The 111,329-nt window shown below is 71.3% G+C and carries 110 protein-coding genes and 2 pseudogenes (2 of these 112 only partly in view); 64 read left to right on the top strand and 48 right to left on the bottom strand.

Going from position 1 to position 111,329, the window contains the following annotated elements; translation table 11 throughout:
* On the top strand, positions 1 to 595 hold the 3' portion of the coding sequence (locus BQ6202_RS13015) for a DUF368 domain-containing protein (protein ID WP_072314816.1). The gene continues 305 nt to the left of window position 1, outside the view; 595 of the gene's 900 nt are visible here — the last part of the coding sequence; the start codon falls outside the window, past its left edge; the stop codon is at positions 593 to 595.
* An 11-nt stretch (positions 596 to 606) separates the two neighbouring features.
* Here BQ6202_RS13015 and BQ6202_RS13020 read toward each other — a convergent pair whose 3' ends face one another.
* Positions 607 to 1,773 carry a MalY/PatB family protein gene (locus BQ6202_RS13020; RefSeq protein ID WP_072314817.1) on the bottom strand — a complete coding sequence of 389 codons (1,167 nt, stop codon included), beginning with the start codon at positions 1,771 to 1,773 and terminating at the stop codon, positions 607 to 609.
* A 77-nt stretch (positions 1,774 to 1,850) separates the two neighbouring features.
* Positions 1,851 to 2,348, bottom strand: coding sequence for a beta-class carbonic anhydrase (locus BQ6202_RS13025; protein ID WP_072314818.1), 498 nt, complete (start codon positions 2,346 to 2,348; stop codon positions 1,851 to 1,853).
* 37 nt (positions 2,349 to 2,385) lie between these two features.
* Between BQ6202_RS13025 and BQ6202_RS13030 the strand changes: the two genes are divergently transcribed.
* Both BQ6202_RS13030 and BQ6202_RS13035 read left to right on the top strand, forming a co-directional pair.
* On the top strand, positions 2,386 to 2,736 hold the full coding sequence (locus BQ6202_RS13030; RefSeq protein WP_072314819.1) for a nucleoside triphosphate pyrophosphohydrolase family protein: 351 nt from the start codon (positions 2,386 to 2,388) through the stop codon (positions 2,734 to 2,736).
* Between the two features lie 70 nt (positions 2,737 to 2,806).
* Positions 2,807 to 4,126, top strand: a complete 1,320-nt coding sequence (locus tag BQ6202_RS13035; RefSeq protein ID WP_072314820.1) for an FAD-dependent monooxygenase — start codon at positions 2,807 to 2,809, stop codon at positions 4,124 to 4,126.
* A 14-nt stretch (positions 4,127 to 4,140) separates the two neighbouring features.
* On the opposite strand, the gene BQ6202_RS13040 is transcribed toward BQ6202_RS13035, so the two are convergent.
* Complete coding sequence (locus BQ6202_RS13040; protein WP_072314821.1) at positions 4,141 to 4,620, bottom strand: NUDIX hydrolase; 480 nt, start codon at positions 4,618 to 4,620, stop codon at positions 4,141 to 4,143.
* A 124-nt stretch (positions 4,621 to 4,744) separates the two neighbouring features.
* On the opposite strand from BQ6202_RS13040, the gene BQ6202_RS13045 reads away from it, so the two are divergent.
* On the top strand, positions 4,745 to 5,032 hold the full coding sequence (locus tag BQ6202_RS13045) for a WXG100 family type VII secretion target (protein ID WP_083587280.1): 288 nt from the start codon (positions 4,745 to 4,747) through the stop codon (positions 5,030 to 5,032).
* 62 nt (positions 5,033 to 5,094) lie between these two features.
* Here BQ6202_RS13045 and BQ6202_RS13050 read toward each other — a convergent pair whose 3' ends face one another.
* On the bottom strand, positions 5,095 to 5,532 hold the full coding sequence (locus BQ6202_RS13050) for an Lrp/AsnC family transcriptional regulator (protein ID WP_072314823.1): 438 nt from the start codon (positions 5,530 to 5,532) through the stop codon (positions 5,095 to 5,097).
* A gap of 91 nt (positions 5,533 to 5,623) precedes the next feature.
* Here BQ6202_RS13050 and ddaH point away from each other — a divergent pair, with 91 nt between their 5' ends.
* From ddaH to BQ6202_RS13095, 9 genes are all read left to right on the top strand, one after another.
* On the top strand, positions 5,624 to 6,463 hold the full coding sequence (ddaH, locus tag BQ6202_RS13055; RefSeq protein ID WP_072314824.1) for a dimethylargininase: 840 nt from the start codon (positions 5,624 to 5,626) through the stop codon (positions 6,461 to 6,463).
* Positions 6,464 to 6,501: 38 nt separating this feature from the next.
* The gene (gene rocD, locus BQ6202_RS13060; protein WP_072315185.1) at positions 6,502 to 7,764 is read left to right on the top strand and encodes an ornithine--oxo-acid transaminase; all 1,263 of its coding nucleotides are present in this window, start codon (positions 6,502 to 6,504) and stop codon (positions 7,762 to 7,764) included.
* Between the two features lie 142 nt (positions 7,765 to 7,906).
* Entirely contained in the window at positions 7,907 to 8,497 is a 591-nt protein-coding gene (locus BQ6202_RS13065) for an alternate-type signal peptide domain-containing protein (protein WP_072314825.1), read from the top strand.
* A 52-nt stretch (positions 8,498 to 8,549) separates the two neighbouring features.
* Complete coding sequence (locus BQ6202_RS13070; RefSeq protein WP_072314826.1) at positions 8,550 to 9,143, top strand: M73 family metallopeptidase; 594 nt, start codon at positions 8,550 to 8,552, stop codon at positions 9,141 to 9,143.
* A 1-nt stretch (position 9,144) separates the two neighbouring features.
* A complete protein-coding gene (locus BQ6202_RS13075; RefSeq protein ID WP_072314827.1) occupies positions 9,145 to 10,500 on the top strand; it encodes an RICIN domain-containing protein in 1,356 nt (451 codons plus the stop codon).
* Positions 10,497 to 11,306 (top strand): LPXTG cell wall anchor domain-containing protein, encoded by an 810-nt coding sequence (locus tag BQ6202_RS13080; protein WP_072314828.1) that lies wholly within the window; start codon positions 10,497 to 10,499, stop codon positions 11,304 to 11,306. Before BQ6202_RS13075 ends, BQ6202_RS13080 begins: the two co-directional genes overlap by 4 nt.
* Positions 11,307 to 11,371: 65 nt before the next feature.
* On the top strand, positions 11,372 to 11,938 hold the full coding sequence (locus BQ6202_RS13085; protein ID WP_143143734.1) for a signal peptidase I: 567 nt from the start codon (positions 11,372 to 11,374) through the stop codon (positions 11,936 to 11,938).
* Positions 11,935 to 12,510, top strand: coding sequence for a hypothetical protein (locus tag BQ6202_RS13090; protein WP_072314829.1), 576 nt, complete (start codon positions 11,935 to 11,937; stop codon positions 12,508 to 12,510). Before BQ6202_RS13085 ends, BQ6202_RS13090 begins: the two co-directional genes overlap by 4 nt.
* A 61-nt stretch (positions 12,511 to 12,571) precedes the next feature.
* Entirely contained in the window at positions 12,572 to 13,411 is an 840-nt protein-coding gene (locus BQ6202_RS13095; RefSeq protein ID WP_072314830.1) for a hypothetical protein, read from the top strand.
* A gap of 14 nt (positions 13,412 to 13,425) precedes the next feature.
* On the opposite strand, the gene BQ6202_RS13100 is transcribed toward BQ6202_RS13095, so the two are convergent.
* Entirely contained in the window at positions 13,426 to 14,346 is a 921-nt protein-coding gene (locus BQ6202_RS13100) for a phosphodiesterase (RefSeq protein WP_072314831.1), read from the bottom strand.
* A gap of 179 nt (positions 14,347 to 14,525) precedes the next feature.
* On the opposite strand from BQ6202_RS13100, the gene BQ6202_RS13105 reads away from it, so the two are divergent.
* Positions 14,526 to 16,202 (top strand): stealth conserved region 3 domain-containing protein, encoded by a 1,677-nt coding sequence (locus BQ6202_RS13105; protein ID WP_234946216.1) that lies wholly within the window; start codon positions 14,526 to 14,528, stop codon positions 16,200 to 16,202.
* A gap of 6 nt (positions 16,203 to 16,208) precedes the next feature.
* Here BQ6202_RS13105 and rbsK read toward each other — a convergent pair whose 3' ends face one another.
* The 11 genes from rbsK to rhaI form a co-directional block, all read right to left on the bottom strand.
* Positions 16,209 to 17,135: a ribokinase gene (gene rbsK / locus BQ6202_RS13110; protein WP_072314832.1), complete on the bottom strand. Its 927-nt coding sequence runs from the start codon at positions 17,133 to 17,135 to the stop codon at positions 16,209 to 16,211.
* 46 nt (positions 17,136 to 17,181) lie between these two features.
* The gene (locus BQ6202_RS13115; RefSeq protein ID WP_072314833.1) at positions 17,182 to 17,937 is read right to left on the bottom strand and encodes an SDR family NAD(P)-dependent oxidoreductase; all 756 of its coding nucleotides are present in this window, start codon (positions 17,935 to 17,937) and stop codon (positions 17,182 to 17,184) included.
* A gap of 69 nt (positions 17,938 to 18,006) precedes the next feature.
* Entirely contained in the window at positions 18,007 to 19,236 is a 1,230-nt protein-coding gene (locus BQ6202_RS13120) for an alpha-hydroxy acid oxidase (RefSeq protein WP_072314834.1), read from the bottom strand.
* A gap of 46 nt (positions 19,237 to 19,282) precedes the next feature.
* Positions 19,283 to 20,137 carry a fumarylacetoacetate hydrolase family protein gene (locus BQ6202_RS13125; protein WP_072314835.1) on the bottom strand — a complete coding sequence of 285 codons (855 nt, stop codon included), beginning with the start codon at positions 20,135 to 20,137 and terminating at the stop codon, positions 19,283 to 19,285.
* Positions 20,138 to 20,168: 31 nt separating this feature from the next.
* Positions 20,169 to 21,344 (bottom strand): L-rhamnonate dehydratase, encoded by a 1,176-nt coding sequence (gene rhmD / locus BQ6202_RS13130; protein ID WP_072314836.1) that lies wholly within the window; start codon positions 21,342 to 21,344, stop codon positions 20,169 to 20,171.
* Entirely contained in the window at positions 21,341 to 22,402 is a 1,062-nt protein-coding gene (locus tag BQ6202_RS13135) for a zinc-dependent alcohol dehydrogenase (RefSeq protein ID WP_072314837.1), read from the bottom strand. The genes rhmD and BQ6202_RS13135 overlap by 4 nt, the downstream gene beginning before the upstream one ends.
* Positions 22,399 to 23,748, bottom strand: coding sequence for an MFS transporter (locus BQ6202_RS13140; RefSeq protein ID WP_234946217.1), 1,350 nt, complete (start codon positions 23,746 to 23,748; stop codon positions 22,399 to 22,401). The genes BQ6202_RS13135 and BQ6202_RS13140 overlap by 4 nt, the downstream gene beginning before the upstream one ends.
* Before the next feature lie 121 nt (positions 23,749 to 23,869).
* Positions 23,870 to 24,646 (bottom strand): IclR family transcriptional regulator, encoded by a 777-nt coding sequence (locus BQ6202_RS13145; protein WP_072314839.1) that lies wholly within the window; start codon positions 24,644 to 24,646, stop codon positions 23,870 to 23,872.
* A gap of 56 nt (positions 24,647 to 24,702) precedes the next feature.
* Entirely contained in the window at positions 24,703 to 26,124 is a 1,422-nt protein-coding gene (locus BQ6202_RS13150; protein ID WP_072314840.1) for a rhamnulokinase, read from the bottom strand.
* Positions 26,121 to 28,154, bottom strand: a complete 2,034-nt coding sequence (locus tag BQ6202_RS15170; protein WP_442855774.1) for a bifunctional aldolase/short-chain dehydrogenase — start codon at positions 28,152 to 28,154, stop codon at positions 26,121 to 26,123. The genes BQ6202_RS13150 and BQ6202_RS15170 overlap by 4 nt, the downstream gene beginning before the upstream one ends.
* Before the next feature lie 5 nt (positions 28,155 to 28,159).
* Complete coding sequence (gene rhaI, locus BQ6202_RS15175) at positions 28,160 to 29,320, bottom strand: L-rhamnose isomerase (protein ID WP_072314841.1); 1,161 nt, start codon at positions 29,318 to 29,320, stop codon at positions 28,160 to 28,162.
* Between the two features lie 182 nt (positions 29,321 to 29,502).
* On the opposite strand from rhaI, the gene BQ6202_RS13165 reads away from it, so the two are divergent.
* From BQ6202_RS13165 to BQ6202_RS13205, 9 genes are all read left to right on the top strand, one after another.
* Positions 29,503 to 30,345, top strand: coding sequence for a DeoR/GlpR family DNA-binding transcription regulator (locus tag BQ6202_RS13165; protein ID WP_072314842.1), 843 nt, complete (start codon positions 29,503 to 29,505; stop codon positions 30,343 to 30,345).
* Positions 30,342 to 31,391, top strand: a complete 1,050-nt coding sequence (locus tag BQ6202_RS13170; RefSeq protein ID WP_072314843.1) for an autoinducer 2 ABC transporter substrate-binding protein — start codon at positions 30,342 to 30,344, stop codon at positions 31,389 to 31,391. The genes BQ6202_RS13165 and BQ6202_RS13170 overlap by 4 nt, the downstream gene beginning before the upstream one ends.
* A gap of 123 nt (positions 31,392 to 31,514) precedes the next feature.
* Complete coding sequence (locus BQ6202_RS13175) at positions 31,515 to 33,032, top strand: sugar ABC transporter ATP-binding protein (protein ID WP_072314844.1); 1,518 nt, start codon at positions 31,515 to 31,517, stop codon at positions 33,030 to 33,032.
* Positions 33,029 to 34,054 (top strand): ABC transporter permease, encoded by a 1,026-nt coding sequence (locus tag BQ6202_RS13180; RefSeq protein WP_083587283.1) that lies wholly within the window; start codon positions 33,029 to 33,031, stop codon positions 34,052 to 34,054. The genes BQ6202_RS13175 and BQ6202_RS13180 overlap by 4 nt, the downstream gene beginning before the upstream one ends.
* Positions 34,051 to 35,217 carry an ABC transporter permease gene (locus BQ6202_RS13185; RefSeq protein ID WP_072314845.1) on the top strand — a complete coding sequence of 389 codons (1,167 nt, stop codon included), beginning with the start codon at positions 34,051 to 34,053 and terminating at the stop codon, positions 35,215 to 35,217. Before BQ6202_RS13180 ends, BQ6202_RS13185 begins: the two co-directional genes overlap by 4 nt.
* Entirely contained in the window at positions 35,214 to 36,854 is a 1,641-nt protein-coding gene (gene araB / locus BQ6202_RS13190; protein WP_072314846.1) for a ribulokinase, read from the top strand. The genes BQ6202_RS13185 and araB overlap by 4 nt, the downstream gene beginning before the upstream one ends.
* A complete protein-coding gene (locus tag BQ6202_RS13195; protein ID WP_072314847.1) occupies positions 36,851 to 37,528 on the top strand; it encodes an L-ribulose-5-phosphate 4-epimerase in 678 nt (225 codons plus the stop codon). The genes araB and BQ6202_RS13195 overlap by 4 nt, the downstream gene beginning before the upstream one ends.
* Positions 37,525 to 38,277 carry a class II aldolase/adducin family protein gene (locus BQ6202_RS13200; RefSeq protein WP_072314848.1) on the top strand — a complete coding sequence of 251 codons (753 nt, stop codon included), beginning with the start codon at positions 37,525 to 37,527 and terminating at the stop codon, positions 38,275 to 38,277. The genes BQ6202_RS13195 and BQ6202_RS13200 overlap by 4 nt, the downstream gene beginning before the upstream one ends.
* 4 nt (positions 38,278 to 38,281) lie before the next feature.
* Positions 38,282 to 39,151, top strand: coding sequence for a sugar phosphate isomerase/epimerase family protein (locus tag BQ6202_RS13205; RefSeq protein WP_072314849.1), 870 nt, complete (start codon positions 38,282 to 38,284; stop codon positions 39,149 to 39,151).
* Positions 39,152 to 39,170: 19 nt separating this feature from the next.
* Here the strand turns inward: BQ6202_RS13205 and BQ6202_RS13210 are convergent, their stop codons facing one another.
* From BQ6202_RS13210 to BQ6202_RS13225, 4 genes are read right to left on the bottom strand one after another with little or no spacing between them, the layout of a single operon-like run.
* Positions 39,171 to 39,689, bottom strand: coding sequence for an adenine phosphoribosyltransferase (locus BQ6202_RS13210; RefSeq protein ID WP_072315190.1), 519 nt, complete (start codon positions 39,687 to 39,689; stop codon positions 39,171 to 39,173).
* A gap of 40 nt (positions 39,690 to 39,729) precedes the next feature.
* Positions 39,730 to 41,178 (bottom strand): GntT/GntP/DsdX family permease, encoded by a 1,449-nt coding sequence (locus BQ6202_RS13215; RefSeq protein WP_072314850.1) that lies wholly within the window; start codon positions 41,176 to 41,178, stop codon positions 39,730 to 39,732.
* 4 nt (positions 41,179 to 41,182) lie between these two features.
* Positions 41,183 to 42,082: a phosphogluconate dehydrogenase C-terminal domain-containing protein gene (locus BQ6202_RS13220; RefSeq protein WP_268753762.1), complete on the bottom strand. Its 900-nt coding sequence runs from the start codon at positions 42,080 to 42,082 to the stop codon at positions 41,183 to 41,185.
* Positions 42,079 to 42,924 carry a sugar phosphate isomerase/epimerase family protein gene (locus BQ6202_RS13225; RefSeq protein ID WP_072314851.1) on the bottom strand — a complete coding sequence of 282 codons (846 nt, stop codon included), beginning with the start codon at positions 42,922 to 42,924 and terminating at the stop codon, positions 42,079 to 42,081. The genes BQ6202_RS13220 and BQ6202_RS13225 overlap by 4 nt, the downstream gene beginning before the upstream one ends.
* A gap of 138 nt (positions 42,925 to 43,062) precedes the next feature.
* Here BQ6202_RS13225 and BQ6202_RS13230 point away from each other — a divergent pair, with 138 nt between their 5' ends.
* Genes BQ6202_RS13230 through BQ6202_RS13250 form a run of 5 tightly spaced genes read left to right on the top strand, consistent with a single transcriptional unit; the run spans position 43,063 to position 48,083 of the window.
* On the top strand, positions 43,063 to 43,785 hold the full coding sequence (locus tag BQ6202_RS13230) for a FadR/GntR family transcriptional regulator (RefSeq protein WP_143143736.1): 723 nt from the start codon (positions 43,063 to 43,065) through the stop codon (positions 43,783 to 43,785).
* Positions 43,786 to 43,788: 3 nt separating this feature from the next.
* Complete coding sequence (locus BQ6202_RS13235; RefSeq protein WP_083587285.1) at positions 43,789 to 44,610, top strand: endo alpha-1,4 polygalactosaminidase; 822 nt, start codon at positions 43,789 to 43,791, stop codon at positions 44,608 to 44,610.
* Between the two features lie 10 nt (positions 44,611 to 44,620).
* Entirely contained in the window at positions 44,621 to 46,312 is a 1,692-nt protein-coding gene (locus tag BQ6202_RS13240) for a circularly permuted type 2 ATP-grasp protein (protein WP_072314852.1), read from the top strand.
* The gene (locus BQ6202_RS13245) at positions 46,312 to 47,241 is read left to right on the top strand and encodes an alpha-E domain-containing protein (protein ID WP_072315194.1); all 930 of its coding nucleotides are present in this window, start codon (positions 46,312 to 46,314) and stop codon (positions 47,239 to 47,241) included. Before BQ6202_RS13240 ends, BQ6202_RS13245 begins: the two co-directional genes overlap by 1 nt.
* The gene (locus tag BQ6202_RS13250; RefSeq protein ID WP_072314853.1) at positions 47,238 to 48,083 is read left to right on the top strand and encodes a transglutaminase family protein; all 846 of its coding nucleotides are present in this window, start codon (positions 47,238 to 47,240) and stop codon (positions 48,081 to 48,083) included. The genes BQ6202_RS13245 and BQ6202_RS13250 overlap by 4 nt, the downstream gene beginning before the upstream one ends.
* 258 nt (positions 48,084 to 48,341) lie before the next feature.
* Here BQ6202_RS13250 and BQ6202_RS15265 read toward each other — a convergent pair.
* A pseudogene (locus BQ6202_RS15265) lies at positions 48,342 to 49,670 on the bottom strand (DUF222 domain-containing protein); the annotation flags it as partial.
* Between the two features lie 223 nt (positions 49,671 to 49,893).
* Between BQ6202_RS15265 and BQ6202_RS13265 the strand changes: the two are divergent.
* On the top strand, positions 49,894 to 50,175 hold the full coding sequence (locus tag BQ6202_RS13265) for a DUF2277 domain-containing protein (protein ID WP_072314854.1): 282 nt from the start codon (positions 49,894 to 49,896) through the stop codon (positions 50,173 to 50,175).
* Here BQ6202_RS13265 and BQ6202_RS13270 read toward each other — a convergent pair.
* Positions 50,172 to 51,158: a Gfo/Idh/MocA family protein gene (locus tag BQ6202_RS13270; protein WP_072314855.1), complete on the bottom strand. Its 987-nt coding sequence runs from the start codon at positions 51,156 to 51,158 to the stop codon at positions 50,172 to 50,174. The two genes, BQ6202_RS13265 and BQ6202_RS13270, sit on opposite strands and share 4 nt — an antisense overlap.
* 135 nt (positions 51,159 to 51,293) lie before the next feature.
* Here BQ6202_RS13270 and BQ6202_RS13275 point away from each other — a divergent pair, with 135 nt between their 5' ends.
* Positions 51,294 to 51,509, top strand: a complete 216-nt coding sequence (locus tag BQ6202_RS13275; RefSeq protein ID WP_072314856.1) for a glycine zipper domain-containing protein — start codon at positions 51,294 to 51,296, stop codon at positions 51,507 to 51,509.
* A gap of 43 nt (positions 51,510 to 51,552) precedes the next feature.
* Here the strand turns inward: BQ6202_RS13275 and BQ6202_RS13280 are convergent, their stop codons facing one another.
* Positions 51,553 to 52,098, bottom strand: a complete 546-nt coding sequence (locus tag BQ6202_RS13280; RefSeq protein ID WP_072314857.1) for a hypothetical protein — start codon at positions 52,096 to 52,098, stop codon at positions 51,553 to 51,555.
* Positions 52,099 to 52,403: 305 nt separating this feature from the next.
* Positions 52,404 to 52,907, bottom strand: coding sequence for a hypothetical protein (locus BQ6202_RS13285; protein ID WP_143143737.1), 504 nt, complete (start codon positions 52,905 to 52,907; stop codon positions 52,404 to 52,406).
* A 520-nt stretch (positions 52,908 to 53,427) separates the two neighbouring features.
* On the opposite strand from BQ6202_RS13285, the gene BQ6202_RS13290 reads away from it, so the two are divergent.
* From BQ6202_RS13290 to BQ6202_RS13325, 8 genes are all read left to right on the top strand, one after another.
* The gene (locus BQ6202_RS13290; RefSeq protein WP_072314859.1) at positions 53,428 to 53,619 is read left to right on the top strand and encodes a hypothetical protein; all 192 of its coding nucleotides are present in this window, start codon (positions 53,428 to 53,430) and stop codon (positions 53,617 to 53,619) included.
* A gap of 123 nt (positions 53,620 to 53,742) precedes the next feature.
* Entirely contained in the window at positions 53,743 to 54,858 is a 1,116-nt protein-coding gene (locus BQ6202_RS13295; protein WP_072314860.1) for an FUSC family protein, read from the top strand.
* A gap of 186 nt (positions 54,859 to 55,044) precedes the next feature.
* The gene (locus tag BQ6202_RS13300) at positions 55,045 to 56,394 is read left to right on the top strand and encodes an NAD(P)H-dependent oxidoreductase (protein ID WP_072314861.1); all 1,350 of its coding nucleotides are present in this window, start codon (positions 55,045 to 55,047) and stop codon (positions 56,392 to 56,394) included.
* A gap of 97 nt (positions 56,395 to 56,491) precedes the next feature.
* On the top strand, positions 56,492 to 57,046 hold the full coding sequence (locus BQ6202_RS13305; protein ID WP_072314862.1) for a TRAP transporter small permease: 555 nt from the start codon (positions 56,492 to 56,494) through the stop codon (positions 57,044 to 57,046).
* Positions 57,046 to 58,374 carry a TRAP transporter large permease gene (locus BQ6202_RS13310; protein ID WP_072314863.1) on the top strand — a complete coding sequence of 443 codons (1,329 nt, stop codon included), beginning with the start codon at positions 57,046 to 57,048 and terminating at the stop codon, positions 58,372 to 58,374. The genes BQ6202_RS13305 and BQ6202_RS13310 overlap by 1 nt, the downstream gene beginning before the upstream one ends.
* Before the next feature lie 32 nt (positions 58,375 to 58,406).
* Positions 58,407 to 59,423 (top strand): TRAP transporter substrate-binding protein, encoded by a 1,017-nt coding sequence (locus BQ6202_RS13315; protein WP_072314864.1) that lies wholly within the window; start codon positions 58,407 to 58,409, stop codon positions 59,421 to 59,423.
* A 93-nt stretch (positions 59,424 to 59,516) separates the two neighbouring features.
* Positions 59,517 to 60,860: an NAD(P)H-dependent oxidoreductase gene (locus BQ6202_RS13320; protein ID WP_072314865.1), complete on the top strand. Its 1,344-nt coding sequence runs from the start codon at positions 59,517 to 59,519 to the stop codon at positions 60,858 to 60,860.
* Entirely contained in the window at positions 60,857 to 61,735 is an 879-nt protein-coding gene (locus tag BQ6202_RS13325) for an NAD(P)-dependent oxidoreductase (protein WP_072314866.1), read from the top strand. The genes BQ6202_RS13320 and BQ6202_RS13325 overlap by 4 nt, the downstream gene beginning before the upstream one ends.
* An 18-nt stretch (positions 61,736 to 61,753) precedes the next feature.
* Here BQ6202_RS13325 and BQ6202_RS13330 read toward each other — a convergent pair whose 3' ends face one another.
* From BQ6202_RS13330 to BQ6202_RS13360, 8 genes and pseudogenes are all read right to left on the bottom strand, one after another.
* Positions 61,754 to 62,437 carry a GntR family transcriptional regulator gene (locus tag BQ6202_RS13330; RefSeq protein ID WP_072314867.1) on the bottom strand — a complete coding sequence of 228 codons (684 nt, stop codon included), beginning with the start codon at positions 62,435 to 62,437 and terminating at the stop codon, positions 61,754 to 61,756.
* A 50-nt stretch (positions 62,438 to 62,487) separates the two neighbouring features.
* Positions 62,488 to 63,279 carry an SDR family NAD(P)-dependent oxidoreductase gene (locus tag BQ6202_RS13335; RefSeq protein WP_072314868.1) on the bottom strand — a complete coding sequence of 264 codons (792 nt, stop codon included), beginning with the start codon at positions 63,277 to 63,279 and terminating at the stop codon, positions 62,488 to 62,490.
* A 17-nt stretch (positions 63,280 to 63,296) separates the two neighbouring features.
* Positions 63,297 to 64,175, bottom strand: coding sequence for a sugar phosphate isomerase/epimerase family protein (locus BQ6202_RS13340; protein ID WP_072314869.1), 879 nt, complete (start codon positions 64,173 to 64,175; stop codon positions 63,297 to 63,299).
* Positions 64,176 to 64,279: 104 nt separating this feature from the next.
* Positions 64,280 to 64,633, bottom strand: a complete 354-nt coding sequence (locus BQ6202_RS13345) for a putative quinol monooxygenase (protein WP_072314870.1) — start codon at positions 64,631 to 64,633, stop codon at positions 64,280 to 64,282.
* Between the two features lie 56 nt (positions 64,634 to 64,689).
* A complete protein-coding gene (locus tag BQ6202_RS15210) occupies positions 64,690 to 65,106 on the bottom strand; it encodes an NAD-binding protein (protein ID WP_268753770.1) in 417 nt (138 codons plus the stop codon).
* Positions 65,104 to 65,610: pseudogene (locus BQ6202_RS15215) on the bottom strand (NAD(P)-binding domain-containing protein); the annotation flags it as partial. The pseudogene BQ6202_RS15215 and the gene BQ6202_RS15210, both read right to left, overlap by 3 nt.
* Positions 65,611 to 65,707: 97 nt before the next feature.
* A complete protein-coding gene (locus BQ6202_RS13355; RefSeq protein ID WP_072314871.1) occupies positions 65,708 to 66,919 on the bottom strand; it encodes a YncE family protein in 1,212 nt (403 codons plus the stop codon).
* A gap of 37 nt (positions 66,920 to 66,956) precedes the next feature.
* Positions 66,957 to 67,868: a LysR substrate-binding domain-containing protein gene (locus tag BQ6202_RS13360; protein ID WP_072314872.1), complete on the bottom strand. Its 912-nt coding sequence runs from the start codon at positions 67,866 to 67,868 to the stop codon at positions 66,957 to 66,959.
* Between the two features lie 94 nt (positions 67,869 to 67,962).
* Here BQ6202_RS13360 and BQ6202_RS13365 point away from each other — a divergent pair, with 94 nt between their 5' ends.
* From BQ6202_RS13365 to BQ6202_RS13375, 3 genes are read left to right on the top strand one after another with little or no spacing between them, the layout of a single operon-like run.
* The gene (locus tag BQ6202_RS13365; RefSeq protein WP_072314873.1) at positions 67,963 to 68,991 is read left to right on the top strand and encodes an MBL fold metallo-hydrolase; all 1,029 of its coding nucleotides are present in this window, start codon (positions 67,963 to 67,965) and stop codon (positions 68,989 to 68,991) included.
* A gap of 20 nt (positions 68,992 to 69,011) precedes the next feature.
* On the top strand, positions 69,012 to 70,370 hold the full coding sequence (locus tag BQ6202_RS13370; RefSeq protein WP_072314874.1) for an MFS transporter: 1,359 nt from the start codon (positions 69,012 to 69,014) through the stop codon (positions 70,368 to 70,370).
* 31 nt (positions 70,371 to 70,401) lie between these two features.
* Positions 70,402 to 71,190: a sulfite exporter TauE/SafE family protein gene (locus BQ6202_RS13375; protein WP_072314875.1), complete on the top strand. Its 789-nt coding sequence runs from the start codon at positions 70,402 to 70,404 to the stop codon at positions 71,188 to 71,190.
* Positions 71,191 to 71,199: 9 nt separating this feature from the next.
* Here the strand turns inward: BQ6202_RS13375 and BQ6202_RS13380 are convergent, their stop codons facing one another.
* The 7 genes from BQ6202_RS13380 to BQ6202_RS13410 form a co-directional block, all read right to left on the bottom strand.
* On the bottom strand, positions 71,200 to 72,678 hold the full coding sequence (locus BQ6202_RS13380) for a lipase maturation factor family protein (RefSeq protein ID WP_072314876.1): 1,479 nt from the start codon (positions 72,676 to 72,678) through the stop codon (positions 71,200 to 71,202).
* A gap of 33 nt (positions 72,679 to 72,711) precedes the next feature.
* On the bottom strand, positions 72,712 to 72,930 hold the full coding sequence (locus BQ6202_RS13385) for a hypothetical protein (RefSeq protein WP_072314877.1): 219 nt from the start codon (positions 72,928 to 72,930) through the stop codon (positions 72,712 to 72,714).
* Positions 72,931 to 73,034: 104 nt separating this feature from the next.
* Positions 73,035 to 74,453 carry a phytoene desaturase family protein gene (locus BQ6202_RS13390; RefSeq protein ID WP_072314878.1) on the bottom strand — a complete coding sequence of 473 codons (1,419 nt, stop codon included), beginning with the start codon at positions 74,451 to 74,453 and terminating at the stop codon, positions 73,035 to 73,037.
* Between the two features lie 119 nt (positions 74,454 to 74,572).
* A complete protein-coding gene (locus tag BQ6202_RS13395; RefSeq protein WP_072314879.1) occupies positions 74,573 to 75,382 on the bottom strand; it encodes an SDR family NAD(P)-dependent oxidoreductase in 810 nt (269 codons plus the stop codon).
* Positions 75,379 to 76,131, bottom strand: a complete 753-nt coding sequence (locus BQ6202_RS13400) for an SDR family NAD(P)-dependent oxidoreductase (protein WP_200792258.1) — start codon at positions 76,129 to 76,131, stop codon at positions 75,379 to 75,381. Before BQ6202_RS13400 ends, BQ6202_RS13395 begins: the two co-directional genes overlap by 4 nt.
* The gene (locus tag BQ6202_RS13405) at positions 76,128 to 77,447 is read right to left on the bottom strand and encodes an MFS transporter (protein WP_083587363.1); all 1,320 of its coding nucleotides are present in this window, start codon (positions 77,445 to 77,447) and stop codon (positions 76,128 to 76,130) included. The genes BQ6202_RS13400 and BQ6202_RS13405 overlap by 4 nt, the downstream gene beginning before the upstream one ends.
* Positions 77,448 to 77,505: 58 nt before the next feature.
* Entirely contained in the window at positions 77,506 to 78,429 is a 924-nt protein-coding gene (locus tag BQ6202_RS13410) for an alpha/beta hydrolase (RefSeq protein WP_143143739.1), read from the bottom strand.
* Positions 78,430 to 78,543: 114 nt separating this feature from the next.
* Here BQ6202_RS13410 and BQ6202_RS13415 point away from each other — a divergent pair, with 114 nt between their 5' ends.
* On the top strand, positions 78,544 to 79,473 hold the full coding sequence (locus BQ6202_RS13415; RefSeq protein ID WP_072314881.1) for a LysR family transcriptional regulator: 930 nt from the start codon (positions 78,544 to 78,546) through the stop codon (positions 79,471 to 79,473).
* Between the two features lie 59 nt (positions 79,474 to 79,532).
* A complete protein-coding gene (locus BQ6202_RS13420) occupies positions 79,533 to 80,060 on the top strand; it encodes a hypothetical protein (protein WP_143143740.1) in 528 nt (175 codons plus the stop codon).
* A gap of 7 nt (positions 80,061 to 80,067) precedes the next feature.
* Here the strand turns inward: BQ6202_RS13420 and BQ6202_RS13425 are convergent, their stop codons facing one another.
* Entirely contained in the window at positions 80,068 to 80,610 is a 543-nt protein-coding gene (locus tag BQ6202_RS13425; RefSeq protein WP_072314883.1) for a hypothetical protein, read from the bottom strand.
* Between the two features lie 187 nt (positions 80,611 to 80,797).
* Between BQ6202_RS13425 and hisD the strand changes: the two genes are divergently transcribed.
* The 3 genes from hisD to BQ6202_RS13440 are packed head-to-tail and all read left to right on the top strand — an operon-like array spanning position 80,798 to position 84,479.
* Positions 80,798 to 82,123, top strand: coding sequence for a histidinol dehydrogenase (gene hisD / locus BQ6202_RS13430; RefSeq protein ID WP_072314884.1), 1,326 nt, complete (start codon positions 80,798 to 80,800; stop codon positions 82,121 to 82,123).
* Positions 82,124 to 82,125: 2 nt separating this feature from the next.
* Complete coding sequence (locus BQ6202_RS13435) at positions 82,126 to 82,968, top strand: nitrilase-related carbon-nitrogen hydrolase (protein ID WP_072314885.1); 843 nt, start codon at positions 82,126 to 82,128, stop codon at positions 82,966 to 82,968.
* Complete coding sequence (locus tag BQ6202_RS13440) at positions 82,965 to 84,479, top strand: purine-cytosine permease family protein (RefSeq protein WP_083587288.1); 1,515 nt, start codon at positions 82,965 to 82,967, stop codon at positions 84,477 to 84,479. The genes BQ6202_RS13435 and BQ6202_RS13440 overlap by 4 nt, the downstream gene beginning before the upstream one ends.
* A gap of 80 nt (positions 84,480 to 84,559) precedes the next feature.
* Here BQ6202_RS13440 and BQ6202_RS13445 read toward each other — a convergent pair whose 3' ends face one another.
* On the bottom strand, positions 84,560 to 84,958 hold the full coding sequence (locus tag BQ6202_RS13445) for a GlcG/HbpS family heme-binding protein (RefSeq protein ID WP_072314886.1): 399 nt from the start codon (positions 84,956 to 84,958) through the stop codon (positions 84,560 to 84,562).
* A 119-nt stretch (positions 84,959 to 85,077) separates the two neighbouring features.
* On the bottom strand, positions 85,078 to 86,337 hold the full coding sequence (locus BQ6202_RS13450; RefSeq protein WP_072314887.1) for a PucR family transcriptional regulator: 1,260 nt from the start codon (positions 86,335 to 86,337) through the stop codon (positions 85,078 to 85,080).
* A gap of 223 nt (positions 86,338 to 86,560) precedes the next feature.
* Here BQ6202_RS13450 and BQ6202_RS13455 point away from each other — a divergent pair, with 223 nt between their 5' ends.
* The 9 genes from BQ6202_RS13455 (at position 86,561) to BQ6202_RS13495 (ending at position 97,689) form a co-directional block, all read left to right on the top strand.
* On the top strand, positions 86,561 to 87,769 hold the full coding sequence (locus tag BQ6202_RS13455) for a four-carbon acid sugar kinase family protein (protein WP_072314888.1): 1,209 nt from the start codon (positions 86,561 to 86,563) through the stop codon (positions 87,767 to 87,769).
* Positions 87,770 to 87,842: 73 nt separating this feature from the next.
* Positions 87,843 to 88,439, top strand: coding sequence for an isochorismatase family protein (locus BQ6202_RS13460; RefSeq protein ID WP_072314889.1), 597 nt, complete (start codon positions 87,843 to 87,845; stop codon positions 88,437 to 88,439).
* 27 nt (positions 88,440 to 88,466) lie between these two features.
* Entirely contained in the window at positions 88,467 to 89,579 is a 1,113-nt protein-coding gene (locus tag BQ6202_RS13465; RefSeq protein ID WP_072314890.1) for an alpha-hydroxy acid oxidase, read from the top strand.
* Positions 89,580 to 89,607: 28 nt separating this feature from the next.
* The gene (locus BQ6202_RS13470) at positions 89,608 to 91,344 is read left to right on the top strand and encodes an ABC transporter family substrate-binding protein (RefSeq protein ID WP_072314891.1); all 1,737 of its coding nucleotides are present in this window, start codon (positions 89,608 to 89,610) and stop codon (positions 91,342 to 91,344) included.
* 129 nt (positions 91,345 to 91,473) lie between these two features.
* On the top strand, positions 91,474 to 92,436 hold the full coding sequence (locus tag BQ6202_RS13475) for an ABC transporter permease (RefSeq protein WP_072314892.1): 963 nt from the start codon (positions 91,474 to 91,476) through the stop codon (positions 92,434 to 92,436).
* 11 nt (positions 92,437 to 92,447) lie between these two features.
* A complete protein-coding gene (locus BQ6202_RS13480) occupies positions 92,448 to 93,359 on the top strand; it encodes an ABC transporter permease (protein WP_083587289.1) in 912 nt (303 codons plus the stop codon).
* Complete coding sequence (locus BQ6202_RS13485) at positions 93,356 to 95,455, top strand: ABC transporter ATP-binding protein (protein WP_072314893.1); 2,100 nt, start codon at positions 93,356 to 93,358, stop codon at positions 95,453 to 95,455. The genes BQ6202_RS13480 and BQ6202_RS13485 overlap by 4 nt, the downstream gene beginning before the upstream one ends.
* Positions 95,452 to 96,588 carry an NAD(P)/FAD-dependent oxidoreductase gene (locus tag BQ6202_RS13490; RefSeq protein WP_159433648.1) on the top strand — a complete coding sequence of 379 codons (1,137 nt, stop codon included), beginning with the start codon at positions 95,452 to 95,454 and terminating at the stop codon, positions 96,586 to 96,588. The genes BQ6202_RS13485 and BQ6202_RS13490 overlap by 4 nt, the downstream gene beginning before the upstream one ends.
* Before the next feature lie 90 nt (positions 96,589 to 96,678).
* The gene (locus tag BQ6202_RS13495; protein ID WP_072314895.1) at positions 96,679 to 97,689 is read left to right on the top strand and encodes a YeiH family protein; all 1,011 of its coding nucleotides are present in this window, start codon (positions 96,679 to 96,681) and stop codon (positions 97,687 to 97,689) included.
* 17 nt (positions 97,690 to 97,706) lie between these two features.
* On the opposite strand, the gene BQ6202_RS13500 is transcribed toward BQ6202_RS13495, so the two are convergent.
* The 5 genes from BQ6202_RS13500 to BQ6202_RS13520 form a co-directional block, all read right to left on the bottom strand.
* Positions 97,707 to 98,324, bottom strand: a complete 618-nt coding sequence (locus tag BQ6202_RS13500; RefSeq protein ID WP_072314896.1) for a class II aldolase/adducin family protein — start codon at positions 98,322 to 98,324, stop codon at positions 97,707 to 97,709.
* Entirely contained in the window at positions 98,321 to 99,574 is a 1,254-nt protein-coding gene (otnK, locus tag BQ6202_RS13505; RefSeq protein ID WP_072314897.1) for a 3-oxo-tetronate kinase, read from the bottom strand. Before otnK ends, BQ6202_RS13500 begins: the two co-directional genes overlap by 4 nt.
* A 126-nt stretch (positions 99,575 to 99,700) precedes the next feature.
* Entirely contained in the window at positions 99,701 to 100,720 is a 1,020-nt protein-coding gene (locus BQ6202_RS13510; RefSeq protein WP_072314898.1) for a TRAP transporter substrate-binding protein, read from the bottom strand.
* A gap of 94 nt (positions 100,721 to 100,814) precedes the next feature.
* The gene (locus tag BQ6202_RS13515) at positions 100,815 to 101,618 is read right to left on the bottom strand and encodes a FadR/GntR family transcriptional regulator (protein ID WP_200792260.1); all 804 of its coding nucleotides are present in this window, start codon (positions 101,616 to 101,618) and stop codon (positions 100,815 to 100,817) included.
* Between the two features lie 4 nt (positions 101,619 to 101,622).
* Positions 101,623 to 102,579, bottom strand: a complete 957-nt coding sequence (locus tag BQ6202_RS13520) for a 3-hydroxyacyl-CoA dehydrogenase family protein (RefSeq protein WP_072314899.1) — start codon at positions 102,577 to 102,579, stop codon at positions 101,623 to 101,625.
* A gap of 254 nt (positions 102,580 to 102,833) precedes the next feature.
* Here BQ6202_RS13520 and BQ6202_RS13525 point away from each other — a divergent pair, with 254 nt between their 5' ends.
* From BQ6202_RS13525 to BQ6202_RS13540, 4 genes are all read left to right on the top strand, one after another.
* Entirely contained in the window at positions 102,834 to 103,487 is a 654-nt protein-coding gene (locus BQ6202_RS13525) for a TRAP transporter small permease (RefSeq protein WP_072314900.1), read from the top strand.
* A 2-nt stretch (positions 103,488 to 103,489) separates the two neighbouring features.
* A complete protein-coding gene (locus BQ6202_RS13530) occupies positions 103,490 to 104,749 on the top strand; it encodes a TRAP transporter large permease (protein WP_072314901.1) in 1,260 nt (419 codons plus the stop codon).
* A gap of 207 nt (positions 104,750 to 104,956) precedes the next feature.
* Positions 104,957 to 105,262: a putative quinol monooxygenase gene (locus tag BQ6202_RS13535; RefSeq protein WP_072314902.1), complete on the top strand. Its 306-nt coding sequence runs from the start codon at positions 104,957 to 104,959 to the stop codon at positions 105,260 to 105,262.
* Positions 105,263 to 105,329: 67 nt separating this feature from the next.
* Positions 105,330 to 105,947: a hypothetical protein gene (locus BQ6202_RS13540; RefSeq protein ID WP_143143741.1), complete on the top strand. Its 618-nt coding sequence runs from the start codon at positions 105,330 to 105,332 to the stop codon at positions 105,945 to 105,947.
* Between the two features lie 125 nt (positions 105,948 to 106,072).
* On the opposite strand, the gene BQ6202_RS13545 is transcribed toward BQ6202_RS13540, so the two are convergent.
* A complete protein-coding gene (locus BQ6202_RS13545) occupies positions 106,073 to 106,540 on the bottom strand; it encodes a DUF6069 family protein (protein WP_143143742.1) in 468 nt (155 codons plus the stop codon).
* Between the two features lie 101 nt (positions 106,541 to 106,641).
* On the opposite strand from BQ6202_RS13545, the gene BQ6202_RS13550 reads away from it, so the two are divergent.
* The 5 genes from BQ6202_RS13550 to BQ6202_RS13570 form a co-directional block, all read left to right on the top strand.
* Positions 106,642 to 107,103: a MarR family winged helix-turn-helix transcriptional regulator gene (locus tag BQ6202_RS13550; protein ID WP_072314905.1), complete on the top strand. Its 462-nt coding sequence runs from the start codon at positions 106,642 to 106,644 to the stop codon at positions 107,101 to 107,103.
* 185 nt (positions 107,104 to 107,288) lie between these two features.
* Entirely contained in the window at positions 107,289 to 107,609 is a 321-nt protein-coding gene (locus BQ6202_RS13555) for a nucleotide pyrophosphohydrolase (protein WP_072314906.1), read from the top strand.
* 3 nt (positions 107,610 to 107,612) lie between these two features.
* Positions 107,613 to 109,406 (top strand): DUF2075 domain-containing protein, encoded by a 1,794-nt coding sequence (locus BQ6202_RS13560; protein WP_083587293.1) that lies wholly within the window; start codon positions 107,613 to 107,615, stop codon positions 109,404 to 109,406.
* Positions 109,403 to 110,383 carry an NAD(P)H-quinone oxidoreductase gene (locus tag BQ6202_RS13565; protein WP_072314907.1) on the top strand — a complete coding sequence of 327 codons (981 nt, stop codon included), beginning with the start codon at positions 109,403 to 109,405 and terminating at the stop codon, positions 110,381 to 110,383. The genes BQ6202_RS13560 and BQ6202_RS13565 overlap by 4 nt, the downstream gene beginning before the upstream one ends.
* Before the next feature lie 138 nt (positions 110,384 to 110,521).
* Positions 110,522 to 111,329, top strand: partial view of an SDR family oxidoreductase gene (locus BQ6202_RS13570; protein WP_072314908.1) — the 5' portion only. Its footprint extends 146 nt past the window's final position; the window shows 808 of its 954 coding nt (coding positions 1-808); the start codon lies at positions 110,522 to 110,524; the stop codon falls past the right edge of the window.

Consider the following 111,329-nt stretch of genomic DNA (forward strand, 5'->3'; position numbering starts at 1 on the left):
AGCGCATCCGCTCGAGGCTCGGGCCCTGTTCGCGGGGCTCATCGCAGCATCGCTCGTCGTTCCCGCGCGCATGCTCGGCGGGCGCTGGCGGCTGCGCGACTGGGCGCTCGCGGTGCCGGCGGCGGTGCTGAGCTTCCTCCTCACCGGTCTGCCGGCCGCGGACGCCGCCGAGCCGGGAGCGCTGGCGATCGTCGCATCCGCCGCCGTCGCCATCTGCGCGCTCGTGCTGCCGGGCGTCTCCGGCTCCTTCGTGCTCGTGACCACCGGCATGTACGAGCCGACGCTCCGAGCCCTGAACGCCGGCGACGTCGCGTACGTCGCGCTCTTCGCGGTCGGTGCCGTGCTCGGGCTCGCGGTCTTCGTGCAGGTGCTGCTGTGGCTGCTGCGGCAGCACCATCGCGTGACCCTCGCGATCATGACCGGCCTGATGGCGGGCTCGCTGCGGGCGCTGTGGCCCTGGCAGACCGAGGAGCGTGCGCTGCTGGCCCCGAGCGGCGACGTCGTCGCCCTCTCGCTGTGGTTCGCGCTGGGCCTCGTCGTGGTGGGCGCGCTGCTCGCCGCCGAGGCTCTCGCGAAGCGTCGGTCGAGCCGGTAGAGCCGCTCGCGTCAGGCGACCGAGCCCATCCGCCGCACGGCCTCTTCGATCACGTCGGGGCGGGTGCCGAGGTTGAACCGCACGTGGTTCTCGCCGCCGGTGCCGAAGGCCTCGCCGGCGTTCAGGCCGACGCGGGCGCGCTCGAGGAAGGCCTTCGCCGGACCGGTGGAGAGGCCGACGTAGCCGGCGTCGGCGCGCGACCCCGGGTCGGCGACGCGCGTCCGGCTGCAGTCGAGCCAGGCGAGGAACGTGGCCTCGCCGGGCTGCCAGCGGATGCTCGGCGCATGCTCGGCGAGCAGGCGCGCGAGCAGCGCGCGGTTCGAGCGCAGTCCGCCGAGCACCTCGTCGAGCCAGTCGCGGCCGTCGTCGAAGGCGGCGATGTGCGCGATGGAGGCCAGGTGCGAGGGGCCGTGGCTGACGACCTCGGCGATGCCCGCGAGGTCGGCGCCCGTGTCCTCGCCGCCCACGATGAGCGCCGTGCGCAGGCCCGCGAGGTTCCAGGCCTTCGAGGCGCTCGTGATCGAGAAGCCGCGCGGGTCGACGCTCCAGTACGGCGTGAACTCGGCGTCGAACAGCAGCGGGGCGTGCACCTCGTCGGCGATCACGCGCACCGCATGCCGCGCGGCGATCTGCGCGACGGCCTCGAGCTCTGCGCGCGTGTGCACCGTGCCGGTGGGGTTGTGCGGGTTGCAGAGCAGCAGCACGGCGCCGGCATCCGCAGAGGCGGCGCAGGCCTGGTCGATGGCGGCCAGGTCGAGCCGCAGGTCGGCGCCGAGCGGCGCCTCCACGACCGCGCGCTCAGCATGCCTCGAGTACGCGTGGAACGGCGGGTAGACGGGGCTCGGCACGATCACCCGGCCGCCCGGCGGCGTCAGGAGGCGGATGAGCTCGAACGCGCCCATCATGACGTCGGAGACGAGCGCAGTGCGCGGCACCTCGACCCGGGCACCCCAGCGATCCTCGGCGAAGCGCGCGAACGCCTCGGCGTAGCCCGTGCCGAACGGGTAGCCGGTGTCGCCGCGACCCAGGGCATCCGTGACCGCGCGGGTCACCGCCTCGGCCGGCAGCACATCCATCTCCGCCACCCACATCGGCAGCACGTCGGGCTCGAAGAAGCGCCACTTGATGCTGGTGCGCTGCGAGAGGTCGGCGAAGGACACGCGCTCGAAGGGATGCATGGCCTCATCCTCTCAACCGGCCAGCTGGCAGGGCAGCACCGCCTGGCGGGCTCGCGCACCGATGGGCTGGTCGAGCGTCAGGCGACCTGGCGCATCAGGCCCGTGTCGACGTCGTAGAGGAAGCCCCCGACGCGCGCGCGGTCACCGATCAGCGGGTGCGAGCGCACGCGGTGCACGTCCTCGATGATCGCCAGCTCCTGGTGCTCGATCGCGCCGAGGTCGAGCCACGACGCGTCGTGCCCGGCCGCGGACGAGATGTCGGCGAGCAGCTCGCGCTCGGACTTCGAGGCCATCGCGCAGCGCGTGTGCTGGACGAGCAGGATGCGGTCGACGCCGAGCAGGTTCGCGCCGAGCACGAGTGCGACGAGCGTGCGCTCGGTGGCGCGGCCGCCGGGGTTGCGGAGGATCTTCGCGTCGCCGGGCACGAGCCCGATCATGCCGAGCGGGTCGATGCGGGAATCCATGCACGTCACCATCGCCACGCCCGACTTCGCGACGCCGTCGAAGCCCTGCAGGTCGAAGTTGGCGGAGAACTCCCGGTTGTGCGCGAGCAGGTCGTCGAAGGCGTGATCCATGGTCAAGAACCTATGCCCTCGTGCGAGCATGGCCCGCATGGAGATCCGCGCCACCGCCCGACAGATCGACGCGATCTCGCGCCGCTACGCCGAGATCTACGGCTTCGAGCGCGACGCCGACTGGCTGGTGCTGAAGCTGCAGGAAGAGGTCGGCGAGCTCGTGCAGGCCTATCTCGCGAAGACGGGCAGGCAGCGCGACAAGGGGCACAGCGCCGAGGAGATCGAGCGGCGCTTCAGCCTCGAGCTCGCGGATGCGCTGGGCATGCTGCTCGCGCTCGCGGAGGCGACGGGCGTCGACATCGAGCAGGCCATCGATGACAAGTGGCTCGTCTGGGATCGCCGCACCTCGCAGCGCGCTGGCGAGCTCGACGCCCCCGCGCACGACTGATCGGCACGAGGCCCCGACTGTCGCCCGATCCGCACTGCTGCGCGCCAGGCACGGCAGATAGCCTGCCTGCATGACGCAGACCGCCATCATCGTCGGTGCAGGACTGGGCGGCCTCGCCGCAGCTCGAGGCCTCGAGGCCGCAGGCTGGCAGGTGCGCGTGCTCGAGGCGGCGCCGCAGGTGCGCGCCATGGGCGCCGGCATCTCCATCACCGAGAACGGCCTCGCGGCGCTCGACGAGCTCGGCGTCGGCGACGCCGTGCGCGAGGCCGCGGTGCGCGCGCTGCCCGAGGGCACCTTCACCGACCAGGGCACGCCGCTGCAGCGAGGCATGCACGCCGACTCGAGCGCCATCCGCGCCATCCACCGGGGCACGCTGCTCGACATCCTGCGCGGCGACCGCGAGGTCGAGACCGGCATGCGCGTCGTGTCTGCGACGGATGCGTCCGAGGGCTCGCGCCCCTCGGTCACGATCGAGCACGGCGCGGCCGACCCCGACTCCTCCGACGCGCGCTCGGAGCGCGAGCGCCGCAAGGATCGCGCGCGCGGCACGAAGCTGGGGCGCCGGCTGCACCGCGCGCTCGAGCCGGGCGACGACCCCATCGACCGCAGGGCAGAGGCGCGTGCCTCGAAGGCACAGGTGCGCGCCGTCGAGGAGTCGCGCTTCGAGCGCCTCGAGGCAGACCTCGTCGTCGGGGCCGATGGCATCGACTCGGCGGTGCGTCGCGCGCTGTGGCCGAAGGCTCGCACCGACTACTCGGGCGCCACCTCGTGGTACGGCGTCGTGCAGGCAGCGGCCGACTCCCCGGCCGGGCCGCGGGTCTACCTCGGTCGCGGCGCCGAGTTCGGCATGGAGCCGATCGACGGCGGGCGCATCTACTGGTGGGGCATGGCGTTCGCGCGCATGGGGCGCAGCTCCAAGGACGAGATCGCCGCAGCGCTGCGGCAGTTCGACGACTGGGCGCCAGAGGTGCGCGACCACATCGCTGCGACGGCGCAGCAGGGCATCGTCCACCGCGACCTGTGGTCGCTCGCGACCCGCCTCGACTCCTACCACCGGCCCGGCGTCGTGCTCGTCGGCGATGCGGCCCACGCGATGCTGCCGACGCTCGGCCAGGGCGGCAACACGACCTTCGAGGATGCCGCCACGCTCGGCATCCTGCTCGAGGAGCACGGCACCGAGGATGCGCTGGAGGCCTACGACGCTGAGCGCATCGCCCGCACGCAGCGCCTCATGGGCCTGTCGGAGCGCATCGCGCGCTCGAGCACGCGCACGCGCAGCCCGCTGCTCGTGGCGGCGCGCAACGGCCTGCTGAACCTCACCCCGGCGCTCGCGAGCGAGATCGCGGCCGATTGGGTGCTGGCCTGGCGCTCGCCGCGCGACCCGAGCTGACGGGAACAGGCCCCTCAGGTTCGCGGCGCCTCGGCACTGCCCTGCGCCGCACGGGCGGCCAGACCCCGTGGTCGCGCGCCCTCCGGGCGCTCCTGCGCCTCGGCGAGCAGGAGCGGGAAGATCAGCTCGCGGTTGAGCGGCGCCTCCGCCTCGTCGTCGATGCCCACCGAGGGGTGGATCCAGCGCACCGCCTCGATCTCTGCCCGGGGTTCGGGGTCGATCGCCAGCCGCGAGCGGAAGACGCTGGCCCGCAGCGCGAAGCCCGCCTCGTTCGCCGCCCGCGTCTCGAAGTCGCCCATCGGATGCAGCCCGTCGATCGCGATCTCGACGCCGAGCTCCTCGCGCACCTCCCGCACGGCGCACTCGGCCGCGCTCTCGCCGGCCTCGGGCTTGCCGCCCGGCAGCATCCACGCGCTCGTGCCGCGCTTGCGCACCGTCAGCACCGCGCCGTCAGCGCGCTCGAAGCAGATCGCCGACACGGTGATGACGCCCATGCGATCAGGCTAGGCGGTGCTGGCCGCTGGGGAGTTCTCCCCATCGCGCTTCCAGGATCCTCGGCCTACGTTGATGATGCTGGCTCGCACGGGCAGCACAAGGCTTGAGGAAAGGAACGATCGCATGAGCGACTTCGGAGCTTCATATTCCGAGATGGAGTCGGTGGCGGGCAAGCTCGACACTGGCAAGGAGGACATCTCGGGTGTCCTGAAGGACCTGAAGAGCCAGGTGGACACGCTGCTGGGCGAGGACTTCAAGACGCAGCACGCGTCGGGCAAGTTCGGTGAGGGCTACGAGGAGCTCACCACGGGTCTGGACCAGGCCATCGAGGGCATCTCGGACATGGGCGAGGCGCTGCGCGGCATGATGCAGGCGATCCAGTCGCTCGACGAGCAGCTCGCCGGCAGCTGACACGCTGATCTGCGCAGGATGGCGGGCCGGCAGCGCCCGCCATCTTGCTGTGCCGGTCGGCACTACCCAGCGTGGCGGCTGATGAGCTTCGAGAGCAGGATGGCCGAGGTCGTGTGGTCGACCGAGGCGGCGGCGCGCACCTTCTCGAGCGCTTCCTCGAAGGCGATCACGTCGCGCGCGCGCATCATGACGATCGCGTCGGCCTTGCCGGTGACCGTGCTCGCCTCGATGACCTCCGGCACGCCGGCGAGCATGCGCTTCAGGTCGGCGGGGGAGACGGTGCCGCGGCAGAAGAGCTCTACATACGCCTCTGTCGCGAGGCCTTCGACCTTCGGATCGATCTGCACCGTGAAGCCGCGGATCACCCCGTCGGCGATCAGGCGGTCGATGCGCCGCTTCACCGCGGAGGCGGACAGCCCCACCTCCGCGCCGATGTCGGCGTAGCCTGCGCGCGCGTTCAGGCGCAACTGGTCGATGATGCCGTGATCGATGCGGTCCATATGCACGAATCTACGGCCGACAGGGGTCGATCTGCAAAGAAAGTGCGCTTCGGCCCGCGCAATTGCGTCGATTCGTTGCGACCATCGAAGCATGCAGCACACCGCCACCTCGACCGCGCTCTCGGGCGACCGCACCGCCAAGTCCAAGACGGTGCTCATGTGCCGACCGGAGCACTTCACGGTCAGCTACGCCATCAACCCGTGGATGGACCCCTCGAAGCCGACGCGCACCGAGGTCGCCCTCGCGCAGTGGCAGACGCTGCACGACGTTTACGTCGGCCTCGGCTACGACGTCGAGCTGATCGACCCGGTGACCGGGCTCGACGACATGGTCTACGCAGCGAACGGCGGCTTCACGCTCGACGGCAAGGCCTACGGCGCCAAGTTCACCTATGCGGAGCGCATGCCCGAAGGCCCCGCCTACATGGCATGGTTCGCCGACAACGGCTTCGAGGTGCACGAGCCCGAGCACGTCAACGAGGGCGAGGGCGACATGCTGCTCTCGCAGGGAGCGATCCTGGCCGGCCACGGGTTCCGCACGAGCCTCGAGTCGCACGACGAGCTGCGACGCGCCTTCGACCGCGAGGTCGTGAGCCTGCGCCTGGTCGACCCGCGGTTCTACCACCTCGACACCGCGATGGCGATCCTCGACGACGAGCAGATCGCCTACCTGCCGGCCGCCTTCGACGAGGCCAGCCAGGCCGTGCTCCAGCGCCGCTACCCCGACGCCGTCATCGTCGACGAGGTCGACGCATCCGTCCTGGGCCTGAACTCCTTCGGCGACGGCCGCACGATGGTGATCGCTCAGCGCGCCACCGGCTTCGAGCGCCAGCTCGCCGAGCGCGGCTTCGAGACCATCGGCCTCGACCTCTCCGAGCTGCTGCTCGGCGGGGGCGGCATCAAGTGCTGCACGCTCGAGCTGCGCCGCTGACCACGCACCCCATCACGACGACGAACCAGGAGACGACGATGACGACGGATGCGCTGCAGCACGACGGCACGACGACCCACGAGGGCGAGCCCGCGGTGAGCGCCGCCACCGCGGCGGCGATCGACCAGGTCGAGGCGCACGCCGCGCACAACTACCACCCGCTGCCGGTGGTGGTGGAGCACGCGGAGGGTGCCTGGGTCACGGACGTGGATGGCCGTCGCTACCTCGACTGCCTCGCCGCCTACTCGTCGATGAACTTCGGGCACGGCAACCCGCGGCTGCTGGCCGCCGCCCACGCGCAGCTCGATCGCGTGACGCTCACGAGCCGCGCCTTCCACTCGGCGGCGCTCGGCCCCTTCGTCGAGGCGCTCGCCGAGCTCGCAGGCAAGGACATGGTGCTGCCGATGAACACGGGCGCCGAGGCGGTGGAGTCGGCCATCAAGGTCGCGCGCCGCTGGGCCTACCAGGTCAAGGGCGTCGAGGCGGATCGCGCCGAGATCATCGTCATGGAGGGCAACTTCCACGGCCGGACGACGACGATCGTGTCGTTCTCGGACGACCCGGACGCGACCACCGGCTACGGCCCGTTCACGCCCGGCTTCGTGCGCGTGCCCTTCGGTGACGCCGGCGCGCTCGAGGCGGCGATCGGACCGAACACGGCCGCGGTGCTGCTCGAGCCCATCCAGGGTGAGGCCGGCATCAACGTGCCGCCGCCCGGCTACCTGCGGGCGGTGCGCGAGATCACCGAGCGCGAGCGCGTGCTCATGATCGCCGACGAGATCCAGTCCGGCCTCGGCCGCACCGGCGCCACCTTCCAGTGCGACAACGAGGGCGTCGTGCCCGACGTCTACCTGCTGGGCAAGGCCCTCGGCGGCGGTGTCGTGCCCGTCTCCGCGGTGGTCGCGAACAGCGACGTGCTCGGGGTGCTCACGCCCGGCTCGCACGGCTCGACCTTCGGCGGCAACCCGCTGGCGGCGGCCGTCGGTCTCGAGGTGGTGCGGATGCTGCAGGAAGGTGCGATGCAGGCTCGCGCCCGCGAGCTGGGCGCTCGCCTGCAGGAGGGCCTCGGCGCGCTCATCGGGCACGGGGTCACGGCGGTGCGCGGTGCGGGCCTGTGGGCCGGCATCGACATCGATCCCTCCTACGGCACGGCGCGCGACGTCTGCCTGCGGCTGCTCGAGCGGGGGATCCTCGCGAAGGACACGCATGGTCAGACCGTGCGGCTCGCCCCGCCGATCGTGATCGACGAGGCCGATCTCGACATGCTCGTGCGCGAGTTCGAGGCTGCCCTCGCGCATTAGTCCTGGACGGGTCGCGCGGGCTCCGGTAACATATTTGCTGAACTCGTTGATTTGCCGCCGCCGCAGAGATTCCGCTCCCGAAGAGGGGCCCTTGTCGTGCGCCTGGGAGATCGATCCACACCGGACTCGCAAGGGGCGACCAATGAAGAAGATCACCAAGGGCACCATCGCCGCAGGCGCGGCCGTGGCACTCCTGCTCGGCGCGGGCGGCACGCTCGCATACTGGAACGACACGGTCGACGTCAGCGACACCGCGGTCATCACCGCCGGCAACCTGGCGCTCTCGCAGACCTCGGCACCGGCGTGGACCATCACGCACACGGACGGCACGGCGACCGCAGTGGCCGACATCAGCGCCGTGCGCATCGTGCCCGGTGACCAGCTCACCTTCAGCGCGGACTACGCGATCGCGGCGCAGGGCCAGAACCTCGTCTTCGAGGCCGGTGTCGCGCCCGGCGCGATCGAGGCCGCCTCCGCCGCCCCCGCCGACGTCGCGCTCGCGAGCCGCCTCACGGAGACCGCGGCCTTCACGATCAACGGTGTCGCAGGCTCGACCGCAGAGATCGAGCACCGCAGCAACACCGCGGGCACCTACGCCGTCACGATCGACGTCGACCTCGACTGGGCGTTCGGCGATGCCGCGTCGCCCGCGCTCGACAACCCCGCCAAGACCGGTGCGGTCGACCTCTCCGAGTTCGCCGTGACCGTCACGCAGGTCGACGGCACCCCGTGATCGCGGGCGGTGGCCGGCGCGCGAGCGTCGGCCACCGCACCGAGGCACCACGATGCACGCAGCCCTGCAGCACGCTCCTCGCCGCGCCGCCCACGCGCGGCCGCGGTCGAGCAGTCGGCTCCGCTCCGCCGCGCTCACCGGCCTCATCCTGACGGGCGCCACCGTGCTCGGCCTCGCCGGAGCGGGCGGCACCTACGCCCTGCTCTCCGCGCGCGCTGAGACGTCGAGCGCGACGATCCGTGCCGGCACGCTCGACCTGCGCATCGACGGCCAGGCCTCGGCTGCCCTCGGCAACCTGCCGGTGAGTCCGGCGACGCCGGTCGTGCGCGCCTTCACGGTCACGAGCGTCGGGGATGTCCCCTCGACGCTCCGAGGCAGCGTCACGGCGACGACGGCGCAGCAGATCACCAGCAGCGCGCAGGTTCGCATCACACCGGTCGCCTCGGCGGCAGCGTGCGCTCCCGGACTCGCAGGTGCGCTGGCACCGCTGGGCAACTACTCGGCACCGAACCTCGGGCGCATCGCCGCGGGCGCGCAGCGCACGTTCTGCCTCGAGGTGCGTCTCGCGGCGAACACCCCGGTGGCACAGAGCGGGCAGAGCATCGGATTCACCCTGGACATCACGGCGACGCAGGAGGCGAGCTGACATGCGGCGGACGCGGAAGGGCCTGATGGCGTTCGCCGTCGGCGCGCTCGCGTTCGCCATGCTCGCCGGCGGGGGCGCAGCCTCCGCGTACTGGACCGCAGGTGCGCAGGGCTCGGGCCAGGTCACGACGCAGGCCGTCCGCGTCTCGCAGACGAGCTTCCCCTCCCTCGGCGCGACCTTCATCAACACGCACACGAGCCTCACGACGACCGGTTCCTTCACGGTCACCAACTCCGGCGGGGTCGCGGGAGTCGCATCGACCACGATCACGTCGGCCGACGCGCGCGCGGCACAGCTGGCGCTGCGCATCTGGCCCGTGGCCTCCACGGCGGCCTGCACTGCCGCGACCGCCGTCCCCGTCACGGCGGGCACGGGCACCTGGGCCTCGACGACCGTGGCGGGCACCTCGCTCGCCGCCGGTGCTTCGCAGGTCCTCTGCGTGCGCACGACGCTGCCCGTCTCGCAGCGCAACGCGCTCGCCTCGACGACCGGCACCACCTCCGTCGCCGCGAACCTCAACGTCTCGCTCGTGGGCACCGGCACCGGCTGGACCGCGGCCTCCGCCCCGGCTCCCGCCGCGCACACCACGCAGGCGATCTACCCGCTCGACACCAGCCTGGCCCCGGTCATCGGTTCGCGGTGGCACACCCTCCGCACCGCCGCGAGCACCGGCGTCTGCCTCGATGTCAGCGGTGCCGGTGGTGTGGGCGCGGCCGTGATCGGCTGGACCTGCACCCAGGTCAACAGTGCGCCCCAGGCCAACCAGCTGTGGCAGGTCGTGCCGGTCAGCGAAGCGGATCGCACGCTCGTGACCCTCCGGCCGCGTCATCAACCCACGATGCGCCTCGCGGTCGACGCGACCGGCCGTCAGACCCTGGCGATCGCTGCTGCCGGCGCGGCGCAGCAGTGGTACGTGCAGCGCGCCTCGGCGTCGACGGTGCAGCTGGTCTCCGCGGTGGATGGTCGATGCCTCTCGCTCCCCACCGCGAGCAGTGCCACCGCGCGCACGACGGTCGATTGCACCGACGCCACGGCCGCCGTGCTCTCGCCCCAGCTGCAGCCGCTCGGCTTCACCTGGAACCCGGGACTCATCGGCCTCGGCTCGAACGCTGCGCTCACGGTCGGAGCGAACCGAGCGGACTTCATCCTCGAGCGCGAGGCGAGTGCCGGGGTCTGGCAGAGCGTCGCGTTCGTGCAGCCAGCGGCATACCCCACGATGATCACGATCGCGCCCGCCAACCTCTTCACCGGCAACACCACCCTGCGCCTCCGGTACGCCGACGGCACCGTGGCCTACGCGTTCGTGCTCAACCGCTCGACCACCAACGTGGTCTCCGCAGTGTCAGGCACCGGATGAGCGCTCGCGTTGTCCGTCGGCTCTGCTCGTTCGCCGTCGCCACGGTGCTCGGCACGGGGCTCGTGATGGCGAGTGCCGCACCGGCGGGCGCGGCGCCAGCTCCGGCGCAGACCGCTCCCTCCCCAGAGCTCCTGCTCGTCTCGCACGACGGCGAGCGCTTCACGCACGGCAGCGACCTCGCGCTGTTCGGCGACGCCGGTCGCGTCGTGCCCGGCGACGCGGTGACCGAGCGGGTCTGGCTCCGCAACGACACCGCCGAGCCCGGCGTGCTGCGCATCGACCTCGTCGACGTGAGCGCCGACGACCGCGACCTGGCCATCGCGACGGATCTCGTCTTCTCGAGCGCCGACGAGGGTGAGCTCGGCCGCCTCAGCATCGAGGATGCGCTCGGTGCCGAGCGCTGCGCGACCGTGCGAGGCGACATCCCGCTCGGGCCGGGCGAGGAGCTGCAGCTCGACGTCGCGATGCTCGTCGACCCCGCGCTCGGCTCGCAGTCGCGGGACGACGGCCGCGTTGGCGCGCTCGGCAGCGTCGCCTTCGGGCTGCAGGCGGCGCTCGCCGACGCGCGCGCCGGCCACGACCTCGGCAGCTGCCCGCAGAGCGGCGGCGCCCCCGGCGCGGGCGGCGACGACCCCGGCGCGGGTGCCGGCAGCGAGGGCGGCTCCGGCGGCGAGCTGCCGCAGACGGGCAGTGGGATGCCGCTCGGCTTCGCGCTCATCGGCGCCGTGTTCGTGGGCGGCGGGCTGCTCGGCGTCCTGCTGGCGCGGCGCCGCGCCGAGTCGGCGGCCCGCGCGAGCGAGCAGTGACCGAGGCTGCAGCGCCGGGCGCCGCTCGCGGCCGGCACCGTCGGCGAGGCGGCTCGAACGCCATCGTGAGCACCATCCGCGCGCTCGCCACCGGCATCATGGCCGGCGTGCTCGCGGTCGTCGTGCTGATCGGCATCGCGGCGATCGTCGTGCCCGCCGTCACCGGCTCGACCGCGCTGACGGTGCTGACGTCGTCGATGGAGCCGGGCCTCCCGCCCGGCACGCTCGTGGTGGTGCGCCCTACCCCGATCGACGAGATCGCGCCGGGCAGCATCATGACCTACCAGCTGCGCAGCGGCGAGCCGACGGTCGTCACGCACCGCGTGCTCGAGCAGCACCGCACGGCCGACGGCGGCTACCGCTTCGTCACGAAGGGCGACGCCAACCCCGCCCCCGACCCGGGCTTCGTGCGCGAGGTGCAGGTGCGCGGCACCGTCTGGTACTCGATCCCGCTCGTGGGCTGGGTCACCCAGGTGGTCACCGGCGAGGTGCGGGCCGTCGTCATCCCGATCGCGGTCCTCGCGCTCAGCATCTACGCGGTGTCGATGATCGTGGCGGGCGTACGTGAGCGGTCGCGCGAGCGGCGGCGGTCAGCCGCCGAGCGAGACCTCGTGCAAGAGTCATCCCCGTGAGCACCGCCGCCGACCGCTTCCGCGAGGGTCGGCACCGCGCCGATCCGCGCCGCCTCGGCTCGTCGATCGCCGTCGTCGGCGGGCTCGTCTTCGCCTTCGCGAACGGCGACGGGGCGATCGACCAGCCCTGGCTGCTCGGCCTCCGCATCCTCGCCGCCGCGCTCGCGGCGCTCTGCGTGTGGCGGCTCTTCGTCGCACCGCGGCCGCTCGGCGCTCCCGCGACGCCGCATCGCTTCGCCTGGCTCCTCTACCTCTGCTCGGTGGCAGCGATGCTGGCCGCGATCGCCGGCGGTCGGGCGCTGCTCGCGGCGATCGGCGCCGAGCACGCGGCACCGGCCTGGATCGCGGTCTGCGTCGGCGCCCACTTCGTGCCCTTCGCGATCGCCTTCCGCGAGCGGATGCTGACGCGCCTCGGCGTGTCGGTGGCCGTCGTCGGCGCGGTCGGCGTGGCACTCGCCATCGCGCTCGGCGCACCCTGGGGCGACCTCGGCGCGATCCTCGCCGGCATCGTGCAGCTCACCGTCATCGCCGCCTGGTCGCTGCGCGGGCGTGGCGGTGCGCCCTCCGACTGACTGCTCCCGCGTGTCGGGCACCGGGACTGGACACCACACCGATTGCGCGTATGGTCGTGGGGTGGCTGAAAGCATCCTCCTCGGGCACGCGCCCAGGCCGACCTCCGGCGCCCAGCTCGAGAAGCGCATCCGCACCCTGGTGATCGCGGCTGAGCCGGCGGGCATCGCCTGCACCTCGCTCATCGAGGCAGAGCTCGACGGCGCCGACATCGCGCACCTGCACCTCGACCTCACCGACTTCGAGCTGGCTGGCGAGCACGACCGCGACCGAGCGAGGCTCGAGCCGCAGGGCGCGCCCGTCTCGATCGAGGACGCCGTGCTGCGCGAGCTTCGCGTCAAGGCCGACCCGATGGTGATCTCCGGCGCGCGCGTGCGGCTCGACGCGCAGCTCACCGACGTGCCCTTCCGCTGGCTCGAGACCGACAACGGCGAGCTCGCCGTCGAGCTCTCGCCGCCCGACGCGCAGCACCCGCTGCACGGCTGGGCGATCGTCGCGGTGCCGAAGGAGCAGCTCGGCAAGGCCGTGCTCGGGCTCGCCGAGTCGGCGCTGCTCGACCGCGGCATCACGGTGTCGCGCTTCGACGTCGATGTGGCGCAGGCAGGACCGCGGGCCGTCAGCCTGACCTTCGACGCCAAGGTGCGCAAGGGTCTGCTCGGCGCCCACGTGACGGGCTCGGCGAACGCCGAGATCGACGAGCAGATGGGTGTGACGCTCTCGGGCATCAAGGTCGACAGCGGCAACCCGCTCATCGCCGCGATGCTCGGCGCGGTGCGCGGCAAGATCGCGCAGTACGACGGCCGCCGCATCGACCTCGCCGCCGAGCTGCCCCCGGGCATCCGGGTCGCCGACGTGCAGGTGCAGGTCACCGAGGACGTGACGATCGAGGCGCGGCTGGCCTAGCCGCCGCCTCTGGCCTAGGCCCCGACGAGCACCGGCTCGACCAGCCCCGGCGGCATGACCCCGGGCATCCGCACGCCCGCAGCCGACAGCCGCCTGGCCGACTCGTCAGCATCGATCCAGTCGAGCGGCGGGGTGTCGCCGAGCGGCACCACCGAGTGCAGCACGGTCGAGGGGTAGACGTGCACGAGGTTGAACGCGCGAGCGCCGTCGCGGCCGCGCGTGCCGCCGACCGGCACGTTGAGATCCTGCGTGTAGCAGGTGGCGGAGGCCACCGAGACGGGGATGCCGGCGAAGGTCGCCGTCGACGAGTAGTGCAGGTGGCCCGCGAGGATCGAGCGCACGTCGGTGCCCGCGAGCACCTCGGCGAGCGGAGCCTGCTCGCGCAGCTCCACGCTCACCGCGAGGTCGAGCACGCTCGGCACCGGCGGGTGGTGCATCGCGAGGATCGTGCCGTGCGGAGCGGGCGTCGCGAGCACGGCGAGCAGCCAGTCGCGCTGCTCGACGCTCACGTGGCCGTGGTGCCTGCCCGGCACGGTGGAGTCGAGCGTGATGATGCGCAGGCCGTCGAGCTCGGTGACGGCGTCGATCGGCTCGTCGGAGGCGGGCTCGTCGAGCAGGTGCGCGCGGAACGCGCGGCGCTCGTCGTGGTTGCCCATCACCCAGATGACGCGGGAGCCGAGCTCGGCGGCGACCGGGTCGACGATCTCGCGCAGCCGGCGATAGGCGTCGGGCTCGCCCCGGTCGGCGAGATCGCCCGTGAAGACGATCGCGTCGGGGCGGGCGCCGGATGCCTCGAACTCGGTGAAGAGGCGGCGCAGGTGCGCCTCGCTCGGCACGCGGTCGTAGAGGCTGCCGCCGCCTGCCAGCAGGTGGGTGTCGGAGATGTGCAGGAGGAAGTGATCCGGCCGGGGATGCTCGGCCTCGAACGTGGTCACGGTGATGGTCTCCCGATCTCTCGGTCATGCACAGCGATGGGCACTGGTCGAACCGTAGTCCAGCACGCGCGCGCGAACGCGCCGTGAACCCGGCGTGTACGCAGGTCGAACGGCGCAGCCGGGCGGGCCAGTAGCATGAGGCTGAGGCAGACACCCAGCGGGCAGGAGCAGATCCAGACGTGAGCGACCTTCGGGAGCACGGCATCGACAGCCGACGGAGCGCCTTCGCGCCATCGCGGCTGGAGCCTCCGGCGCAGCTGGTCTCGAACGCCCACGAGCCCGTGCTCGTCTCGACGGGAGGCGGCTTCAGCCGCTTCGACCGCCCCGACATCGTCGTGCGCAAGGGGCGCTATGCCCTCGCGAACGGCCACATGACGCCGCACGAGTCGATGGTGGAGGATCTGCTCGCGGTCGGCGCCGCCCTCGACGCGGCCGGCATCCCGTGTTTGCTGGTGCGCGACGATCGCGGCAGGCCGATCATCGCCGTCGACCGCGCGCGCCGCGCCGAGCTCGCGGCCGCGCTCGCGACGGCCTTCGCCGACGAGCCCTTCTACGCCGAGGCGATCGCGCCCCAGAAGGCGGCGAGCCGCGGACCGGTGCTGCTCGCCGACGGTCAGCTCGCAGGCCACAAGAAGGCCTCGGCCATGCGCGTCTACCGTCCCCGCGTCGAGCCGGCCGGCCGGCTGCGCTACGGCCCCGAGACCGCGCTGCAGCTCGAGCTGTGGCGCTTCGGCGAGGAGACCCTCGTCGCGCCGCTGCCGAACGCGGTGATGCGCGCCGCCATGCCGCGCCACGAGGCCGTCGGCGACACGGTCGTGCGCTTCGGCCGCGAGTGGCAGACGATCCAGCACATGTGGGAGCCGCTCGCGAGCGACGTCACCTTCGACGTCGACATCGTCTTCTCGTGGGTCGACGGCTCGAGCAGCGAGTTCCAGCGGCAGTGGGCAGAGCGGATGCGCGACCACGTCGTCGGCGAGGGCGACGACTCGGAGGCGCGCTTCCGGCAGATCGACGAGCTGAAGTACGCGCTGCGCTCGATCCACATGTACGCGCCGTGGATCCGCCACATCTTCATCGCGACCGACTCCCCGGCGCCCGCGTGGCTCGCGGACCACCCGAAGGTGACGATCGTGCCGGCGGAGGACATGTTCGCCGACACCTCGGTGCTGCCGACCCACAACTCGCACGCGGTCGAGGCGCAGCTGCACCACATCGAGGGTCTGAGCGAGCACTTCCTCTACTCCAACGACGACATGTTCTTCGCGCGGCCGCTCGAGCCCGACCTCTTCTTCTCGCCCGGCGGGGTGACGAAGTTCGTCGAGGCGACGACGCGCATCGGGCTCGGGGACACGGATCCGGCGCGCTCGGGGCACGACAACGCCGCGCGCTTCAACCGCAGCCTGCTGCGCGAGCGCTTCGGCACCGTGACGACGCGGCACCTCGAGCACTGCGCCGCGCCGCTGCGGCGCAGCGTGCTGCGCGAGCTCGAGGCGACCTTCCCGGAGGACTTCCGCCGCACGGCGGCCTCGCGCTTCCGCTCGGCGACCGACATCTCGGTCACGAACTCGCTCTACCACTACTACGCCCTCATGACGGGGCGCGCGGTGCAGCAGACGGTCGCGAGGGTGCAGTACGTCGAGACGACGCTGCACAAGGCGCTGCCTGCGATGGAGCGGCTGCTGCGCAAGCGCGACCAGGACATGTTCTGCCTCAACGACGGCAGCCGGCCAGAGATCACGGCCGAGGAGCGCAACCGCGCCGTCACCGAGTTCCTCGAGGCCTACTTCCCGATCCCGGCGCCCTGGGAGCGCGTGCACCAGCCCGGTGCGAGCGCGAGCTCCCGCCCGGCCGCCTGAGCATCGTCAGCGGGCGAGCAGCTCGTCGACCTCTGCGGCGCTCGCGATGCTCGCGGAGGCGCCGCGGCGCGTGACGGTGACCGCGCCTGCAGCGGTCGCGCGCTGGACGGCCGCCACCAGGCTGAGGCCGGCGGCGATGGATGCGGCGAGGTGGCCCGCGTAGGCGTCTCCCGCGGCCGTGGTGTCGACCGCGTCGACGCGGAGCGGGGGGTGCTCGCTCGCGCCCTCGGCGGTGACGAGCACGCTGCCGGCGCCGGCCATGGTGACGATGGCGGCCCGCGCGCCGCGCTCGAGGAACCAGCGGCCCGCGCGCGCCGCCGACTCGGCCGAGTCGACCGCGATCCCCGTCAGCAGCGCCGCCTCGGTCTCGTTGGGCTTGATGATGTCGACGAGGGGCCAGATCTCGTCGGGCAGCTCGCGCGCGGGCGCCGGGTCGAGGATCACGGTGATGCCCGCCGCGTGCGCCCGGCGGACGGCGCCGAGCGTGGTCTCGAGCGGCGTCTCGAGCTGCGTGAGCAGCACCGCGACGCGGTCGCCGAGCGCGCTGAAGGCGGCATCGAGCTGGCCGTCGTCGAGCGCCGCGTTCGCGCCGGAGACGATCACGATGTCGTTCTCGCCGCCGGCGACGCGGATGTGCGCGATGCCGGTGTGGGCGTCCGCCAGCCTGCGCACGTGGGTCAGGCCCACGCCGTGCTCGCCGAGCCCCGTCGTGACGAGGGTGCCGAACGCGTCGTCGCCGACGCATCCGACCATGTGCGCCGCGGCACCGGCCCTCGCCACGGCGACGGCCTGGTTCGCGCCCTTGCCGCCGAGGCCGAGCTCGAAGGCCTCGCCCGCGAAGGTCTCGCCGGGCTCGGGGAGGCGGCTGGAGTAGGCGGTGACGTCGGCGTTGATCGAGCCGACGATCAGCACGCCATCGCGGTCTGCGGGCATGGCTCGAGCCTACCGACCGTGCCGCACCGGGCCCGGCAGGGGTGCCTCAGACCGCGGTGTAGCCGCCGTCGACGACCATGTAGCTGCCCGTGACGAAGGATGCGTCGTCCGAGAGCAGGAACGCGACGACCGCCGCGATCTCGTCGGGCGTGCCGAGGCGGCCGAGCGCCTGCTTCGCAGCCATCGCGTCGCGCGCCTCCTGGTCGAGGTTCTGCTCGAGCAGCGGCGTGAGGATGTAGCCCGGTCCGATCGCGTTGATGCGCAGGCCCTCGGGGCCGTACTCCACCGCGGCGTTCTTCGTCAGGCCGACGACGCCGTGCTTGGTGGCCGTGTAGGCGCTGCTGCGCGGTGCCGCGACCATGCCGTGGATGGAGGCGATGTTCACGATCGCCGACTCCCGCGGAGCGTCGAGCATGGCGCTGATCTGCTCGCGCATGCCGTACATGACGCCGCTGAGGTTGACCGCGACGACCGCGTCCCACTCCTCGACCGGCACGTCGGCGGTGCGGTGCGGTGCGCCGCCGATGCCAGCGTTGTTCACGGCGTAGTGGAGCGCGCCGTAGGTGTCGCGCGCGAACGCGACCACCTTCTGCGCGTCGGCGGGCTTCGACGAATCGGCCTCGATCGGGGCGGCGCTGCCGCCCGTCGCTGCGATCTCGTCCACCACGCGCTGCGCGGCCTCGAGCTTGATGTCGGTCACGACCACCTTGGCGCCCTCGGAGGCGAGTCGCTTGGCGATCGCCTCACCGATGCCCGAGCCTCCACCCGTCACCAGGGCGACCTTGCTGTCGAAACGTGCCATCTCTCCCACTCCTCTGCGTCCGTCGTGCGTCTCCTAGAGGCAACGCGCGCGACCGCGCGGCATTCCAGCTCAGTCGGCGCGCGGCACCAGCCGGTCGAGCTGCGTCACGTGCTGCGGGCCGAGCTCCTCGAGCGATGAGACGCCGAGCAGGCGCATGGTGCGCTGCACCTCGCCGGTCAGGATGGCGAGCGCGCGGTTGACGCCCGCGCGACCGCCGGCCATCAGGCCGTAGAGGTAGGCGCGCCCGACCATCGTGGTGCGCGCGCCGAGCGCGACCGCCGCGACGATGTCGGTGCCCGACATGATCCCCGTGTCGAGGTGGATCTCGAGGTCGTCGCCGACCTCGCGCGCCACCTCCGGCAGCAGTCGGAACGGCACGGGTGCGCGGTCGAGCTGCCGGCCGCCGTGGTTCGAGAGCGTGATGGCGTCGACGCCCAGGTCGGCGAGCGTGCGGGCGTCGGCGACCGACTGCACGCCCTTGACGACGAGCTTGCCCGGCCAGGCCGCGCGCACCTCCGCGAGCGCCTCGTAGTCGACCGAGGGGTCGAACATGGCGTCGAGCAGCTCGCCGACCGTGCCGTCCCACTTCGAGATCGCGGCGAAGGTGACGGGCTCCGTGGTGAGGAAGTTCCACCACCACTCGACCTTGGGGGCCGCGTCGACGAGCGTCGAGAGGGTCAGCTGCGGCGGGAACTGCATGCCGTTGCGCGCATCCCGGTGGCGGGCACCCGCGACGGGCGTGTCCACCGTGATCATGAGCGTGTCGTACCCGGCCTGCGCGGCCCGCTCGACGAGCTCGAGCGAGCGGTCGCGCTCCTTCATCATGTAGAGCTGCATCCACAGCCGCCCCTCGGGCGAGACCTCTCGCACCCGCTCGATCGACGTGGTGCCGAGCGTCGAGAGGGTGAAGGGGATGCCGTAGGCGGCGGCCGCGCGGGCACCGGCGGGCTCGCCCTCCGCGTGCATCAGGCGGGTGAAGCCGGTCGGTGCGATCGCGAGCGGGAACGCGCTCGGCGCGCCGAGCACATCCCACGACGTGGAGACATCCGTCACGTCCTTGAGCACCGCGGGGTGCAGCTCGACGTCCTCGAAGGCCTGCCGGGCGCGGGCGATGCCGATCTCGCCCTCGGCGGCGCCGTCCGTGTAGTCGAACGGGCCCTTGGGCGTGCGCGCCTTGGCGATCGCCCGCAGATCCCAGATCGTCTGCGCGAGCCCGAGCCGAGCGGCAGCGGGGTTGCCGGGTGCGCGGAAGTTCAGGGTCGCTCGCAGGTCGGCGAGGGTGGGGATGCGTCGTTCCACGGTGTCGTGCTCCTCAGTGCTCAGGCAGTCAGCGGATCTCGGGCGATCAGATCGTGGCAGGGACGAGTCGCTGCTGCTGCTCGCCGAGGCCCTCGATGCCGATCTCCATCACATCACCCGCGACGAGGTAGGGGAAGCGTCCCGACAGCGCCACGCCCTGCGGCGTGCCGGTGTTGATGAGATCGCCCGGCTCCAGCACCAAGTAGTGCGAGAGGTGATGCACGATCTCCGCGACGGGGAAGATCATGTCGGCCGTGCTGGAATCCTGGCGGGCCTCGCCGTTGACCCGCGACCACAGCCGCAGCGACTGCACGTCGACCTCGTCGGGGGTGACGAGCTCCGGGCCCAGCGGGTTGAAGGTCTCGGCGCACTTGCCCTTCGACCACTGGCCGCCAGAGTGCTTGGTCTGGTAGTCGCGCTCCGAGACGTCGTTCGAGACGACGAAGCCGGCGATCGCCGCGAGCGCCTCCTCCTCGGAGCCGAGGTAGCGGGCGCGCGAGCCGATCACGACGCCGAGCTCGACCTCCCAGTCGACGGTCTCGGCGCCCGGGGGGATCGCCACGTCGTCCTGCGGGCCGACCACGGTGTTCGGGTGCTTGAAGAAGAGGATCGGCACCGAGGGCGGGGCGTCGCCAGACTCGGCGGCGTGCGCCGCGTAGTTCTGGCCGATGCACAGCACCGCCGTGGGGCGCGCGATGGGCGCGCCCACGCGCATCCGCTCCGCTCCCTCGAGCGCCGGCAGCTCGCCGGCCTCGAGCGCGGCGCGCGCCCGATCGGCGCCGCCGCTCTCGAGGAAGGCGCCGTCGATGTCTGCCGTGATGCCGCGCAGGTCGAGGCGGCGGTCGCCGTCCACGAGCACGGGGATCTCTGCGCCGGGCTCGCCGAGTCGCTGGAATCGCATGGGGTCTCCTCTGGTCGGATGTCCGGGCTGGTCAGTGCGTGAAGGGCCGGTCGCGCGGCACGTCGGGGTTGAGCTCGACGCCGAAGCCGGGCGTCTCGGGCACGACGAGGCGGCCGTTCACCGGGACCGGCTCGTTCAGCAGCAGCGGCGAGAACATCGGCACGACCTCCTCGGCCGTCTCGTGCATCATCAGGAACTCGGCGAACGGGCTGTTCGTGCGGGTCACGACGAAGTGGTACGAGTACACCGACGAGCCGTGGGGGACGACCATGGTGCCGTGGCTGTCGGCGAGCGCCGAGATCTTGATGAGCTCGGTGATGCCGCCGCACCAGCCCACGTCGGGCTGGATGATGTCGACGCCGGTCTCGAGCAGCTGGCGGAAGCCCCAGCGGGTCGCCTCGTGCTCGCCGGTCGTGATGAGCATGCCGGCCGGCGCCTGCTGCTTCAGCTGCTGGTAGCCCCAGTAGTCGTCCGGGATCAGCGCCTCCTCGAGCCACTTGAGCCCATGCTCGCTCGCTGCGTGCGCGAGGCGCGTCGCGTACTCGACGTCGAGCGACATCCAGCAGTCCCACATGAGCCAGAAGTCGTCGCCGACCCTCTCGCGCATGTCGGCGAGCTCCGCGATGTTCTTCCTGAAGCCCTCCTCGCCCTCCGAGGGGCTGAAGTGCAGCGGCATCTTGCCGCCGATGAAGCCGAGCTCCTTGGCGCGGTCGGGCCTGGCGCCCGTGGCGTAGAACTGCAGCTCGTCCCGCACGGGCCCGCCGAGGAGCGCGTACACGGGCTCGTCGCGCAGGCGCCCCAGCAGGTCGTAGAGCGCCAGGTCGACGCCGCTGATCGTGTTCAGCACCACGCCGCGGCGGCCGTAGTAGAGGGTCGAGCGGTACATCTGATCCCAGATGCGCTCGATGTCGGTGACGGCTCGCCCCTCGAGGAAGCGCGCGAGGTGCTTCTCGACGATCCAGGCGCCGATCTCGCCGGCGGTGGTGACGGCGAAGCCGACCGTGCCGTCGTCGGCCTCGATCTCGACCACGAGGGTGCCGAGCACGTTGATGCCGAACGACTGCCGCGACTGCCGGAACTCGGGGTAGGCCGACATCGGCGTCGCGATGTGGTCGTCGATCCAGTGGTAGCCGTCCTGGTCGTGGTAGTCGGCGCCCTTGCCGCGCACGGTGTAGGCGCGGACCTCCTTGATGGTGCGCTGCGTCATCGCTGCTCCTCCTCGTCGGTGTGGCTGTTGTCGGTCTCGGTCATGCGGACGAGCACCTTCCCGGGGATGTCGCCGTGCGCCGCGAGCTCTGCGAACGCGTCGTGGCCGGCCTCGAGCGGCACGGTCTTCGTGATCAGCTCGGCCGCCTGGGGCGGCGCCTGCCCGATCCACTCGGCCGCGTCGCGGAAGTCCTGCGCCGAGTAGGTGAAGCTGCCGACGATCGAGCGCTCCTCGGTGGAGACGAGGAACGCGTCGAGGGCCAGCTTCGGCGCGCCCATGCCCACGAGGCAGACGGTGCCGCCGATGCGGGTGGCCTGCAGGCTGGCGCGCAGGGTCGGCTCGATGCCGACCGCGTCGATCGCGACGTCGGCGGCGCCGCCGAGCGCCTCGCGGATCCGGTCGACCACGTCGTCGCCGGCCGCGTCGAGCGCGGTCGCGCCGAGCCGCTCGACGAGCCCGCGGCGCGAGGCGCTCAGCTCGGTCACGACGATGCGCTCGATGCCCGCCATCTGCAGCGCGAGCACGACGGACTGGCCGATCGGACCGCCGCCGGCGACGACGACGCGGTCGCCCGGCTGCGCGCCGGAGCGACGCACGGCGTGCACCGACACCGCGAGCGGCTCCACGAGCGCGCCGAGCTCGACCGGCATGGATGCCGGCAGCGGCACCACGTTCACCGCCGGCACGACGATGCGCTGCGCGAACGACGCGACCACCTCGCGCTTGACGCCGATGACGTGCTTGCCGGGGGCCATCTGCTCGCGGCCCTGGAACGCATCCGCCTCTGCCGCCGGCACGACGACCGGGTTGAAGGTCGCGATGTCCCCGACGGTGAGGCCCTCGACGCCGTCGCCGAGCGCGTCGATGCGGGCGACGCTCTCGTGGCCCATCACCTGACCCGGGAAGCGTCGGCCGTTCTCCCCGGTGAAGCCGTGGATGTCGGAGCCGCAGATGCCGGTCGCGATGATCTCGAGCCGCACCTCGCCGGCCGCGGGCTCAGGGTCGGGCAGCTCGACGACCGCGAGGCGGCCGATCTCCTCGAGTCGCAGTGCCTTCATCGCTGGGGCTCCGAGACGGTCGGGTTCGACTCGGTGCGCTCGCCGACCTCGCGGACGCCGCGCGAGACGAGGTGGCTGCACGCGATCAGGATCGCGCCGGTCGCGGCGATCGCAGCGAGGGCGATCGAGCCGCCCGAGTCGCCGAAGGCCTCGTCGGAGGCGTTCTTCACGATCGGGGCGAGGAAGCCGCCGAGGTTGCCGATCGAGTTGATCAGCGCGATGCCGGATGCGGCCGCGCCGCCCACGAGGAACGAGGTCGGGAGCGTCCAGAACACCGGCTGCACCGCGATGAAGCCGGCCGCGCCGAGGGCGAGGGCCAGCAGCACGAGCACGGGCTGCTCGAAGACCACCGAGAGCAGGATGCCGACGGCAGAGAGGCCGAGCGTGCAGGCGGCGACGATGCGGCGCTTGCCGGTGCGGTCGGCGATGCGGGTGGCGACGAGCACGCCCACGATCGCGAGGCTCCAGACCGCGCCGGTGAGCACGCCCACCATCAGCCCGACGTCCTCGCCGACCACCGCCGCGACTTGCGTGGGCAGGTAGAAGGTGACGCCGTAGACGGCCATCTGGATCGTCAGGAAAGCGACGCTGAAGTAGAGCACCGCGGGGTTCGCGAGGGCGCGCAGCGCGCCGCGCGGGGAGTGGTCGGCCTTCGAGGCGTCTTCGCGGTCCAGCGCGGCGATCAGCAGGTCCTTCTGCTGCTGCGTGAGCCACTTGGCGTCGCGCGGGCCGTTGTCGAGGTAGCCGATGATGACGAGGCCGACGATCACGGTGAGGGCGCCGGTGACCAGGAACATGATCTGCCAGCCGGCGAGGCCGCCGAGCCCGTCGAGGTCGAGGAGCAGGCCAGAGAGCGGGCCGCCGAAGATGAACGCGAGCGGGGCGCCGAAGTAGAACAGGCCGTTGACGCGCGCGCGGTGCTCGACGGGGATCCACTTCGTCAGGTACCAGATGACGCCGGGGAAGAAGCCGGCCTCGGTGATGCCGAGCAGCACGCGGAGCACGTAGAACATCGGCTCGTTGAGGGCGAACATCATGAGCCCCGAGACGATGCCCCAGCTGATCATGATGCGAGCGAGCCAGAACTTGGCGCCCACCTTCTGCATGATCATGTTGCTCGGCACCTCGAAGACGGCGTAGCCGAGGAAGAACAGGCCGGCGCCGAGCGCGTAGGCGGCGTCGGAGATGCCCGTGTCCGCCTGGAAGGTGGCCTTCGCGAAGCCGAGGTTCGACCGGTCGAGGAACGCCAGGATGTACATGAGCAGCAGGATGGGGATGAGCCGCGCGGTGACCTTGCGGATCACGGGGGCGAGGGCTGCGGATTGCGCTGATCGCGTGTCGGTCACGGGAATCTCCATTGATCACCAGAGTCGTTCACATATGTGAATCGAGGTTCACGTCTGTGAAGCCGCCAGATGATGCCACGCGGTTCGCGGGTGCGCAAGTGCCCTCGTGCGGTCCGATGGATCAGGGCGAGAGCGCGCCGCGCAGCCCCATGCCGCCGCGGATGGCCTGCGCCGCATCGCGCAGCGGACCGTAGAGCGCGTGCTGCCAGCCCTCGCCCGTGCGGCTCTTCGGCATGGTGATGCTCATGGCTGCGGCGATGCCGGTCTCCGCCACGGTCGTGAGGGGCACGGCGACGCAGCGGCACCCGGCCACGAACTCCTCGTCGTCGGTCGCGAAGCCCAGCTGCCGCGCGCGGGAGACGACGCGCATGATCTCCGGCACATCCGTCACCGTGCGCGGCGTGAGCTGTGGCAGCACGACGGATTCGAGCCGAGCCTGCGCCTCCGCCTCGTCGAGCACGCTCAGCAGCGCCTTGCCGATGCCCGTCGCGTGCGCGTGCAGCCGCATGCCGACCGTCGAGGCCATCCGCATGGGGTTCGGGGAGAGGCTGATGCCGATGTAGACGTTCTCGATGCCGTCGAGCCGGGCGAGCTGCACGGTCTCGCCGGTCGTCTGCACCAGGCGATCCATGTGGGGCTTCGCGGTCTCGAGCAGCAGCCGGTGGCCGTCGTACTGCTGGCCCAGCTGCCAGATGTGCAGGCCCAGCCGGTAGCGCCGATCCGAGAGCTCGAGCCAGCCGGCGTCGACGAGCGTCGCCAGCAGCCCGTGCGCGCTCGACCGCGGCAGCTCGAGCGCTTCGCCGATCTCGACGAAGGTCGCCGCGCCCCGCGCCGCGACGAGGTCGAGCACCGCGAGCGCGCGCTCGGCCGACTTCACGGGGCCGCGTGCCTGGTTCATGCGCTCTCCTGGGTCGTGATCGCGCATCCATCATCTCGCGCCGCTCGCTCGGTCGCTCAGGAGCCCGGGCGAGCGCGCGGGCGGTACTCGACCAGCTCGTGCGTCGAGCGCACGAGCTCGCGCAGATCCTCGAGCGTCTCTGGCGCGGCGCCGAGCGTGCGCGCCTGCACCAGCACGTTGCCGATCGCGCTCGCCTCCACCGGGCCCGCGATGACCGGCAGCCCGGATCGGTCGGCCGTCAGCTGGCAGAGCAGGGCGTTGCGCGAGCCGCCGCCGACGACGTGCACGCGCTCGATGCGCTGCCCGCTGATGCGCTCGGCGTCCCGCAGCGTCACGGCATAGCCCTCCGCCAGCGACTCGAGGATGCACCGCACGACCTCCGCGTGACCGCGCGGTGGTCGCTGGCCCCGCTCCTCGAACCACGCGGCGATGCGCGAGGGCATGTCGCCCGGCGGGTAGAACGCGTCGTCGGTCGGGTCGAAGACCGGCACCTGCCAGTCGACGCGAGCCGCGGCGTCGAGCAGCGTCGGCAGTCTGAGGCGCTCGCCCGCGCCCTCCCACGCGCGCATGGTCTCGGACAGGATCCAGAGCCCCATCACGTTCTTCAGGAACCGCGTGCGGCCGTCCACGCCGCCCTCGTTCGTGAACTTCGCCTCGAGCGCCTCCTCGGTCGCGATCGGCGCGCTCGTCTCGATGCCGACGAGCGACCAGGTGCCGCTCGAGATGTAGGCGCCGCCTGCGCCCATCGGCACGCCGACGACGGCGGATGCGGTGTCGTGCGAGCCGACGGCGAGCACGTCGGGTGCGCCCTGGATGCCGAAGTGCGCGCGCGCGACCTCATCGATGGGGCCGATGCGCGTGCCGGGCTCGACGACCGGCGGCATCAGCGAGACCGGGATGCCGAAGCGCGCCATGAGCTCCGCATCCCACTCGCCGTCGAGGCGCATGAGCCCGGTGGTCGACGCGTTCGTGGCCTCCATCACCATCTCGCCCGTCATCCAGTAGCCGAACAGGTCGGGCAGCATCAGCAGCCGGTCCGCCGCCTCGAGCAGCCCGCGCTCGCCGTCGACGGCGAGCTGGTTGATGGTCGTGAACGGCATGCGCTGCAGCCCGCAGCGGCGGTAGAGGTCGGGCTGCGCGATCACCCGGTCGACGAGCTCGAGCCCGCGGGCGGTGCGGTCGTCGCGGTAGGAGTGGGGGATGCCGAGCAGGCGCCCGCGCCGCAGCAGGCCGTAGTCGACCGCCCAGGAGTCGACCGCGACCGACGCGAGCGGCCCGAGCCGCGAGGCCGCCGCGACGCCCTGCATCGCCTGGTCGTAGAGCGCGAGCACCGACCAGTGCAGGCCGTCGCCGACCCGCACCGGGCGGTTCTCGAAGCGCGCGATCTCCGTCAGCCGCAGCGAGGTGCGGCTGACCTCGGCGCGCACGACGCGACCGCTCGTCGCGCCGAGGTCGATCGCGGCGACGCTCGTCGTCATCGCAGGAATGCCGCCGCGACGCCGGAGTCGACCGGCACGTGGAGCCCCGTCGTGTGCGTGAGCTCTGGCCCCGTGAGCGCCACGACCGCGTTGGCGACGTGATCGGGCAGCACCTCGCGGCCGAGCAGGGTGCGGCCGGCGTAGTACTTGCCGAGCTCCTCCTCCTTCACGCCGTAGACCTTCGCGCGCGATGCGCCCCAGCCGCCGGCGAAGATGCCGGAGCCGCGTACGACGCCGTCGGGGTTGATGCCGTTGACGCGCACGCCGTGCTGGCCGAGCTCCGCGGCCAGCAGCCGCACCTGGTGCGCCTGGTCGGCCTTCGCCGCCGAGTAGGCGATGTTGTTCGGGCCGGCGAAGACGGAGTTCTTCGAGGAGATGTAGATGATGTCTCCGCCCATGCCCTGGGCGATGAGCGCACTGGCCGCTGCGCGCGAGACGAGGAACGAGCCCTTCGCCATCACGTCGTGCTGCAGGTCCCAGTCGGCCTCCGTCGTCTCGAGCAGCGAGCGCGAGAGCGACAGGCCGGCGTTGTTCACGACCAGGTCGATGCCGCCGAAGGCGAGCAGGGTCGCGTCGACCGCGGCCTGCACCTCGGGCTCCTTCGTGACGTCGCACTGCACGCCGATCGCGACGTCGCTCGAGCCGAGCTCGGCCGCCGCCTCCTGCGCCTTCTCGAGCGACAGGTCGGCGATGACGACGCAGGCACCCTCGGCGGCGAGCCGCGTGGCGATCGCCTTGCCGATCCCAGAGGCGGCGCCGGTGACGAGCGCGACCCGGCCCGCGTGCGAGCGCGGCTTCGGCTGCCGCTGCAGCTTTGCCTCCTCGAGCGCCCAGTACTCGATCCTGAACTTCTCGGCGTCCGAGATCGGCGCGTAGGTCGAGACCGACTCGGCGCCGCGCATGACGTTGATCGCGTTGATGTAGAACTCGCCGGCGACGCGCGCGGTCTGCTTGTCCTTGCCGAAGGAGAACATGCCGACGCCGGGGATCAGCACGATCGCGGGGTCCGCGCCGCGCATCGCGGGGGAGTCCTCGGTCGCGTGCGCCGCGTAGTAGGCGGCATAGTCCTCGCGGTAGCGCTCGTGCAGCTCCTGCAGGCGCGCGACGGCCTCCTCCACGGGCGCATCCGCCGGCAGGTCGAGCACGAGCGGCTTGACCTTGGTGCGCAGGAAGTGATCGGGGCAGGATGTGCCGAGCTCGGCGAGCCGGCGGTGGCCGTCGCGCTCGAGGAAGTCGGTCACGACCGCATCGTCGGTGAAGTGCCCCACCATGGGCCGGTCGGCCGAGGCGATGGCGCGCACCTGCGCCGCGAGCGCAGCAGCCCTCGCACGGCGCTCGACGGGCGGCAGCGCGCCGAAGCCGGGCACCGCGGCGCCGAAGGGCTCCTGCCTGCCGTGCTCCGAAAGGTAGGCCGCAGCGGTCTGGATGATCCAGAGCGAGCTCTGCTCGGCCTCCTCGCTCGTCTCGCCCCACGCCGTGATGCCGTGCCCGCCCAGGATGCAGCCCACCGCATCCGGGTTCGCGCGCTGGATCTCGCGGATGTCGAGCCCCAGCTGGAACCCGGGCCGGCGCCACGGCACCCAGACCACTTTGCCGCCGTAGATGCGCTCGGTGAGCTGCGGGCCGTCGGCGGCCGTCGCGATCGCGATGCCCGCGTCGGGGTGCAGGTGGTCGACGTGCGGCTTCTCGACGAGCGCGTGCATGGCGGTGTCGATCGAGGGCGCGGCCCCGCCCTTGCCGTGCAGGCAGTAGTCGAACGCGGCGACCATCTCGTCCTCGCGCTCGATGCCGGGGTAGACGGCTTCGAGCCCGCGCACGCGGTCGAGCCGCAGGGCGGCGAGCCCCGAGGCGGTGAGCGTGCCGAGGTCGCCCCCGGAGCCCTTCACCCAGACGAGCTCGACGGGCTCGCCGGAGGCCGGGTCGCGGTCGACGCCCTTGGCGGAGGTGTTGCCGCCGGCGTAGTTCGTGTTGCGCGGATCGGCCCCGAGGCGGTTGCTGCGACCGATGAGCTGCTCGACTGCTTCGTGCACGACGCTCACGCTCCCCAGCTGGCCTGGGCGCCGCCGACGCGCTCGTCGGCGATCCGCTCGAGGTAGCCGGACGCCAGGAAGTGCCGCATCGGATCCTCTGGCAGCCCTCTCGACGCCCGGAACTCGGCCAGCAGCGGCCGCACGTCGGTGCTGAACGCGTCCATCACGATGTCGTTCGCGAGCAGCACGTCGCAGTCGCGGCGCGCGGCCGCGAGCGCCTCGGTGTCGAGGGCGAGCACCTTCGCGACCGCCTCCTGCACGTTCAGCACGCTGCGGATCTGGCCGGGGATCTTCGCCTCGATGTTGTGGCACTGGTCGAGCACGAGCTGCACGTCGGGGTCGCCGAGGCCGCCGCCGGAGACGAGCTCCATCATGATGCGGAAGAGCTGGAACGGGTCGGCGAGGCCGACGATCAGGTCGTCGTCGGCGTAGAAGCGCGAGTTGAGGTCGAAGGCGCCGAGCTTCCCGAGCCGCAGCAGCTGCGCGACGATGAACTCGATGTTCGTGCCGGGCGCGTGGTGGCCGGTGTCGAGCACGACCTTCGCCTGGTCGCCGAGCGCGATGGTGTGGGCGAAGCTCGTCCCCCAGTCGGGCACGTCCGTGTGGTAGAACGCCGGCTCGAAGAACTTGTACTCGAGCAGCAGGCGCTGGTCGGCGTCGAGCTCGGCGTAGATCGAGGCGAGGCCCTCTGCGAGGCGGTCCTGGCGCTCGCGGATGGAGTCCTGCCCGGGGTAGTTCGTGCCGTCGGCGAGCCAGATCTTGAGATCCCGCACGCCCGTCGCCCGCATGATGTCGAGGCACTCGAGGTGGTGGTCGACGGCCTTCCTGCGCACGCGGGCGTCGGGGTGGCAGAGCGAGCCGAACTTGTAGTCCTCCTCCTGGAAGGTGTTCGAGTTCACCGTGCCGAGCTCGACGCCGAGCGAGCGCGCATGCTCGGCGAGCGCCGAGAAGTCGTCGACGCGATCCCAGGGGATGTGGATGGCCACGCGCGGGGCGAGCCCGGTGGCGGCGTGCACCTGCGCGGCATCGCTGACCTTCTCGAACGCGTCGCGCGGCGTGCCCGGCGTGCCGAAGACGCGGAACCGCGTGCCCGAGTTGCCGTAGGCCCACGAGGGCACTTCGATCTGCAGCTGCGCGAGCTGCTCCTGTGAGGGGGCGATGGCCATGGGCGGCTCCTGTCGTCTTCGACATCGTGGCGCTCGCGAACCGGTCGCGAGGCGCTGTGCCTGCCAGCATGCCGCCCTACGCTTTCGAACGCAACCCAAATTGTTGCGTTTTGGTATCGAACGCTTGCGTAAGCGGTTTCGGATGCGTACTGTCACCAGCAGCACACGACGAAGGAGTCCACGTGGTCACTCGCGATTCGCGCATCCTCGATGCGCTGGATCAGCACGGCGCCGTCCAGGTCGTCGACCTGGCCCGGGAGCTCGGCGTGTCAGAGGTCACGATCCGCAAAGACCTCGACGCGCTCGCCGAGCGCGACCTCCTGCGGCGCACGCGGGGCGGTGCGCTGCCGCCGGTGCGCGGCGATGAGGGAGCCTTCGCCGATCGCATGCGCCAGGCCGCCGACGCCAAGCAGGCGATCGCCTCGCACGCGGCCGCGCTCGTCGACGACGGCGACGTCATCGCGCTCGACACCTCGAGCACCGCGCACTTCCTCGCGCTCGAGCTCCTGCAGCGCACCGGCCTCGTCGTGATCACGCAGTCGCTGCGCACCGCCGTCCTCTTCATGGAGCGCTCGGACGCCCGCGTCATCATCCCCGGCGGCACGCTGCGCCGCGAGAGCTCGGGCCTCGTCGGCCCGATCACGGATGCGCTCGTCGGGCGCGGGCGCATCGACAAGGCCTTCGTCGGCGTCGTCGGGCTCTCACCCGAGCGCGGGCTGCTCGAGCTCGCGACCGACGAGGCCATCTCGAAGCAGGGCCTCGTCGCGGCGAGCGACCAGATCCACGCGCTGTTCGACAGCAGCAAGACCACCGGCTTCGCGCTCCACTCGTTCGCGAGCGCCGAGCAGGTGACGAGCCTCATCACGGATGAGCGCGCATCCGACGACTTCGTCGCCGAGTGGGAGGCCAGGGGCGTCAGCGTCACCCTGGTCCCGCTCGACGACGCGCAGACGACCGGCACGGAGCCGGCCACGGCACGGGCGGGAAGGGCCTCCCGTCGCCTCATCCAGAAGGAGCATCGATGAAGATCTCACGCAGGATCACGGGCGCACTCGCGCTCACGGCGGCAGCGGCCGTCGTGCTCGCCGGGTGCACCTCGCGGAACGACACGGGCGCGACGCCCGCACCCGGAGCGACGGAGAGCGGCGGCGGCGACGAGCAGGTCACCGTGGCCTTCGTCCCCAAGCTCCAGGGCATCCCCTACTTCGAGGCGATGAACACGGGCGGTCAGCAGGCCGCGGAGGAGCTCGGCTTCGAGTGGCTCTACCAGGGCCCGACGACCGCCGACGCTGCCGCGCAGGCCGACATCGTGCGCTCCTTCATCCAGCAGGGCGTCGACGTGCTGTTCGTGGCGCCCAACGACCCGAACTCGATGGCGCCGCTGCTGCAGGAGGCGCAGGACGCCGGCATCCACGTCGCCACGACGGACACGGATGCGCCGGACTCGGTGCGCGAGCTGTTCATCAGCCAGGCCTCGGTGCAGGGCATCGGCGAGCAGCTGACCGACTCGCTGCTCGAGGCGATGGGCGGCTCCGGCCAGTACGCGATCGTCTCGTGCGGCGAGACGGCCGCGAACCTGAACGCCTGGATCGAGGTGCAGGAGGCCTACACCGCCTCGGAGTACCCCGACGCCGAGATCGTCGACATCGTCTACGCAGGCGAGGACCAGGCTGCAGCGACGCAGATGGCGCTCGACCTCATGAACTCGAACCCCGACCTCACGGGCCTCATCGGCGAGTGCACCTCGAGCGCTCCCGGTGTCGCGCAGGCCGTCGAGGACGCCGGCCGCACGGGCGAGGTCTTCACGGTGGGCCTCGGCACGCCGCAGGCGATGCTGCCCTACCTCGAGTCGGGCTCGTCGAGCGCCTCGATCCTCTGGGATGTCGAGGGCCTCGGCTGGCTGACCGGCTGGGCAGGCGTGCAGCTCGCCAACGACGGCGACCTGGGCGACACCTCCAGCATCTCGAACGAGGCGCTGACGGATGTGTCGTACGACGAGGCCACGGCAGAGCTGCTGCTCGGCCCGCCGACGGTGTTCACGGCAGAGAACGCCGGGGACTACGACTACTGATGCTCCGCCGGGGCGCGGCGCTCGCCGCGCCCCGGCACTGCATCAGCGCATCCTGCATCACCGCATCCACCACCACCCCCCACATCCGTCGACCACACGGCAGCGACGCCGTTCGGGAGCCCCATGACTGACACCGCGACCGCGATCGCCCCCAGGCTCGAGATGCGCGACATCTCGAAGCGCTATGGCGGCGTCCGCGCCATCCGCCACGCAGACCTCACCGTCAGACCGGGGACCGTCCACGCGCTCGTGGGCGAGAACGGCGCGGGCAAGTCGACGCTCATCAAGATCCTCGCGGGCGCCGAGCAGCCCGACACCGGCTCGGTCGCGATCGACGGCAGCGCCGTCACGATCGGCTCGACCTCCGACGCCATCGCGCTCGGGGTGCAGACCGTCTACCAGGAGCCGCAGATCTTCCCGGAGCTGACGGTGGCCGAGAACTTCTTCGTCGGCCGCGAGATCACCCGCGGGCCGGCCATCGACTGGCGCGCGCAGGCGCCGCGCATGCTCGAGCTGCTCGACATGGTCGGGCTCGACCGCTCGCTCGCCGCGCAGCCCCTCGGCACGCTCTCCATCGCCAAGCAGCAGCAGGTCTCGATCGCGAAGGCGCTGCTCGAGGAGGCGAGCGTGCTGATCCTCGACGAGCCGAGCGCGATCCTCACCGACAGCGAGATCGAGGTGCTCTTCGGCGTCGTGCGCAAGCTCGCCGCCGAGGGCGTCTCCATCATCTACATCAGCCACCGGCTCGACGAGCTCTTCCGCATCGCCGACGAGGTCACGATCATGCGCGACGGCGAGACCGTCTCCTCGCAGCCGATCGGCGAGCTCACGGTGCGCGAGATCGCCGAGCGCATGGTCGGCGGCACGCTCGCCGAGGGCGTGCGCGCGGCCGCCGAGCCCGGCCCGCCCGTGCTCGAGCTCGAGGGCCTCTCCCTCGCCGGCGCCTTCGACGACGTCACCCTCAGCGTCCGCGAGGGCGAGATCGTCGGGCTCTACGGACTGGTCGGCTGCGGGGCCGCAGAGGTCGGCGAGGTCGTCTACGGCATGCGCCGCGCGACCGGCGGGCGGATGCGCTCGGTCGGCACCGACGCGCACGTCACGAACCCGGGGGCTGCGAAGCGCCGCGGCATCCGCATGCTGCCGGCGAACCGGTCGTCGCAGGGCTCCTTCTCCTTCCAGCCCATCGCGTTCAACATCACGATCGGCTCGCTCGGCCTGCTCGGCAGGCTCGGCTGGGTCTCGCCGCGCGCCGAGCGCCGGATCTCGGACGACCTCATCCGCCGCCTCTCCGTCAAGACCCCCTCCGGCCGGCAGCCGATCGGCGCCATGTCGGGCGGCAACGCGCAGAAGGTGGTGCTCGCCCGGCAGGTCGTCGAGCAGCCGAGGCTGCTCGTGCTCGCCGAGCCCACGCAGGGCGTCGACGTCGGCGCCAAGGAGGAGATCCACAGCATCGTCGCCGACCTGGCCGACAAGGGCGCGGCCGTGCTCGTCATCACGACCGACCTCGCGGAGGTGCTGCGGGTCTCCGACCGCATCCTCGTCTTCCGCGGCGGCCGGGTCGCCAAGGAGTTCCCGCCGACCGCGAGCCAGGCATCGCTGCTCGCCGCCGCCGCGGGCGCCATCGAGGAGGACGCCGCATGAGCGTGGACACCGCACCCCCGACCGCGTCGCCGGAGAAGCCTCCGGCCCCGAGCCTCCGGCGCATCCTGCCGCCCGTCGTCACCGGGCAGGAGATCGTGCTGCTCGCCGTCATCGTCGTGCTGTGGGTGCTGCTGGGCCTGTTCACGCCCGCGTTCCTCTCGCCCGGCTCGATCGGTCCGCTGCTCGTGCAGGTCGCGCCCATCGCGCTCGTCGGCGTCGGCATGACCTTCGTCATCATCACCGCCGGCATCGACGTCTCGGTCGCCGCGATGATCATGGTCTCCGCCGTCGTCACCGCCCGCATGATGGTGAGCCTCGACCTGCCCGCGCCGCTCGCGCTGCTGGTCGCGATCGCCATCGGCCTCGCGCTCGGCGCGATCAACGGCCTGCTGATCGCCTACGGCCGCGTGCACCCGATCATCATCACCTTCGGCACGGCCAACGTCTTCCAGTGGCTGGGCCTGCGCGTGTTCGACTCCTCGACCGTGAACGGCATCCCGAGCACGCTCGACTTCCTCGGCCGCGGCGAGGCGGGTGTCACGCTCGGCGTGCCGCACTCGTTCGCGATCGCGCTCGTCGCGGTCGCCGCCGCCTGGTGGTTCCTGCGCTACGCGAAGGGCGGCCGCAACCTCTACGCCATCGGCGGCAACGCCAACGCCGCGCGCCTCGCGGGCATCAAGGTGCAGCCGCGCCTCGTCTGGGTCTACGCGATCACCGGCGCCCTCGCGGGCCTCGCCGCGTGCATGATGATCGCGACCGGCACCTCGTCGCTCGACCAGTCGGTCGGCTCCGGCAAGGAGCTGCAGGTCATCGCGGCCGTCGTCATCGGCGGCACCTCGATCCTCGGCGGCCGCGGCAGCGTCGTCGGCACGCTGCTCGGGGCGATCCTCGTGCAGACGGTCGTGTCGGGCGTCACCCAGCTCGGCTGGCCCACCCAGCTCGGCTTCCTGCTCGTCGGCATCTTCATCGTGATCGCCGTCGGCACCGATCTCATCCGCGAGCGAGCGAGGAGGCGCGCATGACGCACGTCACGCCTGACACCAGGCAGCAGGCCGCCCCGGCGGCGCAGCAGCAGACGACACGGCCGAGCGGGCGGATGCGCGAGTGGTTCGCCGCTGGCGGCCTCAAGGACCGCGCGGCGCTGCTCCTCGTCCTCCTCATCGCCCTCGTCGTGGCGATGACGATCCTCGACCTCGTGGGCCAGACGAGCGGTGCGTTCAACAGCGACTACCTCGCCTCGACGCTCATCGCCTACGTGCCGCTCGCGCTGCTCGCGATCGCCCAGCTGTTCGTCATCACCTCCGGCCGCGGCGGCATCGACCTCTCGGTCGGCTCGATGGTGTCGCTCTCGGGCATCGCGTTCGCGATGCTCTTCCAGCACGCGGGCCTGCCGCTGCCGGTCGCGATGCTGCTGGCCGTGCTCTTCGGCGCGGTGCTGGGCGCGGTCAACGGCGTGCTCTCGGCCTACCTCGGCTTCCCGCCGCTCATCGCGACGCTCGCGACCTTCTACGGGTACCGCTCGATCGCGCTTGTCGTGAGCGAGCAGCGCCCGATCTCCGGCCCCGAGATCTCGGCGTTCTACGACGCCGCGAAGGCCGTCGAGCTGCCGCTCATCGGCGGTTCGCTGCCGCTCGTGCCGCTCGGGGTGTTCACCTTCTTGCTGCCGGTCGCGGTGGTCGCCTGGTTCGTGCTCAACCGCACCGCCTACGGCCGCGCGCTCTACGCCATCGGCACGAACGACCTGGCCGCGCAGTGGGCGGGCATCGACACGCGGCGCACGCGCATGATGGCGTTCGTCGCCGCGGGCGCGATCTCCGGGCTCGTCGGCGTCTACACGGTGGCGCAGTTCGCCTCGGCCCGGCCCGACGCGGGCACGAGCGGCAGCGGCATGGCGCTGCCGGCGATCACGATCGCCGTGCTCGGCGGCGTCGCCATCACCGGTGGCATCGGCAAGCTGGGCGGTGTGCTGCTGGCGGCGCTGCTGATCGTGTGGCTCAACGCCTCGATCCTGCTCGTGGTGCCCGGCAACGACGGCGCGCAGGCGCAGTCGCTCGCCCTCGGCCTCGTGCTGCTCGGCGCCGCGCTCTTCGGGCAGGTCTCGCTGAAGCGCCGACGGCTCGCCCCCGTGCCGCTCAGTGCCGTGCCGGCCGTCACCGGCACCCTGCCGGAGGTCAAGCGCCAGTGAGCGTCGTCATCGGCGTCGACTTCGGCACCCTGAGCGGTCGCGCCCTCGTGGTGCGCACGGTGGATGGAGCAGAGCTGGGCACCGCGGTGCACGACTACGCCCACGGCGTGATCGACGAGCGCCTCGGCGCCGCGCAGCTGCCGCCGGAGTGGGCGCTGCAGCACCCGGCCGACTGGCTCGAGGTGCTCCGCGTCGCGGTGCCGGCAGCGCTCGCGGCCGCGGGCGTCGACGCGAGCGAGGTCGTGGGCATCGGCTGCGACTTCACCGCCTCGACACCGCTGCCGGCGCTCGCCGACGGCACGGCGCTGTGCCTCGTCGAGGGCTGGGAGGAGCGGCCGCACGCCTACCCCAAGCTCTGGAAGCACCACGCCGCGCAGCCCCACGCCGACCGCATCAATCGCGTCGCGGCCCAGCGCGGCGAGCACTGGCTCGCGCGCTACGGCGGCGCGATCTCGAGCGAGTGGCAGGTCGCGAAGGCGCTGCAGGTGTTCGAGGAGGACCGCGCGGCCTTCGACGCCGCCGACCGCTGGATCGAGGCGAGCGACTGGATCGTGCAGCAGCTCTGCGGCGTCGCGGTGCGCAACGCCTCCGCCGCCGGGTACAAGGGCATGGTGCAGGATGGCGCGCTGCCGGCGCCGGCCTACTTCGAGGCGCTCGCCCCCGGGTTCGCCGCGGTCATCGAGAAGCTCGAGGGCCCGGTGGGGGCGCTCGGCGCACCCGCGGGTTCGCTCACGCCCGCCATGGCCGAGCTGACCGGGCTGCCGGAGGGCATCGCGGTCGCGGTCGGCAACGTCGACGCGCACGTCACCGCACCCGCCGTGCAGGCCACCGGCACCGGAGCGCTCGTCGCCATCATGGGCACGAGCACCTGCCACATCGTCAACGCCGATGCGCTCGTCGACGTCGACGGGATGTGCGGCGCGGTCATGGGCGGCATCACCGCCGGCTCGTGGGGCTACGAGGCCGGGCAGTCGGGCGTCGGCGACATCCTCGCCTGGTTCGTCGAGCACCAGGTGCCTGGTGCGGTGCAGGCGGAGGCCGCGCGGCAGGGGGTCAGCGTGCATGCGCTGCTCACCGAGCGCGGCTGGCAGAAGCCGATCGGCGCGCACGGCCTCGTCGCCCTCGACTGGCACGGTGGCAACCGCTCGGTGCTCGTCGACGCGCGGCTGTCGGGCCTCGTCGTCGGCATGACGCTCGCGACCCGCCCGGAGGACGTCTACCGGTCCCTCGTCGAGGCGACCGCGTTCGGTGCGCGCCGCATCGTCGAGGCGTTCCGCGAGGGCGGCGTCGCGGTCGACCGCTTCGTCGCGGCAGGCGGGCTGCTGCGCAACGAGCACCTGATGCAGACCTATGCCGACGTGCTCGCCATGCCGATCGACGTCGCCGGCAGCGACCAGGCCCCGGCGCTCGGCTCCGCGATCCACGCGGCAGTCGCGGCGGGCGCCTACCCCGACGTGCCGGCCGCGGCCGCGACCATGGGCTCCGTCCAGCGCGACCGCTACGTGCCCGACGCGACCGCCGTCGCCTCCTACGACGCGATCTACCGCGACTACCTCGCGCTGCACGATGCCTTCGGGCGCGGCGCCGACCTGCTGATGCACCGCCTGAAGCGCCGCCGGGCCGAGGCGCTCGCGTGAGCGCCGTCGATCGCGTGCGCGCTGAGGTGAGCGCGCTGCACGAGCGCCTCACGCGTGCCGGCCTCGTGCAGTGGACGGGCGGCAACATCTCGGGCCGCGTGCCCGGCGAGGATCGCTTCGTGATCAAGCCCAGCGGCGTCGACTACGACGAGCTGGCGCCCGAGCGCATGATCCTGTGCGACCTCGACGGCGTCGTGGTGCCGGGCTCCGCCGGCTCCGAGCTGCTGCCCTCGAGCGACACGGCGGCGCACGCCTACGTCTACCGGCACATGCCGGAGGTCGGCGGCGTCGTGCACACCCACTCGCCCTACGCGACCGCGTGGGCGGCGCGCGGTGAGCCCATCCCGTGCCACCTGACGGCGATGGCCGACGAGTTCGGCGGGCCGATCCCCATCGGGCCGTTCGCGCGCGTCGGCGACGACTCGATCGGGCGGGGCGTCGTCGAGACGCTCCGCGGGCATCGCTCGCGCGCCGTGCTGATGCAGAGCCACGGCCCCTTCACGATCGGCCGGGATGCGCGCGACGCCGTGAAGGCCGCGGTCATGCTCGAGGACGTCGCCCGCACCATGCACCTCGCGCGGCAGCTGGGCCCGACGCTGCCCATCGGCAGCGACGACGTCGACGCCCTCTTCGCCCGCTACCAGGGCGCCTACGGCCAGGAGTTCCGCGGATGACCACGACCGAAGCGCTGCTGGCGCTGTCCCACGCGGTCGGCGAGCCGCACCGCGAGCTGGCGATCCTCGGCGAGGGCAACGTCAGCGCCTCGACGGGCACGGGCCGGATGCTCGTGAAGGCCTCGGGCTCGACGCTCGCGACCGCGGGCCCCGACGACCTGGTCGAGTGCGAGCTCGCGCCGATCCTGGCGATCCTCGATGCGGAGGCGGCCGATGACGACGACGTCGGCGCTGCGCTCATGGCGAGCCGCGTCGATCAGGAGGCGAAGCGCCCGAGCGTCGAGGCGCTGCTGCACGCCGTCGTGCTGGCTGCCGGTGCCGGCGCCGCGTGCCACACGCATCCGGTCTCCGCCAACGGCATCCTCTCGTCTGACCGCGCGGCGATCATCGCCGCCGGCGCGCTCTTCCCCGACGCCATCGTGGTGCTCGGGCAGCACGCGCTGCTCGTGCCCTACCTGGATCCAGGTCTGGCGCTCGCGCGGCACATGCGCGCCGCGATCGCCGACTTCGTCGATCGGCACGGCACGCTGCCCAAGATCGCCTATCTGCAGAACCACGGGATCTTCGCCATCGGCGCCGACCCGGCCGAGTGCCTGCGGATCACCGAGATGGCCGACAAGCACGCCAGGATCCTGACCGCGGCGCTCGCGGTCGGCGAGCCGGTCTTCCTCGGCGACGACGTGCTCGATCGGATCGAGAACCGCGCGGACGAGCACCACCGCCGCCGCGTCCTGCAGGGAAAGAGGTAACACCATGCGCATCGGCTGCCACGGATTCGTGTTCTCCGGCTCGTTCGACGAGACGGGCATCCGCACCGCCATCGAGGGGGTGCAGCGCGCGGGCTTCGACTTCATCGAGATGCCGCTGATGGATCCCTTCACCTTCGACGAGCAGGTCGCGGCGCAGGTGCTCGCCGACACCGGCATCACCATGACGTCGTCGCTCGGCCTCACCGCCGAGACCGATCTCTCGAGCGAGGATCCCGCGGTCGTGCAGCGCGGCGAGGACCTGCTGATGCGGGCGATCGACATCCTCGCGCACGTCGAGGGCACCGACCTCTGCGGCGTCATCTACTCGGCGCTGCAGAAGTACGGCCAGGTCGCCACCGATCGCAACCGCGAGCACAGCGCGGCGGCGCTGCGGCGGCTCGGCGACTACGCGGCCGAGCGCGGCGTGCAGCTCTCGCTCGAGGTCGTGAACCGCTACGAGACGAACATCTGCAACACCGCGCGCGAGGGCCTGCGGTTCCTCGAGCAGATCGGGCACGACAACGTGCACCTGCACCTCGACACGTACCACATGAACATCGAGGAGTCGGGGATGCTCGAGCCCGTGCTCGACGCCGGCGACCGGCTGCGCTACGTGCACATCGGCGAGAGCCACCGCGGCTACCTCGGCTCCGGATCGGTCGACTTCGACGGGCTGTTCCGCGGCATCGCGCGCGCGGGCTACGACGGACCGGTGGTCTTCGAGTCGTTCTCGAGCGCCGTGGTCGACGAGCAGCTGACGCGCTCGCTCGGCATCTGGCGCAACCTCTGGGACGACTCCGACGACCTCGCGGCCCACGCGAACCGCTTCATCCGCGACGGGCTGCGCACGGTCGAGACCATCGCGATGCACTGACGCGGTCGCGCGCGAGCGGTCAGGCGGCGAAGACCGCGTGCGCCTCCGGCACGACCGCACGCCCGCCGAGACCGGTCAGCTCGAGGATCACGGCGACGCCGGCGACCGTGCCGCCGAGCTGCTCGACGAGCTCGATCGCCGCGCGCAGGGTGCCGCCAGTGGCGAGCACGTCGTCGACGAGCAGCACGCGGCGCCCGGTGAGGTCGCCCGCGGCCTCGATCGTCGCCGTGCCGTACTCGAGGGCGTAGTCGACGGATGCGGTGGGCGCCGGCGTCTTCCCCGCCTTGCGGATGGGGAGGAGGCCGGTGCCGCACCTCGCCGCGACCGTGCCAGCCAGCAGGAAGCCGCGCGCCTCGACGCCCGCGACGAGGTCGAAGCCGCCCTCGAACGGTGCGGCCAGTGCCTCGGTGACGCACCGCAGCGCATCCGCGTCGCTCAGCACCGGGCCGATGTCGCGGAACAGGATGCCGGGCTTCGGGAAGTCGGGCGTGCGGGCGATGAGCGCCTCGGCGCGCGCGAGGTCTGCGGGGCTGGGCATCGGCACCCGGCAAGCCTATGCCGGGTGCCGATGAGCCCGGCTAGAAGAGCCCCGCCGTCGCGAACCAGGCGACCGCGATGATCGCCATGCCGAGGAAGCCGACGATCGTGCACATCAGCGTCCAGGTCCGCAGGCCGCCGCCGACCGAGAGGCCGAGGAACTTCGTGGCGATCCAGAAGCCCGAGTCGTTGATGTGCGACAGCGAGACCGAGCCCATGGCGATCGCGAGGATGATGAGCGCGACCTGGAAATCGGCGTAGCCGCCGGAGGCGACGGTCGACTGCACGAGGCCGGCCGCGGTGAGCGTCGCGACCGTGCCGGAGCCCTGCGCCACCTTGAAGATGAGCGCGAGCAGGAACGCGAGCAGCACGATCGGCACGCCGGCCGAGACGAGCATGCCGGAGACGGCGTCGCCGATGCCCGACTCCGTCATGACGCGCGCGAACACGCCGCCGGCGCCGGTGACGAAGACGACGATCGCTGCGGGAGCGAGCGCCGAGTCCATCAGGTCGCCCATGTCCTGCTTGCCCCAGCCGTGGCGGACGCCCAGGAGGTACATCGCGAGGATGCACGCCACGAGCAGGGCGAAGCCGGGTGCGCCGATGAAGGCGAGCACGTTGGCGACCGGGGTCTCCGGCTCGACGATCAGCTTGCCGACCGTGCCGACGGCGATCATGAGGATCGGCAGCAGGATGAGCGCGATCACCATGCCGGCGCTCGGCCGCGTGATGGTGCGGGTCGAGGTCGTCGCCTCCGTGGCGACCGCCACCGAGCCGGCGGCTGCGCCCGAGGCGCCGCCCGTCGTGCCGCCGAAGTCGGCAGCACCGGCCGACGCGTACTTCGCGGCGATCTCCGGCGACATCTGCCAGCCGCCCGCCGGGGTGATGCGCTTGTTGACGAACCAGATGACGAAGGCCATCGGCACCGCGAGCGCCAGGCCGAGGATCGTGACGAGGCCCATGACATCCGGGTTCAGCAGCGTCGTCGAGCCGACGATGCCGGGGTGCGGGGGCACCGCGTTGTGGATGAACACCATGAGCACCGCGACCGGGGCGCCGAGGAAGATCGGGCTCTTGTGGCCGGCGGCCTTCGCGAAGCTGAAGATGATCGGCACGAGGATGATGAAGGCGACGTCGAAGAAGATCGGGATGGCGACGATCGCGGAGGCGATGAGCAGCGCCGGCCCGAGGCGATGCTGGCCGAGCACCTTCGCGGCCTTGGTGGCGATGAGCTCGGCGCCGCCGGTCTTCTCGATGATGCCGCCGAGCATGGCACCCAGGCCCACGAGCAGCGCGACGCTGCCGAGCGTGCCGCCCATGCCCTCGATGACGGTCGGGATGACCTCTTGCACCTCGATGCCGGCGGCGAGCGCCGTGACGACCGAGACCGCGAGCAGCGCGAGGTAGGCCGGCCACTTGAGCTTCATGACCAGGAACAGCAGCAGCGCGATCGCGACCGCTGCGACGACGATCAGGTAGATGGGATCCATGTCGTCAGCTCCGCTCGATCTTCTCGAGCTTCAGCATCTTGGCGAGCACGATGTCGAGGTCGGCGTCATCCCAGATGCGCTTCCAGTCGTCCTTGATGATGGCGTCGCGGCCGTAGTCCATCGCCTCGAGGCACGCCTCCGAGAAGGGGTTGGAGCCGCGCAGCGCGTTCGTGAGCGCGATGCCGATGTGCCCGTAGAACAGCGCCTTGACGGCCTTCTCCGGGATCCCCACCTCGGTGATCGCGTGGTCCATCGAGTCCTGCAGGAACTGCCCGATCATGCACGCCGTGGTCTCCACGAGCGTGGGCTCGAGCTGCGCGAGCTGCTTCACGGTCACCCAGTGCACGTCGATGACGGGCGCGTAGATCGCGCGCACGACGGCCTCGGTGCGGGCCTTGGCGGCTTCGTCGTCGCCCTCGAAGGCCGCCACGACCTCCTGGTCGGCCGCGATGCCGCCGAACGTGTCGCCGTACTCCTCGACCGTGGTGCGCTCGAGGAAGATCGACGGGTGCGCGGGGTGCGCGCACGCCTGGTGAACGTCGTCGCGGGAGGCGAGCAGGCCCGCGTAGGCGGCCGCGGGGTCGAGGGTGAGCAGCACCGAGCCCGACCTCATGAGCGGCACGACCTGCTCCGAGACCTTGCCGAGCACGACATCCGGCACCGCGAGGATCACGACGTCTGCGTCGGGAACGGCCTCGTCGACGGTCGACACCGCGCGCCCGAGCTCCTGGAGTCGGCCCCGGCCGGCCTCGGAGGCCTCGGTGTAGTGGATGGTCGCGTCGGTCAGGTTCAAGTTGTTCGACACGCGCATGCCCATCTTGCCGGCGGCGCCGATGACGGCGACGGTCAGGCTCGGGTCGAGCTCGACCTGCTTGCCGAACAGCGGGTTCAGTTCCTTGCTCACTGGGGGTCTCCTTGCTTGCGGTTGGGGGTCTGATCGGAGTGGTGTGCGGGGGCGGATGCGCGCAGCGCCGCGATGGTCGCGTCGGTCCAGACGCGCTCCATGGCCACGGTCGTCGCGCTGTCGCCCTGCCAGGGGAGCCAGTGCTCGACGATGGCTGCGGGGGAGCGGCCATCGGCGTAGACGGCCGAGAGCTCGCGCGCGAGGTCGAGCTGGCCCTCGCCCATGCGGGCGCCGGAGTAGGTGAAGCCGACCCAGCCGTCCCGGCGTGCGAAGGCGAAGTCCTTGACGTGCAGGTCGACGGTGCGCGAGGCGGCGGCGTCGATGACGTCGTTCGGCAGCTCGAGCGCTGCGACGACGTTGGCGGGGTCGAGGCAGACGCCGATGCGGTCGGAGCCGACGCCCTCGATGGTGGCCAGCAGCAGCGCGGTCGGGATCTGCTCGTAGGTCTCGAGCGCGAGCGTGACGTCGGCGGCCTCGAGCGCCTGCGTGCTCAGGCTGAGCAGGTCGACGATGTGCTCGGCGCCCTGCTCGGCGTCCTCGCGCTGCACCATCGAGCGCAGCACGCTCGCGCCGAGGGCACGCGCGATGTCGATGTATGCGGCGAGGTGCGCGGGAGCGATGCCGCGGGTGCCGAGCTGCAGCGCGAGGCCGGCGGCCTCGGCGCGTGCGCGCAGCGCCGCGAGCGCGTCGGCGTCGTAGGCCTCGATGCGCGGATCGTCGCAGATCTCGAAGACCTCGCAGTCGAGGTCGCTGGCGCGGTCGACCATGTCCTCGATGCTGAGCGGCTGCGGGTGGTCGTGCCACTCCCAGAACAGGGCGTAGGAGCCGATCCCGATCTTCACTGCTGCACCCTCTTCAACGCCGTCGTCGTGGTGGCGGGCGCGCACTCCGTCGGCCGCCGTCAGCGAAACGCTAGTGCCCGGGACCCGATTGTGCAACCGGTTGACCAATTCTGGAGAGCTGAGGGCTACAGTCATCCCGTGAACCACGAATCGATGCTCGAGTCGCTGCGCAGCGCCGATGTCGTGCCATCCGTGAGCGGCTCCGTCGCCCAGCAGCTGCTGAGCATGCTGCTCGGCGACCACATGGCGGCCGGCGATCGCCTGCCGCCCGAGCGCAAGCTCTCCGAGGCGCTCGGCGTCGGGCGATCCGCGGTGCGGGAGGCGCTCGCGGCGCTGGAGGTGCTCGGCATCGTCGTCACGAGGGCCGGGAGCGGCACGTACCTGCGCGCCTCGTCGTCCGAGCTGCTGCCGCAGACGCTGTCCTGGTCGATGCTGCTCGATCAGGACCAGATGGAGGAGCTCGCCTTCGTGCGCTCCGCGCTCGAGCGGGCTGCGGCCGAGCGCGCGGCGGAGGTTGTGACGTCACAGGACGCGGAGCGGCTGCGCGCGCTCATCCAGGCGCAGCGCGACCACATCGGCAAGCGGGCCTACGTCGACGCCGACGTCGCCTTCCACCAGCACATCGCCGCGATGGCGAAGAACCCGATCCTCGACGACCTGCTCTCGACGGCTCGCTCGCTGCTGCGCATCTGGTTCGAGCACGCCGTCGACCGCGAGGAGGACATGCAGCAGGCGATCCGCGAGCACATCGCGGTCGCCGACGCCATCGTCGCGGGCGACGCCGAGGCTGCCGGCCTCGCGATGCAGCGCCACATGGGTACCGCCACCGAGCGCATCCTGCGCTCGGCGCGCAACCGCTGACGCGTGCGCCGCATCCTCGCGCTCGTCGCGCTCCTCCTGCTGCTGACCGGGTGCCAGGCGGCGCCGAGCGCCGAGGGCTGGCGCCTGCCGAGCGCCGAGGGTGCGGTCGACTACCAGCTCGGCGGCGCCTACGCGCCACCCGAGGGCGTCACGGTCGTCGTGCGCGACAGCAGCGCAGCGCCCGCGCCGGGGCTTTACAGCATCTGCTACGTGAACGGGTTCCAGACGCAGCCCGCCGAGCGGCAGCGCTGGCTCGATCGGCACCCGGATGCGGTGCTCACCGACCACGGCGGCGCACCGGTCGTCGACCCCGGCTGGCCGGACGAGCTCGTGCTCGACACCCGCACCGCGGCGTCGCGTGCCGAGATCGCCGCGGTCCTCGCGCCGACGATCGACCGCTGCGCCGATGCGGGGTTCGATGCCGTGGGGCTCGACAACCTCGACACCTGGACGCGCTTCGCGGCGCTCTCTCGCGAGGGCAACCTGGCGCTCGCGGCACTGCTCATCGAGCAGGCGCACGAGCGCGGCATGGCAGTGGCGCAGAAGAACGCGCCGGAGCTCGAGGCGCTCGGGCCCGCGACCGGCTTCGACCTCGCGATCAGCGAGGAGTGCGCCGCGTGGGGCGAGTGCTCGGCCTACGGCGAGCAGTACGGCGACCAGCACATCGACGTCGAGTACGTCGGCGCGCTGGGCGGCGCGAGCTTCCAGGAGCTGTGCGAGCAGCCGGACACGCCGCCGCTGACCGTGCTGCGCGACGTGCTGCTGGTCGCCGAGGGCGAGCCCGGCCACGCGCTGGAGCACTGCGCTCAGGCGCCCCACCACTAGGCTCGCGGGCATGGGCGATCTGTTCGAGGACTACGACAAGCCCTTCGAGAATCCGCGCAAGCGCCAGGGCCAGCCCTGGGATGAGATGTTCGAGGAGCAGGGGGCGCCGCGCGCCTCCAACAAGCCGCTCCACGACGCGCTGTCGGAGATGACGAAGGCCGACCTGCGAGCCCGCGCCGACGCGCTAGCCTCCTCCTATCTCGCGCAGGGCGTCACCTTCGACTTCGCGGGAGAGGAGCGCCCGTTCCCGCTCGACGCGATCCCGCGCATCATCACCGCGCAGGACTGGAAGCACGTCGAGTCCGGCGTGCAGCAGCGCGTGCGGGCGCTCGAGGCCTTCCTCGCCGACATGTACGGTCCGCAGCGAGCGGTCGAGGACGGCATCATCCCGGCCAAGCTCATCTCGAGCTCGACGCACTTCCACCGGCAGGCGGCCGGCGTCGTCGGCGCCAACGGCGTGCGCATCCACGTCTCCGGCATCGACCTGATCCGCGACCAGGACGGCGAGTGGCGGGTGCTCGAGGACAACGTGCGCGTGCCCTCCGGCGTCTCCTACGTCATGTCGAACCGCCGCGTGATCGCGCAGACCCTGCCGGAGATGTTCTCGTCGATGCGGGTGCGACCGGTGGGCGACTACTGCGACAAGCTGCTGCACGCGCTGCGCAACGCGGCGCCCGCGGGCGTCGACGACCCGCGCGTCGTGGTGCTCACGCCCGGCGTCTACAACTCCGCCTACTTCGAGCACACGCTGATCGCCCGACTGATGGGCGTCGAGCTCGTCGAGGGGCGCGACCTGTTCACCTCCGGCGGCCGCGTCTACATGCGCACGACCGAGGGCCCGGCGCGCGTCGACGTCATCTACCGCCGCGTCGACGACGACTACCTCGACCCGCTGCAGTTCCGCGCCGACTCCATGCTCGGCAGCCCGGGCCTCATGCTCGCGGCGCGGCTCGGCAACGTGACGATCGCGAACGCGGTCGGCAATGGCATCGCCGACGACAAGCTCGTCTACACCTATGTGCCGGAGCTCATCCGCTACTACCTCTCCGAGGAGCCGATCCTGAAGAACGTCGACACCTGGCGGCTCGAGGAGCCCGGCGTGCTCGACGAGGTGCTGCCGCGCCTGAACGAGCTCGTCGTGAAGCCGGTCGACGGATCCGGCGGCAAGGGCCTGGTCGTCGGCCCGGACGCCACCGAGGAGGAGCTCGAGCAGCTCAAGGAGCGCCTGCTCGCCGACCCCCGCGGCTGGATCGCGCAGCCGGTCGTGCAGCTCTCGACCATCCCGACGCTCGTCGAGGACGGCGTGCGGCCCCGCCACGTCGACCTGCGCCCCTTCGCGGTCAACGACGGCAAGGATGTCTGGGTGCTGCCGGGCGGGCTCACCCGCGTCGCGCTCCCCGAGGGGCAGCTCGTCGTGAACTCGTCGCAGGGTGGCGGCTCGAAGGACACCTGGGTGCTCGCCGGCCCCCGCGAGCAGATCCCGGTCGTGGACCACGACGCCGAGTTCGGCGCGTCGGGCGAGCCGATGACGCGCCCGATCAGCATCGTCACGGGCAACGACCACCCGCAGGACCAGTCGCCGCAGGATGCGCCGCGTCGCACGGGCCAGGCGGAGTCGCAGCAGCAGTCGCAGCGCCAGTCGCAGTCGCAGCGCCAGGCCCAGCAGCAGTCGCAGTCCCAGCACCGAGGAGGCCGCGCATGATGCTCAGCCGCATCGCCGAGAGCCTGTTCTGGATCGGTCGCTACATCGAGCGCGCAGACGGCACAGCGCGCATCCTCGACGTCTACCTCCAGCTGCTGCTGGAGGATGTCGCCGTCGATGAGGACACCGCGTGCCGCGCCCTGCTCGGCGTCATGGGGCACGAGGCGCCGCCCGAGCGCAAGCTGTCGCGCGCCGATGTCGTGAACTTCCTCGCGATCGACCGCACGCAGACCGCATCCATCGCCTACTCGGTCAACGCCGCTCGCGAGAACGCCCGCCGTGCTCGCGAGACGATCTCGACCGAGCTGTGGGAGGTCTTGAACGCGACCTACGCGAACATGCCGCGGCGCATCAACAACGAGCAGGTGCACACCATGTTCGGCTGGGTGCGCGAGCGCATGGCGCTCGCGAGCGGCATGGCCGACGCCACGTCGAGTCGCGACGACGCGTGGAGCTTCTTCACGCTCGGCCGCTACATCGAGCGCGCCGACATGGTGGCCCGACTGCTCGCGACGCGTGCGCTGACCGAGGCCTCCGGCCCGTCGTGGACGACGATCCTGCGTTCCGTCGGTGCGTACGAGGCCTACCTGCGCACCTATCGCGGGGTGCCGTCGAGCACGAACGCCGCCGAGTTCCTGCTGCTCGACCGCCTCTTCCCGCGCTCGATCCTGTTCTCGGTGCGCGGCGCCGAGCAGTGCCTCGAGGACATCGAGCCGCGGCGCGAGCGCGTCGGCTACGTCGGTGCGGCAGAGCGGATGCTCGGGCAGATCCGCTCGGAGCTCGAGTTCCGGCCGATCCAGGAGATCATCGACGACCTCCCCACCGTCATGGACAAGGTGCAGACCACCACCACCGCCGTCTCGAACGCGGTGCGGGAGCGCTACTTCCCGACCCACAACATGCCCGCCTGGACGAAGGAGGCATCGTGAGCCGCATCCGCATCCGTCACACCACCGGGTATCGCTACGAGCAGCCCGCGGTCGCCAGCTACAACGAGTCGCGCATGCTGCCGTCGACGAGCGATGGCCAGTTCGTCATCTACTCGAACCTCGACATCCGCCCGAACACCTCGGTCAACACCTACGAGGACTACTGGGGCACGACGGTCGTGTCGTTCGACGTGCTGGCGCCGCACACCGAGCTGCAGCTGACGGCGACGAGCCTCGTCGAGGTGCGGCCGCGCCTCACGGGCGGCCGTGACCTGACCTGGGAGCAGCTCGAGAAGGTCGCGCAGCGCGCGACGCAGTACGTCGAGCAGCTCGGCCAGACCGTGCGCACGCGGCCGACCGCCGATCTCGTGGCGGCGGCACAGGAGATCAAGGATGCATCGGAGACGCCGGGCGCCGCCGCTGCCGCGATCGCCCGGATGGTCGGCGAGGAGATGGAGTACATGTCGGGCGTGACGCACGTGCACACGCTCGCCTCGGAGGCGTGGGCGAACCGGAAGGGCGTCTGTCAGGACATCGCGCACATCACGATCGGTGCGCTGCGCTCGGTCGGCATCCCGTCGCGGTACGTCTCCGGCTACCTGCACCCGAGGCCGAACGCGCAGATCGGCGAGACCATCCGTGGGGAGTCGCACGCGTGGGTCGAGTGGTTCACGGGTGAGTGGAACGCGTGGGACCCGACGAACCTGATCGACATCGGTGAGCGGCATGTGAAGGTCGGCCTCGGCCGCGACTACAACGACGTGCCACCGCTGCGCGGCGTGTATGCGGGGGCGGCCAAGAGCCAGCTGTTCGTCTCGGTGGAGATCACCAAGGAGAGCTGACCGGGCGGCGCTGCTCGCGCTTGGCGGGCCCGCCGGCGGCCATGCCGCGTCCGGCACCTGCACAGCCAGCCGCGCTGGTGCATCGGCAGCGCACGTCGTCGCCACTGCCGAGGGTGCCGACCGCCGCGCGCTGCGGGCGAATCGGCTCGATCGCCGCAACTGCGACACCACGCGCCAATGGCCGGCGGTGCCGATGACGACGAGTCGGCCAGCGTGCACCTCGTGATGGCAGTGGCTGCAGAGCAGGATGCCGTTGTCGACGTCGGTCGGGCCTCCGTTGCGCCACCACTGGACGTGGTGGGCCTCGGTCCAGCTCACGGGCGCCCCACAGCTCGAGTTGCCGCAGCCCCTGTACTGCAGGCCGAGCGCCCGGCGCTGCTTGCTCGTGAAGGTGCGCTGCTCGCGGCCCAGCTCGAGCACGTGCCCCTCGCTGTCGACGACGGCGCGCTGCACCACGGCGTCGCACAGCAGCCGGCCGGCGGTCTCGATGGGGGCGATCGCGCCGGTGTGCTCGATGCGGAGCGCCCGGTCGCGGCGCTCCGTGCCCTGCCGGTAGGCGTCGAACGCCTCGATCGACCCGACGAAGACGAGCCGGGGCGGTTCGCCGCCGGCGACGGGCGCGTTCCCCGAGGCCGCGAATGCGTGGACGACGCCGATGAGCGCGTCGTGGCGCTTCTGCGCAAGGGTGCGCTCATCCACCGGCGGCCCGTGCTGCCCAGTCTCGCTCCCCCTGTCCTGCTCGGCGGAGTCCTCCCCGCTCACCGCGGCACCCTCCCGCTGCGGGCTGTGCTCTGCGCCAGCGCCGCCCGCGCATGGCTCGAGCTCTTCGCCATCGACGGGATCATCGGTGAAGGACACGGTGCTCCTCGGCGACGTCATGGCGTCGAGCAGCGCCTGGATCGCCGAGCCGTCCTCGGGCGGAGAATCCACCTGCATGCGCCAGCTGCCGTTGCGGCGCCGCCACAGGCGAAGCGATCGCTCTGCGCGCAGGAGCTCGTCGTTCGGCAGCACCCCATCGGGATCCAGCACCGCGACGTAGGCGCGACCCTGCGTGACCAGCAGCTCAGGCACGAGCGGGCCGTCGGCGTCGGTCGCAGCACGCACCAGGCAGTCCTCGGCCCACGCCAGCTCGTCGAGATCAGCCCGGGGCGCCGCAGGATCGAGCGTCGAGACGATGGCGCCCGCCTGAGCGAGCGAGATGGCGCCCTCGTCGAGCGCGGCGGCGACGCGGGGGTAGCGCGCGGGGATGTCGCTCCCGGTCAGGCTCGTCGCCGATGCCGTGGCCGCGGCCAGCGCGAGCAGCTCGCCGGCGTCGCGGTTGCGGATGCCGAAAGCGGCGGCGATCGCCGACCGGGGCGTCGATGCGCCCAGCAGCCGGCAGATCGAATCCTCATCAGTGCCCGTCGAGCGCTGAGCGATCTCGCCCGCGAGGCGCACGCTCTGCGCATCGACAAGCCGCATCAGCTGCGCGTTCAACTCGAGCAGATCCGCGACATCCTGGCGTGATGCGGTCGCGAGCTCGGTGGCATCCACGAAGGACAGGCGCACTGCTTCGGCAGCTGCCGCGGCATCCTCGACCTTCGCCATACTCACCCCCTTCGCACTTCTCGTGCCCGTCGCATCCGCTCACTGCCTTCGAATCTACGTTCGAAGATTACCTCGCACGATCCATCTGGCGCGGGTCGTTGGGGCGGCCTGTGGAGAACTCCCGAGTTCGCGAACGAGCGCGGATCCCGGGCCCTCGTCCGTTCGCGCGACCCGCGCGATCTGCCCCTGGCGCTCACGCGAGTCCGCGCCTACCGTGGTCGCCATGTGCAGGAACATCACCACGCTCCGCGGGCTCGAGCCGGCCGCGAACGACACCGAGGTCGAGGCCGCCGCCCGTCAGTACGTGCGCAAGGTGTCGGGCATCACGCATCCGACCGACCGCACGCGCGACGCGTTCGAGCGCGCCGTGGCCGAGATCGCGCACATCACGCAGCACCTGCTCGACGACCTGCCTGATCGCAAGCAGCCGCCGAAGACGGTGCCCCCGCTGCGTCGCCCCGAGGTGCGAGAGCGGATCGCCGCGCGCGGTGCGGCGGCGAGCTAGCCGCGGGACGAGTCGCGCATCTGCGTCGCGATCTCATCCATCACGCGCATGATCGCGACGGTCTCGTCGAGCGGCATCGTCGGGCTCTCGAGCTGCCCCGCCGCGATGCACCGCTCGACCTCCGCGGCCTGGAACTGCATGCCGCGCCCCTCGTGCTCTGGCGTGAAGGACTCCGCGGCTTCGTCGTGGTCGGATTCGTGGCGTCGCCGGTAGGCGGTCGAGCCGTAGAACGACGGGTCCAGCTCGATCACGCCCTCCGTACCAGCGATGGTGGCGCGGTTCGAACCGAGGGTCTCCATCGAGAACGTGACCGTCGACATCCCACCACCTGCGTGCTCGAGGATCGCGGCGCCGCGGTGGTCGACTCCGGCGTCGTCGACGACGCCGGCTGCGCGGATGCGCGCGACCGGTCCGAGGAACGCGTGCGCGAGCGAGACGCAGTAGACCCCGAGGTCGAGCAGAGCCCCGCCGCCGAGCGACGGCTCGATCAGCCGGCTGCCGGGGGAGAGGTCGAGCATCTGCGAATGATCGGCGACCACGCTCACGACCTCGCCGAGGTCACCCGCGGCGACGCGCTCGCGGGCCGCGACCATGGTGGGGAGGAAGCGGGTCCACATCGCCTCCATCACGAACACGCCCTTCTCGCGGGCAGCGTCCACCAGCCGCTGCGCGTCATCGCCCGTGGTCGTGAACGCCTTCTCGATGAGCAGGTGCTTGCCGGCCTCGATGGCGAGCAGGGCGTGCTCGAGGTGGTGCGAGTGCGGTGTCGCCACATAGACGACATCGACGCTCGGGTCTGAGACGAGCGCCTCGTAGCCCTCGTGCGCCGCAGGGATGCCGTGCTTGCTCGCGAACGCGCGGGCGCGCTCGCCGTCGCGACTGCCGACCGCGGCCGCGCGGTGGCCTCCGGTGGAGAGGTCGCGTGCGAAGGCTCCGGCGATCCCGCCGGCGCCGAGGATGCCCCATCCCAGACTCGTGCTCATGCGGCGACTCTATGGGGCAATCCTGGCGCCCGGCCCGACTTCATGCGGCCGGGGGAGGCCGGTCGGGTGAGGCAGCGTAGCGATCTCATCCGGCTGCGGGAGGCGCGCTGTTCGACGCCGCCCTAGGTTCGAGGCATGGACAACAAGCGGAACACCTACCCGATGATGGGCGTCGGCATCGCGATCGGACTCATGGTGGGCGTCGTGCTCGGCATCACCCTCGACAACCTCGCGCTCTGGCTGGGGCTGGGGCTCATGGTCGGCGTGGTGGTCGGTGCGGTGATGAGCCGTCCTGGCAAGCGTGGCGACGGCGACGGCGACGCCGCCGGCCCGGACACACCGGTGGCCTGATCGTTCGAACCTGCTGTGCTCGGCTCTCGACGGCCGGCTGCGATCACCCGCAGCCGGCCGCTGCTGGATTCGCCAGGCAGTCGCCGTCCGTGAGGACGGTGTCGACCTCGAACACCTTCACGCCCACAGGGGGAGCCTCGACAGGCAACGAACCCGGCACGCTGAACCAGCCGCCGCCTGCGCTGACCTCCGCCGTGAAGATGACGGTGACGGATGCGGTCACGTCGTCCGTCGTCGCATACGTGTGGCTCGTGGTCGTCTCGGTCCACGCCTCCTCGGTGCCACGCCACGGTGCCCCCGCAGCCGAGGTCTCCTCGACCGTGCCGTCGCCGTAGTCGAACCGGTACGAGCTCGGTGTCCACCGCACCTCGATCGGTGCCCCGAAGAGCTCGCCCTCCATCGTGTGCGTCTCGGCGGTCGCGTAGAAGTTGGTCGGTGTGCCGACGACTCCCCAGCCTTCGGGCTCGACGACCAGCTCGCCGACGAGCGGAGTGAACGAGACTAGGTCGGTGATCGCGATGGGTCGGGCGGCGGCTGCCGGCTCGAGGGGCGCGATGGGCTCGTCGTCGGATGCGCCGGGCGGCGGCACCGTGATCGAGTGTTGGAAGCAGAGGCCCGGGACCTCGGTCCAGCGCTGGCACGGGGCGCTGAGGTTCGGCCGATCGGCGCCGGCTGGTGGGGCCGCCCCCGCATCGCCACCGCCACCGCCAGGGCCGTCGGCGTCGGGCGGTGGGGCTGGCCGGACGATCGATCCGCCAACGACCAGTTGACCCGTCGAAGGGTCGATGACGCAGGTGCCACTGCCGACCAGGACGGGACTGCAAGGCGAACTCGTCCCGGTCGTCTCGTGGCCAACTGCGGGCAGCAGGAGCAGCAGCAGGCCGATGAGTGCTGTTAGACGTCGCATACTGATCGATCTGCGATTGGTTCAAGCGCAGCGATACGTAGTCCCGGTCCCTCCTCGTTTGGAACGAACTCACTGCGCCAGGCGAGAAGCTCGCTCGGAGCCTGAGTGCTCCCGTCGGACGTGGTGGTTGAGATGGCCGCGCCATCTGTGCAGATCAACGCGTCAACTTGCTCGGCGCTCTCGCGGGTGACCGTCGTATTGGTGATCACTAGAACGCCCCTAGAGCGGATGCCGGAGTCGAGTGCCGCTTGGATGTCGGCGGCCCATCGCGTCGCCAGGTTTTCCGTTGCGTGCTGCTGCAGTTCTGCCGCATCGGCGGAGCCGCGCGCGAACTGTGCGTCGACTGTTCTATAGAAGCCGTCGAACGCTTCCTGGAGCTCAGACTGTGCGTCGGGCGTTTCTTCCGGCGTCGGCTCCTCGGGCGCACAGCCCGCGAGCAGCAGCACCGCGATCGAAGCGAGCGCGACACGAGATCCAAGCCGTCCGAGCATGCGGGCAGGTTACGCGAGGCGACCCGAGCCGCCTCGGAGTTCTCCACAGCCTCGAGACGGGGTACAACTCAGCCGGTCGCAGGACGAATCCGGAGAATGTTGTGCTTTCGCTTGCAATTGTCCCGCGCTTCGCTATACCTTCGTCAATGCGAACTTCCACGCCACGAGAAAGGAGGAGCTCGCGATGTTTGACACGATCATCCTGACCGCTGGAGCCCTTCTTCCGGGTGGGGTCTCCTAGCGCGAGAACGCAGCGGCTGAACGTCGTCTGAGCCATGCCGGCTCCGCGACTGCCAGGCCAGCACTGGCCTGCTACCCCTGCGTCGATCTCCCTGACTGACCGCTGACGCGCCGCCGTGCCCGCGCGACCCGACTCGGGTCGCGACCGATGCACGTGGTCGCAATTCGCGCATCCGCGCCCCATTGCACGGGTCGCTTCGCGCGCTCGAATCGCAATGCAGCCTGCGATATCGCACGCCCAATTCCGGGGCGATATCGCCATGCCAGAAAGCAGAACACCATGTCGACCATGTCACTCGTGCTGCCGGCTCCTCGCCGGCTCGCACTCAGTGCATCGCGCATGCTCGAGCGCTGGGCCATGCGGGCCCACGTCGACGAGCAGGCCAACCGCGAGGCTCGCGCCTACGCGGCCGCCATCGAGGCTCGCGAGCAGCGCAGCCTCGATGCGCTCGCACGCCAGATGCTGCCCTGATGGGCGCAGTGCACGCAGGGCCGTCCCTCGCCGGGGCGGCCCTGCTTCGCGTCGGGAGCCCCGTTCTCCCCAAGCGGACGAGACTGGGGGACAAGAGGGGCGCTTCCGGGCTACCGTGGCCATGTGACAGCCCCCCGCGTGCACTCGCTCGACCCGAGCGATCCGGCCGATGCAGCCCGCTCGGCACGCGTGCGCCGCTTCTTCGCGGCGTGGTTCCCGCCCGACCGCGTCGTCAACGCGCTGCGGGCCGCGGCCGCGGCGATGGGCGCGTTCCTCGTTGGGACCCTGCTGCCCGGCGACATGTCCGAGTATGCCTACGCAGCCGCGCTCGGCGCCTTCGTCGCCATCGGCACCAACCTCTTCAGCATCGCCCGCGCCGCCCTGCAGCAGATCGTGGCGCTCGCGATCGGCGCCGCGATCGGGCTCGCGCTCTTCAACCTCGACATCCCTGCCCTCGTCAAGATCGGCATCATCGCGGCGATCTCGGTGCTGCTACCGGGCGCTCGGACGCTCGGCGCGGGCGCCAGCTACGTGCCCGTCGCGGCGCTGCTCGTGATCATGTTCGGCCGCATCGACCCCGACGGCTACGCGGTCGCCTACGTCGGCCAGTTCTCCCTCGGCCTCGTCGTCGGCGTGATCGTGAACGCGATCGCGCGGCCGCCGCTCTACGACAGGCAGGCGCACGAGCGGCTGCGGCTCGCGACGCGCTCGCTGGCCGATCGCGTCGAAGCGCTCACCGACCAGCTGCGTGGCGAGTGGCCGCCCGACCGCCGCGACTGGCTCGAGTGGGGCTCGGAGCTCGAGGTCTGGATCGCGGACCTCGAGGATGAGATGAGCGAGGCGCGCGAGAGCCAGCGGCTGAACCCGCGCACGCTCTGGCGGTCGCACGACCTCACGCGCGACCGCGACGAGCTCGCCGCGCTGCGCGCCGTCGTGCACCGCATGATCGACGTGATCGACACCGTCTCGAGCGCGGCCTGGGGCACGCCGATCGAGGTGCACCTCGACGAGAGCGAGCGTGCACTGACCGCGGATGCGCTGGCCGCGCTCGAGGCGCACCTGCGGTCGTGGGTCGCAGAGGAGGGTGTCGCCGACGCATCCATCGCCTCGGGGGTGGCGATCGACGCCCTCTACGCCCACGCCATCGTGAAGCCCGAGCCCGATTCGGGCGCAGCGGGCCTCGTGTTCTCGCTCCGCGCCATGCGCGAGCGCATCGACAGGGTGGCTTCCGCTTCCTGACCTCGACCTCGCGGTCGCGAGCGCACGCCGTCGCTCGACGCAAGTCCTCCTCTGCGCGCCCGCGCACGCTTCCGCGACGCTCCGCGCGCGCATCGTCGTCACCTGAGCGCTTGACACCACGCGCTTTGCGTCCTACTGTCAACAATCAAACACCCGCTCGGGTGACGCCACTGCAAAGGAGCAGTCATGAACCTGCACACGCTGCTGCAACGCCGCGCCGCAGACGCCGGTCCGATCCGCGTCGGGGTGATCGGGGCAGGCAAGTTCGCGTCGATGTTCCTCACGCAGGCATCGGTGACTCCCGAATTCCACGTCGTCGGCGTCGCCGACATCAACGTGCCGAAGGCCAAGGATGCGCTCGAGCGCACCGGTTGGAGCCCAGAGCGCTTCGCTGCCACCAGCCTCGACGAGGCGGCTCGCACCGGCCTGACTGCGGTCGTCGACGACTCGATGGCGCTCATCGCCCACCCCGCCGTCGAGGTGATCCTCGAGATCACCGGCAACCCGCTCGTCGGCACCGATCACGCCATCGCGGCGATCGACAACGGCAAGCACGTGATCATGGTCAACGTCGAGGCCGACTGCATGGTGGGGCCGCTGCTGCAGCGCCGCGCCGCAGCTGCGGGCGTCGTCTACTCGATGGCCTACGGCGACCAGCCGGCGCTCATCTCCGAGCTCGTCGACTGGTGCCGCACGGTCGGCTTCGAGGTCATCGCCGCGGGCAAGGGCACCAAGTACCTGCCGGAGTACCACTACTCGACGCCCGACACCGTGTGGGACTTCTACGGGTTCAGCGATGAGCAGCTGGCCTCCGGCGACTTCAACCCCAAGATGTTCAACTCGTTCCTCGACGGCACGAAGTCGGCGATCGAGATGGCGGCGGTCGCCAACGGCACGGGCCTCACCCCGCAGCTCGACGGCCTCGCGTTCCCGCCGGCCGGCGTCGACGACCTGCCGCACGTCTTCCGCCCGCGCTCGCTCGGCGGCTCGCTCGACCATGCGGGCACCGTCGAGATCGCGTCGAGCCTCCACCGCGACGGCAGCGAGGTCGACCGCGACCTGCGCTGGGGCGTCTACGTCACCTTCGAGGCGAAGACCGACTACGCGGTGCAGTGCTTCGCCGAGTACGGCGTCAAGACCGACTCCACCGGCCGCATCGGCTCGCTCTACCGGCCGTACCACATGATCGGGCTCGAGCTCGGGGTCTCGATCGCGAGCGCCGTCCTTCGCGGCGAGGCGACGGGTGCGCCCACGGGCTTCCGTGGCGACGTCGTCACGACCGCCAAGCGCGACCTGAGGGCCGGCGAGACGCTCGACGGCGAGGGCGGCTTCACGGTCTACGGCAAGCTGCGGCCCGCGAGCTTCTCGCTCGAGCACGAGGCGCTGCCGCTCGGCCTCGCCCACAGCGCCAAGCTCGTGCGCGACGTGCCGAAGGACCGCTCCGTCAGCTGGTCCGACGTCGACGTGGATGCATCGCTGTCGGCCGTGAAGGTCCGTCGCGAGCTCGAGGCGGAGTTCCGCGCCGAGCAGCCGTAACGATCTCGTAACTGGTGACAGTCCGACTGTTGACAGCGACGCATCCGCCTTGCTTCACTCATGACGGCCTAGCCGTCCATTTCGCAAAGGAGCGAACATGCCAGCACTGCTCGAGCGCAGCTTGACGCTGCTCGACCGCGTCGTCCAGTGGGCGTGCGTCATCGCACTGGCCGTGATCACGCTCGCCGTGAGCTGGCAGGTGCTCACGCGCTACGTGACGCGCGACTCCGCCTCGTGGACGGTCGAGATCGCCTCGCTCGCCTTCGTCTGGCTCTCGATGCTCGCCATCTCGCTCGGCGTCCGCCAGGGCCGCCACATGGTGCTGGACATCTGGGAGTACGTGCCAGAGCGCCGCTGGCTGCGGATCACGATCACCACGATCGCCAGTGCGCTCGTGCTCGGCACGCTCGTGGCGCTCGTGATCTTCGGCATGGAGGCGCTGCCGAGCGCGATGCGCCGCACGATGCCCGGCATCGACCTGCCCTTCGGCCTCATCTCGCTCGCCGTGCCCGTCGGCTGCACCATCTCGGCGATCTTCGCGATCGAGGCCTGGTGGAAGCTCGTCCGCGAACCGGATCCCGATGTCGACCCGCTGCCCTCGGCAGTGCTGTTCCAGTCCGAAGACGACACGATGGTGAAGGGAGAGCTCTGATGGGTCCTCTGCTGCTCGGCAACTTCGGCGCGGCGATGCTGCTGCGCGTGCCCATCGGCTTCGCGCTCGCGATCGCCTCCCTCGTGACGCTCTGGCTCGTCACCGACACCCCGCTCGCGATCGGCGCCCAGCGCATCGTCGCCGGCATCACGCCCTTCGCGCTGCTCGCGATCCCGCTGTTCATCCTGGCCGGCGGCATCATGAACGCCGGCGGCATCACGAAGCGCCTGCTGAACCTCGCCGACTCCATCGTCGGTGGGATGCGCGGCGGGCTCGCGCAGACGAACGTCCTGTCGGCGCTGTTCTTCGGCGGCATCTCGGGCTCCGCCGTCGCCGACATCTCGAGCCTCGGCCGCATCCTGATCCCCGCGATGAAGGCCCGCGACTACAAGGCGGCCTACTCCGCCGCGGTCACTGCCGCAGCGCCCATCGTCGCGCCGATCATGCCGCCCTCGATCACGATGATCGTCTACGGCGTGGTCTCGGGCACCTCGATCGGCCAGCTCTTCTTCGCCGGCATCGTGCCCGCCATCCTCTACATCGCCATGGTGATGGTCACGGTGCACCTGACGGTGCGCAAGCAGGGCTTCACCGACGAGCTGGTGGCGAACACGGCCAGCCTCGAGCTGATCGGCAAGACGCCGCCGGCCGAGCGCCCGCCGTTCTGGAAGTCGCTCTGGGGTGCGACACCCGCGCTGCTGCTGCCGCTCCTGATCCTCGGCGGCATCCGCTTCGGCTGGTTCACCGCCACCGAGGCCTCGGCCGTGGCCGTGGTCTACGCCCTGCTCGTCGGCATCTTCATCTACCGCGAGCTGACGCTCAAGAAGCTCATCGCCTCGCTCGCGGAGTCGTCGATGATGGTCGGCCTCATCATGCTGGTGCTCGCCGCTGCGCAGCTCTACTCGTGGGCGCTGACCTCCGGCGGCGTGCCGCAGGCGGCGGCAGACGCGATCTTCGCCTTCAGCGACAACCTGGTGGTCCTGCTGATCCTCGTGAACGTGCTGCTGCTGATCGCCGGCATGTTCATCGAGGCGAACGCGGCGCTCATCATCATCACGCCCATCCTCTACCCCGTGCTCACCGAGCTCGGCGTCGACCCCGTCCACCTCGGCATCATCATCGTCGTCAACCTGGGCATCGGCCTCATCACGCCCCCGGTCGGCATCGCGCTGATGCTCTCCTCCGAGATCGCGAAGGTGAAGTTCGTCTCCGCGATCCGCGCCTCGTGGCCGTTCCTGCTGTGCGGCCTCATCTACATGATCCTCATCACCTACATCCCGCAGATCTCGCTGTGGCTGCCGTCGCTGCTGTCGGTCAGCGCCGAGTGATGCACCTGCAAGCCCCTAGGAAGGAACACGCCATGCGCAACTCCATCAAGACCCTCGCGGGTGTGGGCATCGTCGCCCTCGCCCTCACCGGTTGCTCGGCCTCCGGCGGCGACCCCGCTGCCAGCGGCGGAGCCGGGACCGGAGACGAGACCTACAACCTCGTCCTCGGCCACGCCGGCTCCACGACCGATCCCCGCCAGTGGGCGGCCGAGCAGTTCGCCGAGCGGATCGAGGAGGCCACCGACGGCCGCGTCACCGTCGAGGTGCACTCCGACTCCACCCTCGGCACCTGGGAGGAGATGATCGACGGCCTCCAGATCGGCAGCACGCACATCGTCATCGAGTCGCTGCTCTCGCTCGAGGCCTACACCGACCTCGCCTCCGTCGAGACCGCACCGTTCCTCTACGACGACAACGAGCAGTTCTTCGAGGTCTGGGAGGGCGAGCTCGGTGCAGAGATCCAGACCGCCGTCACCGAGGCCTCGGGCTACGCGACGCTCGGCAACATGTTCCGCGGCTCGCGCGAGCTCACCACCAAGGAGCCTGTGACGTCGCTCGAGGACCTCCAGGGCCTCACCATCCGCACGCCCAGCGCGCAGACGATGATGGACAGCTGGAACGCGCTCGGTGCCCGCGCCGAGGCGCTGCCCTTCAACGAGGTCTACTCGGCCCTCGAGTCGGGCGTGCTCGACGGGCAGGAGAACCCGCTCGACGCCATCCTGTTCAACTCGATCCACGAGGTCGCGCCGCACATCGGGATGACCGACCACATGTTCGCCAACTACCACTTCCTGATGTGGGACGAGGCGCTGCAGGCGTACCCCGAGGACATCCGCACGGCCATCCAGGACGTGGCTGCCGGGGTGGGCCAGGAGTACACCGAGAACACGGTCACGAACCTCGAGGACTACCGCACGCAGCTCGAGGAGGGCGGCGCGGAGTTCCACGAGATCGAGGACCGCGATGCCTGGATCGAGGCGACGCAGCCCGTCGTCGACGGACTGCCCGACCAGGTGCAGACCTGGGTGGAGCAGATCCGCAGCATGTGACGCGACGGCGGGGGCCCCTCGGGCCCCCGCCGCCCGCTCCATCCGCACACCCCGACCCTGACGCGCATCCGACACCCACAGGAGAGACACACCATGAATCTGCACGAGCTGCTCAAGGAGCGCGAGGCACAGGGCCAGCCGATCAACGTCGGCCTCATCGGCTCCGGCCGCTTCGGCACCATGTACCTGTCGCAGGCCCGCAACATCCCCGGCGTGCGCGTGCGCGCGATCGCCGACATCAACACGGCGCGCGCGCGCGAGTCGCTCGCCCGCGTCGACTGGCCCGCTGAGGACATCGTCGACTCGGTCGACGAGCTCAGCGAGGGCAAGACCGCCGTCATCGCCGACGCGATGGACCTCTTCCGCGCTGACATCGACGTGATCGTCGAGGCGACCGGCAACCCGATCGTCGGCATCAAGCACGCGCTCGCCGCGATCGACTCCGGCAAGCACGTCATGATGGTGACGGTCGAGGCGGATGCGCTGGCCGGCCCCGCGCTCGCGAAGCGCGCCGCCGACGCGGGCGTCGTCTACTCGATGGCCTTCGGCGACCAGCCGGCCCTCATCTGGGAGCTCGTCGACTGGGCCCGCACCTCCGGCTTCGACGTCGTCTGCGCCGGCAAGGGCGCGAAGTACCTGCCCGGCTACAACCAGATGAACCCCGACAACGTGTGGGAGCACTGGGAGTTCTCGGAGGAGCTCAAGCAGTCCGGCCAGCTGAACCCCTACATGCACACCTCCTTCCGCGACGGCACGAAGGCCGCGATCGAGATGGCGGCGGTCGCCAACGCGGCAGCGCTCGTGCCGAGCGACGCCGGCCTCAGCTTCACGCCCGGCAACCTCGAGGAGATCGCGACGGTCTGCCGCCCCGAGTCGGTCGGCGGCGTGCTCTCGCACGAGGGCACGGTCGACGTGATGTCGAGCTACACCCGCGAGGGCGACTGGATCCCCCACAACACGCAGGAGGGCGTCTTCGTCGTCGTGAAGGCCACGAACGCCTACGTCGCCGAGTGCTTCCAGGAGTACCCCTGGCACCCCGACCCCAGCGGCCAGTACGCCGCGCTCTACCGCCCGTACCACTACGTCGGCCTCGAGCTGAACGTCTCGATCGCCAACGCCGTGCTGCGCGGCGTCGCGACCGGCACGGCCGTCGGGTTCACGGCGGATGTGGTGGCCACGGCCAAGAAGGATCTGGCCGCGGGCGACACGCTCGACGGCGAGGGCGGCTTCGCGGTCTTCGGCAAGCTCGTCTCGGCCCGCACGTCGGTCGCCGAGGGCTACCTGCCGGTCGCGCTCGCGCACCACGTGCCGCTCAAGCGCGACATCAAGCAGGGCGAGAGCGTGCGCTGGGCAGATGTCGAGGTCGACGACTCGCTCGACCAGGCGATCCAGCTGCGTCGCGAGACCGAGGCCCTCGCGGCGGCCGCGGCCGCATGACCCGCTCGCTCAGCCTCATCGGGCTGGGGGCGATGGGCCTGCCGATGGCTCGCCTGCTCGCTGCTCGCGGCGCGCTCACGGTGCACAACCGGAGCGCGGCGCGCGCGCACGCCCTCGCCGCCGAGGCGCCGTCGGTCGTGGTCGCTGAGGCACCCGCCGACGCCGCGGCAGAGGTGGTGCTGACCGTGCTGCCCGATCTGCCGGAGGTGCGCGTGCTCCTCGACGGACCGGACGGGCTCCTCGCGGGCTGGCGTCGCGCATCCGTCGAGCGGCCCATGCTCGTCGTCATGGGCACCGTCTCGGCCGTGGCCCTGCGCGAGCTCGCCGCAGAGCTCGCCGCCCACGGGGTCGAAGTGGTGGACGCTCCGATGTCCGGCGGCGTGCTGGGCGCCGCCGAGGGGCGGCTCAGCATCTTCGTCGGCGGCACGGGCGCGCAGGTCGCCGAGCTCGCTGAGGTGCTGGAGCCCTGCGCGCGGCTCGTCTCGCACATGGGGCCGACCGGCGCCGGAGCGACCACCAAGCTCTGCAACCAGCTGGTCGTGGCCGAGACGATCACGGCGCTGTCGGAGGCCTTCGCCCTCGCGCGAGCCAGCGGCATCGACCCGGCCGTGCTCGCCGACGCGCTGGGCTCCGGACTCGCCGGCAGCGAGGCGCTGCGGCAGAAGCGCCACCACTGGATCGCCGAGGACTTCGCGCCCGGCGGCACCATCGACTACCAGGTGAAGGACCTGCGCTACGCGCAGCAGGCGGCGGATGCGGCGGGGATCCGCCTGCGGGCGGCCGAGACGGCGCTCGCGCTGTTCACGGACGCGTCGGCGGCCGGCGACGGCGGGCTCGACCACTCGGGCGTCTACCGCCAGGTGCTGCGGGACTGAGTCGGCGCGTGCGGAGCGTCAGGCTGCGGCGTCGAGCCGCGCCATGATCGTCTCTCGCGCGCTGTCGTTGTGCTCGCGCAGCACCTCCCGCACCGCGCCCGCGTCGCCCGAGGAGATCGCGTCGACGATCGGCTCGTGACGACGGGCCGCCATGTTGGCGATCGCGGTGTCGCGCCCCGCGGCGGTGATGACCGCGCGGGCGAGCCCACTGACGCGGCGCCACGACTCGACGAGCGTCTGGTTGCCGCTCGCGATGCAGATCTGCTCGTGGAAGGCGAGGTCTGCGGCCACCTGGTCGGCGATCGGGCCCTCCTCGCTCTTCGCGAGCCGGTCGAGCGCCACGCGCAGCTCGCCGACGATCACGTCGAGGTCGTCGCGCACGCAGACCGCCTCGGCCGCGAGCGACTCGAGGGCGAAGCGCACCTCGAAGATGTCGCGAACCTCGGCGGGGGTGACGACGCGCACCGAGAGGCGGCCCCGCGAGTCCTTCGAGAGCAGCCCCTCCTCCTCGAGGTGGCGCAGCGCCTCGCGCAGCGTGCCGCGCGAGACGCCGAGCGATGCGCTCAGCTCGGTCTCGGCGAGGTGCGTGCCCTGCGGCAGCTCGCCGGTCGTCACCGCCTCCCGCAGGCGGTCGAGGATCAGCTCGCGCCTCGTGACGCGCTCGATCGCGCCGAGCGTGCTGAACTGTGCATCGAGGGCCATGCGGTCACCGTACCTGAATCGTCGATCGGGGGATCTGCGCCGAGCAGGGCTCAGTGCAGGTGGCTCGCGCCATTGATGTCGATGTTCGTGCCCTGCAGGTAGGCCGCGTCCTGGCTGGAGAGGAACGTGAAGACCGCGGCGATCTCGTCGGTCGACGCGACGCGGCCGATGGGGATGTCGGCGGCGAGCTTCGCCTCCGACTCAGCGGTCGCGCCGACGCGGATGTTCGTGTCGACAGCGCCGGGCGTCACCGAGTTGATCGTGACGCCGGAGTCGGCGATCTCGCGTGCGAGCGCCTTCGTGAAGCCGAGCACCGCCGCCTTGGCGGCCGAGTAGGGCACCTTGCCGAAGACGCCGCCGCCGCGCTGCGCGGAGACCGAGGACATGTTGACGATGCGGCCCCAGCCGGCCTCGAGCATGCCGGGCAGGAAGGCCTTCGTGACCAGGTAGGTGCCGGTGGCGTTGACCGCCATGACCGTGTTCCAGAGGTCGAGCGTCGTCTCGAGGAAGGGCACGGGCGAGGTGATGCCCGCGACATTGGCCAGGGCGCCCACGACGGGCAGGCGTCCCGCGTCGACCTCGGCCTGCACGGCGGCGTGCGCGGCGGCGACTGCAGCCTCGTCGGCCACGTCGATGGCGGTGCCGAAGGCGGGCACGCCGTTGCGCTCGCCGATCTCGCGCGCGACCTGCGCCGAGCGCTCGGCGTCGAGGTCGAGGACGACGATGGCCCAGCCCTCGCGCGCGTAGCGGTCGGCGACGGCCATGCCGATGCCGCGCTCGCTCGTGGCGCCGGTGACGATCGCGGTGCGCTGGGGGGCGGATGCGGTGGTGGTCTCGGTCATGGGTGCTCCTTGGGTGCTCAGAGGGTGGCGGATGCGGCCATCGCATCGCGCAGGCGAGTGATGGATCGGTCGGCGATGCCGGCGAGCTCCTCGCGCCGATCGCCCTCGACGGCGCTCGTGGCGTCGTCGACGTAGGCGCGCGAGGGCTGCTCGAGGATGCAGGCGCCCGAGAAGCCGATCTCATCCAGCGCGCGGAAGGCGGCCGGGAAGTCGACGTCGCCCTCGCCGATGCGGCGGCTGAAGTCGCCAGGGACGGCGTCGCGCAGGTGCACGTGGGCGATGCGACCCTGCCAGTGGGCGATCGTGCTGGGCAGGTCGTCGCCTGCGGCGGTCACGTGGGCGACGTCGAGCACGATGCCGACGCGAGCGCCGGCGGCGTCGAGGCGTGCGTGCAGCGCGTCGGCGCGCTCGCGGCCCCAGCTGAAGCGCAGGTAGTGCAGCGACTCGATCCACAGCTCGACGCCGTGGCCGTGCGCGGCGTCGGCGGCGGTGGCCAGTGCGTAGGCCACGCGGTCGAGATCGGCGGCCTCACCCTCGATGGGCTCGTGCCCGAGCGCACCGCAGGGCAGCACGAGCGCGCGGGCACCGATCGCTGCCGTCAGCCGCAGCAGCCGGTCGAGGTGCTGCGCGCGCGCGGCCTCGTCGGCGCCCGGATCGTTGAGGTCGCCGATGTCGCTGTTCACGCTGCGGACCGTCAGGCCGGAGGCCGCGAGGTCGGCGACGACGCGGTCGATCGCCGCGTCGTCCAGGTCGAAGGGCACGTGGTCGCAGACGCCGGGCAGCGCGCCGAGGTCGATCTCGGTGACGCCGAGCGCCGCGATGTCGGTGAGCGCGTCAGCGAGCGGCAGGTGCTGGAACGTGATCGTCGAGCATCCGAGCCGTGTGGGCAGCGACATCGTCGTCTCCTCCCGCGCCGTCGGCCATCGTCGGCGTCACTCGCAGTGTATGACGTTCTACTGTTGACAATCAACAGTTGCGTCGGCGAGTGTCGCGAGAGACCTCAGGCGACGACCATGCCCTTCCGGCCGCCGACCGGGAGGGGGCGGTAGCGCGTGACCTCGACGGGCTTCGCGAGCAGGCCCTCGAGCTCTGCGTTGAAGTCGGCGACCGGAGCGCCGGCGCCGTGCTCGTCGAGCAGCGCTGCCGAATCCCAGTGCTCGATCATGATGATCGTGCCGTCCTCGGCCTCCTGGATCGCGTAGAGGTTGCAGCCCGCCTCCTCGTGCACGCGGGGGATCACGCGCTCCATGGCGGCGAGCACGCGGTCGCGCGCGCCGTCTGCCGGGTGGAAGCATGCGGTGACGACCAGGGGCTGGTCCGTCGTGTCGGTGGTCTGCACGGTCTCGGTGCTCATGGTGCTCCTCCTGAGGTGTGGGGGGTTGGTGCGGTGGTGGGTGCTGGCGCAGCCGGTCAGTGCGCTGCCGACGGATAGGTCTCGATCACGCTGCTGTCGTCGCGGCGCTCGAGCCCCGCATCCGCCGCCCGCAGGAGGCGCTCGCGCGCCGCGACGAGCACGGGCACCTCGGCGCCGGCGGATGCGGCGGCGTCGGCGACGAGGCCGGAGTCCTTCACGAAGATGCCGATGCTGCTCAGCACGGGTGCGTCCTCGCCCTGCAGCATGCGCGGCGCGCGGTCGCTGAGCATCCACGAGCCGGCGGCGCCGCCCGCGACGAGGTCGAGCACCTCGGCGCGATCGAGCCCGAGCGATGCGCCGAGCGCGAGGGCCTCCGCGGCGGCCACGAGGTGCACCGAGCAGAGGTGCTGGTTGACGACCTTGACCGACTGGCCCCTGCCGATCTCGGCACCGACGACGCGCGCGGCGCCCATGGCGGCGAGCAGATCGGCGACCGTGGCCAGGTCTGCCTCGGCGCCGGCCGCGAAGATCACGAGCTCGCCCGTCATCGCGCGCGCGACGCCGCCCGTCACCGGCGCATCGACGACGCGGGCACCCGCGGTCGTCAGGCGCTCGGCCGCGCGAGCCACGGCATCCGGCCCGACCGTCGACATGATGACCCACGTGCGGTCGGCGACGACGGATGCGGCGGTCGCCTCGGCGACGAGCGCGTCGAGCTGGTCGGGGGTCGCGACCATGACGACGACGGTGCCCGCGGCGGGCGCATCGGCGATCGAGGCCACTGCCGGGATGTCGAGCGCTGCGGCGCGCTCGCGAGCTGCGTCGAAGGTGTCGACGCCTGTGACGGCGAAGCCGGCGGCAGCGACGCGCTGCGCCATGGGTGTGCCGATGGCGCCGAGCCCGACGAAGGTGATGGGGGAGTCGGTCATGCGGTGTCCTCCTCGGCGGCGCCTCCGTTGGCGCTGCGCATTCTCGTGTCGAAGGTTCGTGTCGAACTGTCAACAGTGATGAGCGTACCGAAGTCGTGCGCGCCGCTCCAGTGCGCGCTGCGGGAGTTCGCCGGCTATGGGCGGCCTAGGGTTCCGCCGGCGCGAACGATGCGGTGGTCACGTGCTGCGGCCGCCCCTCGAGCGGGATCTCGCGCACGTCGCCGGTCGCCGGGTCGACGACCGTGAGGCCGTCCCACCAGCCGTCGCGCGTGAAGCCGCCCGCGAGCACCGCGACCCACCCCGGGGCGTCGGCCGCCGCATCCGCCCCTGTGCCCGTCGTGGCGGCGTCGGCCGGAGCGGGCCAGATCGCGACCGTCTCGTGCGGATGCGCGAGCGGGATCACGCGCTCGTCGCCCGTCGCGGGGTCGAGGAACGACACGTTCGGCTCGCCGGTCGCGGTGCCGAAGGGGCCCGTGCCGGCGGTGACGAGCGTGCCGTCGGGCGCGGTCGCGATGCCGTGCTGATGCGAGTTCGCGGTGGTCTCGAGGCGCTCGGTCTCGCCGGTGGCCGGGTCGAGGAGCACGGTGACGAGGCCCTGGTAGGGCAGCGCGATGCGGCCGTCGGCGGTGATCGAGGCGTAGTGCGGCTTCTCCCAGCCGGCGAAGCCGAGGTTGCCGAAGGGTGCGATCTCGATCGCGCGCACCGCGAGCGACCGCGGATCGACGAGCGAGACGGTGTAGCTGTCGTGGTCGACCGTCGCGACCCACTCGCCGGCCGGGTCGGCGAGCACGTCGAAGGGCCGCACGCCCACGTCGACGCTCTCGACGAAGGCGCCCTCCGAGACATCGAAGACCTCGAGCCAGGCCGGGTTCGGCCACTCGTGCACGGCGACATAGACGCGGTCGCCGTCGGGGGAGACGGCGATGCCGAGGCCGCCGTCGCGGTACTCGCCGAACTGGATCGCGGTCGGCTGGTGCTCGTAGGGCACGAGCGCCGTGCGCTCGCCCGCGGCGACGTCGACGACCGCGAGGCCCTCGGCGGTCGAGACGTAGGCGGTGCCGTCGTGCGCGGCGACGCCCCACGGCGCGGCGCCGACCTCGATCAGGTCGAGCAGCGGCTCGGTCGCATCCGGGTCGACGACGGCGAGGGCATCGGATGCGGCGAGGGTCGCCAGGAGCACCGGCTGCGGCCCGGGTGCGGCGTCGGCGCCGGGGGAAGGCGAGGGCGTCGGGGTCGGCTCGCTCGTCGGTGCCAACGGTGATGCCGAGGGCGTCGGAGCGAGCGCGCCGGGCGCGCACCCCACGAGCATCGCCGCCGCGAGCGCTGCGACGACGCCAGCCATGAGTCTCGCCCGCATGCACTCATCGTGGCAGGCGCGTGCGCGGCCGGAGGGCTCAGCCGTCGATCGGCTCGGTCGCCGAGGCGAGCAGCACGCGCTCGAGCGCGTCGAGCCGCGCCGTCAGCGGTCGATCGCTCGGCACCGCGAGCACCACCTCGTTCGGGGTCACCCGGTCCGAGAGCCGCACGAAGCGCACGCCGTGGCCGTCGAACGACTCGCTGTGAGAGCCTCGACCGCTGAAGATCGAGTACCCCAGCCCGTGCGCCACCATCGCACGCACCGTCTCGGGATTGGCGAACGACCAGGTGCTGTGCGGGGCGATGCCCGCCTCCTGCATGAGCGCTTCGACGACGCCCTGGGAACCGGCGCGCTGCACGATGATGAGCCGCTCGTCGGCGAGCTCCGCGAGCTCGACCGAGTCGCGATCGGCGAGCGGATGCGCGTCGGGCAGCACGGCGTAGGGGAGCGCCGTGCGGATCCGCACCGTGCGGAACCCCGGGCGCAGCTGCCGCGCGTAGAGCATGCACGCGTCTGCGCCGCCAGAGAGCGTCAGCTCCTGCAGCTCGAGCGCGAGGCCGTCGACGAGCTCGAGGTCGACGCGCGGGTGCTGCTGGGCGAAGCGCTGCGCGAGCATCGGCAGCATCCGGGCCGAGAGCGCGAGCGTGCATGCCACTCGCAGCGGGCCCGCGACCTCGCCCTGCTCCGCATCCGCTGCGGCGACGAGCTCCTCGACATCGTCGAGGATGCGCCGGGCGATGGGCAGGATCTGCTCGCCGCTCGGTGTCAGCTGCACACCCTTGGCCGCTCGACGCGACAGCACGCGCAGGCCCAGGCTGCGCTCGAGGTCGCTGAGCGCTGACGACACCGCGGCCTGCGAGGCGGCGCAGCGCCTCGCAGCCTCCGTCACGCTGCCGCCGTCGACCGCGGCGACGAAGTACTCGAGCTGTCGGAGCGTCGGCTGCACCATAACCACAGCCTAAGAGGATGTTCTGCACTTTCTGCTGTTCAGATGGTCGCGCGCCGCGCCACGCTTGCGGGAGCAACGACGCAGGAGGTCGACGATGACAGCGCAGCAAGCCCACGTGGTGACCCTCGGCACGGCCGGAGGGCCGCGCTGGTGGGATCCGGTCGACGGCGGCAACCGCGCCGGCATCGCGACCGCCGTCGTGGTCGGCGGCCGCGCCTACCTCGTCGATGCGGGCATCGGGGCCGGTCGCCAGCTGCAGCGCGCCGGCATCGCCATGGACGACCTCGGCGGCATCTTCCTGACGCACCTGCACTCCGACCACACCACCGACCTCGCGAACATCGCGCTGTTCGGCATGTTCTCCCGCGATCCGCAGCTCGGCCGCATCCCCATCGTCGGTCCCGGCGACCGCGGCGAGCTGCCGCCGGTGTCGCCGCGCGCGACCATCGCACCGCAGCCGGTCGCGCCGCACCTGCCGACGCCCGGCACGGCCGACATGTTCCGCCTGCTGATGGAGGCCCACGCCACCGACCTCAACGATCGCGTGCTCGACGCGCTGCGCCCGGCGCCGCGCGACCTGTTCGATGCTCGCGACATCGCGATCCCCGGCGGCATCGGCTACCACCCGAACACCTGCGCCACCCCCGCGATGGCGCCCTTCACCGTCTTCGAGGACGACCGCGTGCGCGTCGACGCGACGCTCGTCGAGCATCCGCCCATCGCGCCCGCCTTCGGGTTCCGGATCACGAGCGACGAGGGGTCGATCGCGATCTCCGGCGACACCGCGAGGACCGCGAACATGGTGCGGCTGGCCGAGGGCGCCGACCTGCTGCTGCACGAGGCGATCGACTTCGACTGGGTCGATGCGCAGTACGGCGATACGTCCGACGCGACGGCCCGCGCATCCCGCGACCACCACCGCAAGTCGCACACGAGCGTCCTCGAGGCCGCGGCCATCGCCCGCGAGGCCGACGTCGGCCAGCTGCTGCTGCACCACCTCGTGCCCGGCAGCACCGCGCTCGCCCGCTGGCAGGCGCTCGCCGCCGAGCTGGACCCCGCGCCGGTGATCACGCAGGACCTCGCGCGCTACACCTTCACCCGCCAGCGGCAGCTCGCCGTCTGATACGAAAGGCACGGTCGACGATGACCAGCTCCACCACATCCACCCCCGCACCAGAGGCCCCGATGCCGGCGACGACGAACGCCGATGGCACCCAGCTGTCGATGACCACGCGTGACATGCGCCGCGTGCTCGCGTCGAGCTTCATGGGCTCGATGATCGAGTTCTACGACTTCATCCTCTACGCCACCGCGGCGAGCATCGTCTTCAACCGCATCTTCTTCGAGGACCTCGGCCCCGGCTTCGCCGTCTTCGCCTCGTTCGCGACCTTCGCCGTCGGCTACCTCGCGCGCCCGCTCGGCGGCATCATCTTCGGCCACTTCGGCGACACCCGCGGCCGCAAGGGTGTGCTGATCCTGACGATGATGCTGATGGGCATCGCCTCGACGGTCATGGGCCTGCTGCCGCCCACCGACCAGGTCGGCATCATCGCGCCGATCGCGCTCGTGCTGCTCCGCGTCGTGCAGGGCATCTCCGTCGGCGGCGAGTGGGGCGGCGCGATCCTCGTCGCCCTCGAGCACGCGCCGAAGCGGAGCCGCGGCCTCGCCGCGAGCTTCGCCAACGCCGGTGGGCCCGTCGGCGCGGTGCTGGCGACGGTGATGCTCGGCCTCTTCTCGATGCTGCCCGAGGAGGAGTTCCTCTCCTGGGGCTGGCGCGTGCCGTTCCTGATGAGCATCGCGCTGCTCGCCGTCGGCCTCGTGATCCGGCTGCGCGTCGCCGAGACCCCGATGTTCCAGCGCCTGGAGGAGATCGGCTCCCGCCGCCGCGCCCCGATCGTCGAGGTGGTGCGCAGCCACTGGCGCGCGATCCTGATCGCCTTTATCGCGGTGCTCGCCTTCACCACCAGCCAGGGCCTCATGACGGTCTGGGGCGTCTCGCAGGCAGTCGGCAACGGGGCGGATGCGACGGGCGTGCTGGCGTGGAAGGCCGCCGCGGCCGTCGTCACCGTCATCGTCTCGATCCTCGCCGGCAAGCTGAGCGACCGGTTCGGGCGCCGCCTGATCGTCGCGATCGGCTGCGGTCTCGGCATCCTGCTCGCGCTGCCCATCATGGGGCTGCTCGAGAGCGGCACCGTCTGGGGCTTCGCCCTCGCGATCGTGCTCGGCAACGGCCTCGTGCAGGGCCTCGTCTACGGGCCGATCGGCGCGTTCGTCGCCGAGCAGTTCCCGACCTCGCTGCGCTTCACCGGCGCATCCGCGTCGTACCAGACGGCCTCGACCGTCGGCGCCGGCTTCTCGCCGCTCATCGCGACGGGCCTGATGCTGGCGTTCGGCGCGAGCTGGACGGTCGGCGTCTTCTGGATGATCGTGCTCGCGGCCAGTGCCGCCGCGGTCCTGCTGACACCCGAGAGCAAGGATCGCGACATCCACCAGCCCGCGTGACCGGGCAGGGCCGCGTCACGGCGGAGGCGCGATGAGGGGAGGCGGCCGGCGTGCGACCGCGTGGCTCGTGCTCGCGAGCCTGGGGCTCGCCGCCGGCTTCCTCTCCGGCCTGTTCGGGGTCGGCGGCGGCATCGTGCTGGTGCCGGCCCTGATCGCGCTCGCGGGCATGGATGGCCGGAGGGCCGCGGCGACGTCGCTCGCCGCCATCGTGCCGACCGCTGCCGCCGGCGCCGTCTCCTATGCGGCGCTCGGCGCGCTCGACCTGGTGGCCGGCGGGCTGCTGGCGCTCGGTGCCGTCGGCGGTGCGCAGCTCGGGTCGTGGCTGCTCGTGCGCGTGCCGGCGGTCGTCGGCCGCTGGCTCTTCGTCGCCTTCGTCTGCGTCGTCATCGCTCAGCTGCTGCTGACCGTGCCGACCCGTGATGCCGGGATCGCGCTGACGCCCTGGACGATCGCGGGCCTCGTGCTCCTCGGCTTCGCCGTCGGTGCGCTCTCCGGCGTGCTCGGCGTCGGCGGAGGCGTGCTCATCGTGCCGGCGCTGATGCTGCTGTTCGGCGCCAGCGACCTGGTCGCGAAGGGCACGTCGCTGCTGACGATCGTGCCGTCGGCGATCTCCGGCACGGTCGGCAACCTCGTGCGTCACACGGTCGATCTGCCGGCCGCGATCGTGGTGGGGGTCGCGGCGTGCACCACGAGCGCGCTCGGCGCGATCGTTGCGGCAGCGCTCTCGGCGGCCACCGCCACCGTGCTGTTCGCGGTCTTCCTCGCCGGCGTGCTCGCCTGGAGCGTGTGGCAGTCGGTGCGGGAGGGGCGCGGTCGCTGAGGTCGCGGCTCAGCGGTGCCGGCGCATCGGTGCGACGAGCAGGCCGCGGTCCTCGCGCATCCACACCTGGCCCGTGGCCCGCCGCTCGGCGCGCGTCGCGAAGCGGTAGCGGTAGACGCGGGCGCGCACCCACTGCGGCCGCTCCCCTCGGAAGGGATCGCGGCCGAGCAGCCGCAGCGTCGCCCGGTCGGCCTCCAGCAGCCGCTCGAGCAGCACCTCGAACCAGCGGCCGTAGGAGCCGAGCGCCAGGAACCACATCAGCCAGTCGAGCCGCAGGTGGTACGGCGCGAACCAACCCGGCACGCGCCGCACGTCGCCCGGCTTGCCCTTGAAGCCGTACTCGACCCACTCGTCGTCGGCCGGCGCATCCGCCCCTCTCGCCTCGTCGAACGCTGCGCCCTCGATGACGATCTCGTCGCGCGCCTTCGTCACGGTGCCGAAGGCGCCGTACGCGTTGGCGAGGCGCAGCCTGTTGAACGATGCGTTCATCAGCTGGCGGCGCGAAGCGAGATTGCGCACCGCAGGGATCGACAGCCAGGCGTAGGCGAGGAAGACGAGGGCGACGAGGATGCTCCACCACAGCGGCGTCGGGGCGTAGGCGTGCGTGGCGGGCACGGCGGGCACGAGCCAGGCGACCGCGCGGTCGTCGACGGCGGCGAAGGCGAGCACGATCGTGATCCAGTTGAGCCAGGCGAAGTTGCCGGTCAGCACGAGCCACAGCTGCGTCAGGATCACGACGGCGGCCGCGGCGCTCGCGATGGCCGCCGCGACCGGATGCGGCACCACTATCGCGAACAGCAGCCACGGGACCGCGAGCTGCGCCACGTGGTTGCCGAGCACCTCGCCCCGGTGGAACCAGCGCGGCAGCAGGTGCGCCCAGCGGCTCAGTGGCCCCGGCATCGGCTGCGTTTCGTGGTGATAGGTCAGTGCCGTGAGGTCGCGCCACTCGCGCCCGCCGCGGATCTTGATCATGCCAGCGCCGAACTCGAGCCGGAAGACGAGCCAGACGATGAGGAGCAGCGCGAGCGTCGGAGGAGCGGTCGCGCTCGAACCGAGGAACGCGGCGAGGAACCCCGCCTCGCACAGCAGCAGCTCCCAGCCGAAGCCGTAGAAGACCTGGCCGATGGGGAGGATCGAGAGGTAGCCGATCCAGAGCGCGAGGAACGCGAGCATCGGGACCCACGGGGGGCCGAGCTGCGGCAGACCCGCGACGAGCGCGAGGGCGATCGCGATGGCGATGAGGCAGAGGATGCGCAGGCGCCGGTCGGAGTAGCCCCAGCGGAAGAGGGATGGCTGGGTGCGGAGCGCGCCGGAGTCGACGACGCGCGTGGCGGGCATCAGGCCGCGCTCACCGAGCAGCGCGGGGAACTGCAGCAGCGTCGAGAGGAAGGCGACGGCGAAGACGGCCGCGATGCCGCGCTGCAGCACCTGGCGGGCGAGCTCGGCGTGCGGGGCGTCGAGCCAGGTGGTGATCAGCGCCCACTCCATGGCTCGACTCCCCGCACCCCTCGTGATGCACCGCTACTGGTTGCCGATCTTGCCGTCGATGTTCGCCCGCACATCCTCGATCTTGTCGACGTGGTGGCCGCCGGTGACCTCGTTGGCCTTCTCGGCGACCGCACGCAGCACGTTGTCGCTGATGTCCTCGGCCTGCTCGCTCTTGAGGGCCTCGTCGATCTGCTCCTTGTTCGCCTCGACGAACTCCTTGGCCTTGTTGGCCAGGTCGTCCACTGCACCCATGCGTCCACCTCCGGTGTCAGGCTCGAGCGCACCCGGATGGGGTGCCGCCGCCGTGCCTGCACGGTAGCGGCAGCGGCTGACGCGGCGCTACAGGTCGCGCGTCGTCAGAGCGCGCGCAGCGCCGCGTGCGCCGCGTGCCAGCCGCTCATGCCGTGCGCGCCACCGCCGGGCGGGGCCGACGACGAGCAGAGGTAGACCCGACCGCTTCGGCCGGTGACGGGCACGCGGTAGGGGTCGATCGGTCGGGGCCGCGCCAGCTGCTGCGTGCCCGCGAGCGTGCCGCCGCCGATCGAGCCGCCGACGAGGTTCGGGTTCCACAGCTCGAGCGCGGCGGGCGTCGCGGGGCGCCGCTCGAGGATCCTGTCGCGGAACCCCGGCGCGAAGCGCTCGATCTGCGCCTCGATGGCGGCGGATGCGTCGCCCGGCCAGCCGAACGGCACGTGCGCGTACGCCCACACGAGGTGCTTGCCGGCGGGAGCCCGCTCGGGCTCGGCCACGGTGGGCTGGGTGAGCAGCACGAACGGCTCCGCGGGCATGCGCCCGACGGCGACGTCGTGCTCGGCGGCCGCGATCTCGCGCATCGCCCCGCCGAGGTGCACGGTGCCGGCGCGGGCGACGCGCTCGTCCTCCCAGGGGATGGGGCCGTCGAGCAGCAGGTCGAGCTTCGACACCGCCGGGCCGTACCGCCAGTTCTGCATGCGCTTGGCGTAGGGGCCGCCGAGCTGCTCGCCCGCGATCCGCGCCACCTGATGCGGGGTGAGGTCGAGCAGCACCACGTCGCCCGGCACGTCGCGGAGATCGTGCACTTCGACACCGGTCTGGATGCGGGCACCGGCTGCCTCTGCGACGCGCGCCAGCGCATCCGCGATCGACTGCGAGCCGCCCTTCGCGAACGGCCACCCGGCCGAGTGGCCGACACCGCCGAAGGCGACGCCGAAGGCGCTCGTGAGCGGGTAGCCGAGCGGCAGGGTCGCGTGGGTGACGCTGCCCGAGAAGAGTGCCTGCGCGGCGCCGGAGCGGAAGACGGTGCGCGCGAGCGTCGTCGACGGCCACGCGCCGCGCAGCCCGAAGCGGGCGAGCAGCAGCGGGTCCTCGGGCCAGCGCAGCAGCGGGCCCATGATCGCCTCGGAGGTGCCGAAGGGATCGTCGGTCGCAGGCTTGTGCAGGCGCAGCCAGGCATCGCGGTCGACGCCGAGCTCGCGCGCGGTCTGCTCGGCGTCGCGGTGCAGGATCGCCGCGCGGCCACCGGGCAGCGGATGCGCCATCGGGTAGTCGGCGTGCACCCACTCGAGGCCGTGCTGCTCGAGCCCGAGCTCGCGGAACGCGTGGCTCGTGACCCCGAACGGATGCGCGGCGGCACCCAGGTCGATCAGCGCCTGGTCGCCGAACGCGGGGGCGGATGCGACGGCACCGCCGATCGTGTCGAGCCGCTCGAGCACCGTGACGTCGAGCCCGGCGCGGGCGAGGACCGCGGCGGCGGTGAGCCCGTTGGGCCCGGCGCCGACGATCGTCGCGGTGGTCATCGCCCCAGCCTCTCGCGGTGCCCTGACGCGTGCAAGCGGGCGCCTCTCAGTCGCGTGCGGCATGCTCGCGGCTCATCGGCCACTGGTCGCCGCGCTGCCCCGACAGGGCAGCCCCTCCGCTATGCGCGTTCCGTCGCGGTGACCTTGCCTGCGCGCCGCCCGATCACGGAGTAGATCCCGGCGCCCAGCATGCCGCCATCGACCGCCAGATCCGCTCCGGTGATGAACGAGGAGGCCGGGCTCAGCAAGAAGAGGACCGAACGTGCGATCTCCCGCGGATCCGCGCCGCGGCCGAGCGGTGTGAGCTCCCGGTTGCCCTCGTAGAAGCCACGTGCGTCCGCATCATCAAGCCCGCTGTGCTGGGTCAACGCCATCGGGGTGTCGACCAGTCCGGGAAGCACCGCGTTCACGCGCACGCCGTGCGGCGCGAACTCGATCGCGGCCGCCTTCGTCAAGCCACGCAGGCCCCACTTGCTGGCCGTGTAGGCCGCGCTGAAGTAGCCGGTCGCCCCAGCGGTCGAGCTCACGTTCACGATCGAGCCGCCCGCAGGCATCAGCGGCCCGAGCCTCCTGATGCCGAGGAACGCGCCGGAGAGGTTGATGCCCAGCAGGCGCTCCCATTCCGGGAGGCTCGTCTCGGTCACCGTCTTCCGCAGCGTGACGCCCGCGTTGTTGACGAGGCCTCGCAGCGGCCGCCCCCCGATCGCGGTGGCCACGCGCTCCCACGTCCGCTCGTCGCTGACGTCGCCCTCGACGATCGACGCATCAGCCGCCCACCCCGTCGCGATCGGGTCGCGGTCGACGGCGACCACCGCCGCACCGGCCTCGAGCAGCAGGGCGACCTCCGCCGCGCCCTGGCCGCGGCCAGCACCGGTCACCACGAAGGTGCCGCCAGAGAAGAACGCCCGGTCCTCCGTCTCAGCGCTCATGCGCGCGCCTTCCCGCCGTCGACGAAGAGGGTGTGGCCTGTGACGTAGCTCGACTGGTCGCTGACGAGGTAGGCGACCGCATCCGCCACCTCGCTCGTAGTGCCGAGGCGGGGCAGGGGGGTGCCGCTCAGCAGCGCGTCGCGCTCGTCGGGATCGTCGTGCATCCAGGCGCTCATTGGCGTCAGGATGTAGCCCGGTGCCACGGCATTCACGCGGACGCCCGCGCTGCCCCACTCCGTCGCGAGGCAGGCGGTCAGGTGAGCCACTCCTGCCTTCGCGGCGGCGTAGTCAGGGCATTGCGGGCGTGCGGTGAAGCCCGCATAGCTCGACAGGTTCACGATCGCGCCAGCACCCTGACGCACCATGTGGCGCGCGGCGGCCTGCGCGCCGAAGAAGGTGGCGGTGAGGTTGACGTCGATGGTGCGCTGCCACGCCTCGGGCTCGACCTCGAGCGCAGGCGTGCGCTGGAGGTAGCCCGCGTTGTTGACCCAGATATCGATAGACCCGTGCTGCTCCACGATGGCGTCGGCGAGCGAGCGCACCGCTGCGACGTCGGTGACGTCGAGCCGTCGCAGCTCCGTGCCTTGCGGCGCGCCGCGTCCCGCGGCCTCCCGGTCGGTACCGACGACCGTCGCACCTCGCGCGGCGAGGCCCTCCACGATCGCCGTGCCGATGGCGCCGGCGGCACCGGACACGACGGCGACCTTGCCGCTGAGATCGCCGGCGCTCAGGTCGATCGCCGCCGTCACGGGGCAGCCTCGATCTCGGTGAGCTCGACGCCGCGGGTCTCGCGGATGATGACCGCCGCGACGACGGCGAGCAGGCCGAGGAACATGACCCACACGGAGAACAGCCAGCTCATGCCGATGGAGGTGAGCCACGTGTTGAGGTAGGGCGCGGTGCCGCCGAAGATCGCGACCGAGAGCGAGCTGAGCAGGCCGACGCCGAGCGCGCGCTGCTTCGTGGGCATCTGCTCCGCGATCAGCGTCGGGTAGATCGACGCCACGATCGCCCACACCGCGAGCCCGATGCCCTGGGAGACGAACAGCGTCCACGGCTCGCTGCCGAGGATCCAGTGGACGGGGAAGGCCACCACGACCACCCCGATCCCGTAGACGGCGAGCATCGGCTTGCGCCCGAAGCGGTCGGCGAGGTGCCCGAACAAGGGCAGCAGCAGCAGCACGACGCACTGTGCGAGCAGGCTCGCGACGAACGCGCCGTTCGGCTCCATGCCGTGGTTCGCGATCGCGAAGCTCGGCGCGAACGTGACCCAGGTGTAGTACGCGACATTCGACGCAGCCGAGAACAGCACCACCTTCGCGACGATCAGCGCCACCGCGCGGGGAGAGGCGTTCGGCGCGTCCTGCTCCTGCACCTCCTGCTCCTGCTCGCCGTGCTCGAAGACGGGGCTCTCGGAGGCCGCCCGCCGGAGGTACAGCGCATACAGGCCCAGCAGCGCGCCGATCGCGAAGCCGATGCGCCAGCCGAACGAGCCCATGTCCGCCTCGGAGAAGATAGCGGTCAGCACGACGCCGGTCAGCGTCGCGAGCATCACGCCGATCGTGACGCTGACGAAGACCGAGCTCGACCAGAGGCCGCGATGCTTCGCCGGAGAGATCTCCGCGACATAGGTGTAGGAGACGCCTGACTCGCCGCCGTGGGCGAGGCCCTGCAGCAGCCGAGCGGCGGTCAGCAGCACCGACGCCCACACGCCGATCTGCTCGAACGACGGGATGAGCGCGATGGCGAGGCTCGCGAGCGCCATGGTCATCATCGTCAGGATGAGCGCTCGCTTGCGACCGATGCGGTCGCCCAGGCGGCCGAATAGGAGCCCGCCGAGGGGGCGGGCGATGAAGCCGGCAGCGAAGACCGCGAGGGTCGCCAGCAGCGCGGAGGTGGGGTCGGTGGACTCGAAGAAGCTCGCGCCCAGGTAGACGGCGAAGGTCGCGTACAGGGTCCAGTCGAACCACTCGAGCACGTTGCCGGCGACGGCGGCGCGCAACGAGCGCAGCCGGGAGCGGAGGTCGAGCTCGACGGTCGAGCTCGCGGTGGTGGGGGTGGTCATGGTCGTCAACTCCATTGTTGAGGGTGGGGATCCATTGTTGAGGGTGGGGAGGGGGGGATCAGAGGTGCTCGGCGAACCACTCGGCCGCTGCGGTCGAGGTGCGCTCGAACTCCTCGGTGTAGGCGCGGTAGTGGCCGCCGTCGAGGATCTCGAGGCGCTTCGGCTCGAGCGCGCGGTTGAATGCGGCGAGCTGTAGGTCTGTGGGTGTCTGCTTATCGGCCGAGGCGACGATCATCAGCAGTGCCTTCGGCCCGATCCGATCGATCCACGCGCCTGGCTCGTACGTGCGCGCGAGCTCCAACGACTTCAGGGTCGACTCGTTCCGCCACTCGGGGCAGCGCTCCGATTGCCCGATCATGTAGCCGTGAGAATCCGGGCCGGGGTAGGCGACGGGTGCGTCGGGATCGGCGCTGACCGAGGTGATCATGGTGGGCGGCTCGCCCCGCAGTCGCGCTGCGCGGTCCGCGTGGAATCGCTCGTGGAGCGTCGCGAGGCGATCGGGTGCCGTCTTCCGAAGACCGGCGGCATAGCCGCTGATTGTCGGGACTTGTGACACGACAGCACGGACGCGGCTGTCCGTGGCTCCGACGACCAGCACGTGGCCGCCGCTGTAGCTGGAGCCCCAGACGCCGATCCGCGCAGCGGCGACGCCCACTTGAGCGCCGAGGAAGGTGACGGCGTTGCGATAGTCCTCGATCTGATCGAAGGGGTCGAGCTCCTGCCGCGGCTCGCCTCCGCTCTTGCCGAGTCGACGGAAGTCGAAGGTGAGTGCGGCGATGCCCTTGGTCGCGATGACCTTGGCGTAGTCCTCGAGGTCGCCGCCTGCGACCATGCCCCAGCCGTGGCCGAGTGCGACCCCTGCCACGTTCTCTGCACCGACAGGCAGGTAGAGCGTTCCCCGCAGTGGGGCGTCGGGGTCGCCGAACTCGACGGATGTCGCGTCGAAACGGGCGTGCTGCTCAGGTGCGTGCGTGGTGTTCATCGTTGGCTCTTCCTTGAGTCTTCGAGAAGGTGTGGAGCCAGCGTCGCTCGGTAGGATCGAATGATCAACGACGGTTGCCCCTAGGATCGATCGGTATTGCCGATTGGAGCACCGATGGACACGCGCAAGCTCGAGTGCTTCCTGGCGCTCGCAGAAGAGCTGCACTTCGGTCGAGTGGCCGATCGGCTACACCTCGGTCAAGCGACGGTCTCGGAGGCGATCCGCGCGCTCGAGCGTGAGGTGGGAGAGCCGCTGTTCGTGCGCACGAGCCGTCGTGTCGCGCTGACACCCGGCGGCGAGCGCCTACGGGATGAGCTGGAGTCACCGCTCGCGGCTGTGCTCGAGGCGCTCGCCGGTGCGCAGCGACGCGCGAGGGGGGTGCCAGATGTCCTGAAGGTCGGGTACCTGGGAGGTGGGCTCTACGAGTACCAACGGCCCGTGGTGACCGAGTTCGAGCGCCGAGCGCCGGGTGTCGACCTGCAGTTCGTCGAGCTGACCTACTCCAATCAGATCAGCGCGATCCGCGCGGGCGAGGTCGATCTGTCGATCGTGCGCATGCCCATCGGTGCCGCTGACCTGTTCCGCGGAGCGATCCTCATGCGCGACCACCGGATGCTGGTCGTGCCTAGTGGCCACTCGCTGGCGAATCGCAAGTTGGTCGATCCCGAGGAGCTCGCGGGCGAGCGCATGATCCAGCTGCCGCCAGGCACGATGACGGACGAGTGGATGGCCTTCCATCTGCCTCTGCTCACGCCCGCGGGCAGGGAGCTCGCGCCAGGACCCGTCGTCGCGACCATCCGCGAGGGCTTGGGGGCGGTCGCCCGCGGTCAGGCGGTGATGACCATCAGCCAGCGTGCGCAGCAGTACTTCGGGCACCCCGGAACCTCGTTCGTCGAGATCGATCTCCCGCCGACAGAGACCGCGCTCGTCAAGCGCAGAGGCGATCAGCGCCGCGTGCTGGACGAGCTCGAGCGCGCGGCGCGCAAGACCGCGGCGCGGTATGGCTCGCTGGTCGAGCAGCCGGAGCTGTGGGCGCCGGCCTGATCCGAGCGCAGAGTGGGTGCGAGCGGACGGCTCTCAGTCGCGTGCGGCATGCTCGAGTCATGCCGTCAACGCGTCCCGGGGAGCCGCCGGCCGGCGAGGGCGGGCTGATGGCGGTCACCGCCTGGGTGACGATCCTCGCCCCGCTCGTCGCGGTCGCGATCAAGCTCGCGTCGGCCGGATGGCTGCTCGTCTTCCTCGTGTTCTCGAGCCCGCTGTGGCTCGCTGGCTATGCGCTGCTGGTCGTCTGCGTGGCGCGCGGGCTGCTGCGGCGTCAGGGCGTGCTGCGCGAGGGCCGGCGTCGCACGCGCGCACGGATCTGGGCCTGGCTGACCTCGGTCGGCGTGGTGCTCGTCAGCCTCGCGGTCATCGACGGCGGTGATTCGGCCGAATCCGTCCAATCGACCCTCACGCTGCTGCTCGGCGCTCCCGCGTCGTCGTCCTTCACGCACGACCTGTCGGAGTTCATCGCGCTGCTCGCTCTGCTGCCGTGGGCTCTCGGCTGGTTCGCGCTCCTGGTGGAGTGGGCGGTCGGCGCGCAGGCTCGTCGCCAAGCGGTCCCCCGGGTCGCGCCGCCCGTCGTCGAGTAGCCGGACCTCAGCGCCCCCGCGGCAGGAAGCGCTCATGCGCCGTCGCGAGCGAGATGCGCTGCAGCTCGGCGATCTGCTGCTCCGCCCGCAGCTTCAGCGCCTCGAGCATCCGCCGATCGAACCGCCGGTCGTCCTCCGCCAGCTCGAGCAGCGCATCCCACATGGAGAGCTTCGCGCGCACCATGCCGGTGAGGACGTCGAGCTCGAGCTGCGCCATCGAGCCGCGCCGCAGCCGGAAGAAGTTGATCGGGTTCGCCTCGCCCACCGCGCGGGCACCGAGCGTCAGCAGGCGCTTCCAGCCGGCGGGCCGGAAGCCGAGCTGCAGGATGAGCTTCGCGAGGTCTCGCCGATCGCGGTCGATCTCGTCCTTGAGGGCGAGCAACGGTGCCTCGTGCGCGGTGCCCTCCCACGTGCGCGCCGCGGCGTTGAAGGCGCGCAGGCCCCCCTCAGAGCCCAGCAGGTGCTCGTTGAGGTAGCGCGACAGGTTGTCGTCGGCCTCGGATGCGTCGTGTCGCGGGTGGTCGCGGTCGTTGCGTCGGTCGTCGCTCATCAGCACTCCTCGCGTCTGGCCGCGCTCCGCGGCGTCGCTCCACGCTAAGCCGCACATCTGGCTGTCGCCTGCGAGCACCGCGCGCTCGCAGGGCGCGACGCGTCGAGTCGAGGGATAGGGTGACCCTAGGGATGCGCTCGCCTGATGCCCCCTTGTCCGATGGTTGCCGGAGATCTAGGCTCGCGGCATGCGCCTCACCTCTCACACCGCCAACCAGCTCGACGGCCGCTTCCGCTTCCTCAAGCAGGGCATCGACGTGCCCGCAGCGCAGCGCGATCCCGCGGTCGTCGAGACCGTCGCCACGATGCTCAGCGACATCGAGCGCGAGGGCCTCGACGCCGTGCGTCGCTACGCGGAGCAGCTCGACGGCACGACCGGCGAGCTGGCAGTCGACCCCGAGGTCGTCGCCACGAGCGGCGATCGCCTCGACCCGGCCCTCCGCGCCGCGATCGAGCTCGGTGCCGAGCGCACCCGAGCCTTCGCCCGCGAGACCCGCAGCCACCTCCAGGACTTCGAGGGCGAGCCCGTGCCGGGCCTCGTCACCGGCGTGCGCTACGTGCCCGTCGGCAGCGTCGGCGCGTACCTGCCGGCCGGGCGGTTCCCGCTCACCGCGTCCGCCTTCATGACCCTCGGCGTCGCCGCCGAGGCGGGCGTGCCCCGCCGCATCGCCTGCACGCCCCCGCAGCCGAACGGCAAGCCGAACGACGCCGTGCTCTATGCGGCGCACCTCTCGGGCGTCGACCGCGTGTGGATGCTCGGCGGCGTGCAGGCGCTCGCGGCCATGGCCTTCGGCCTCCTCGACGAGCAGCCCGTCGACATGCTCGTCGGCGCCGGCAACGCCTACGTCGCCGAGGCCAAGCGCGCGCTCTTCGGCCGGGTCGCGATCGACCTGCCCGCCGGCCCCTCCGAGGTCGCGGTGCTCGCCGACGCGAGCGCCGACGCCGACTGGGTGGCCGCCGACCTGCTGGGGCAGGCCGAGCACGGCACCAACTCGCCGGCAGCGCTCGTCACCACCTCGGCCGAGCTCGGCCAGGCGGTGCTGGCAGCGGTCGACCGCCGCCTCGAGACGCTCGAGACCGAGTGGGTCGCCGGGCCCGCGTGGCGCGACCACGGCTTCGTCATCGTCGCCGACGACATGGAGACCGCGATCGCGCTCATGGACGACCTGGCGCCCGAGCACCTCGAGCTCATGACCGAGGACGACGACGCGGTGCACGGCAAGCTCACGAACTACGGCTCCGTCTTCTTGGGCCGCTGGAGCACCGTCGCCTACTCCGACAAGGGCATGGCCGGCACGAACCACGTGCTGCCCACCGCTGGCGGAGCGAAGCACACGGCCGGCATGTCGGTGTCGCGCTACCTCAAGGCGCTCACCTACCAGCGCATCGCGCGCGAGGCGACGCCCGCGCTCGCCGAGGCGGTCGCGACGATCTCGCAGTCGGAGGGCATGGCCGCGCACCGCGACACGGCGACCCTGCGGCTCGAAGCACTGGCGCGCGAGACGCAGGACTGACCGTGGGCCGCCAGGTGACCGTCGCGGTGCGCAGCCCGCGCATCCGTGCGGGTGCGCTCGACGAGAACCTGGCGGCATGCCGATCGGCGATCGACGAGGCGGCGCTCGAGGGCGCCGAGCTGATCGTGCTGCCAGAGCTGGCGACGAGCGGCTACGCGCTCGTCGACGCCGCGCAGGTGGCGAGCTGCGCGATGGCGGCCGACGACGAGCGGCTGCTCGCGCTCGGCGAGGCTCTGCCCGAGGGCACGGTGCTCGTCGTGGGCTTCGCGGAGCTGCACGCCGGCGGCGTCGCCAACAGCGCAGCGGTGCTCGCGGGCGGCAGGCTGCTCGCCGTCTACCGCAAGATCCACCTGTGGGGCGGGGAGTCGCGGCTCTTCACCGCGGGCGAGGAGCCGGCGCCCGTCGTGGAGACGCCGGTCGGCCGGCTCGGCATCGCCATCTGCTACGACATCGAGTTCCCCGAGCTGCCCCGCGCGCTCAAGCTGCAGGGCGCGGAGCTGCTCGTCGCCCCCGTGGCGTGGCCCATCGTGCCGCGGCCCGCGGGGGAGCGGCCGCCGGAGCTGGTGCAGGCGATGGGCACCGCCCGCTCGTCGCGGCTGCCCATCGTGATCGCCGACCATCGCGGCGCCGACGGCGGCATCGCGTGGACGGGCGGCACCGCCATCGTCGACGGCGACGGCTGGATCGCCGGCGCCGACGCCGCCGGCACCACCGCGATCATCGAGATCCCCGCCGACACCCGTGCCGGCGACCACAACGACCTGATCGGCGACCGCCGCCCCGAGCTCTACGGCGAGCTCGGGGGCCGGCGCGCCGCACCCACTGAAGGAGAGGGTCAGCGATGACCACCCAGCCACCGACGCACGATGGTGCGCCCGCGGGCGCGAGCACCGCATCCGCACCCCGCCGCCCCGAGAGCCCGCGGGTGGAGAGCATCGAGTCGAAGTCGATCGACTTCGTGCCGCTCGACGAGCGCAAGGGCTCGGTCGCCTCGCTGTTCCCGCTGTGGTTCATGTCGAACGCGAACCTCACGACGCTCGCGACCGGCATGCTGGGCGTCGCCATGGGCGCCACGTTCGGCGCCTCGGTGCTCGCCATCCTGCTCGGCGTCGCGGTCGGCACGGTGTTCACCGCGTTCCACTCGGCGCAGGGGCCGCAGCTGGGGCTGCCGCAGATGCTGCAGTCGCGCGCGCAGTTCGGCTATCGCGGCGTCGCGGTCGTCTGCCTCGTCACGATCCTGTCGATCGTGGGCTTCAACGTCTTCAACCAGATCCTCGCGGGCGAGGTGCTCACCGCCACCACCGGGGTCGACGTGCCGCAGCTCTGGTACGTCGTCATCACCGCGCTGGCGCTCGCGCTCGCGGTCGTCGGCTACCACTGGATCCACCGCACGCAGCAGTGGCTGACGCTGCTGTTCCTGGCCACCTTCGGCGTCTTCTCGGTCGCGGCGATCTTCGTGCTGCCGCTGCCGGTCGAGCAGCTGGGCCTCGGCGACTTCGCGTGGCCGGCGTTCCTGGTGCAGTTCGCCGGCGCCGCGGGCTACGGCCTCGGCTGGGCGCCGTACGTCTCCGACTACTCGCGCTACCTCGCGCCGCGCACGAGCCCGGTGGCCGCGACCTTCTACACCTACGCCGGCGTCTTCGTCGGCGCCTCGTGGCTCATGGTGCTCGGCGCGTTCGTCGCCGCGACCTTCGCGGCCGACGCATCCCCCATCGCCGCCGTCGCAGCGGTCGCCGAGAGCGTGCTGCCCGGGTCGAGCCCCTGGCTGCTCATCGCCGCACTGCCCGGCCTCGTCAGCGTCATCACCGTCAACATCTATGCGGCGTCGATCGAGGGCATCACCGTCGTCGACTCGTTCCTCCCGCTCGCGGCGACGCGGCGCGTGCGCGTGATCGCCTGCTCGATCGTGGCGCTCGTGGGCATGTCGGGCGCGCTGTTCAGCACCGGCGACTTCCTCGACAACTTCGGCAGCTTCCTCGTGATCCTGCTCTACGTGCTCGTGCCGTGGACGAGCATCAACCTCGTCGACTACTACTTCGTGCGGAAGGGCCGCTACGCCATCCTCGAGATGTTCAAGGCCGACGGGGTCTATGGCGCCTGGGGCTGGCGCGGGCTCACCGCGTATGCGATCGGCATCGTCGCGATGGTGCCGTTCGCGGTGACCACGTGGTTCGTCGGGCCGGTCGCCGAGGCGATCGGCGGCATCGACGTCGCGCTGTTCGTCGGGCTCGTCGTGGGGGCGGCGGCCTACCTGCTGCTGTGCGTCGGGCTCGATCGTCGCGAGGAGGAGCGCGTGATCCGGGAGGCGCTCGAGGCGGGCGGGCCGGCCTCGGTGAGCTTCCACGGGGAGCGGTAGGGCGTCAGCGTCTGCAGCGCCGAGGGCAGTGGCATCGTTCGTGATGCCACTGCCCTCGGTCTTCGGTCGTGCGGGGCGAGCTAGAAGGCCGCTGCCCCCGCCTCGGCGACCGCGTGGTCCTGGTCGCCGCCGCCACCGCTGACGCCGATCGCTCCGACGACCGCGCCGTCGCGCGAGAGTGGGATGCCGCCGGCGAAGATCGCGACCTTGCCGCCGTTGGTGGTGTGGATGCCGAAGAACTGCTGCTCGGGCTGCGCGTTGTCGCCGAGGTCCTTCGTCGAGATGTCGAAGGCGCGCGAGGTCCACGCCTTGCTGATCGAGATGTCGACGCTGCCGATCCAGGCGCCGTCCTGCCGCACGTGCGCGACCAGGTTGCCCCCGGCATCCACGACGGCGATGTTCATGGGTTGGCCGATCTCGTCGGCCTTCGCCTCAGCGGCGGCGATGATGCGGCGGGCGTCTTCGAGCTTGACGGTCATGGTGATCCCTCTCGTCGGTGGCGCGCATGCGCACCCGGTCGTGGAGCGCAGCGACGATGCCGCGCGGCTCGACTCAAGCAGGGCGACCTGGGCGCGCGCAGGGTGCGCGCGGCTCGTGGCTACCCCGAGAGCGCTCGGTGCATGCCGGCAGGGGCGACGTGCTCGCCCGAGCCGTCCCGACGCATCCGCCACGCGATGAGCGCCATGTGCAGCGCGAGGCGGTCGTGGCCCCGACCGAGATCGACCGAGAGTGCTGTCTCGATCCGGCGCAGGCGGTGGTAGACGTTCGTGCGGTGCACGAAGCGCTCCGCCGCCACGGCCTGCACGTTGCCGGCGTGCTCCAGGAAGCTCTCGAGCGTCGCGGTCAGATCCTCGTTCTCGGGGTCGTCGAAGAAGGCCACCAGCTCGGGCGTCAGGTAGTGGTCGTCGATGAACCGCTGCGGCAGCTGCGGCAGCCCGTGGAGCCGCTCGGCGCGCTGCCACTCGACGACCTGCCCGCTCATCCCGATGCGCAGACCCGTGCGCGCGGCGTTCCGCGCCTGCCAGATCGCGCGTGCCGGTCCCTCCGGGTGACGCACGACAGCGCTCGTGCCGATCGTCCACCGGCCGTAGAGCCCCGCGTCCTGACTGCGGTAGAGCAGATCCTGCACGATGGCGACCGCGCGCTCGAGCACCTCTGACGGCGGATCCTGCGGGAAGGGAGCGAGCAGCACGACCGCTTCGTGCTCGTGCTGAGCGGCGAGCACGCGCCGAGCCGGCAGCACCTTCGCCCCGCGCTGCGCCGTGCGCCCGAGCGTCGCGGCGAGGTCGTGGGCTGTGGCGAAGTGCGCGCTGGCCGGCTCGACGAGCACGGCCAGCGCGATGCTCACCGAGTCGTACTGGAAGTCGCCCTCGCTCGTCGCGCCTGCGACCGCGCGCTCGACCTCGCCGATGCGGTCGTCGAAGGGCGCCGCGCCGAGGCCGGACTCGCGCGAGGCGGCCTCGAAGGCATGCGCGGCGTCGAGGCCGTGCACGGTGGCGTGCGCGGCAGTGGCCGCGAACTCGACCGCGCTGCGATCGGCGTCGCCGTCCAGCACCCAGAGCAGCACGCGCAGCCGATCGACGCCGAAGATCGGGACGACCCAGAATCCCTGCAGTCCGATCGCCTCGACACCGGGAACGTGGATGGGTTCGCGGTGCCCGGAGGGGATGCGGACGCGCGGCGACAGATCGGGCCGCAGGCTCCGCGCATGGCCCTCGACGGGCACGAGCTCGCTGCGAGCGAGCGAGCGCAGGCGCGCATCCGTGATCTCCACCGGGACCTCGAGCGAGGTGCCGATGGCGTCGGCGAGCTCGTGCAGCAGCTTGCGGTGCGCGGCCTCGAGTCGGAGTGCCCCCATGGCAGCACCTCCGCTCTCGCTGGACCCTGTCGACAGAGACAGTGTGCTGTCAGACTACGCAACTTTCGGAGTCGAGCACGTTGCGATCAGATAACGCGACCACGGCGCGTCGGGGGCCGGCTCCACGTCGCTACAGATGTCGCGTGACTGCCTCGCCAGGCCTGCCTAGCGTGACGACAGCGCACCGATCCCACGGAGCGGCAGGTGACGCGAGGAGGCGGCGATGCTCGGAAGCTCGTCATCCCGTGCTCGGCCAGAGGCCGGCACAGCCTCCGTCGCGCTCGGGGTCATCACGGAGGATCTCCAGGCCGCCGTCAGCGTCGCCGGCCGCCTGCAGCAGCGCGGCCTGCGCGTCGAGGTCGTCGACGATCCCTCGACCGTGCCGATGCAGGGCCTCCACGCCATCGTCGTCGACCTGCAGGCGCAGGATCGGCTCGAGGACGCCACGGACCTCGCGGAGCAGTGGACCCGGTGGCTGCGCGAGCGCGGTTGCCTGCGCGTCGAGCAGCGCGTCGACTCCGCCTTCCGCGGCACGCCGGCCGATGTGCACCGCGGCGTGCTGCGGGGCGCTGGCGCTCGTGACCCGATCGTGACCGTCATCACCGGCTATCCGACCGCCGGCCGCATCTGCGTCGAGGGCGAGCAGCGCGTGCATCGCCACGGCCAGGGCGTCGAGGTGATCCCGGTCGCCGAGCGGCTCGAGCTCGAGGGCGACCCCTTCGTCGTCTCCGTCGACTCGCTCACGCTCGGCATCGAGGCGGCCACGCTCGCCGTCGAGCGCGCGATCGCGGCCGGCCACCGGACCCTGATCTTCGACGCGGCGAACGAGGGGCACCTCGAAGCAGCAGCCGGCGTCGTGCACGGGCTGGAGGCGCAGCACGAGGTGGTCGCGGTCTCCAGCGGTGGCTGGCTGCGCTGCCACCCGGCGCTCGACGCCGATGGCTTCGTCGTCGTCGCGGCCACGGGTGCCGCCACGCTCGACCGTCAGCAGCTCGCGCGCGTCGCCGACGTCTATGGCCCCGCGGCACGCGTGACCACCACGGCAGCGCTGCTGCGAGAGACGGATGCGATGCTGCTGGAGACGGTCGCCCAGCACCGCGTCGTGGTGATCCAGGCGCCGGAGCGCACCGGTGACGACCCGCTGCTCGCGGCCGACGACATCGCCGCCGCCGTCCGGCGCCTGCTGGATGTCAGCACTCGAGGCGACCACCCCGCCCTCGGCGTCGTGGTCAGCGGCGGGGTGAGCTCCGGCAGGACGATCCGTGCCCTCGACGCCGTCGCGCTCAAGCCCGGCAACGAGCTCGAGCCGCTCTGCCCCGTCGTGCGCCTCACGGGCGGCCCCTTCGCGAACCTCGCCGTCATCACCAAGGCCTCGAGCATCGGTGCTCCCGACACGCTCGTGCGGCTCGTGCGCCGCCTCACCGGCTCCTGACGCGCATCCGCTCGCTCGCCGAGCCCACCCACCTGCTTCCTGCACCCCATCCGCACCGATCGAGAAGGAAACCATGACCCTGTTCGACTCCGCCTCCGCCGCCCTCGTGATCATCGACATGCAGGGGGCCGTGCGGCGCCATGCAGCAGCCCCGCACGACGCCGACACGGTGATCAGCCGCGTCGCCGGCCTCGTCGACGCCGCGCGCGAGGGCGGTGCGCTCGTGGTCTACGTGCGCACGAGCTTCCTCCCCGACGAGTCCGACTCGCTCACGATGGTCAAGCGGGTCGACGCCGAGCGCAACGCGCCGAAGCGGTGGGACGGCTGGGACCAGCTCGTCGAGGAGATGCAGCCGCTGCCGACCGAGCCCGTCATCATCAAGCGCTCGTGGAACGCGTTCTACGGCTCCGACCTCGACCTGCAGCTGCGCCGGCACGGCATCGAGACCGTCGTGATGTGCGGCATCTCGACGAGCTTCGGCGTCGAGGGCACGGCTCGCTCGGCCTACGACCACGGCTACGAGCTCGTCTTCGTCGAGGACGCGATGGCGTCGCAGACGACCGAGCAGCACGACTTCGCCGTGCGCGAGGTGTTCCCGCAGATCGGGCGGGTGCGCGACGTCGCGACCGTCACCGACAGCTTCCGCGCCAGCGCGCTGACCGTCGCCTGAGCGCGGCCGAGAGAACAGGACACGTCCATGACCGAGACAGCCACCACCCGCGCGATCTTCGACGACCGCTTCGGCTCGAACGAGCGCTTCACGACCATCACGGGCATCACGAAGGCCGCCCGCCACCACCTCTCCGAATCCGCCTGGGACTACCTCTGGACGGGCACGGGCGCCGAGACCTCGGTCGCCCGCAACCAGTCGAAGTTCGACGAGCTGCTGTGGGAGGTGCCGCTCTTCGCCGGCGTCAGCAACCCCGACACCTCCACGAGCGTCTTCGGCTACGACCTCTCGATGCCGCTGTTCACGGCGCCGTTCGGGCAGGAGGCGACGTTCCACTCCGACGGCCACCCGGGCATCGGCCGCGCCTGCGAGCGTGCCGGCATCCAGCAGATGGTGCCCGTCGCGGCCTCGTACCGCCTGGAGGACGTCGCAGCGGCATCGAACGCCGCGCACTTCTACCAGATGACCCTCGTCGGCGACGACGACCTCGTGCTGGCGATGATGCAGCGGGCCAAGGACGCCGGCTACACCCACATCATCGCGACCTACTCGCCCATCCGGCAGTGGCGCGAGCGCCTGATCGAGAACCGCTTCTCGTCGCGCACGACGGGCGACAACATCAACTTCGGTCCCGAGGGCTCCGACCCCGCCGGGCTGCAGGAGCTCGTCGCGTTCACGAAGCCGCGCTACACCTGGGCCGACGCGGCCCGCATCATCGAGCAGGCGCCGCTGCCCGTGATCATCAAGGGCATCCACAGCGCCGTCGACGCGGTCGCGGCCCGCGACGCGGGCGCTGTCGGCCTCTACGTCTCGAACTACGGCGGCCGCACCATCGACCGCACGCCGTCGACCATCGAGGTGCTGCCCGAGATCCGCGCCGCAGTGCCTGAGCTGCCCATCGTGCTCGACTCGGGCATCCGCCGTGGCAGCGACATCGCCGCGGCCGTCGCGCTCGGCGCCGACGCGGTCGCGATCGGCCGGCTTACCGCGCTCGGCCTCGCCGCCGACGGCGAGGAGGGCGTGCTGCGCGTCATCGAGATCCTCAAGCAGGAGCTGTGGATGACGCTCGGTCACCTCGGCTGCTCGTCGATCGCCGACCTCGGCCCGCACGTCTTCCGCCACAACCCCTTCGCCGTCTGATCCCTCACCCCACGAAAGCGAGCACATCATGAAGATGCGAACCACGGGAGTCGCGGTGGCCGCTGCCGCTGCGCTGCTCCTCGCCGCCTGCGCGCCGGGAGGCGCCGCAGGCAACCCGACCGACGCCCCGGCCGATGGCTCGGCTGCTCCGGTCCCCGGCCAGGTCACGGGTGACCTCAACACCGTCAACACCGCGGAGGTCGAGCCGGGCGGCGAGATCACGATGGCGATCGAGAAGACCATCCAGAACTGGAACACGCTCTCTGCCGCTGGCGACATCTCAGAGGCCGTCTGGGTGACGGGCCTGCTCTACCCGAGCGCGTTCGTGATCCAGCCCGACGGCTCGACCCTCGAGATGAACGAGGCGCTGCTCGAGAGCGCCGAGGTCGTCAGCCAGGACCCGACGGTCGTCGAGTACGTGATCAACGAGGATGCGGTGTGGTCGGACGGCGTGCCGATCACGGGTGACGACTTCATCCTGCAGTGGCAGATGCTCAACGGGCGCGACTGCCCCGAGTGCGCAGCCGGTCGCAGCGACGGCCTCGACAAGGTCGAGACGCTCGAGCAGTCGGAGGACGGCCGCACGGTGACCGCGACCTTCTCCGCCAACTTCTCCGAGTGGCAGCGCGGCTTCAACCGCCTGCTGCCCGCGCACCTCGCCGAGGAGAACGGCGGGCTCTACGAGTCCTTCAGCGACTACTTCGTGAACACCGTCCCGGTGTTCTCGGGCGGGCCGTACATCATCACCGACTTCCAGCCGGGGATCCAGATCGTGCTCGAGCAGAACCCCGAGTGGTACGGCGATGCGCCGAACCTGGAGAAGGTGACGTTCTCGATGATCACCGACTCGCAGCAGACGCCGATCGCGATGCAGAACGGCGAGATCGACGTCATGTACCCGCAGCCGCAGGTCGACCTGCTGCAGCAGGTGCAGGGCATGACGCAGCAGGGCGTCAGCTTCCAGATGAACCAGTCGCTCGTGATGGAGGCGCTCGTCTTCAACCACTCGAACTCGTTCCTCTCGGACCTGCCGCTGCGCCAGGCGATCGCGACCGCGATCGACAAGCAGAGCGTCATCGACCGCACCGTCGGCCAGTTCGACGAGTCGGTCACCCCGCTCGGCAACGGCATGATCATGCAGCAGCAGACGGGCTACGAGAACCACAGCGACGCGCTGAACTACGGGCTCGGCGACACCGCCGCGGCCGAGGCGATCCTCACGGATGCCGGCTACACGATCACCGACGGGCAGCTCTTCACTCCCGACGGCGAGGCGGTGCCTGCGCTGCGCGCGGTCTACTCGGTGGGCAACGCGGTGCGCGAGTCGGCCATGCAGGTGATCCAGACCGCCGTGCAGCCGCTCGGCATCTCGCTCGCGCTGGAGACGACCGATTCGCTCGGCGACACGATGTCGAACATCGAGCCCTACGGCCACGACATCGTGCTCGTCGGCTACACCGGCTCGCCCTTCATCGCGTCGAACGCGCATGACCGCTACACCTCGGGCACGGGCGACAACCCGCACTACTCGAGCGCAGAGGTCGACGGGCTCGTCGACCAGGCGCTCGCCGCGGAGTCGCAGGAGGAGGCGATCGACTTCATCAACCAGGCCGACGAGGTGTTCGTGCACGACCTGCTGCTGCTGCCGATGTACCAGAAGTCGACGCTGATCGCCTACCCGAGCGACCTCGGCAACATCCGCGACAACCCGACCCTGAGCGGTCCGCTCTACAACCTGCACGAGTGGGGCTTCACGGGCGAGTGAAGCGAGCCGGATGCGGTCGGCGGCGTCGCCACCCGCCGCATCCGGCACCGCAATGCAGCCCGGTGCGGGGAGCGATCCCCGCACCGGGCACCCCGGTCGAGGAGCACCGGGACGAGAGGAAGGAGAGCCATGCTGCGATACACGCTCAAGCGCATCGCGATCGCCGTGCCGATGATCATCATCGCGTCGTTCGCGATGTTCATGATGGTGGCGCTGTCCGGTGACCCGATGTCGCGGTTCCGCTCGATGGATCCGCCGCCCCCGCAGGAGGCGCTCGATCAGCTCGAGCGCGAGCTGGGGCTCGACCAGCCGGTGCTCGTGCGCTACTGGAACTGGATCACCGGGATCGTCCAGGGAGACTTCGGTGCTTCGGTGCAGAACGTCGACATCGGCGCAGAGCTCGGCGCCCGGATGGTCGTCAGCTTCCGCCTCATCATCATCGCGGTGCTCGTCGCCGCGGTCGTCGCCGTCATCGTGGGCGTGATCAGCGCGATGCGCCAGAACGGCAGCCTCGACGTCACGCTCAGCGTCATCGTCTTCATCGCCCTCGCCATCCCCGTCTTCTGGATCGGCGTGCTGCTGAAGTACGCCGCGATCGAGGTGAACAACGCCGCGGGGTCGACGATCTTCTTCACCGTCGGCGATGGCGCGTCGACCGGTGCGCAAGGGCTGCAGCTCGTCGGCTTCCTCGCACTGCCGACGGTCGTGCTCGTCATCAACCAGTTCGCATCCTGGAGCCGCTACGTGCGCTCGTCGATGATCGAGGTGCTCAGCGCCGACTACATGCGACTGGCGCGCGCCAAGGGGCTGACCAGGGGCCGCGCCGTGGTGCGCCACGGCCTGCGCAACGCGCTCATGCCGTTCGTCACGGTCATCGCGCTCGACTTCAGCGCCCTCGTCGGCGGTGCGATCGTGACCGAGAGCATCTTCCAGTGGCGAGGCATGGGCGACCTGCTCCTCAACGGCATCCGCAACCTCGACGTGAACGTCGTGATGGCGTGGCTGCTCGTGTTCGCGACCGCGACGATCCTGCTCAACCTGCTCGCCGATCTGCTCTACGGCGTGCTCGACCCCCGCATCCGCACCGCCTGAGGAGGCCGCGCATGATCCCCTCATCGCCCACCGCGCGCGACGCCGTGGCAGCGCCTCGGCCCTCGAGCCGACGCAAGCACCCGGCACTGCGCCGCTTCCTCCGCAATCCCACGAGCGTCATCGCGCTCGCCGTCTTCGTGCTCGTGCTGCTGTTCGCGTTCGTCGGGCCGCTGGTGTGGCCCTATCGCTACGACGTCTACACCGACGACATCTCGCAGGCGCCCTCGCTCGCGCACCCCTTCGGCACCGACAGCACGGGCTACGACACCATGTCGCAGATCATGCGCGGCACGCAGCGCTCGGTGCTCATCGCGCTCGTCGTCGCGATCTCCGCGACGATCGTGGGCTCCATCGTCGGGGCGATCGCCGGCTACTTCCGCGGCTTCACCGACGGCGCGATCATGCGCGTGATCGACATCATCCTGGTGTTCCCGTCGATCGCCGTCGCCGCCGTGCTCGCCTACCTCTCCACCGGCTCCGAGACCAGCTGGGTGACGATCGCGGCGGTGCTCGCGTTCCTCGCCTGGCCCGTCGTCGCCCGCATCGTGCGCGCGACCGTCATGTCGCTCGCGACCTCGGAGTACGTGCTCGCGGCCCGTGGTCTCGGCGTCAGCCACTTCGGCATCATCGTGCGCCACCTCATCCCGAACGCCATGGGCACCATCACGGTCGCCGTGACGGTGCTGACCGCGACGGCGATCCTGTCGGAGACGGCGCTGTCCTACCTCGGCTTCGGCGTGCAGGCCCCCGACACCTCGCTCGGCCTGCTCGTCTCCACCTCGCAGAGCGCGGTCATGACGCGGCCCTGGCTGTTCTACTTCCCCGGGCTCTTCATCGTGATCATCGCGCTCTGCGCATCCTTCATCGGGGACGGCATCCGTCACGCGCTCGATCCCCGCCAGTCGACGAGGAGGTCGGCATGACGATCACCGCCCACGAGCCGGCGACGCCGCTCACGACCGCACCGCTGCTCGAGGTGCGCGACCTGCACGTGCGCTTCGGCGCGATCCACGCCGTGCGCGGCGTCTCGTTCGACCTGCAGCGCGGTGAGGTGCTCGGCATCGTCGGCGAGTCAGGCTCCGGCAAGTCGGTGACGTCGAACGCGATCATGGGGCTGCATCCCGATCACACGACGATCGAGGGCTCGATCAGGTTCGAGGGGCAGGAGCTCATCGGCCTGCACGACCGCGCGATGTCGAAGCTGCGCGGCGCGCGCATCTCGATGGTGTTCCAGGATCCGATGAGCTCGCTCAACCCCGTGCTCACCGTCGGCGCGCAGCTGATCGAGGCGATCCGCATCCACCGCGACATGCCGAAGGCGGAGGCGCGGCGCGAGGCGGTCGAGCTGCTCGGCGTCGTCGGCATCCCCGATGCCGAGCACCGCATCGACCACTACCCGCACGAGTTCTCCGGCGGCATGCGGCAGCGGGCGGTCATCGCGATCGCGATGGCCAACCGCCCCGACGTGATCATCGCCGACGAGCCGACCACCGCCCTCGACGTCACGGTGCAGGCGCAGGTGCTGGAGGCGCTCGACCAGGCGCGCAAGCACGTGAACGCGGCGCTCATCCTCGTGACGCACGACATGGGCGTCATCGCGGGCCACGCCGACCGCGTCCTCGTGATGTACGGCGGGCGGATCGTCGAGCGCGGCGGGGTCGACCAGGTCTTCGAGCACTCGCGCATGCCCTACACGCGCGGGCTGCTCGCGTCGATCCCGCGCATCGACCAGCGGGATGCGCCGCTGATCCCGATCCCTGGAGCGCCGCCGAGCCCGGCGAGCCTCACCGGTCGGGCCTGCCCGTTCGCCGACCGCTGCGCCTTCGCCCGCGACACCTGCCGCGAGTCGGAGCCCGAGCTGCTCGTGATCGACGAGGCGGCCGCCGCGCTCGACGACTCGCGCGAGCTGGGCACGCACGCCGCAGCCTGCCACTTCGCCCGGCAGCCGGAGATCGTGCGCGCGCCCCTGCCGAGCGTGCCCGTGGCGGACGTGGTGGTCGAGCGCGACGCGCAGGTGCTGCTCGACGTCGACGACCTCGTGCAGCGCTACGACCGCAAGGATCGCGCCGGCAAGCGCACGAGCGTGCTCGCGGTCGACGGCGTCTCGTTCACGATCAGGGAGGGTGAGACGCTCGGCCTCGTCGGCGAGTCGGGCTGCGGCAAGTCGTCGGCGGCTCGCGCGATCACGCGGCTGCAGACGATGACCTCCGGCGCCGTGAGCGTGCGCGGCAGCGACCTCGCCTCGGCTCGCGGCAAGGCGCTCACCGCGATGCGGCGCCAGATCCAGATGGTCTTCCAGGATCCGTTCTCGTCGCTCGACCCGCGCATGTCGGTCGCCGACCTGATCGGGGAGGCGCTCGCGCTCGCGCGGGTCGATCGCAAGGACCGCCCGGAGCGAGTCGCGCAGCTGCTGCGCGACGTGGGCCTCGCCGAGTCGATGGCCGAGCGGTACCCGCACGAGTTCTCCGGCGGCCAGCGCCAGCGCATCGGCATCGCCCGGGCGCTCGCGACCGATCCCGACGTGGTCGTGCTCGACGAGCCGGTCTCTGCGCTCGACGTCTCGGTGCAGGCCGGCATCGTCAACCTGCTCTCGCGCATCCAGGCCGAGCGCGGCCTCGGCTTCCTCTTCGTGGCCCACGACCTCGCGGTCGTCGCGCACATCTCCGACCGCATCGCCGTCATGTACCTCGGCCGCATCGTCGAGATCGGCACGCGCGACGAGGTCTTCGACGACCCCGCGCATCCATACACGAAGGCGCTGCTGTCGGCCATCCCGATCCCCGACCCCAAGGTCGAGCGCGAGCGCCAGGCGATCACGCTCACGGGCGACATGCCGTCGCCGAGCGACCGGCCGACGGGGTGCGCCTTCCGGGCGCGGTGCCCGATCTTCGCGACGCTGCTCGACGACGAGCGCCGAGAGCGCTGCATCGGCGACGACCCGGCACTCGAGCCGACGTCGGCGACGCGCGACGCCGCCTGCCACTTCCCCGAGCTGACCAGAGCGGTGCAGCACGCGTGAGGGTCGTGGTGATCGGCGCCGGGTCCATCGGCAGCCACGTGGCGTTCAGGCTGCTCGAGCAGGGCGCAGAGGTCGAGCTGCTCGACGCGAGCCAGCCGGGCGGCGGCACCTCGGCATCGTCGATCGCCTGGCTGTCGAGCTATCCGCAGATGTCGTGGCAGGAGGAGCCCGGCAAGGCGAAGCTGCGCGGTGAGGTGCACGACATGTTCGCCCGGCTGCAGCACGAGCTGCCCGGTGACTACCTGCACTGGTCGGGCACGCTCATGTGGGGCTATCGCCACGAGCGCGACGAGCTGCGGCGCGCTGCCGCCGCGGTGCGCGCGAAGGGCGTCGAGGTGCAGGAGCTCGGCGCCGACGAGGCGCGCAGCCTCGCGCCCGGCCTGCGGCTGCGCGACGACGAGGTGGTCTTCCACGAGACGGGTTCCGGATGGGTCGATGGGCCAGGCGTCGTGCGCGCCCTCGTCGCCGCGATCGGCGCGCGCGGCGGCAGCGTGCGCCGCGGCGCCCGCGTCGTCGGCTTCGAGCGCGCGGGGGAGCGGCTGGTCGCCGCGCGACTGCAGGACGGCTCGCGCGTCGAGGGCGACGTGTTCGTCAACGCGGCAGGCAGCTGGTCGAGCCACGTCGCCGCGATGGCAGAGCTCGCCATCCCGCTCGAGCTGATCCCCGGCAAGCTCGTCTACACGCAGCCGATCGACTCGATCAGCCACGTGATCAACGGGCCCGAGTGGTGTGCCCGACCCGACCCATCCGGGGGTCTCGCCGTGCACTGGCGGGGCGGCCCGCAGGATGCCACGCACGGCGCGAACGCCCGCTCTGGCCAGGAGCTGATCGACGAGATCGCGACGGCACTGCCGGAGCTCGCGGGCACGGCGCCGGTGCGCAGCTCGATCGGCATCCGCGCGATCCCGCCCGGCGGGCCCGTGGTCGGCGCCGTGCCGTGGCTGCGCAACCTCTACTTCACGGTGTCGCACGGCGGCATCGGCTGGGGCCCGATGTGGGGGTGGATGGCCGCCCGCGAGCTGCTGGGCGGCGAAGACGTGGGAGAGCTCTCGGCCATGCGGCCGGAGCGCTTCTACCTGGAGCCCATCGCGATCGGCCGCTACGCCGACGATGCCGAGCAGGTCGCGCGATAGGGAGGCGCGTCGGCGGCCGCGTCACCTGTGCGATGCGGCCGCCGATGCGACGCCGTGCGGATTCCGCCCGCGGGCGAGGAGGATGGGTCCATGAGCAGCATCAGCAGCGCGTCGGCCTTGCGCCGCATCGCACCGGGCCTGCTCGTCGCAGCTGCCGCCGCGCTCATCGCGTGGGGCGTGCACGCGGCGCTGCCCGCCGTGCCGCTGCTCACCGCCGCGGTGGTGCTGGGCATCGCGGTGGCGCAGATCCCTGCAGCCCAGCCGGTGCTCGCCGGCCGCCTGAAGCCCGGCCTCAGCGTGGCCGCCAAGCGCTGCATGCGCCTCGGCATCGTGCTGCTCGGCCTGCAGCTGAGCCTCGTCGACATCGCCGCGCTCGGCTGGGTGGCGATCGTCGCCGTCATCGGCGTGCTGCTCATCACCTTCGTCGTGACGCTGGGGCTCGGTCGCGCGCTGCGGCTGCCGGGGCACCAGCCGCTGCTGATCGCCGCGGGCTTCTCGATCTGCGGCGCCTCGGCGATCGGGGCGATGAGCGCCGCGACCGGCTCCGACGACGAGGAGGCCGCGACCCCCGTCGCGCTCGTCACGCTCTGCGGCACGCTCGCGATCGCCGTGCTGCCGCTGCTCTGGCACCCGCTCGGCCTCAGCGCCGTGCAGTTCGGGCACTGGGTGGGCGCGAGCGTGCACGACGTCGGGCAGGTCGTCGCCACCGCGCAGATCGCGGGCTCGGCGGCGCTCGCGGTGGCCGTCGTCGTCAAGCTGACGCGCGTGGTGATGCTGGCGCCGATGGTCGCGGTGACGACGCTCGTCATGCGCCGGCGCTCCGAGCCCGCGCCGGGCGCCTCCCGGCCGCCGATCGTGCCGCTGTTCGTCGCCGGCTTCATCGCGGCGATGCTGCTGCGCTCGTTCACGACGGTGCCGGATGCCGTGCTCGAGACCGCGGCCGCGGTGCAGACCGCGCTCCTCGCCGTCGCGCTCTTCGGCCTCGGCGCCGCCGTGCGCATCCGATCGCTGGTGCGCACCGGGTGGCGCGCGCTGGTCGTGGCGCTGGCGTCGTGGGTGCTCGTGGCCGCTCTTGCGCTCGGTGCTGTGCACCTGGGCTAGCGGCCGCGGCCGCCGGCTCAGCGCAGGGCGTCCTGCTCTGCCGGCGTCAGCGGTGCCACGAGGTGTCCCGCGAGCGTGAAGTGCAGGCGAGCGGCGAGCTCGAGCTCCTCGGCGATCGCGGCGGCGTCCTCCACCGATGCGCCCACCGCGACGAGCCCGTGCCGATCCAGCAGCACCGCCTTGGCGCGCGGGTCCCGAGCGAAGCCCTCGGCGCACGCCGCGGCGAGCTCGGGCGCACCGGGAGCGACGTAGCGCACCCGCGGCAGCGTGCCCACGCGCATCGTGTAGTACGGCGTGTAGTGCGGGAGCGCGTCGTCTCGGTCGAGGCCGGCCAGGCACGAGAGGGCGAGCGCCCAGGGCGAGTGCGTGTGCACGATGGCCCGAGCGGCCGGCCGCTCGCGATACACCGCGGCGTGCAGCACCGCCTCCTTCGTCGGGCGAGGGCCGTCGACGTGCGTGCCGTCGAGATCGAGCACGCTCAGCTCGGCGGCGACGAGGGCGCCCAGGCGCGCGCCCGTCGGCGACACGAGGATGCGCCCGCCCTCGATGGCGCTGATGTTGCCGCTCGTGCCGGGGCACATGCCCAGGGTGTCCAGCCGCGCGCCGAGCTCGACGATGCGCTCCGCCGCGCTCATGCCGCGGCCTCCGGCGCCTCGTCGAGCGCACGGTCGAAGACGTCGTCGCCGCCGAAGTTGCCCGACTTCAGGAGCAGGCCGATGCGCGGCTCGGCGAGGCTCGTCGTCCAGGGCACGCCAGGGTCGACCTCTGGCCCGATCGCGAGGGCGCGCACGCCGAGGCCGTTCACCACGGCGCCGCTCGTCTCGCCGCCCGCGACCACGATGCGGCGCACGCCGAGGTCGGCCAGCCGTGCGGCGATGCTCGCGAATGCCTGCTCGACCAGGGCGGCGGAGGCATCGACGCCGAGCTCCTCCTGGATGCCCGCCACGACCTCCGGGTCGCTCGACGAGTAGACGAGCGGCCGCTCGTCGATGCGGGCCTCGACGAAGGCGATGGCGTCGTCGACCACCGACTCGCCGGCGGCGAGGCGCCGCACGTCGATCTCGTACGACGGATGCGTCGCGCGGTGCAGCGCGACCTGCCGGCGGGTCGCCGCGGAGCACGACCCGGAGAGCACTGCCGCGGGGCCTGCGGGGAGTGCGAAGCCCGAGGCTGCGGCGTCGCGAGCGAGCACCAGGCGGCCGAGCGCCGCCGACAGGCCCGCGGCGCCGGTGGTGAGCGGGGCGTCGGCGACCGCCTGCGCGAGCGCGTCGAGGTGCGCGTCGGTCTCGGCGTCGGCGATCAGGAGCCGTGCGCCCGACGATGCTGCTTCGGCGAGCGCCGCAGCGATCGCTGCCGGCCCGCGCTCCACGGTCGTCAGCGTGACAGCGTCGACCGGCTCGGCGACCTGGTTGCCGAGCACCACTCGCAGATCCGACTCCCGCATCGGGTTGATGGGATGGTCGCGCATGGGCGACTCGGCGAGCGGCACCCCGTGCACGCTCAGGTGGGCGTCGCGCGTCGTCCGGCCGTTCTCCGGCACGGAGGGCGCGAACAGCACCGATGCCGCGCCGACCAGATCGGCGAGCGCGACGGCGACCGGGCCGATGTTGCCGCGGTCTGTGGAGTCGAAGGTCGAGCAGTACTTGAAGTAGAGGCGGGGCGCGCCGTGCTCGAGCAGCCACCGGGCTGCGGCGAGCGACTGCTCGACGGCCTCCGGGGCTGGGATGCTGCGCGACTTCAGGGCGATGACGACGGCGTCGGCGTCGGCACTCCCGTCTGCCGGGGGCACACCGAGGTGCTGCACCGCGGTGAGTCCAGCGCGCACGAGCATGCCGGCGAGGTCGGTCGCTCCCGTGTAGTCGTCAGCGATGACACCGAGCTGCATGTCGATCCTCTCGAAGGTGGTGTGCCGGATGCGCGGCGTGCGGAATGCGTGGTGTGCGGTGGAAGGATGTCGTGCGGCCGCCCGGGTGACGGCCGCACGACAGGTGCGGGTCAGACCCGCGCTGCGTCAGTCGCGCAGGGCGAGGATCGCCTCAGCCCACTCGCGCACCTGCGGGTCTGCCTCCTCGATGAGGCTCGCCGTCGGCTCGCGCCACTCGGCGAGATCGATCTCGAAGAACTCGACACCGTTCTCCTCGAGGAACGCGCGGTGATCCTGCGCCTCGGAGACGGACTCCTCGCGGTACGTCGACGAGACCGTGTCCGCGGCGTCGGTCAGGATCTGCTGCACCTCGGGCGAGTAGCCGTCGAAGGTGTCGCCCCACATCTGGAAGTGGAAGTTGCCGTAGAGGTGGTTGGTCTCGGTCACGAACGGCGCCACCTCGTAGAAGGAGGAGAAGCGCACGACGTCGAGCGGGTTCTCCTGACCCTCGATCGCACCCTGCTCCATCGCCGAGAACACCTCGTTCAGCGCCATCGGCGTGGGCGAGGCGCCCAGCGCCTGCCACGTGTCGATGTAGGTCTGCTGGTTCGGCACGCGCAGCTTCAGCCCGGCGAGATCGCTGAGCTGCTCGATGGGTCGCACCGAGTTCAGCTGACGGCCGCCGCGGTAGAGGTCGCCGATGAGCTGGAAGCCTGCGTCCTCACGCACAGCGGTGAGGATCTCGTCCGACATCTCGCCGTCCCACACCTCGAAGAAGTGCTCCTCGTCCTCGTAGAGGAAGGGGAGGCCTTCGATCGCGGCCAGGTCGGTGTAGCGCTCGAGCGAGCCGAGGCTCTCGATCACGATGTTGACGGAGCCGATCTCGAGCCCCTCCTGCATCTCCTCCCAGCTGCCGAGCTGCGCGGAGGGGAAGACCTCGATGGTGATTGCGCCGTCGCTGAGCGTCGAGACCTCCTCGGCGAGCTGCTCAGCGGCGCGGTGCTGCAGGCTGTCGACGGCGTAGGCATGGCCGAGCGTGAGGGCCATCGACTCGACGCCGCCCTCGGCGCTCGCGGTGTCGGGGCTGCTCGAGCAACCCGTCAGGATGAGTGCCGTGGCGGCCGCGGCTGCGGTGCCGACGACGATTCGGTTGGAACGGATCTTCATCGATGTTCTCCTTCGGATGGATGCGCGGAAGCGCGGTCGATCGACCGAGGACGCGTGCGCGCCTGGTGGTCGAGCGTGTGGGGTCTGAGTGCGGCTAGATGTCGAGCGGGTCGTCGGGGAGCTGGGTCGCGTGCAAGGAGGAGGGAGCGTCGCCGAGGGTTCGGCGAAGCCGTCGCTCCGCCCGGCGCATGTGCTGGCGCATCGCGGATTCGGCGCCGCGGCGGTCTCCGGAGGCGATGGCCTCGACGATGGCCGCGTGCTCGCCGTGCGACGAGTCCGTCTCGCCGGCCGCTCGCAGCGACCGGCGCATCCACACCCGCAGCAGCGACGTGATGTTCGAGAGCATGTCTCCGAGCGCGCTGTTGCGGGCGGCGAGCGCGATCGCGCGGTGGAACTGCACGTCGAGGTCGACGAATGCTGCGACGTCCCCGGCGGAGGACTCCATCTTCGCGAGCAGCGCGCGCATCGCGGCCACGTCGTGCTCGGTCGCGCGCCGCGCGGCAAGGCCGGTGAGCGAGATCTCGATGTGCTGGCGAGCCTCGACGAGCTCGACGAGACGGCGCTCGCCGAGGAACAGTCCCCACTCGATCACGCGGGGCAAGAGGTCTCCACCGGACTCGCGCAGGTAGGTCCCATCCCCGTGGCGGATCTCGACGACGCCGAGGAGGCCGAGCGACTGGATCGCCTCGCGCACCTGACTGCGGCTGACGCCGAGCTCCTCGGCGAGCTGGCGCTCGCTCGGCAGCTTCGAGCCCGCCAGCACGGGGCCGGAGAACATGCGATCGGTGAGCGCGTGCACGATCGCCTCGCGCACGTCGCTCGCATGCCCTCCAGCAGGGGCCGAGGGGGAGTGCTGTGCCTCGTCGTCGGGGCGCTCAGTGTCGTGCATGAGGGTCATGATCTCAGGATGCGGTTCCGTCGAGGTCTGCCCGGAGGCGAGCGAGCTCGCTGTATGCGTGGTCGCGAGCAGCGACCATCGCCGTGGCCTCCGCCTCGCTCAGGCCGAGGTAGCCGCCGCCGGACTTGATGCCGAGGTCGCCATCGGCGACGCGAGCGGCGAGCGAGGGCGGCACGGTGAAGCGCTCGCCGAGCGCGCGCTCGAGCGACGTGTACGAGCTCGCGTAGACGTCGAGGCCGGCCATGTCGGCGACCGCGAACGGGCCGTAGAGGGCGAGGCGGAACCCGAAGGAGGCGCGCACGATGGTGTCGATCTGCTCGGGCCCTGCGTGGCCGTCCTCGACCATGCGCGCCGCCTCCTTGAAGAGCGCGAACTGCAGCCGGTTGCAGACGAAGCCAGGGGTGTCTGCGACCACGGCCGGCTCCTTGCCGGCCTCGGTCAGCAGCTCGACGAGGTGCGCGGGGAGGGCCGGGTCGGTGGTCGCGTGGGGGATCACCTCGACGCCGGGCAGCAGCGTCGCCGGGTTGAAGAAGTGCACGCCGAGGAACCGCTCGGGGCGCGTGAGCGCCTCGGCGAGGTCGCCGATCGGGATCGCCGAGGTGTTCGTGGCGATCACCACGTCGTCGCCCACGACCGCCTCGATGTCTCGGAGCACCGCGTGCTTCACGTCAATCTGCTCGAACACCACCTCGAACACGATGTCTGCACCTTGCACGCCGTCGGCGAGCGATCCTGACCAGGTGAGGTTGGCCTCGACCGCCTGGCCCTGCTCGGCCGTGAGGTAGCCGCGCGCCACGTGGTCGCGCGTGTCGGCGATGACGCGGCCATGACCGGTCTCGGCGCGGGTGGCATCGGTGTCGATGAGCACGCAGCGTGCGCCGGCTCGCGTCAGCACCTGAGCGATGCCGCCACCCATGTATCCGGATCCGACGATGGCGATCGTCGTCGCGTCGAGCTGCATGTCTCTCCTTCGAGGGTCGAACGCTCATCGATCGCGAGAAGCGTGCGTCCTGAGTGTGCAACATGCGACTTCGACGTGTCAAGTGGTTAACCAGTGAGGAGCAGAACAGGCCGAAAATCGGGCTATGCATCGCGACTATTGCGCATCGACGGCATTCACTGGTAGACCAGTGGATCGGTACTGGTGAACCAGTGAGCGATGGAGCCGATCGGCTCGCCCGCCGCTGCACCCGTGGATTCAAAGGAGAGACCGCGATGGAAGAGCGCAGGTGGATGCTGAACCCTCCGGGGCTGTCGGGAGGCATCCTGGGTGGGATCGATCGCGCGGTCTCGTGGGTCGTGGTCGTGGGCCTCGGGCTCCTCGCGGTGGTGATCTTCGTGCAGGTGGCCGCTCGCTACGTGCTGAACAGCCCGACCGTCTGGTCTGAGGAGCTGGCGATCAGCATCTTCGTCTGGGTCTCGATGCTGGCGATCCCGCTGGGCCTGCGCCGCGGCGAGCACCTCACGCTCGACTTCCTGGTGAAGCGCTTCTCGGGTGGTGTCGCGAAGGCTTCGGCGCTCCTCATCGCAGCCCTCAACATCCTGTTCTTCGTCGTCTTGATCGTGCTGACGGTCAACCTCCTGCCGGCAGCGGATCGGCAGCTGCTCGCGGGCATCGCCGGCGGGCTCGGCGTGCAGGCGAAGGTCTCGTGGGTCTACGTCGCGGTCGTCGTCGGCGGAGCGCTGTCGGTGCTGTTCTCCGTCGAGCGAGCGGTGCTGTTCGCGATGGGACGGATCCACACGCTCGTCGAGGATCCGGACCAGCAGATCATCGTGCAGCTCGAGCACGAGGCCGCCGACGGCACCCTCGACGCGCAGGCGGCGAAGGCGCGGCCGGGCGCGAGCCCGCGCAAGGACGAGGAGCGCTGACCATGGGATACGCACTCCTCGGAGCCTTCGCGCTCCTGCTGCTCATCGGCGCCCCCATCGGCGTCGCGCTCGGCCTCGCCTCGATGTTCGGCCTCGAGTTCTTCTCGACCGTGCCGCTCGAGGTCTCCGCGCAGCGCATGATCGCTGGCATCCGCAGCTTCCCGCTGCTCGCCATCCCGCTCTACATCATCGCCGGCGCGCTCATGAACGCGTCGGGCATCACGCAGCGCTTGGTCGACTTCGCCTACACGATCGTCGGCTCCATCCGCGGCGGCCTGGCCCACGTCACGATCCTCACCACCGCGATCTTCGGCGGCATCTCGGGCTCGCAGGTCGCTGACACATCCAATGTCGGCCGGCTGATGATCCCGCAGATGGTGCAGCGCGGCTACAAGCCCACCTACGCGGTCTCGGTAATGGCGACGGCCGGCGCGATGTTCGTCACGATCCCGCCGAGCATCAACCTGATCGTCTTCGGGGTGCTCGCCCAAGCGTCGATCGCCGACCTCTTCTTCTACGGCCTGCTGATCGGCATCGCGTTCGTCGTCGTGCTCATGATCGCGGCATACGTCGCCGCGCTCGTGCAGAAGCAGCCGGCGGAGGCGCGGGAGAGCTTCGGCAACGTCGCTCGGGCGTTCGGCCGAGCCATCTGGTCGCTCTTGCTGCCCGTCGTGATCATCGGCGGCATCCGGATGGGCGTCTTCACCCCGACCGAGGGCGGTGCGGTCGCGGTCATGTACGCGCTCGTCATCGGCTTCTTCGTGCATCGCGAGCTCACCTGGAAGAAGATCGTGCACGCGCTGCACGAGTCGGCACTGCTGGTCGGCGTCATCATGCTGGTGATCGCTGCCGCCCAGATGTACTCGTGGGCGCTCATCTCGGGCCAGATCCCGCAGCAGATCGCCGCTGCGATGCTGCGCCTCACCGACAACCCGCTGCTGATCCTGCTGATGATCAACGTGCTGCTGCTGGTGATCGGCACGGTGATCGAGACGAATGCCGCGCTCATCGTCTTCGTGCCGCTGCTGCTGCCGGTGGCGGTGGAGGTCGGCATCGACCCCGTGCACCTCGGCCTGATCATGGTCGTCAACCTCGGCATCGGCCTGCTGACACCGCCCGTGGGGCTCGTGCTGCTCGTCGCGAGCAAGATCGGCAAGGTCACGATCTCGGAGCTGCTGCCGTCGATGCTGCCGTGGTTCGGCATCTGCCTCGCGTTCCTCGCGGGCGTCACCTATCTGCCGTTCCTCTTCGGGTGGGTGTAGCCGGGCTCACGCCCTGCGACGTCGACGCCGCTTCCGGCCGCTGGTCATCCAGTGCCGGATGCGGCGTCGCCGTTTCGGGCTTCGGGCTCCGATCGTCGTCCGTTCAGGAGCCGCTGCTTCACTGGAAGCGCCCGTGACCACCCGCACGCACATCCGCTTCGCCGCTCAGGAGGGCGGGCACCGCGCCACCCAGAGGAGGCATTCTTCGTGACCCAGCACTTCGTCGCCATCGCGACCTACACCGCCAAGCTCGAGACCGCCGAGCAGGTCGCCGAGCTGCTGCCCGCGCTCGCGGCCGAGAGCCGCCAGGAGACGGGCAACATCTCGTACTCCATCGCCCGCGACCTCGAGCGCCCGCAGGTCTTCACGATCGTCGAGGTCTACGACGACGCGGATGCGTTCACGGCGCACCGCGAGAGCGTGCACTTCGCATCGATCGGCAAGATGCAGATCATCCCGCTGCTGGAGTCTCGGGTGGTCGTCGGCTACTCGGGTGACGGGGTCATCGGCTGAGCCGGCGGTGAGCCGCACCGCTCCTTGTCGATACCGTTGATGGTTGGGCAACGGAGGGAACCGGGCGATGCCGGATCTGGCAAATGGGAACTACGTCTCGCAGGCAGACGCCGACCGGCAGTGGGTCCCAGCGGCTCGAGACGTGCTCGCCGAGACCGCCCGTGAGTACGGGGCGTGGATCACGCACGAGGAGCTGAGCCAGCGGATCCAGGCGAGCACCGGCGTCACGACGCGGCAGCCCGCGGAGGAGTGGGTCGGCCGGGTGCTCGGCAAGGTGGCTACGCTCGCCGAGCAGCGCGGTGAGCCGCGACTGGCGTCGCTGTGCGTCGCCGAGGATCAGTCGATCGGCAAGGGCTACGTGAGTGCCGACCCGTATGCGGATGAGCGCACGCGCGAGCGGCTCGCCGCCGAGGATCGCCTCGACTGCTACCGCTGGGCGGGTGCCGAGATGCCGGCTGACGGCGGAGCGGCGACGTTGCCGCCGCTCGTGCTCGAGCGCCTCAGCCACGGCCGCTCTCGCAGCAGCGGCCGCGTGCGCGAGCGCCGGGCGCCAGCGAAGGCCGCCGCCACCCCGGCGCTTCGCGAGGTGACCTGCACGAGCTGCTTCATGGTCGTGCCGGCTGCTGCGGAGTGCCGGGAGTGCGGGGCCACGCTGCCCGCGCACAGCGCATCCCCCGATGCGTAGCCCGCTTCGCGCCTCATGAACTGCCTCGCCGTCGTCGTGCCGTTCGACCGCGGGTCAACCCCCATCGCTGCCCGTGTCTGGGCCCGCACCGCGCCGTGCTGAGCGACTTGGCGCTGCTGCGTCGCTCAGCCTCTTCGGTGCACGACGAGCGCAACGAACCAGCTCGCGCCGGCGACAAGGTGCATGAGGGCGAGTGCGATGCCGGTCGCAGTGTCGAGCGCGCCGGTCAGCGGCGCGATGATCGATGCCGCAGCGACCACGAGGCCGACCCAAGCGAGGATCGTGGTCGTGCGGGGCCAGCGCTTGGCCAGCAGCCACGCGACGACCGTCGCCAGGGCGAGCGGTGCGAACGTCGCCACGAGCACCGGTAGCAGCCCGACTGCGATCTCCGAGCCGTCCTGCGCGACGAGCATGGAGGCGCCGGCGGCGGCGGCCGCCCCGAGGATCACGAGATTTACCGCGGTCGCGATGCCGACCGCGATGAGCCCGCGCACGAGGAGGGAGCGGCCGCCTCGCGTGAGCTGCGTGGGCCCACTCGGAGCAGCGGCCGGCACTTGCGCCGGGGGAGCGTGGGGTCGGGGTGCGTTCGTCATGGCTTCTCCTCTTCCGGCGTCAGGTGCGAAACCGTCTGACGCCATGATGCGCGTAATGCTTGATTAGGTCAAGTATTGACCTCGCAAAGTACTCTGGCGGGATGACGGACCTGGATGCCTTGCAGGAGACGCGGGAGCTCGCGATGCTCACCCACCGCGCGGCGGCGCTCGCGGGCGCCGACCTCATGCGGGCGGCGCAGCCGTTGGGCGTGACGGGGTCGATGGCGCGCGTGCTGCTCCTGCTCGACGAGCCGATGCCGATGCGCCGCATCGCCGAGCGACTGCTGGTCGACGCTTCGTACGTCACCGGCGTCGCCGACGAGCTCGAGTCATGCGGGATCGCGGTGAGGACAACAGGTTCGGATCGTCGCGTGAAGCTGCTGGCGGCGACCCCGGCTGGCGTGGAGATCCGCGCGCGGCTCGTGAAGGCCGTCACGTCGGAGTCGACGGCGATGCAAGCGCTCGACGCGATGGAGCGGGCACAGCTGCGGTCGCTGCTCGCCAGGCTCGTCGAACCTCCTCGAGCCGAGGGGGAGGCGCGTCGGGCCCGGCCTCATCGTTGATGACGTTGGCGGCATCTCTGAGCTGGCGCCTGAATACCCGAGTGTGAGCGACGGACGCGGCTGGTGCCGCGTCCGTCTGTCGAGATGACCGGTGCACTCGCCGCCTGGATGGGACCGCGTTGGGTGGGCTCCGAGTGATGGCCCGATTCAGGCACGCAATGGGAGGGTGGCGCTAGCGTGAGTGCATGTCGACGGAATCCGTGATCGACGAGTTGCGCGCCTTCGTCGCCGAGCGCGACTGGGCGCAATTCCACACTCCGCCCAACCTGGCCAAGAGCGTAGCGATCGAGGCAGGTGAGCTTCTCGAGTGCTTCCAGTGGGGCGATGACTTGGACGCGTCTCGCGTGTGCGACGAGCTGGCGGATGTCTTGACGTACTGCCTCCTCCTCGCCGACCGCATGGGAAGAGACCCGTCAGAGCTCGTCCGCACGAAGCTGGAGAAGACTCGGCAGAAGTACCCGATCGCGTCCGCCAGGGGTACGAGCAAGAAGTACGACCGTCTCTGACGCATGGCCTCGCCGATGATCCATGATCTGCCCTTCGACGAGGCGTCGATGCGCGCATGGGCGCAGGGTGATCCTCGAGCTGCGAACTGGCCGGTCGTGTACACCTTGGAAGGAAGTGACGAGGTCTACGTCGGAGAGACGCTAAACATGGCGGCAAGGTCGAGACAGCACTTCGGGAGCGTCGAGCGGGGGCATCTGCGCCGCGCGCACGTGGTCGTGGACGACCGGTTCCACAAGTCTGCCTGCCTCGACCTCGAGTCGTTCCTCATCCGCCTGTTCAGCGGCGACGAGGCGCGCAGGGTGATCAATCGCAACACCGGCATCGTCGACGCCGATTACTATCGCCGATCCGAGTACCAGGCTGGGTTCGACGAGATCTTCGAGGAGCTTCGGCGCCGCGGGCTCTTCACTCGATCGATCCCGGAGATCCGCAACACCGATCTGTTCAAGCTGTCGCCCTTCAAGGCGCTCACACCGGATCAGGCCACCGCTACAGAAGCCCTCGTCGAGGCGCTCTTCGGTGATCTCGAGGCGGGCCGATCAGCTACCAGCGTGGTGCGGGGCGATCCTGGCACCGGCAAGACGATCGTCGCGATCTACTTGGTCAAGCTCCTGGCCGACATCGCCGAGGAGGAGCGTCACGAAGATCCCAGCGGCGAGACGGTCTTCGACGACTTCTTCACCGCAGGCCACCGCGCCTTGCTCTCCACCCCGCGCATCGGCCTGGTCGTGCCGCAGCAGTCCCTACGGGCGTCCATCAAGCGCGTTTTCGAGCACACGCCGAACCTCAGCGCCTCCATGGTGCTATCGCCGTTCGACGTGGGCCGCAGCCTCGAGCGCTTCGACGTCCTGGTGGTGGATGAGGCGCACCGCCTCTCGCAGCGTGCAGCGCAGGCCGTCGGCGTGCAGACGCGTGACTTCGGGACCATCACCGAGCGACTCTTCGGGTCGGACGATCACTCGAGAACTCAGCTCGACTGGGTCGAGGCGCAAGCCGACCACCGAATCCTCATGCTCGATGAGCTGCAGGCCGTGCGTCCATCCGACTTGCCGTCGAACGTCGTCAGTCCGCTGGTCGAGCGCGCTCGAGCCGACGGCCGGATGCACCTGCTCGCGACGCAGATGCGGGTTGCGGCCGGCACGGACTACGTCGGCTATGTCCGCGAGGTGCTGGCGATGCAGGGGCGGTTCGAGCTGGACCAGCCCGACCTTGGAGACTACGACCTGCGGTTCTTCGAAGATCCGGTCGAGATGCGCGCCGCGATCCTGAAGCGTGACGACGAGGCCGGGCTCGCGCGGATGGTCGCCGGGTACGCCTGGCCGTGGCGCAGCAAGAAGGATCGCGCGCTCGCAGACATCGAGGTGGGTGGGCTCCGTCTGCAGTGGAACACCGTCGCCACGGAGTGGATCCGCTCGCAGAGCTCGCGCGAGGAGGTGGGTTCGATCCACACGGTGCAGGGCTATGACCTCAACTACGCGGGCGTCCTGATCGGCCCGGACCTCGGGTGGGACGCAGACCGACAGCGAATCGCATTCCATCGCTCGCACTACTTCGACCGCCGGGGAAAGGCGAACAACCACATCCTCGGTCTCAGCTACTCGGATGAGGATGTGCGTGCACTAGTGCTGAACATCTACGGAGTGCTGCTCACGCGCGGCATGCGCGGAACGTATGTGCACGTCGTCGACCCCGAGCTTCGAGCGGTGCTGAAGCGCTACTTCAAGGGCTCTCGACGCGGTGAGGCGGATCCTCTTCCTAGTGTCGAGAGAGGCAGCAGGGAGATGAGAACGCCATGAAGGCGATGCAGTTCGAGGTGGATGGCCCGATGACGTGGGCGGAGGTGGCGGATGTCGAGCCGGCCGCGGGGGAGGTGGTCCTCGAGATCGCCGCGACCGCGGTCAATCGCGCCGACCTGATGCAGCGCGCGGGCAAGTATCCGTCGCCCGCGGGGGAGTCGGGCGTGCTGGGCCTGGAGTGCTCAGGGACCATCGTCGAGCTCGGCTCCGGTGTCGAGGGCTGGGCAGTGGGCGACCAGGTGTGCGCGCTACTGGCCGGCGGTGGGTACGCCGAGCGGGTGGCCGTGCCGGCCACGCAGCTGCTGCCCCTGCCCGCGGGCGTCCCCCTCACCGAAGCGGCGGCGCTGCCGGAAGCCGTCTGCACGGTGTGGAGCGCGATGCGCGACCTGCCCGAGCCCGAGGCGGGCGAGCTCGCGCTCGTGCACGGGGGTTCCGGCGGCGTGGGAACGATGGCGATCCAGATGCTGCGGGCACTGGGGTGGCGCGTCGCCACGACGGCGAGCGCGCGACACCGGGAGCTGTGCGCCTCTCTCGGCGCTGAGATCGTGATCGACTACCGCAGCGAGGACTTCGTCGAGGTCGTGCGGGGCGCGACGGAGGGCAAGGGAGCCGGCTTCGTGCTCGACGTGATCGGCGCCGACTACCTCGACCGCAACGTCGACGCGCTCTCCTTCGACAGCACCCTCACCGTGATCGCCGCGCAGGGCGGCACCAGGGCCGAGATCGACCTGCTGCGACTCATGCAGCGGCGCGTGACGCTTCGCGCAATGACGCTCCGCGCTCGGCCGCGCACGGGCGGCCGGGGTTCGAAGGCGGAGGTGGTGCGACAGGTGCGCGAGCACGTGTGGCCGCTATTCGCCGAGGGACAGGTGCGGCCGGTGATCGGCGCGACGATGCCGCTCTCGGATGCCGAACGCGCCCACGAGCTCATGGGCTCGCCGGAGGCGCCGGGCGGCAAGCTGCTGCTCGTGCGCTGAGGGGCGTGCTGGCAGCCCGACTAGGCCGCAGCATGGCCGCCCGGTGGACATTTGGTGTGAGTCCGCCCCGCGGGCTGTACCCCACCCATCCGCCTCATTAGCGTGGAAGGCCCGGAACGTGACACGTGAGGAGCGGACATGACCGACCAGACCAACGCGAGCGCAGAGCACACCAACCCCGACGACACGAACCACGAGACCACCGACCAGCTGGCCTTCCAGAACCCCGTCACCCGATACCCCGTCATCGAGCCGCCCGAGCAGGACCAGCCCGAGCCCGGTCTCGACCAGGATCTGCTGCCGAAGAGCGACCGCGGCGAGTTCTCCTACCGCGGCACCGGCCGGCTCGAGGGCCGCAAGGCGCTCATCACCGGCGGCGACTCCGGCATCGGCGCGGCCGTCGCGATCGCCTTCGCCCGCGAGGGCGCCGACGTCGCCATCAACTACCTGCCCGCCGAGGAGCCCGACGCGCAGGAGATCAAGCGCATCGTCGAGGAGGCCGGCCGGACCGCCGTGCTGCTGCCCGGCGACCTCACCGACAAGGCCTTCTGTGAGTCCCTGGTGGCGGATGCGGTGCAGGGCCTGGGCGGGCTCGACATCCTCGTGAACAACGCGGGCAAGCAGATCGCGGCGGAGAGCCTCGAGGAGCTGCCCGACGAGCAGATGGTCGAGACCTACGAGGTGAACGTGTTCGCCATGTTCCGCATCACGCGGGCGGCGCTGGCGCACCTGCAGCCCGGCTCGACGATCATCAACACCACCTCGGTCGTCGCCTACATGGCGCCGGAGGTGATGGTCGACTACGCGTCTACCAAGGCGGCGATCAACAACTTCACGAAGAGCATGGGGCAGCAGCTCGCGCCGAAGGGCATCCGCGTCAACGCGGTCGCTCCCGGCCCGATCTGGACCCCGCTGCAGCCCTCCGACGGCCAGCCGAAGGAGGAGC

The sequence above is a fragment of the Agrococcus sp. Marseille-P2731 genome (genome assembly GCF_900117395.1).
GTDB lineage: Bacteria > Actinomycetota > Actinomycetes > Actinomycetales > Microbacteriaceae > Agrococcus.

Bases quoted from the DNA above. Each gene is read 5' to 3' on its own strand.
- BQ6202_RS13020 (WP_072314817.1), bottom strand. From the start codon at position 1,773: ATGCATCCCTTCGAGCGCGTGTCCTTCGCCGACCTCTCGCAGCGCACC.
- BQ6202_RS13025 (WP_072314818.1), bottom strand. From the start codon at position 2,348: ATGGATCACGCCTTCGACGACCTGCTCGCGCACAACCGGGAGTTCTCC.
- BQ6202_RS13030 (WP_072314819.1), top strand. From the start codon at position 2,386: ATGGAGATCCGCGCCACCGCCCGACAGATCGACGCGATCTCGCGCCGC.
- BQ6202_RS13035 (WP_072314820.1), top strand. From the start codon at position 2,807: ATGACGCAGACCGCCATCATCGTCGGTGCAGGACTGGGCGGCCTCGCC.
- BQ6202_RS13040 (WP_072314821.1), bottom strand. From the start codon at position 4,620: ATGGGCGTCATCACCGTGTCGGCGATCTGCTTCGAGCGCGCTGACGGC.
- BQ6202_RS13045 (WP_083587280.1), top strand. From the start codon at position 4,745: ATGAGCGACTTCGGAGCTTCATATTCCGAGATGGAGTCGGTGGCGGGC.
- BQ6202_RS13050 (WP_072314823.1), bottom strand. From the start codon at position 5,532: ATGGACCGCATCGATCACGGCATCATCGACCAGTTGCGCCTGAACGCG.
- ddaH (WP_072314824.1), top strand. From the start codon at position 5,624: ATGCAGCACACCGCCACCTCGACCGCGCTCTCGGGCGACCGCACCGCC.
- rocD (WP_072315185.1), top strand. From the start codon at position 6,502: ATGACGACGGATGCGCTGCAGCACGACGGCACGACGACCCACGAGGGC.
- BQ6202_RS13065 (WP_072314825.1), top strand. From the start codon at position 7,907: ATGAAGAAGATCACCAAGGGCACCATCGCCGCAGGCGCGGCCGTGGCA.
- BQ6202_RS13070 (WP_072314826.1), top strand. From the start codon at position 8,550: ATGCACGCAGCCCTGCAGCACGCTCCTCGCCGCGCCGCCCACGCGCGG.
- BQ6202_RS13075 (WP_072314827.1), top strand. From the start codon at position 9,145: ATGCGGCGGACGCGGAAGGGCCTGATGGCGTTCGCCGTCGGCGCGCTC.
- BQ6202_RS13080 (WP_072314828.1), top strand. From the start codon at position 10,497: ATGAGCGCTCGCGTTGTCCGTCGGCTCTGCTCGTTCGCCGTCGCCACG.
- rbsK (WP_072314832.1), bottom strand. From the start codon at position 17,135: ATGCCCGCAGACCGCGATGGCGTGCTGATCGTCGGCTCGATCAACGCC.
- BQ6202_RS13115 (WP_072314833.1), bottom strand. From the start codon at position 17,937: ATGGCACGTTTCGACAGCAAGGTCGCCCTGGTGACGGGTGGAGGCTCG.
- BQ6202_RS13125 (WP_072314835.1), bottom strand. From the start codon at position 20,137: ATGCGATTCCAGCGACTCGGCGAGCCCGGCGCAGAGATCCCCGTGCTC.
- rhmD (WP_072314836.1), bottom strand. From the start codon at position 21,344: ATGACGCAGCGCACCATCAAGGAGGTCCGCGCCTACACCGTGCGCGGC.
- BQ6202_RS13135 (WP_072314837.1), bottom strand. From the start codon at position 22,402: ATGAAGGCACTGCGACTCGAGGAGATCGGCCGCCTCGCGGTCGTCGAG.
- BQ6202_RS13145 (WP_072314839.1), bottom strand. From the start codon at position 24,646: ATGAACCAGGCACGCGGCCCCGTGAAGTCGGCCGAGCGCGCGCTCGCG.
- BQ6202_RS13150 (WP_072314840.1), bottom strand. From the start codon at position 26,124: ATGACGACGAGCGTCGCCGCGATCGACCTCGGCGCGACGAGCGGTCGC.
- rhaI (WP_072314841.1), bottom strand. From the start codon at position 29,320: ATGGCCATCGCCCCCTCACAGGAGCAGCTCGCGCAGCTGCAGATCGAA.
- BQ6202_RS13170 (WP_072314843.1), top strand. From the start codon at position 30,342: ATGAAGATCTCACGCAGGATCACGGGCGCACTCGCGCTCACGGCGGCA.
- BQ6202_RS13175 (WP_072314844.1), top strand. From the start codon at position 31,515: ATGACTGACACCGCGACCGCGATCGCCCCCAGGCTCGAGATGCGCGAC.
- BQ6202_RS13180 (WP_083587283.1), top strand. From the start codon at position 33,029: ATGAGCGTGGACACCGCACCCCCGACCGCGTCGCCGGAGAAGCCTCCG.
- BQ6202_RS13185 (WP_072314845.1), top strand. From the start codon at position 34,051: ATGACGCACGTCACGCCTGACACCAGGCAGCAGGCCGCCCCGGCGGCG.
- BQ6202_RS13200 (WP_072314848.1), top strand. From the start codon at position 37,525: ATGACCACGACCGAAGCGCTGCTGGCGCTGTCCCACGCGGTCGGCGAG.
- BQ6202_RS13205 (WP_072314849.1), top strand. From the start codon at position 38,282: ATGCGCATCGGCTGCCACGGATTCGTGTTCTCCGGCTCGTTCGACGAG.
- BQ6202_RS13210 (WP_072315190.1), bottom strand. From the start codon at position 39,689: ATGCCCAGCCCCGCAGACCTCGCGCGCGCCGAGGCGCTCATCGCCCGC.
- BQ6202_RS13215 (WP_072314850.1), bottom strand. From the start codon at position 41,178: ATGGATCCCATCTACCTGATCGTCGTCGCAGCGGTCGCGATCGCGCTG.
- BQ6202_RS13240 (WP_072314852.1), top strand. From the start codon at position 44,621: ATGGGCGATCTGTTCGAGGACTACGACAAGCCCTTCGAGAATCCGCGC.
- BQ6202_RS13245 (WP_072315194.1), top strand. From the start codon at position 46,312: ATGCTCAGCCGCATCGCCGAGAGCCTGTTCTGGATCGGTCGCTACATC.
- BQ6202_RS13265 (WP_072314854.1), top strand. From the start codon at position 49,894: ATGTGCAGGAACATCACCACGCTCCGCGGGCTCGAGCCGGCCGCGAAC.
- BQ6202_RS13270 (WP_072314855.1), bottom strand. From the start codon at position 51,158: ATGAGCACGAGTCTGGGATGGGGCATCCTCGGCGCCGGCGGGATCGCC.
- BQ6202_RS13275 (WP_072314856.1), top strand. From the start codon at position 51,294: ATGGACAACAAGCGGAACACCTACCCGATGATGGGCGTCGGCATCGCG.
- BQ6202_RS13285 (WP_143143737.1), bottom strand. From the start codon at position 52,907: ATGCTCGGACGGCTTGGATCTCGTGTCGCGCTCGCTTCGATCGCGGTG.
- BQ6202_RS13290 (WP_072314859.1), top strand. From the start codon at position 53,428: ATGTCGACCATGTCACTCGTGCTGCCGGCTCCTCGCCGGCTCGCACTC.
- BQ6202_RS13300 (WP_072314861.1), top strand. From the start codon at position 55,045: ATGAACCTGCACACGCTGCTGCAACGCCGCGCCGCAGACGCCGGTCCG.
- BQ6202_RS13305 (WP_072314862.1), top strand. From the start codon at position 56,492: ATGCCAGCACTGCTCGAGCGCAGCTTGACGCTGCTCGACCGCGTCGTC.
- BQ6202_RS13310 (WP_072314863.1), top strand. From the start codon at position 57,046: ATGGGTCCTCTGCTGCTCGGCAACTTCGGCGCGGCGATGCTGCTGCGC.
- BQ6202_RS13315 (WP_072314864.1), top strand. From the start codon at position 58,407: ATGCGCAACTCCATCAAGACCCTCGCGGGTGTGGGCATCGTCGCCCTC.
- BQ6202_RS13320 (WP_072314865.1), top strand. From the start codon at position 59,517: ATGAATCTGCACGAGCTGCTCAAGGAGCGCGAGGCACAGGGCCAGCCG.
- BQ6202_RS13325 (WP_072314866.1), top strand. From the start codon at position 60,857: ATGACCCGCTCGCTCAGCCTCATCGGGCTGGGGGCGATGGGCCTGCCG.
- BQ6202_RS13330 (WP_072314867.1), bottom strand. From the start codon at position 62,437: ATGGCCCTCGATGCACAGTTCAGCACGCTCGGCGCGATCGAGCGCGTC.
- BQ6202_RS13335 (WP_072314868.1), bottom strand. From the start codon at position 63,279: ATGACCGAGACCACCACCGCATCCGCCCCCCAGCGCACCGCGATCGTC.
- BQ6202_RS13340 (WP_072314869.1), bottom strand. From the start codon at position 64,175: ATGTCGCTGCCCACACGGCTCGGATGCTCGACGATCACGTTCCAGCAC.
- BQ6202_RS13345 (WP_072314870.1), bottom strand. From the start codon at position 64,633: ATGAGCACCGAGACCGTGCAGACCACCGACACGACGGACCAGCCCCTG.
- BQ6202_RS15210 (WP_268753770.1), bottom strand. From the start codon at position 65,106: ATGGGCGCCGCGCGCGTCGTCGGTGCCGAGATCGGCAGGGGCCAGTCG.
- BQ6202_RS13355 (WP_072314871.1), bottom strand. From the start codon at position 66,919: ATGCGGGCGAGACTCATGGCTGGCGTCGTCGCAGCGCTCGCGGCGGCG.
- BQ6202_RS13360 (WP_072314872.1), bottom strand. From the start codon at position 67,868: ATGGTGCAGCCGACGCTCCGACAGCTCGAGTACTTCGTCGCCGCGGTC.
- BQ6202_RS13365 (WP_072314873.1), top strand. From the start codon at position 67,963: ATGACAGCGCAGCAAGCCCACGTGGTGACCCTCGGCACGGCCGGAGGG.
- BQ6202_RS13370 (WP_072314874.1), top strand. From the start codon at position 69,012: ATGACCAGCTCCACCACATCCACCCCCGCACCAGAGGCCCCGATGCCG.
- BQ6202_RS13375 (WP_072314875.1), top strand. From the start codon at position 70,402: ATGAGGGGAGGCGGCCGGCGTGCGACCGCGTGGCTCGTGCTCGCGAGC.
- BQ6202_RS13380 (WP_072314876.1), bottom strand. From the start codon at position 72,678: ATGGAGTGGGCGCTGATCACCACCTGGCTCGACGCCCCGCACGCCGAG.
- BQ6202_RS13385 (WP_072314877.1), bottom strand. From the start codon at position 72,930: ATGGGTGCAGTGGACGACCTGGCCAACAAGGCCAAGGAGTTCGTCGAG.
- BQ6202_RS13390 (WP_072314878.1), bottom strand. From the start codon at position 74,453: ATGACCACCGCGACGATCGTCGGCGCCGGGCCCAACGGGCTCACCGCC.
- BQ6202_RS13395 (WP_072314879.1), bottom strand. From the start codon at position 75,382: ATGAGCGCTGAGACGGAGGACCGGGCGTTCTTCTCTGGCGGCACCTTC.
- BQ6202_RS13405 (WP_083587363.1), bottom strand. From the start codon at position 77,447: ATGACCACCCCCACCACCGCGAGCTCGACCGTCGAGCTCGACCTCCGC.
- BQ6202_RS13410 (WP_143143739.1), bottom strand. From the start codon at position 78,429: ATGAACACCACGCACGCACCTGAGCAGCACGCCCGTTTCGACGCGACA.
- BQ6202_RS13415 (WP_072314881.1), top strand. From the start codon at position 78,544: ATGGACACGCGCAAGCTCGAGTGCTTCCTGGCGCTCGCAGAAGAGCTG.
- BQ6202_RS13420 (WP_143143740.1), top strand. From the start codon at position 79,533: ATGCCGTCAACGCGTCCCGGGGAGCCGCCGGCCGGCGAGGGCGGGCTG.
- BQ6202_RS13425 (WP_072314883.1), bottom strand. From the start codon at position 80,610: ATGAGCGACGACCGACGCAACGACCGCGACCACCCGCGACACGACGCA.
- hisD (WP_072314884.1), top strand. From the start codon at position 80,798: ATGCGCCTCACCTCTCACACCGCCAACCAGCTCGACGGCCGCTTCCGC.
- BQ6202_RS13440 (WP_083587288.1), top strand. From the start codon at position 82,965: ATGACCACCCAGCCACCGACGCACGATGGTGCGCCCGCGGGCGCGAGC.
- BQ6202_RS13445 (WP_072314886.1), bottom strand. From the start codon at position 84,958: ATGACCGTCAAGCTCGAAGACGCCCGCCGCATCATCGCCGCCGCTGAG.
- BQ6202_RS13450 (WP_072314887.1), bottom strand. From the start codon at position 86,337: ATGGGGGCACTCCGACTCGAGGCCGCGCACCGCAAGCTGCTGCACGAG.
- BQ6202_RS13455 (WP_072314888.1), top strand. From the start codon at position 86,561: ATGCTCGGAAGCTCGTCATCCCGTGCTCGGCCAGAGGCCGGCACAGCC.
- BQ6202_RS13460 (WP_072314889.1), top strand. From the start codon at position 87,843: ATGACCCTGTTCGACTCCGCCTCCGCCGCCCTCGTGATCATCGACATG.
- BQ6202_RS13465 (WP_072314890.1), top strand. From the start codon at position 88,467: ATGACCGAGACAGCCACCACCCGCGCGATCTTCGACGACCGCTTCGGC.
- BQ6202_RS13470 (WP_072314891.1), top strand. From the start codon at position 89,608: ATGAAGATGCGAACCACGGGAGTCGCGGTGGCCGCTGCCGCTGCGCTG.
- BQ6202_RS13475 (WP_072314892.1), top strand. From the start codon at position 91,474: ATGCTGCGATACACGCTCAAGCGCATCGCGATCGCCGTGCCGATGATC.
- BQ6202_RS13480 (WP_083587289.1), top strand. From the start codon at position 92,448: ATGATCCCCTCATCGCCCACCGCGCGCGACGCCGTGGCAGCGCCTCGG.
- BQ6202_RS13485 (WP_072314893.1), top strand. From the start codon at position 93,356: ATGACGATCACCGCCCACGAGCCGGCGACGCCGCTCACGACCGCACCG.
- BQ6202_RS13495 (WP_072314895.1), top strand. From the start codon at position 96,679: ATGAGCAGCATCAGCAGCGCGTCGGCCTTGCGCCGCATCGCACCGGGC.
- BQ6202_RS13500 (WP_072314896.1), bottom strand. From the start codon at position 98,324: ATGAGCGCGGCGGAGCGCATCGTCGAGCTCGGCGCGCGGCTGGACACC.
- otnK (WP_072314897.1), bottom strand. From the start codon at position 99,574: ATGCAGCTCGGTGTCATCGCTGACGACTACACGGGAGCGACCGACCTC.
- BQ6202_RS13510 (WP_072314898.1), bottom strand. From the start codon at position 100,720: ATGAAGATCCGTTCCAACCGAATCGTCGTCGGCACCGCAGCCGCGGCC.
- BQ6202_RS13515 (WP_200792260.1), bottom strand. From the start codon at position 101,618: ATGACCCTCATGCACGACACTGAGCGCCCCGACGACGAGGCACAGCAC.
- BQ6202_RS13520 (WP_072314899.1), bottom strand. From the start codon at position 102,579: ATGCAGCTCGACGCGACGACGATCGCCATCGTCGGATCCGGATACATG.
- BQ6202_RS13525 (WP_072314900.1), top strand. From the start codon at position 102,834: ATGGAAGAGCGCAGGTGGATGCTGAACCCTCCGGGGCTGTCGGGAGGC.
- BQ6202_RS13530 (WP_072314901.1), top strand. From the start codon at position 103,490: ATGGGATACGCACTCCTCGGAGCCTTCGCGCTCCTGCTGCTCATCGGC.
- BQ6202_RS13540 (WP_143143741.1), top strand. From the start codon at position 105,330: ATGCCGGATCTGGCAAATGGGAACTACGTCTCGCAGGCAGACGCCGAC.
- BQ6202_RS13545 (WP_143143742.1), bottom strand. From the start codon at position 106,540: ATGACGAACGCACCCCGACCCCACGCTCCCCCGGCGCAAGTGCCGGCC.
- BQ6202_RS13550 (WP_072314905.1), top strand. From the start codon at position 106,642: ATGACGGACCTGGATGCCTTGCAGGAGACGCGGGAGCTCGCGATGCTC.
- BQ6202_RS13555 (WP_072314906.1), top strand. From the start codon at position 107,289: ATGTCGACGGAATCCGTGATCGACGAGTTGCGCGCCTTCGTCGCCGAG.
- BQ6202_RS13560 (WP_083587293.1), top strand. From the start codon at position 107,613: ATGGCCTCGCCGATGATCCATGATCTGCCCTTCGACGAGGCGTCGATG.
- BQ6202_RS13565 (WP_072314907.1), top strand. From the start codon at position 109,403: ATGAAGGCGATGCAGTTCGAGGTGGATGGCCCGATGACGTGGGCGGAG.